This window comes from Dechloromonas sp. ZY10 (genome assembly GCF_041378895.1).
GTDB lineage: Bacteria > Pseudomonadota > Gammaproteobacteria > Burkholderiales > Rhodocyclaceae > Azonexus > Azonexus aquae.
Window position 1 is genome coordinate 1,828,936 of the sequence record NZ_CP144212.1, and the last position, 115,343, is coordinate 1,944,278.

General features: G+C 62.4%; 94 protein-coding genes, 1 pseudogene and 1 riboswitch (2 of these 96 only partly in view). Of the genes and pseudogenes, 42 read left to right on the forward strand and 53 right to left on the reverse strand.

The genetic code is table 11. From position 1 onward, the window contains the following. From VX159_RS08370 to ppc, 4 genes are all read left to right on the forward strand, one after another. Nucleotides 1-1,782: the 3' portion of an FAD-binding and (Fe-S)-binding domain-containing protein gene (locus tag VX159_RS08370; protein WP_371322434.1), read on the forward strand. The gene continues 990 nt to the left of window position 1, outside the view; 1,782 of the gene's 2,772 nt are visible here — the last part of the coding sequence; its start codon lies beyond the left edge, outside the window; it ends in the stop codon at nt 1,780-1,782. A 136-nt stretch (nt 1,783-1,918) separates the two neighbouring features. Then, a complete protein-coding gene (locus VX159_RS08375; RefSeq protein WP_371322435.1) occupies nt 1,919-3,739 on the forward strand; it encodes an L-lactate permease in 1,821 nt (606 codons plus the stop codon). Between the two features lie 130 nt (nt 3,740-3,869). After that, nucleotides 3,870-4,316 carry a universal stress protein gene (locus VX159_RS08380; RefSeq protein ID WP_371322436.1) on the forward strand — a complete coding sequence of 149 codons (447 nt, stop codon included), beginning with the start codon at nt 3,870-3,872 and terminating at the stop codon, nt 4,314-4,316. Then, on the forward strand, nt 4,317-7,088 hold the full coding sequence (gene ppc, locus VX159_RS08385) for a phosphoenolpyruvate carboxylase (protein ID WP_371322437.1): 2,772 nt from the start codon (nt 4,317-4,319) through the stop codon (nt 7,086-7,088). A gap of 145 nt (nt 7,089-7,233) precedes the next feature. Here the strand turns inward: ppc and VX159_RS08390 are convergent, their stop codons facing one another. From VX159_RS08390 to VX159_RS08405, 4 genes are all read right to left on the reverse strand, one after another. Further along, the gene (locus tag VX159_RS08390; protein ID WP_371322438.1) at nt 7,234-10,230 is read right to left on the reverse strand and encodes a PAS domain S-box protein; all 2,997 of its coding nucleotides are present in this window, start codon (nt 10,228-10,230) and stop codon (nt 7,234-7,236) included. A 172-nt stretch (nt 10,231-10,402) separates the two neighbouring features. Beyond that, on the reverse strand, nt 10,403-11,830 hold the full coding sequence (gene thrC, locus VX159_RS08395; RefSeq protein WP_371322439.1) for a threonine synthase: 1,428 nt from the start codon (nt 11,828-11,830) through the stop codon (nt 10,403-10,405). Nucleotides 11,831-11,867: 37 nt separating this feature from the next. Beyond that, nucleotides 11,868-13,010 (reverse strand): hypothetical protein, encoded by a 1,143-nt coding sequence (locus VX159_RS08400; protein ID WP_371322440.1) that lies wholly within the window; start codon nt 13,008-13,010, stop codon nt 11,868-11,870. Between the two features lie 102 nt (nt 13,011-13,112). After that, nucleotides 13,113-13,379: a DUF2249 domain-containing protein gene (locus VX159_RS08405; protein WP_371322441.1), complete on the reverse strand. Its 267-nt coding sequence runs from the start codon at nt 13,377-13,379 to the stop codon at nt 13,113-13,115. 145 nt (nt 13,380-13,524) lie between these two features. On the opposite strand from VX159_RS08405, the gene VX159_RS08410 reads away from it, so the two are divergent. After that, a complete protein-coding gene (locus VX159_RS08410) occupies nt 13,525-13,782 on the forward strand; it encodes a hypothetical protein (RefSeq protein WP_371322442.1) in 258 nt (85 codons plus the stop codon). 44 nt (nt 13,783-13,826) lie between these two features. Here the strand turns inward: VX159_RS08410 and VX159_RS08415 are convergent, their stop codons facing one another. The 3 genes from VX159_RS08415 to VX159_RS08425 form a co-directional block, all read right to left on the reverse strand. Next, the gene (locus VX159_RS08415) at nt 13,827-15,137 is read right to left on the reverse strand and encodes a homoserine dehydrogenase (RefSeq protein WP_371322443.1); all 1,311 of its coding nucleotides are present in this window, start codon (nt 15,135-15,137) and stop codon (nt 13,827-13,829) included. Between the two features lie 148 nt (nt 15,138-15,285). Next, complete coding sequence (locus tag VX159_RS08420; protein WP_371322444.1) at nt 15,286-16,515, reverse strand: pyridoxal phosphate-dependent aminotransferase; 1,230 nt, start codon at nt 16,513-16,515, stop codon at nt 15,286-15,288. A gap of 120 nt (nt 16,516-16,635) precedes the next feature. Further along, nucleotides 16,636-16,989 carry a hypothetical protein gene (locus VX159_RS08425; RefSeq protein ID WP_371322445.1) on the reverse strand — a complete coding sequence of 118 codons (354 nt, stop codon included), beginning with the start codon at nt 16,987-16,989 and terminating at the stop codon, nt 16,636-16,638. A gap of 226 nt (nt 16,990-17,215) precedes the next feature. Here VX159_RS08425 and VX159_RS08430 point away from each other — a divergent pair, with 226 nt between their 5' ends. The 3 genes from VX159_RS08430 to VX159_RS08440 all read left to right on the forward strand — a co-directional run bounded on the left by VX159_RS08430 (nt 17,216) and on the right by VX159_RS08440 (nt 20,687). Continuing rightward, on the forward strand, nt 17,216-17,587 hold the full coding sequence (locus VX159_RS08430; protein WP_371322446.1) for an Mth938-like domain-containing protein: 372 nt from the start codon (nt 17,216-17,218) through the stop codon (nt 17,585-17,587). A 119-nt stretch (nt 17,588-17,706) separates the two neighbouring features. Beyond that, nucleotides 17,707-18,780 carry a GTP 3',8-cyclase MoaA gene (gene moaA / locus VX159_RS08435; RefSeq protein WP_371322447.1) on the forward strand — a complete coding sequence of 358 codons (1,074 nt, stop codon included), beginning with the start codon at nt 17,707-17,709 and terminating at the stop codon, nt 18,778-18,780. A gap of 14 nt (nt 18,781-18,794) precedes the next feature. Beyond that, a complete protein-coding gene (locus VX159_RS08440) occupies nt 18,795-20,687 on the forward strand; it encodes a putative bifunctional diguanylate cyclase/phosphodiesterase (protein WP_371322448.1) in 1,893 nt (630 codons plus the stop codon). A 77-nt stretch (nt 20,688-20,764) separates the two neighbouring features. Here the strand turns inward: VX159_RS08440 and VX159_RS08445 are convergent, their stop codons facing one another. From VX159_RS08445 to VX159_RS08455, 3 genes are all read right to left on the reverse strand, one after another. Continuing rightward, nucleotides 20,765-20,932: a hypothetical protein gene (locus VX159_RS08445; protein WP_371322449.1), complete on the reverse strand. Its 168-nt coding sequence runs from the start codon at nt 20,930-20,932 to the stop codon at nt 20,765-20,767. 3 nt (nt 20,933-20,935) lie between these two features. Then, a complete protein-coding gene (typA, locus tag VX159_RS08450; RefSeq protein WP_371322450.1) occupies nt 20,936-22,780 on the reverse strand; it encodes a translational GTPase TypA in 1,845 nt (614 codons plus the stop codon). A gap of 170 nt (nt 22,781-22,950) precedes the next feature. Next, nucleotides 22,951-23,280, reverse strand: coding sequence for a hypothetical protein (locus tag VX159_RS08455; protein ID WP_371322451.1), 330 nt, complete (start codon nt 23,278-23,280; stop codon nt 22,951-22,953). 215 nt (nt 23,281-23,495) lie between these two features. Here VX159_RS08455 and VX159_RS08460 point away from each other — a divergent pair, with 215 nt between their 5' ends. Continuing rightward, nucleotides 23,496-24,626, forward strand: coding sequence for a cytochrome c biogenesis protein CcdA (locus VX159_RS08460; RefSeq protein WP_371322452.1), 1,131 nt, complete (start codon nt 23,496-23,498; stop codon nt 24,624-24,626). A gap of 159 nt (nt 24,627-24,785) precedes the next feature. Here VX159_RS08460 and VX159_RS08465 read toward each other — a convergent pair whose 3' ends face one another. The 10 genes from VX159_RS08465 to purL all read right to left on the reverse strand — a co-directional run bounded on the left by VX159_RS08465 (nt 24,786) and on the right by purL (nt 42,235). After that, nucleotides 24,786-25,643, reverse strand: coding sequence for a hypothetical protein (locus tag VX159_RS08465; protein WP_371322453.1), 858 nt, complete (start codon nt 25,641-25,643; stop codon nt 24,786-24,788). Then, nucleotides 25,643-27,736 carry an AAA family ATPase gene (locus VX159_RS08470; RefSeq protein WP_371322454.1) on the reverse strand — a complete coding sequence of 698 codons (2,094 nt, stop codon included), beginning with the start codon at nt 27,734-27,736 and terminating at the stop codon, nt 25,643-25,645. The genes VX159_RS08465 and VX159_RS08470 overlap by 1 nt, the downstream gene beginning before the upstream one ends. After that, nucleotides 27,729-28,739: an ImmA/IrrE family metallo-endopeptidase gene (locus tag VX159_RS08475; protein WP_371322455.1), complete on the reverse strand. Its 1,011-nt coding sequence runs from the start codon at nt 28,737-28,739 to the stop codon at nt 27,729-27,731. The genes VX159_RS08470 and VX159_RS08475 overlap by 8 nt, the downstream gene beginning before the upstream one ends. A gap of 4 nt (nt 28,740-28,743) precedes the next feature. Continuing rightward, nucleotides 28,744-29,883 carry a hypothetical protein gene (locus VX159_RS08480; RefSeq protein ID WP_371322456.1) on the reverse strand — a complete coding sequence of 380 codons (1,140 nt, stop codon included), beginning with the start codon at nt 29,881-29,883 and terminating at the stop codon, nt 28,744-28,746. 13 nt (nt 29,884-29,896) lie between these two features. Beyond that, nucleotides 29,897-31,879 carry a restriction endonuclease subunit S gene (locus VX159_RS08485; RefSeq protein WP_371322457.1) on the reverse strand — a complete coding sequence of 661 codons (1,983 nt, stop codon included), beginning with the start codon at nt 31,877-31,879 and terminating at the stop codon, nt 29,897-29,899. Continuing rightward, nucleotides 31,879-32,928, reverse strand: coding sequence for a YhcG family protein (locus VX159_RS08490; RefSeq protein WP_371322458.1), 1,050 nt, complete (start codon nt 32,926-32,928; stop codon nt 31,879-31,881). The genes VX159_RS08485 and VX159_RS08490 overlap by 1 nt, the downstream gene beginning before the upstream one ends. Beyond that, complete coding sequence (locus VX159_RS08495; RefSeq protein WP_371322459.1) at nt 32,925-34,739, reverse strand: N-6 DNA methylase; 1,815 nt, start codon at nt 34,737-34,739, stop codon at nt 32,925-32,927. The genes VX159_RS08490 and VX159_RS08495 overlap by 4 nt, the downstream gene beginning before the upstream one ends. Nucleotides 34,740-34,774: 35 nt before the next feature. Continuing rightward, nucleotides 34,775-37,222 (reverse strand): EcoAI/FtnUII family type I restriction enzme subunit R, encoded by a 2,448-nt coding sequence (hsdR, locus tag VX159_RS08500; protein ID WP_371322460.1) that lies wholly within the window; start codon nt 37,220-37,222, stop codon nt 34,775-34,777. Between the two features lie 151 nt (nt 37,223-37,373). Next, the gene (locus tag VX159_RS08505; protein WP_371322461.1) at nt 37,374-37,817 is read right to left on the reverse strand and encodes a hypothetical protein; all 444 of its coding nucleotides are present in this window, start codon (nt 37,815-37,817) and stop codon (nt 37,374-37,376) included. 464 nt (nt 37,818-38,281) lie between these two features. Further along, a complete protein-coding gene (purL, locus tag VX159_RS08510) occupies nt 38,282-42,235 on the reverse strand; it encodes a phosphoribosylformylglycinamidine synthase (RefSeq protein ID WP_371322462.1) in 3,954 nt (1,317 codons plus the stop codon). A gap of 191 nt (nt 42,236-42,426) precedes the next feature. Between purL and VX159_RS08515 the strand changes: the two genes are divergently transcribed. From VX159_RS08515 to VX159_RS08530, 4 genes are read left to right on the forward strand one after another with little or no spacing between them, the layout of a single operon-like run. Then, complete coding sequence (locus VX159_RS08515; RefSeq protein ID WP_371322463.1) at nt 42,427-43,191, forward strand: DUF3348 domain-containing protein; 765 nt, start codon at nt 42,427-42,429, stop codon at nt 43,189-43,191. Next, nucleotides 43,188-45,848 carry a DUF802 domain-containing protein gene (locus VX159_RS08520; RefSeq protein WP_371322464.1) on the forward strand — a complete coding sequence of 887 codons (2,661 nt, stop codon included), beginning with the start codon at nt 43,188-43,190 and terminating at the stop codon, nt 45,846-45,848. Before VX159_RS08515 ends, VX159_RS08520 begins: the two co-directional genes overlap by 4 nt. 2 nt (nt 45,849-45,850) lie before the next feature. Then, the gene (locus VX159_RS08525; protein WP_371322465.1) at nt 45,851-46,507 is read left to right on the forward strand and encodes an OmpA family protein; all 657 of its coding nucleotides are present in this window, start codon (nt 45,851-45,853) and stop codon (nt 46,505-46,507) included. Further along, the gene (locus VX159_RS08530; RefSeq protein WP_371322466.1) at nt 46,500-47,402 is read left to right on the forward strand and encodes a DUF2894 domain-containing protein; all 903 of its coding nucleotides are present in this window, start codon (nt 46,500-46,502) and stop codon (nt 47,400-47,402) included. Before VX159_RS08525 ends, VX159_RS08530 begins: the two co-directional genes overlap by 8 nt. A gap of 87 nt (nt 47,403-47,489) precedes the next feature. Here the strand turns inward: VX159_RS08530 and VX159_RS08535 are convergent, their stop codons facing one another. Together VX159_RS08535 and VX159_RS08540 are read right to left on the reverse strand one after the other, a co-directional pair. After that, complete coding sequence (locus tag VX159_RS08535; protein ID WP_371322467.1) at nt 47,490-47,789, reverse strand: hypothetical protein; 300 nt, start codon at nt 47,787-47,789, stop codon at nt 47,490-47,492. Nucleotides 47,790-47,987: 198 nt separating this feature from the next. Beyond that, on the reverse strand, nt 47,988-48,146 hold the full coding sequence (locus VX159_RS08540) for a DUF3149 domain-containing protein (protein ID WP_371322468.1): 159 nt from the start codon (nt 48,144-48,146) through the stop codon (nt 47,988-47,990). Nucleotides 48,147-48,422: 276 nt separating this feature from the next. Next, a riboswitch (glycine riboswitch) is annotated at nt 48,423-48,510 on the forward strand. A gap of 232 nt (nt 48,511-48,742) precedes the next feature. On the opposite strand from VX159_RS08540, the gene VX159_RS08545 reads away from it, so the two are divergent. After that, a complete protein-coding gene (locus VX159_RS08545) occupies nt 48,743-49,357 on the forward strand; it encodes a trimeric intracellular cation channel family protein (RefSeq protein ID WP_371325504.1) in 615 nt (204 codons plus the stop codon). A gap of 203 nt (nt 49,358-49,560) precedes the next feature. Here VX159_RS08545 and VX159_RS08550 read toward each other — a convergent pair whose 3' ends face one another. From VX159_RS08550 to VX159_RS08570, 5 genes are all read right to left on the reverse strand, one after another. After that, a complete protein-coding gene (locus VX159_RS08550; protein WP_371322469.1) occupies nt 49,561-49,902 on the reverse strand; it encodes a DUF4870 family protein in 342 nt (113 codons plus the stop codon). A 601-nt stretch (nt 49,903-50,503) separates the two neighbouring features. Beyond that, a complete protein-coding gene (locus tag VX159_RS08555) occupies nt 50,504-53,092 on the reverse strand; it encodes a DEAD/DEAH box helicase (protein ID WP_371322470.1) in 2,589 nt (862 codons plus the stop codon). 3 nt (nt 53,093-53,095) lie between these two features. Beyond that, the gene (locus VX159_RS08560; protein ID WP_371322471.1) at nt 53,096-55,213 is read right to left on the reverse strand and encodes a site-specific DNA-methyltransferase; all 2,118 of its coding nucleotides are present in this window, start codon (nt 55,211-55,213) and stop codon (nt 53,096-53,098) included. A 51-nt stretch (nt 55,214-55,264) separates the two neighbouring features. After that, complete coding sequence (locus VX159_RS08565) at nt 55,265-55,468, reverse strand: helix-turn-helix domain-containing protein (RefSeq protein ID WP_371322472.1); 204 nt, start codon at nt 55,466-55,468, stop codon at nt 55,265-55,267. A gap of 374 nt (nt 55,469-55,842) precedes the next feature. Beyond that, on the reverse strand, nt 55,843-56,214 hold the full coding sequence (locus VX159_RS08570; RefSeq protein ID WP_371322473.1) for an excalibur calcium-binding domain-containing protein: 372 nt from the start codon (nt 56,212-56,214) through the stop codon (nt 55,843-55,845). A 315-nt stretch (nt 56,215-56,529) separates the two neighbouring features. Between VX159_RS08570 and VX159_RS08575 the strand changes: the two genes are divergently transcribed. The 7 genes from VX159_RS08575 to VX159_RS08605 are packed head-to-tail and all read left to right on the forward strand — an operon-like array spanning nt 56,530 to nt 63,621. Next, on the forward strand, nt 56,530-57,516 hold the full coding sequence (locus VX159_RS08575) for an ABC transporter substrate-binding protein (RefSeq protein WP_371322474.1): 987 nt from the start codon (nt 56,530-56,532) through the stop codon (nt 57,514-57,516). A 7-nt stretch (nt 57,517-57,523) separates the two neighbouring features. Continuing rightward, nucleotides 57,524-58,336 (forward strand): ABC transporter permease, encoded by an 813-nt coding sequence (locus tag VX159_RS08580; protein ID WP_371322475.1) that lies wholly within the window; start codon nt 57,524-57,526, stop codon nt 58,334-58,336. A 2-nt stretch (nt 58,337-58,338) separates the two neighbouring features. Next, nucleotides 58,339-59,130 (forward strand): ABC transporter ATP-binding protein, encoded by a 792-nt coding sequence (locus tag VX159_RS08585; protein ID WP_371322476.1) that lies wholly within the window; start codon nt 58,339-58,341, stop codon nt 59,128-59,130. Nucleotides 59,131-59,161: 31 nt separating this feature from the next. After that, a complete protein-coding gene (locus VX159_RS08590; protein WP_371322477.1) occupies nt 59,162-60,997 on the forward strand; it encodes an ATP-binding protein in 1,836 nt (611 codons plus the stop codon). After that, complete coding sequence (locus VX159_RS08595; protein WP_371322478.1) at nt 60,978-61,400, forward strand: 5-carboxymethyl-2-hydroxymuconate Delta-isomerase; 423 nt, start codon at nt 60,978-60,980, stop codon at nt 61,398-61,400. Before VX159_RS08590 ends, VX159_RS08595 begins: the two co-directional genes overlap by 20 nt. Continuing rightward, complete coding sequence (locus tag VX159_RS08600; protein ID WP_371322479.1) at nt 61,393-62,748, forward strand: sigma-54-dependent transcriptional regulator; 1,356 nt, start codon at nt 61,393-61,395, stop codon at nt 62,746-62,748. The genes VX159_RS08595 and VX159_RS08600 overlap by 8 nt, the downstream gene beginning before the upstream one ends. 3 nt (nt 62,749-62,751) lie before the next feature. Beyond that, nucleotides 62,752-63,621 carry an EamA family transporter gene (locus VX159_RS08605; protein WP_371322480.1) on the forward strand — a complete coding sequence of 290 codons (870 nt, stop codon included), beginning with the start codon at nt 62,752-62,754 and terminating at the stop codon, nt 63,619-63,621. Between the two features lie 89 nt (nt 63,622-63,710). On the opposite strand, the gene VX159_RS08610 is transcribed toward VX159_RS08605, so the two are convergent. Beyond that, nucleotides 63,711-64,559: an SPFH domain-containing protein gene (locus VX159_RS08610; RefSeq protein ID WP_371322481.1), complete on the reverse strand. Its 849-nt coding sequence runs from the start codon at nt 64,557-64,559 to the stop codon at nt 63,711-63,713. 169 nt (nt 64,560-64,728) lie between these two features. On the opposite strand from VX159_RS08610, the gene VX159_RS08615 reads away from it, so the two are divergent. Continuing rightward, nucleotides 64,729-66,255: a YdiU family protein gene (locus tag VX159_RS08615; protein ID WP_371322482.1), complete on the forward strand. Its 1,527-nt coding sequence runs from the start codon at nt 64,729-64,731 to the stop codon at nt 66,253-66,255. Between the two features lie 21 nt (nt 66,256-66,276). Continuing rightward, on the forward strand, nt 66,277-67,236 hold the full coding sequence (gene msrB / locus VX159_RS08620) for a peptide-methionine (R)-S-oxide reductase MsrB (protein ID WP_371322483.1): 960 nt from the start codon (nt 66,277-66,279) through the stop codon (nt 67,234-67,236). Here the strand turns inward: msrB and VX159_RS08625 are convergent. Beyond that, nucleotides 67,191-68,561, reverse strand: coding sequence for a bacteriohemerythrin (locus tag VX159_RS08625; protein WP_371322484.1), 1,371 nt, complete (start codon nt 68,559-68,561; stop codon nt 67,191-67,193). The genes msrB and VX159_RS08625 overlap by 46 nt on opposite strands. Before the next feature lie 343 nt (nt 68,562-68,904). Between VX159_RS08625 and VX159_RS08630 the strand changes: the two genes are divergently transcribed. The 3 genes from VX159_RS08630 (at nt 68,905) to VX159_RS08640 (ending at nt 70,850) form a co-directional block, all read left to right on the forward strand. Then, nucleotides 68,905-69,723 (forward strand): pyruvate, water dikinase regulatory protein, encoded by an 819-nt coding sequence (locus VX159_RS08630; protein WP_371322485.1) that lies wholly within the window; start codon nt 68,905-68,907, stop codon nt 69,721-69,723. A 97-nt stretch (nt 69,724-69,820) separates the two neighbouring features. Continuing rightward, complete coding sequence (locus VX159_RS08635; protein WP_371322486.1) at nt 69,821-70,129, forward strand: monooxygenase; 309 nt, start codon at nt 69,821-69,823, stop codon at nt 70,127-70,129. Nucleotides 70,130-70,457: 328 nt separating this feature from the next. Continuing rightward, on the forward strand, nt 70,458-70,850 hold the full coding sequence (locus VX159_RS08640) for a hypothetical protein (protein ID WP_371322487.1): 393 nt from the start codon (nt 70,458-70,460) through the stop codon (nt 70,848-70,850). A 95-nt stretch (nt 70,851-70,945) separates the two neighbouring features. On the opposite strand, the gene lolA is transcribed toward VX159_RS08640, so the two are convergent. Beyond that, a complete protein-coding gene (lolA, locus tag VX159_RS08645) occupies nt 70,946-71,581 on the reverse strand; it encodes an outer membrane lipoprotein chaperone LolA (protein WP_371322488.1) in 636 nt (211 codons plus the stop codon). Nucleotides 71,582-71,589: 8 nt separating this feature from the next. Next, the gene (locus tag VX159_RS08650) at nt 71,590-73,902 is read right to left on the reverse strand and encodes a DNA translocase FtsK (RefSeq protein ID WP_371322489.1); all 2,313 of its coding nucleotides are present in this window, start codon (nt 73,900-73,902) and stop codon (nt 71,590-71,592) included. A 191-nt stretch (nt 73,903-74,093) separates the two neighbouring features. Between VX159_RS08650 and trxB the strand changes: the two genes are divergently transcribed. Beyond that, nucleotides 74,094-75,056: a thioredoxin-disulfide reductase gene (gene trxB, locus VX159_RS08655; protein WP_371322490.1), complete on the forward strand. Its 963-nt coding sequence runs from the start codon at nt 74,094-74,096 to the stop codon at nt 75,054-75,056. A 17-nt stretch (nt 75,057-75,073) separates the two neighbouring features. After that, nucleotides 75,074-75,841, forward strand: a complete 768-nt coding sequence (locus VX159_RS08660) for a Smr/MutS family protein (RefSeq protein WP_371322491.1) — start codon at nt 75,074-75,076, stop codon at nt 75,839-75,841. A 249-nt stretch (nt 75,842-76,090) separates the two neighbouring features. Here VX159_RS08660 and VX159_RS08665 read toward each other — a convergent pair whose 3' ends face one another. The 21 genes and pseudogenes from VX159_RS08665 to gyrA all read right to left on the reverse strand — a co-directional run bounded on the left by VX159_RS08665 (nt 76,091) and on the right by gyrA (nt 99,323). Continuing rightward, the gene (locus VX159_RS08665; RefSeq protein ID WP_371322492.1) at nt 76,091-76,429 is read right to left on the reverse strand and encodes a P-II family nitrogen regulator; all 339 of its coding nucleotides are present in this window, start codon (nt 76,427-76,429) and stop codon (nt 76,091-76,093) included. 30 nt (nt 76,430-76,459) lie between these two features. Further along, a complete protein-coding gene (locus VX159_RS08670; protein WP_371322493.1) occupies nt 76,460-78,088 on the reverse strand; it encodes an NAD+ synthase in 1,629 nt (542 codons plus the stop codon). Nucleotides 78,089-78,106: 18 nt separating this feature from the next. Then, entirely contained in the window at nt 78,107-78,643 is a 537-nt protein-coding gene (gene ppa / locus VX159_RS08675; RefSeq protein WP_371322494.1) for an inorganic diphosphatase, read from the reverse strand. Between the two features lie 75 nt (nt 78,644-78,718). Then, on the reverse strand, nt 78,719-79,504 hold the full coding sequence (locus tag VX159_RS08680; RefSeq protein ID WP_371322495.1) for a 3'-5' exonuclease: 786 nt from the start codon (nt 79,502-79,504) through the stop codon (nt 78,719-78,721). After that, a complete protein-coding gene (cysM, locus tag VX159_RS08685) occupies nt 79,501-80,406 on the reverse strand; it encodes a cysteine synthase CysM (protein ID WP_371322496.1) in 906 nt (301 codons plus the stop codon). The genes VX159_RS08680 and cysM overlap by 4 nt, the downstream gene beginning before the upstream one ends. Then, complete coding sequence (rfaD, locus tag VX159_RS08690) at nt 80,393-81,391, reverse strand: ADP-glyceromanno-heptose 6-epimerase (RefSeq protein WP_371322497.1); 999 nt, start codon at nt 81,389-81,391, stop codon at nt 80,393-80,395. The genes cysM and rfaD overlap by 14 nt, the downstream gene beginning before the upstream one ends. A gap of 9 nt (nt 81,392-81,400) precedes the next feature. Beyond that, nucleotides 81,401-82,327, reverse strand: coding sequence for a D-glycero-beta-D-manno-heptose-7-phosphate kinase (gene rfaE1 / locus VX159_RS08695; RefSeq protein WP_371322498.1), 927 nt, complete (start codon nt 82,325-82,327; stop codon nt 81,401-81,403). Between the two features lie 9 nt (nt 82,328-82,336). Beyond that, entirely contained in the window at nt 82,337-83,656 is a 1,320-nt protein-coding gene (locus VX159_RS08700) for a UDP-glucose/GDP-mannose dehydrogenase family protein (RefSeq protein WP_371322499.1), read from the reverse strand. A gap of 9 nt (nt 83,657-83,665) precedes the next feature. Then, nucleotides 83,666-84,838 (reverse strand): lipopolysaccharide assembly protein LapB, encoded by a 1,173-nt coding sequence (gene lapB, locus VX159_RS08705; RefSeq protein ID WP_371322500.1) that lies wholly within the window; start codon nt 84,836-84,838, stop codon nt 83,666-83,668. Between the two features lie 84 nt (nt 84,839-84,922). Further along, the gene (locus VX159_RS08710; RefSeq protein WP_028995306.1) at nt 84,923-85,207 is read right to left on the reverse strand and encodes an integration host factor subunit beta; all 285 of its coding nucleotides are present in this window, start codon (nt 85,205-85,207) and stop codon (nt 84,923-84,925) included. 12 nt (nt 85,208-85,219) lie between these two features. Further along, nucleotides 85,220-86,902: pseudogene (gene rpsA, locus VX159_RS08715) on the reverse strand (30S ribosomal protein S1); the annotation flags it as partial. A 96-nt stretch (nt 86,903-86,998) separates the two neighbouring features. Next, the gene (locus VX159_RS08720) at nt 86,999-88,930 is read right to left on the reverse strand and encodes a bifunctional 3-phosphoshikimate 1-carboxyvinyltransferase/cytidylate kinase (protein ID WP_371322501.1); all 1,932 of its coding nucleotides are present in this window, start codon (nt 88,928-88,930) and stop codon (nt 86,999-87,001) included. Between the two features lie 69 nt (nt 88,931-88,999). Further along, a complete protein-coding gene (gene rfbC / locus VX159_RS08725; protein WP_371322502.1) occupies nt 89,000-89,554 on the reverse strand; it encodes a dTDP-4-dehydrorhamnose 3,5-epimerase in 555 nt (184 codons plus the stop codon). After that, nucleotides 89,554-90,438, reverse strand: a complete 885-nt coding sequence (gene rfbA / locus VX159_RS08730; RefSeq protein WP_371322503.1) for a glucose-1-phosphate thymidylyltransferase RfbA — start codon at nt 90,436-90,438, stop codon at nt 89,554-89,556. The genes rfbC and rfbA overlap by 1 nt, the downstream gene beginning before the upstream one ends. An 8-nt stretch (nt 90,439-90,446) precedes the next feature. Beyond that, nucleotides 90,447-91,526 carry a dTDP-glucose 4,6-dehydratase gene (rfbB, locus tag VX159_RS08735; RefSeq protein WP_371322504.1) on the reverse strand — a complete coding sequence of 360 codons (1,080 nt, stop codon included), beginning with the start codon at nt 91,524-91,526 and terminating at the stop codon, nt 90,447-90,449. Between the two features lie 11 nt (nt 91,527-91,537). Beyond that, the gene (locus tag VX159_RS08740; RefSeq protein ID WP_371322505.1) at nt 91,538-92,389 is read right to left on the reverse strand and encodes a DNA ligase; all 852 of its coding nucleotides are present in this window, start codon (nt 92,387-92,389) and stop codon (nt 91,538-91,540) included. Next, on the reverse strand, nt 92,389-93,288 hold the full coding sequence (locus VX159_RS08745) for a prephenate dehydrogenase (RefSeq protein ID WP_371322506.1): 900 nt from the start codon (nt 93,286-93,288) through the stop codon (nt 92,389-92,391). Before VX159_RS08745 ends, VX159_RS08740 begins: the two co-directional genes overlap by 1 nt. Nucleotides 93,289-93,302: 14 nt before the next feature. Then, complete coding sequence (hisC, locus tag VX159_RS08750; RefSeq protein ID WP_371322507.1) at nt 93,303-94,391, reverse strand: histidinol-phosphate transaminase; 1,089 nt, start codon at nt 94,389-94,391, stop codon at nt 93,303-93,305. A 51-nt stretch (nt 94,392-94,442) separates the two neighbouring features. Continuing rightward, nucleotides 94,443-95,561: a prephenate dehydratase gene (pheA, locus tag VX159_RS08755; protein ID WP_371322508.1), complete on the reverse strand. Its 1,119-nt coding sequence runs from the start codon at nt 95,559-95,561 to the stop codon at nt 94,443-94,445. A gap of 19 nt (nt 95,562-95,580) precedes the next feature. Beyond that, nucleotides 95,581-96,666 carry a 3-phosphoserine/phosphohydroxythreonine transaminase gene (gene serC, locus VX159_RS08760; protein ID WP_371322509.1) on the reverse strand — a complete coding sequence of 362 codons (1,086 nt, stop codon included), beginning with the start codon at nt 96,664-96,666 and terminating at the stop codon, nt 95,581-95,583. After that, a complete protein-coding gene (gene gyrA / locus VX159_RS08765) occupies nt 96,666-99,323 on the reverse strand; it encodes a DNA gyrase subunit A (protein ID WP_371322510.1) in 2,658 nt (885 codons plus the stop codon). Before gyrA ends, serC begins: the two co-directional genes overlap by 1 nt. A gap of 126 nt (nt 99,324-99,449) precedes the next feature. On the opposite strand from gyrA, the gene VX159_RS08770 reads away from it, so the two are divergent. The 4 genes from VX159_RS08770 to gph all read left to right on the forward strand — a co-directional run bounded on the left by VX159_RS08770 (nt 99,450) and on the right by gph (nt 103,055). Then, complete coding sequence (locus tag VX159_RS08770; RefSeq protein ID WP_371322511.1) at nt 99,450-100,778, forward strand: TRZ/ATZ family hydrolase; 1,329 nt, start codon at nt 99,450-99,452, stop codon at nt 100,776-100,778. A gap of 74 nt (nt 100,779-100,852) precedes the next feature. Then, entirely contained in the window at nt 100,853-101,527 is a 675-nt protein-coding gene (locus VX159_RS08775) for an OmpA family protein (protein WP_371322512.1), read from the forward strand. A 137-nt stretch (nt 101,528-101,664) separates the two neighbouring features. Then, the gene (gene ubiG / locus VX159_RS08780; protein ID WP_371322513.1) at nt 101,665-102,363 is read left to right on the forward strand and encodes a bifunctional 2-polyprenyl-6-hydroxyphenol methylase/3-demethylubiquinol 3-O-methyltransferase UbiG; all 699 of its coding nucleotides are present in this window, start codon (nt 101,665-101,667) and stop codon (nt 102,361-102,363) included. Between the two features lie 17 nt (nt 102,364-102,380). Next, the gene (gene gph / locus VX159_RS08785; RefSeq protein ID WP_371322514.1) at nt 102,381-103,055 is read left to right on the forward strand and encodes a phosphoglycolate phosphatase; all 675 of its coding nucleotides are present in this window, start codon (nt 102,381-102,383) and stop codon (nt 103,053-103,055) included. Between the two features lie 94 nt (nt 103,056-103,149). Here the strand turns inward: gph and ppk2 are convergent, their stop codons facing one another. Then, a complete protein-coding gene (gene ppk2 / locus VX159_RS08790; protein ID WP_371322515.1) occupies nt 103,150-104,241 on the reverse strand; it encodes a polyphosphate kinase 2 in 1,092 nt (363 codons plus the stop codon). A gap of 223 nt (nt 104,242-104,464) precedes the next feature. Between ppk2 and VX159_RS08795 the strand changes: the two genes are divergently transcribed. From VX159_RS08795 to parC, 10 genes are all read left to right on the forward strand, one after another. Then, entirely contained in the window at nt 104,465-106,321 is a 1,857-nt protein-coding gene (locus VX159_RS08795) for a diguanylate cyclase (protein ID WP_371322516.1), read from the forward strand. 37 nt (nt 106,322-106,358) lie between these two features. Beyond that, on the forward strand, nt 106,359-106,631 hold the full coding sequence (locus VX159_RS08800) for a DUF1330 domain-containing protein (RefSeq protein WP_371322517.1): 273 nt from the start codon (nt 106,359-106,361) through the stop codon (nt 106,629-106,631). A gap of 137 nt (nt 106,632-106,768) precedes the next feature. Beyond that, the gene (locus tag VX159_RS08805; RefSeq protein WP_371322518.1) at nt 106,769-107,281 is read left to right on the forward strand and encodes a Spy/CpxP family protein refolding chaperone; all 513 of its coding nucleotides are present in this window, start codon (nt 106,769-106,771) and stop codon (nt 107,279-107,281) included. 144 nt (nt 107,282-107,425) lie between these two features. Further along, the gene (locus tag VX159_RS08810) at nt 107,426-109,372 is read left to right on the forward strand and encodes a radical SAM protein (protein WP_371322519.1); all 1,947 of its coding nucleotides are present in this window, start codon (nt 107,426-107,428) and stop codon (nt 109,370-109,372) included. Next, nucleotides 109,369-109,722: a cupin gene (locus tag VX159_RS08815; protein ID WP_371322520.1), complete on the forward strand. Its 354-nt coding sequence runs from the start codon at nt 109,369-109,371 to the stop codon at nt 109,720-109,722. The genes VX159_RS08810 and VX159_RS08815 overlap by 4 nt, the downstream gene beginning before the upstream one ends. Before the next feature lie 93 nt (nt 109,723-109,815). After that, the gene (locus VX159_RS08820; protein ID WP_371322521.1) at nt 109,816-110,199 is read left to right on the forward strand and encodes a DUF6394 family protein; all 384 of its coding nucleotides are present in this window, start codon (nt 109,816-109,818) and stop codon (nt 110,197-110,199) included. Between the two features lie 11 nt (nt 110,200-110,210). Continuing rightward, the gene (locus VX159_RS08825; protein WP_371322522.1) at nt 110,211-111,917 is read left to right on the forward strand and encodes a TrkA family potassium uptake protein; all 1,707 of its coding nucleotides are present in this window, start codon (nt 110,211-110,213) and stop codon (nt 111,915-111,917) included. Next, nucleotides 111,914-112,963, forward strand: coding sequence for an NAD(P)H-dependent flavin oxidoreductase (locus tag VX159_RS08830; protein ID WP_371322523.1), 1,050 nt, complete (start codon nt 111,914-111,916; stop codon nt 112,961-112,963). Before VX159_RS08825 ends, VX159_RS08830 begins: the two co-directional genes overlap by 4 nt. Continuing rightward, complete coding sequence (locus VX159_RS08835; RefSeq protein ID WP_371322524.1) at nt 112,960-114,138, forward strand: GGDEF domain-containing protein; 1,179 nt, start codon at nt 112,960-112,962, stop codon at nt 114,136-114,138. The genes VX159_RS08830 and VX159_RS08835 overlap by 4 nt, the downstream gene beginning before the upstream one ends. Nucleotides 114,139-114,372: 234 nt before the next feature. Continuing rightward, on the forward strand, nt 114,373-115,343 hold the 5' portion of the coding sequence (gene parC / locus VX159_RS08840; RefSeq protein ID WP_371322525.1) for a DNA topoisomerase IV subunit A. The gene runs 1,369 nt beyond the window's last position; 971 of the gene's 2,340 nt are visible here — the first part of the coding sequence; its start codon is at nt 114,373-114,375; the stop codon falls past the right edge of the window.

Sequence of the window (115,343 nt, forward strand, 5' to 3'; positions counted from 1 at the left end):
GCAGCCACGGTCGACGGCCTGCAAGACAAAATTTCGGCGGTGCATCAGGCGCTGGCCGGGATTGCGACGGTCGAGCCGGTGGCTTTTTCGACCGACCCGGCGACCTGCGAGATGTACTGGAAAGTCCGCAAGGGCACCTTCCCCGCCGTTGGCGCGATGCGCCGCACCGGGACCACGGTGCTGATCGAGGACGTTGCCTTCCCGGTCGAATCCCTGGCCGACGCGACGCTTGACCTGCAGGCGCTGCTACGCCATCACGGCTATCACGAAGGCATCATTTTCGGCCACGCGCTGGAAGGCAACCTGCACTTCGTGATCACCCAGGATTTCGGCGATGCCAGCGAAATCGACCGCTACGCCCGTTTCATGGACGATCTCTGCCACCTGGTGGTCGACAAGTACGACGGTTCGCTCAAGGCCGAACACGGCACCGGCCGCAACATGGCGCCCTTCGTCGAACTGGAATGGGGCCGCGAAGCCACCGACCTGATGCGCCGGATCAAGACCTTGTTCGACCCGGAAAACCTGCTCAACCCCGGCGTGATCATCAACGACAACCCGCACGCCCACCTTGAAAACCTGAAGCCGATGCCGGCCGCCGAAGACATCGTCGACCGCTGCATCGAGTGCGGCTTCTGCGAACCGCTGTGTCCGTCGCACCGGCTGACCCTGTCGCCGCGCCAGCGCATTGCCAGCGTCCGCGAACTGGCCCGGCGCAGTGCCGCCGGCGAGCTGCCGGGTGCGGTCGGCGAGGACTACGCCTACATGGGCCTCGACACCTGCGCCGGCTGCGGCCTGTGTTCGACCGCCTGCCCGGTCGGGATCGATACCGGCGACCTGACCCGCCGCCTGCGCGGCCGCCGCCTCGGCGACACGACGCGCACGGTCAACCACTGGATCGGCAACAATTTCGCCACCTTCTCCAACGCCGCCCGCCTCGGGTTGAAAGCCGGCCACGCCGCAGCCGGCATCTTCGGCCAGGGTTTCGTCGAACGCGTTTCCGGCGGCGCCTGGCGCAAGGCCATGCCGCAAGCCGGCCAGGCGCCGGCTGCGGTGCGCAGCCAGGGCGATCCAGTCGTCTATTTCCCGACCTGCGGCGGCCGCATTTTCGGGCCCAACAGCGCCGGCGAGGCGCAACTCGGCGACGTGGTGCAAACCCTGCTGGTGCGCGCCGGCTATGCGCCGATCCTGCCGGAAGGGTTTGCGCAACTCTGCTGCGGCCAGATGTTGGCCAGCAAGGGCATGCTCGACGAGGCCAACGAATTGTCGCAGCGGCTTGAGGCCGCTCTGCTCAAGGCGTCGGACAACGGCCGCCTGCCGATCATCATGGATGCCAGCGCCTGCTCGGCGCGGATGCAAAAACAGCTCGACGGCCGCCTCAAGGTGTACGACTTCCACGAATTCGCCCACGACGCGCTGCTGCCGCGCCTGACTATCGTCAAGCAGGCGGGACCGGTCGCGCTGCACATCAATTGCAGCGTCAAGCGCACCGGTGCCGATGGCAAGCTGCGCGCCCTGCTCAAGGCTTGCGCCACGGAAGTGATCGAACCGGCCGGCGTCACCTGCTGTGGTTTCGGCGGCGACCGCGGTTTCGTCGTGCCTGAACTCAACCAGCACGCGCTGCGCCACATTCATTCCGAGCTACCCAGCCAGTGCGCTTGCGGCGTATCGACCAACCGCACCTGCGAAATCGGCCTGACAGCAGAAACCGGCATCGCCTACCGTTCGGTGGCCTATCTGCTCGAAGCCTGTTCACGCCAGGAGGACCTGATGAACTGCTAAAGGAGGAGACAAAAAAAATCCGGCCGCGAGGTGCGAACTCGCGGCCGGAGAAGGAACAAGCATTCACACGGTAAACGCCGGGGATCGGCAAATCAGCTGACGTTTACCTGACCATTTTTGTTATGAGGCGTATTGTATGTCGTGGCAAATGAATGTCGACCCGTTCGACAACATCGGCCTGTCCGCGCTGGTTGCGGCCATTCCGATTTTCTTCCTGTTCTGGGCGCTGGCGATCAAGCGCATGAAGGGGCACTTCGCTGCCCTGGGAGGCACCTCCCTGGCAGTTCTGATCGCTGTTTTCGTTTATGGCATGCCGGTTGACCTGGCGGCGCTGTCCACGCTGTACGGCGGTGCATTCGGCCTGTTCCCGGTGTGCTGGATCGTGATCACCGCACTGTTCATCTACAACATGTCGGTCAAGACCGGCCAGTTCGAGGTGATCAAGAATTCCCTCGCTTCGATTTCCGACGACCGCCGCCTGCAGGCGCTGCTGATTGCCTTCTCCTTCGGCGCCTTCATCGAAGGTGCGGCCGGCTTCGGCACGCCGGTGGCGATCACCTCGGCGATGCTCGCCGGACTCGGCTTCAACCCGCTCTACGCCGCATCGATCTGCCTGCTGGCCAACACCGCGCCAGTCGCCTGGGGCGCCATCGGCATTCCCATCGTGGTCGGCGGCCAGGTTGCCGGGATTCCTGACCTGGCGCTGTCGCAGATGGTCGGCCGCACCCTGCCGATCCTCTCGGTCTTCGTCCCGCTCTACCTGGTCGTGCTGATGGCCGGCTGGAAAAAGGGTCTTGAAGTCTGGCCAGCCTGCCTGGTCTCCGGCGGCTCCTTTGCCATCGCCCAGTATTTTTCGGCCAACTCGCCGCTCACCGCCCCATTGCTGCCCGACCTGGTAGCCTCGATCGCTTCGATCATCTGCACGGTGGCCTTCCTCAAGATCTGGCATCCGAAGGAAAGCTGGCACTTCGACCACGAGCCGAAGCGCGAAGGCAAGGAAAAGCTGCGCTACACCGGCGGCCAGGTCTTCCGCGCCTGGGCACCGTTCATCATCCTGTCGCTGTTCGTCTGCGCCTGGGGGATCAAGCCGGTCAATCAGGCGCTCGACCAGATCACCAAGACCCTGTTCGACTTCTCCTTCCCGATTTCCGGGCTGGACAAGATGGTGATCGACCAGGCCGGCAAGGCCAAACCCGCCGTCTATAAGTTCAATTTCCTGTCGGCTGCCGGTACCGCCATTCTCTTTGCCTGGTTCTTCTCGATCATCGTCATGGGCGCATCGCTGAAGACCGCCGGCGGCGTTGCCCGCGACACGCTGAAGACGCTGCAATGGCCGATCGTGACCATTGCCACCATCCTTGGCTTCGCCTACATCATGAACTTCTCGGGCATGGCGATCACCCTGGGTTATGCCGTCGCCACCACCGGCGTCGCCTTCCCCTTCTTCGCCGCGCTGCTCGGCTGGCTGGGCGTATTCATGACCGGTTCCGACACCTCGACCAATGCGTTGTTCGGCAAGCTGCAAGCCGTCACCGCCGAAAAGCTCGGCATCGACCCGGTGATCGCGATGTCGGCCAATACCTGCGGCGGCGTCTGCGGCAAGATGATCTCGCCGCAGTCGATCTCGGTCGCCACCGGCTCGACCGGCATGGTCGGCCGTGAATCGGAAATTTTCCGCTTCACCTTCAAGCACTCGATCATCATGGCCTGTATCGTCGGCGTCCTGCACCTGCTGTGGGCCTATGTCTTCCCCGGCATCGTTCCGGCCTACGTGAAGCCGGTAGCGGCCGCAGCTGTTGCCGTCGCGGCCGGCGCCAAGGCGGCCATCAACCCCGACGGCCTGATGTGGCTTGGCATTTTTGTCGCGATCATCACCGCCATCACCTTCATCTCGCGGCGCATCGGTGCCGACCTCGAAGCACCGGTCGAAGGTCACGACGAAGTGCATTTCCACTGAAACGGCAAGGCGCCTGTTACCCTTCGACAGGCGCCCGCCGGACCGGCGGGAGTGAGGTTTTCCCTAACTGCACCGGTCCGGCCAAACTGCTAATTTCATCCTATTTGATCAAGTCTGAAGGAATATGCCCATGTACAAGAATGTTCTGGTCGCCATCGACGACAGTGAAACTTCGCGTTGCGCGCTCAAGGAAGCCCAGCACATTGCCCGTACCAGCAATGCCAAGCTGTACATCGCCCATGTCGCCGACGAAACCCTGCTCAACATCCACGGTCATGCGCTGACGGCCGTTGCCAATATCGAGCAAGCCGCCGCCAACATCGTCAAGGCCGGCCAGAAGCTGGTCGATGAAGCCGTCGCCGCCAGCACGGGGATTCAGGTCGAAGGCCTGATCATCGAAGCCAAACAGCGCCGCGTCTCGGAAACCATCGCCGACCAGGCCAAGGAACTCAACGTCGACCTGATCGTCATCGGTCGCCACGGTCAACGCGGCCTGGCCACGCTGATTCTTGGCTCGGTTGCCGAACAACTGGCTAAAATCTCCGACGCCTCCGTCCTTCTCGTCCGAAAGCACTAAATGTCACTCAACACGCTCGATACCCGCAAAGACGAACCGCTACGCAACGACATCCGCCTGCTCGGCCGCATTCTCGGCGACACCGTCCGCGAACAGGAAGGCGACGCCGTTTTTGAAATTATCGAGCGTGTCCGCCAGACTGCCGTACGCTTCGCCCGCGACGGCGATCTGGCAGCCCGCGCCGAACTCGCTACCCTGCTCGACCCGCTGCCGCGCGACACCACCCAGGCCGTCGTCCGCGCCTTCAGTTATTTCCTGCAACTGGCCAACATCGCCGAGGACGAGCACCACATCCGCCGTCGCCGTGCCCACGACCTGGCCGGTTCGCCGCCGCGCGAAGGCAGCCTGGTTTTTGCCCTCGACGCGCTGTCGACCGCAAAAGTCTCGCCGGACGCCATCGCCGACTTTTTCGCGCATGCGCTGGTCGCTCCGGTACTCACCGCACACCCGACCGAGGTGCAGCGCCAGAGCCTGATCAAGAACCATCGCGAAATCGAGCGCTTGCTTGACCGTCGCGAGCGGATGCAGCTGACGCCGGAAGAAGAGGCCGAGAACGACCTGGCGCTGGCCAATTCGATCCTGACCCTGTGGCAGTCGCGAATGCTGCGCCCGGTACGGCTGAAGGTGATCGACGAGGTCAAGAACGGGATTTCCTATTTCAAGGAAACCTTCTTTACCGAGTTGCCCCGTCTCTACATTCAGGCCACGCAGCAACTGCAAAAGCGTTACCCGGAAAAAATCTGGGCGCTCCCCCCGTTTTTCCGGGTCGGCTCCTGGATCGGCGGCGACCGTGACGGCAACCCCTTCGTCACCGCCGAAATCCTCACCGAGGCCCTGCGCCTGCAATCGGCGGCCGCGTTGCAGCACTACCTCAACGAAATCCACGAACTGGGCGGCGAACTGCCGCTCTCCGACCTGCTGATCAAAGTCACCCCCGACCTGCTGGCACTGGCCGAACATTCGACCGACCATTCGCCGCAGCGTGCCGACGAGCCTTACCGCCGGGCGCTGTCCGGCATCTACGCCCGCCTTGCCGAAACTGCCCGCCGCCTCGACGGCGTCGAGCCGCTGCGTCATGAAATCGGCCATGCCGAAGCCTACCCGACACCGGAAGCGCTGCGTGCCGACCTCAAGGTGCTGGCCAATTCGCTCAAGCTCAACGGTGCCGCGTCGCTGGCCGGCGGCCGCCTGCGCCGGTTGCTGCGTGCAGTACAGATTTTCGGCTTCCACCTGGCGCCGATCGACCTGCGCCAGAACTCCGACGTGCATGCGCGCTGTGTCGGCGAACTGCTGGCCCAGGCCGGCCGGTGCGCCGATTATGAAGCGTTGCCGGAAAATGAGCGGATTGCGCTGTTGACCGTGGAAATCGCCACGCCGCGGCCGCTTTACTCGCCCTACCTCGACTACAGCGAGGAAACCCGTGGCGAACTGGCGATTTTCTTTGCCGCACAGGCACTGCGCGCCAAGTACGGCGCCGCCGCCCTGCCCAACTGCATCATTTCCAAGACCGACGGCGTTTCCGACCTGCTTGAAGTGGCGCTGCTGCTCAAGGAATCCGGCTTGTTGCGGCCAGCGGTCGGCGAGCGGCCGGCCAGCCTCGACGTGAACATCATTCCACTGTTCGAAACCATCGAGGATTTGCAGCAGAGTGCCCGCACCATGGATGCGCTGTTCGCGCTGCCGGCCTACCGCGCGCTGATCGCCGGGCGCGGCAACGAGCACGAGGTCATGCTCGGCTATTCCGACTCGAACAAGGATGGCGGTTTCCTGACCTCCGGCTGGGAGTTGTACAAGGCCGAGATCGCGCTGACCCGCGTCTTTCGTGAGCACGGCGTCCGCCTGCGCCTGTTCCACGGCCGCGGCGGCTCGGTCGGCCGCGGCGGCGGCCCCTCCTACCACGCGATCCTGGCACAGCCGGCGGGCGCGGTTTCCGGCCAGATCCGCCTGACCGAACAGGGCGAAGTGATCTCGACCAAGTACGGCAACCCCGACAACGGCCGCCGCAACCTCGAAGTGCTGCTGGCGGCAACGCTCGAAGCGAGCCTGACCGACCACGAAAACCAGGTCGAACCGGCCGAACAGTTCCATACGGTACTCGACGACCTGTCGCTGCGGGCATTCAACGCCTATCGCGGGCTGGTCTATGAAACCCCGGGGTTCACCACCTATTTCCGCCAATCGACGGTGGTTTCCGAAATCGCCTCGCTCAACATCGGCAGCCGCCCGGCCTCGCGCAAAGCCTCGGACCGGATCGAAGACCTGCGGGCGATTCCCTGGGTTTTCAGCTGGGCCCAGTGCCGCCTGATGCTGCCCGGCTGGTACGGCTTCGGCTCGGCCGTCGACGGCTGGCTGGCGGACAACCCCGACGGTCTGGCGACCTTGCAGCGGATGCTCAAGTCCTGGCCCTTCTTCCGCACCCTGCTCTCGAACATGGACATGGTCCTGGCCAAGACCGATCTGGCAATTGCCTCGCGCTACGCCGAGCTGGTTGCCGATGCCGATTTGCGTGAACGCATCTTCAGCCGCATCCAGGCCGAATGGGAACTGACCCGCCGCCACCTGCTGGCGATCCAGGAGCGCAACGAACTGCTTGCCGACAACCCGATGCTGTTGCAATCGCTGAAATTGCGCGCGCCCTACATGGACCCGCTCAACCATCTGCAGGTCGAACTGCTCAAGCGGCATCGCGCCGGTGACACCGACGAGCGTGTTGCCCGTGGCATCCACCTGACGATCAACGGTATCGCCTCGGGGCTGCGCAACAGCGGTTAAAGGCCCAGCGGCCGGGGCGGAAGCAGGTCATCCGGCCAACCTGCAATACGGGCAAGCCAGCGGCTTGCCCGTATGCTTTCCGGTGCTGCTGTTTACGGTCGCCCCGCAAAAGCCGCAGTTTTCCACTGTCCTTGGAACGCCCCGGTCAGCTGCGCTTGCTCAACCACTTGAGCAGAGTTTCGTAGAGCAGCTCGGGAGTGACCGGTTTGGAAATGAAGTCGTCCATCCCCGCCGCCAAACACTTCGAGCGGTCGTCGCTGAAGGCATTCGCGGTCATCGCAATGATCGGCAGTTGCCGGATGTCGGCAAAACCCCGAATCCGGTGCGTCGCCTCCAGCCCGTCCATGGTCGGCATCTGCATATCCATCAGGATCAGCGCGTAATCCTGTTTCCGGATCTGCTCCAAGGCTTGTTCGCCATCCTCGGCAAGATCGGCAAGCAGGCCGACGTCGTCGAGCAGCGAAAGCGTGACTTCCTGGTTGATCGGCTCGTCCTCGACCAGCAGAACCCGAGTGCCGGCGTATTCCGTCTTGAGCCTTTGCTCGGCATCGCCGGCCAGCGGTTCGTCGGTGAGCGGCGAGCAGGGGGCGCTTTTCAGCAGGCGGACCTGCAGCCAGAAGGTACTGCCCTCCCCTAGCGTGCTGCTTACTCCGGCCTCCCCACCCATCAATTCGGCAATCCGCCGGGTAATCGCCAGCCCCAGGCCGGTTCCGCCGTACTTGCGGGTAATCGAGTTATCCGCCTGTTCGAATGCGCCAAACAGTCGTGGCAGGACTTCCGGCGCGACCCCCGGCCCGCTGTCGGCGACCTCGAAGCGGATCGTCAGACAATCGGCATCTTCGCCGACCACGCTGGCCCGCAGGCTGACGCTGCCGCGTTCGGTGAACTTGACCGCATTTGACGCATAGTTAAGCAAGGCCTGCTGCAGGCGTGTCCGGTCGCCAAGTAATCCGCAGGTAATCGGGGACACCGCCAGAGTCAGCGCCAGGCCCTTGGCCCAGGCCTTGTCGGCAATCATGCTGGCAACGTTTTCCATGATTTCGCCGATATGGACCGGTCCTTCTTCAAGGGTGAACTTGCCGGCCTCGATTTTTGACAAATCGAGAATGGCATTGATGATTTCCAGCAGATGCTGGCCTGCGCCATCGATTTTGTCGAGTTTTTCGCCCTGCTCCGGCGAGACGCCGCTACGCCGCAGAATGTGGGTCATTCCGGAAATCGCATTGAGCGGCGTACGGATTTCGTGGCTCATGTTGGCCAGAAAGGCGCTCTTGGCGACATTCGCCGCCTCGGCCATGTGCTTTGCCTGGACCAGCTCGCGTGTCCGCTCATCAACCAGGCGCTCCAGATGCAGGCGGTAATCCGCAAGCTCGCTCTGAATGGCCTTCATCTCGGTGATGTCCATCGCCAGGCCCTCGATCAGATGCTCGTCGCCGCTCGCCTGAATGCCGATCGAACGATCGAGGAACCAGTGCCACTCGCCGGCATGGTCACGGATCCGGTATTCCAGACGATAGGCTTCATTGTGTTCGATCAGCCGCGAAAGCGCGGCAAGGACCAAAGGCCGGTCCTCCGGATGCAGCGCATCGAACCAGTGCTGCGGATGCAGCAGCAGGTCTTCGGGCGAACAGGCAAAGATCGTCGCCGCACCCGGCGAAAGATAAAGCGTACCGCGCCGGGACGAGTAGGTATAGGCAATGTCGGGCAGGTTCTCGACCAGGCGACGGTAACGCGCCTCGCTCTCGCGCAGCACTTCTTCCGCCTGTTTTCCCGGCGTGATGTCGGTATGCGTGCCGCACATGCGCAAAGGCTTGCCCGAACTGTCGCGCTGCATCACGCTGGCCTGGTCGAGAATCCAGCGGACCCCGCCGGACTTGTGCAGCATCCGGTATTCCAAGCGGTGGATGTTCGAATGCCCCTGCAACACGTCGTTGATCGAATTCCAGGCTCGCTCGCGGTCGTCGGGATGGATGAAGTCGGTCCACTGGCGGGTCGTTTGCTGGATTTCAGTCAGGGTGTACCCCAGCATTTCTGCCCAGCGCGCGTTCCGGTCGACCTTGCCGGCGGCGATATCCCAGTCCCAGAACCCCAGTTCCGAACCCTGCAGGACGAAGCGCAATTGCTTCTCGCTGTTTTCCAGTGCCTGTTGCGCCCGCTTATGGCCGGTGATGTCGTGGCCGATCCCGAGTACCCCGATCAAGCGGCCATCGTCGGCCCGCATCGGGACCTTGGTCGTTTCAAGAATTTCCCGGTGGCCATCGCCGGCAAACACGACCTCTTCCTCGTTGCTGCTCTGGCAATCCTGCTCCATGGCAATCCGGTCGTGATGGCGGAAGTGGTCAGCCAGTGCCGGGCTGACAAAATCGTAATCGGTCTTACCGACGATCTCGCCAAAGCTGGCGCCGAAAAAGGTTTCGAATCGCTTGTTGCAACTCAGGTAGCGGCCATCCACATCCTTCAGCCAGATCAGGTCGGGCAAGGCATTGATCAGCGTCCGCAGCATTGCTCTTTCCTGAGTCAGCGCGCTCAGCATCTGCTCGCGCTGAGTAATGTCCTCGGACATGATGACGATGCCCCCGATCTTGTTGGCACTGGCGTACCAGGGAAAAATTCCCCACTTGATCTGCTGGACCGTACCATCCTCGCGCACCAGGGAGTCGTGTTCCGAACTCGCGTGTTCGCCGTTCAGGCAGCGCTGGTGCAATGCTTTCCATGCCTCGGGCAAGCCGGGGAAAACCTCGTAATGCGAACGCCCGATCAGACTCCGCGCCCCCAGGCGGTAATCTTCCGACCAGCGACGGCTGGCCGCCACGTAGCGCATGTTCCGGTCGAGCATCGCAATCGCCGAAGGCGCCTGCTCGATAAAGACCTGCAGCAATTCCAGCTGCGGCGACAGGAGTTGGGTATGGTGTCGCCAGATTCGCTGGATCAGGAGGTAAAGCAACAGGGAGGTGGCGACCACGAAGACCAGCCCCTTGACCTTGCTTGCCTCCTCGACCCTGGCTGCATCGCCCAGCATGGCGAAAAGAACCGTATCGGAAACCATGATCCAGAGCGCGGCAAATGCCGCGTAGGCCAAGACGACGGTCAGCGTGCTTCGGTGTTGTGTGGCGATCAGGTAGCGCGGAAGCATCGGACCCATACCGGACAATTCAGGAGAGTGCAGATTATTCTCTCGGCCCGCCTTTGCCAAGCTGGCTGAATGACTAGCGCGACATCGCCGTGGCCGCAATGACAACGGGGGCCGCCTGGCCCCCGTCGATTGACCTCTCTCCCGGCCAAACCGGCGAACCGGACGTTGGCCGAGGCGGGTCTTACACCCGGTCGACGATGAACTGCTTGATCGCGTTCACGTCCGGGTCCATCACCACCACTTGCTGTTCAAGCGCTTCGATGCCCTTCAGTTCAGCCGGGCGGACCGGCTCGGTGCCGAGGGCTTCGCGGATGGTTTCCTCGAACTTGGCCGGCTGGGCGGTTTCGAGAACCACCATGTTCACGCCGGGGATGCGGTTTTCCAGCGCCACCTTGAGGCCATCGGCGGTGTGGGTGTCGAGCATCACGTTGTAGCGCCCCTGGGCGAAGCGGATGGTATTGATGCGGTCAATGTGGCTGCTCTTGCCCGAGACAAAGCCGAATTTTTCGCGGTTTTGCCAGTGGACCGTAGCCGACAGGTCGAAGGCCTCGCCCTTGTCGACCTTGGCCCACAGTTCGCGGACGATGGCCGGATCGCGGCCGACCAGGTCAAAGACGAAACGCTCGAAGTTGGACGCTTTGGAAATATCCATCGACGGGCTAGAGGTGACGCTGGTTTCAGCCGAGGTACGCGGGCGATAGACGCCGGTCTTGAAGAACTCGTCGAGAACGTCGTTCTCGTTGGTGGCCAGCACCAGCTTGGCGATCGGCAGCCCCATCTGGCGGGCGATGTGGCCGGCGCAGATGTTGCCGAAGTTGCCCGAGGGCACGCAGAAGGCAACCTGCTCATCGTTGGACTGGGTGGCCAGGAAATAGCCCTGGAAGTAATAGACAATCTGCGCCGCGACGCGCGCCCAGTTGATCGAATTGACCGCGCCGATCTTGTACTTGGCCTTGAACTCGGCGTCGTTGGAGACGGCCTTGACGATGTCCTGGGCGTCGTCGAACATGCCGCGCACGGCGATATTGAAGATGTTGGCGTCCTTCAGGGAATACATCTGGGCGCGCTGGAAGGCGCTCATCTTGCCGTCCGGCGAAAGCATGAAGACGCGCACATTGTGCTTGCCGCGCATCGCGTATTCGGCGGCCGAGCCGGTATCGCCGGAAGTGGCGCCGAGGATGTTGATCGCCTGACCGCGCTGGTCGAGGACGTACTCGAACAGGTTGCCGAGCAACTGCATCGCCATGTCCTTGAAGGCCAGCGTCGGGCCGTTCGACAATTCCTGGGTGTACAAGCCATCTTCGAGCTTGGTCAGCGGGGTGATTTCAGCCGCGTTGCCGCCGTTGCGGGTGAAACGATAGACATCGGCGGTGTAGGTCTTGGTGACGATGGCCTTGAGGTCGGCAGCCGGAATGTCGTCGATGAACTTGGACAGGATTTCAAAGGCCAGATCGGCGTAGGACAGTTGGCGCCAGGCATCGAGTTCGGCCCGGGTAATCTGCGGGTAGCTTTCCGGCAGGTACAAACCGCCGTCCGGCGCGAGGCCACCGAGGAGGATGTCGCAGAAAGCTTGAGGCGCGGACTGGCCGCGGGTCGAGAGATAGCGCATGGCAGAACCTGAAGTGAAAGCCGTGAAAAACGCGATTTTACTGCGTTGACCGTGGAATGCGCAGGGCTTTTGCGAGATTGAGCACCCACGAGGCCAGTCCGACCAGCAACAACAGGCTGCCAGTCAACACCTCCTCGGCCGCGAACAACGCCCCGGCGGTCAGCCACAACACGGCCCGGATCTGCCCTAGCCAGGCCAACGTCGCCCGCATCTGGCGACGGCACGGCAAGGCCGGCCCGGGCCAGCGCCAGACCGGCAGCAACTGGCTGAGCGCGCCGCTGACCAGCGGCAACAGGAACGCCGGCAACCACAGCAGCAAGGTCGCCTGCCCCGGCATCAGCCCAAAGCCGTGGGCCACCCCGAGCAGCAGGCTGCAGACAAATCCGAACAAGGCGGCAAACAGCGGCAGCGCAACGCCGTCGCCGGCCAGCAGTGGCATCCCGAAACGGCGCAGCCACTGCGCCGCGAGCAGGATGCAGACAATCATCAGCGCCGCCGCACCGCTGGCGGCAAAAATCCGCCCGAGACCGCCGAGCGGACTGAGCATTGTCCCACCGGCGACCAGCGCAACCCCGGCGAACATCGGCCAGCGCATCCGCTGCAGCCAGCGGGCGGCCTCCGGGTCAGGCTGCCCGAGGGCAGTCGGCAACAGCACCGGCAAGGTGCCCAGGGCTGCCAACCCAACCAGTCCCAGGGTGTTCAGGTGCAAATGGGCCAGCCGCAGCGGACGCGTACTTTCCGGAGCCAGGACCAGTCCGATCACCGCCAGCATCGCCAGCATCAGGCAGACCAGCGCGCCTGCGTACCAGCGCCAGCCTGGATGCGGAGTTCCCAGGGATCGGTGGGCGCGCAGCCAGACCCAGCGCAGCAAAATTGCCGCGAGCACGGCGTCGACCGTGGCTATCAGTGCCAGCAGGCTGTGCGGCAGCATGCCCAGCAACGCAGGCAGGACCAGCAGGCCAACGGCCTGAGCAAGAAAGGGAAGACGCCGGATGACTGCGGCCGGGTCGCCGCTGCGCGTCAGCACCGGTACAAAATGGATCATTGCCGCCAGGATCAAGGGCACGACACCGGCAGCAAAGGCCAGATGCGCGGCCAGCCAGGGCGGCAAGCGGCCGCTCAGCGCAAGAACCAGGCTGGTGGCAAAAAAGAAAAGGGTGAAACCGGCAACGGAAAGCATGAGGTGATCCGTAAAACCCCGGACGGACCGGGGAGGAGGAGACGAAGTGTCCGGACGGCGATTTTACGGATCGGGGAAGCGATTGGCGAACTGCCGAATGGATCAGGCGACGACGACGAAGTCGATCACGATCGCACCGGGCTCGCGCTGCAGGTAGGTGATTTCAAGATGCTGGCCATAACGTTGCTGCAATTGAGCCAGCAGCGGCAGCGGATCATGGTCGTTACAGAAGCGCATCGTCTCGCCCGGCTGCAGCGCATCGAGCGCACCAAAGATGGCCGCATGACGGAAACGCTTGGCAATGCCGCGGGCGTCGAACGGGTAGATGGCTTCCGGGGTGGTGTGATTGCAGACGTGGATGTGTTGCATGAAGTGCTCCAGAGGGGAAGAAGGAAGGCCTGATGGCTCGACCGGGAGCTACTTTAATTGATGAATATTATCCGACTCTTTGATGCATCTCGCCTTTTCAAAAACACCAGCTATAACAAAAGTAATATCCCAGCAGGAGGCTGCGATGCGCGATAAACGCCTGCACCAACTGGGCTGGCAAGACCCAGCCGAAATCATTGAATTCGTCCTCTGCGGCATTTGCACCCTGCCATTGCTGCTGTTGCTGGGGGGCTTTGCGGTTGAGGCGGCAGTCACCTTGCTGCTGCTGATCCTGGCTCTGGCGCTGCTCGGCACCCTGATTGAACCGGCAGGCGGTGACCAGCCCGGAGCGCCGCCCGATCAACATCAACACGACCGGGAAAATCCGCGCAGAAGACAATAAAAAAAGGGCCCGCAGGCCCTTTTTTTTCACGGTCGACGCCGGTTTTACTGCAATTCTTCCAAGCGCACGCGCTTGACCTTGCCTTTCAGCACCGACAGGCTTTCAAGCTTGCCAATTGCGGCATCGGCAGCGCTCTCGCGGCAAACGTGGGTGAGGATGATGATGTCGGTTTCGCCCTCGCCCTCTTCCGGCTCGCGCTGCAGCATGGCGTCGATCGAGATGCCCTGATCGGCCAGGATGCGGGTGATGTCGGCAAGCACGCCCGGCTTGTCTTCGACGCGCAGGCGCAGGTAGTAACCGGTTTCGACCTCGCTCATCGGCAGGATCGGCAGATTGGACAGCGCATTCGGCTGGAAAGCCAGATGCGGCACGCGGTGCTCGGCGTCGGCATCGGCCAGACGGGCGACATCGACCAGGTCGGCAACCACAGCGGAAGCAGTCGGCTCGGCGCCGGCGCCCTTGCCGTAGTAGAGGGTGGTGCCGACGGCATCGCCCTTGACCATCACCGCGTTCATCGCGCCTTCGACGTTGGCGATCAGGCGCTTGGCCGGGATCAGGGTCGGATGCACGCGCAGTTCAATCCCCTGCTCGCGACGCTTGGCGATGCCCAGCAGCTTGATCCGGTAGCCGAGCTGTTCGGCGTACTTGATATCGGAAGCTTCGAGCTTGGTGATGCCCTCGACGTAGGCCTTGTCGAACTGCACGGGAATACCGAAAGCAATGGCGGAAATCAGGGTGGCCTTGTGCGCGGCATCAACGCCTTCGATGTCGAAGGTCGGATCGGCTTCGGCATAACCCAGGCGCTGAGCTTCGGCCAGCACGTCGGCAAAGGACAGGCCCTTGTCGCGCATTTCGGACAGGATGAAGTTGGTCGTGCCGTTGATGATCCCGGCCGCCCATTCGATGCGGTTGGCCGAGAGACCTTCGCGCAGCGCCTTGATGATCGGGATGCCACCGGCGACGGCGGCTTCGAAGGCGACCATCACGCCCTTTTGCTGGGCGGCGGCGAAAATCTCGGTGCCATGCACGGCGAGCAGCGCCTTGTTGGCGGTGACCACGTGCTTGCCGTTGGCGATGGCCTGCATCACCACTTCCTTGGCCACGCCGTAGCCGCCGATCAGTTCGACGATGACGTCGATCTCGGGATCATTCACCAGCGCAAAGGCGTCGTCGGTCACGCGGGCGGCGCCGCCGGTCACCTGCTTCGCCAGCTCGACGTTCTTGTCGGCCACGGCGGTGATCTGGATCGGGCGACCGGCACGACGGGTAATTTCTTCCGCGTTGCGCTTGAGAACAGTCCAGGTGCCACCGCCGACGGTGCCGATGCCGATCAGGCCAACATTGATAGGTTTCATTTTTTAGGATCGAGTTGCTTGGAAGTTGAGAGGATCGAGTGGCCTAGGCGTTCTGGAGGATCCAGTTGCCCAGGAATTAGGATCGAGTGGTCAAAAGCCCGGGAGTTTCGCCTTTTACTAACAGCTCAAGCTCCCTAGCAGCTAATAGCTAATTCGTGCCGTGCCGCTTGCGGTAGTTCTCGAGGAAACGGGCAACCCGGCCGATCGCGACGCGGAGATCGTCCTCGTGCGGCAGGAAGACCAGGCGGAAATGATCGGGATGCGGCCAGTTGAAGCCGGTACCCTGAACCAGCAGCACCTTTTCTTCCTGCAGCAGTTCCTGGATGAAGGCCTGATCGTTCTTGATCGGATAGACCTCGGGGTCCAGGCGCGGGAACATGTACAACGTTGCTTTCGGCTTGACGCAGGACACACCGGGAATGGCAGTAATCAATTCGTGCGCCAGATCGCGCTGCCGACGCATGCGCCCACCCTCAGCGACCAGATCGTCAATGCTCTGGTAACCGCCCAGCGCGGTCTGGATGCCGTGCTGCCCCGGCGCGTTGGCACACAGGCGCATCGAGGCCAGCATGTCGAGGCCCTCGATGTAATCCTTGGCCCGCCGCTTGTCGCCGGAAACCACCATCCAGCCGGCGCGATAACCGCAGGAGCGGTAGTTCTTCGACAAGCCGTTGAAGGAAATGAACAGCACGTCCTCGGCCAGCGAGGCAATCGAGGTGTGCTCGACGTCCTCGTACAGAACCTTGTCGTACACCTCGTCGGCGTACACGATCAGATGATGCTCGCGGGCGATCTGGATGATCTCCTTGAGCACGTGATCGGGGTACAGCGCACCGGTCGGGTTGTTCGGATTGATGATCACAATCGCTTTGGTGTGCTTGCTGATCTTCCGCCGCATGTCGTCGAGATCAGGCATCCAGTCCTTGCTCTCGTCGCACAGGTAATGCACTGGCGTACCGCCGGAGAGGCTGATCGCCGCCGTCCACAACGGGTAGTCGGGCGCCGGCACCAGTACTTCGTCGCCAGCGTCGAGCAAGGCGTTCATCGCCATCACGATCAGTTCGGAAACCCCGTTGCCGACGTAGATATCCTCCAGCGTCACGCCCTTGATCCCCTTTTCCTGGGTGTAGTGCATGATCGCCTTGCGCGCCGCGAAGATCCCCTTGGAGTCGGTATAGCCAGCGGCATTCGGCAGATTGCGAATGATGTCCTGCTGGATTTCCTCAGGGGCATCGAAGCCGAACGCGGCAAGGTTGCCGATGTTCAGCTTGATGATCTTGTGGCCTTCTTCTTCCATCTGCTTGGCCTTCTGCAGCACGGGGCCGCGGATGTCGTAGCAGACGTTGGCCAGTTTGGCGGATTTCTTGATCGTCTTCATGGTTTGACCGTTGGGGAAGGGGGCGGCGCAGCCGGCGGCAGCGTGCCCACCAAAAGGCATAATCCTACTTGAGCGGGCGGGATTGCGCCAGAATCCGGGCGCTGACGCCCGGGTTGCGACTTAATTTGGGCGGACCAGCGTGTACTGGTGGCGGAAGCCAGCGTTTTTCAACTCGGCGACCGAGAAGGAATCGCGGGCGCCAACCAGCTTGACCCGACCGCTGCCGTTCGGGGCATCATGCCCGGCGGTGGTTTCGCGGATATCGACAATGATCGGCTCGGGGGCAATCAGGCGGACTTCCAGCGCGGTATCGAGATCGTTCTTGACCCAGAACTGGTAATGCGCATTGGCCCCGGCCAGCTTGACCTGCTCCTGCAACTTGCCGTCGATATAGACATCGATCAGCACCGGCTCGACGGCCTGGGCGGCAAAAGAAAGGGAGAGAGCAGCAAGCAGGACAGACAATGATTTCATGGCAGTAGCGGCGAGCCTGCGCAGCACGCTGGCTGCACACCTCGAAAAAGGCAAAAAACAATCTCTTATTCTAACGCGCGACCGGCAATTCCTTGCCACTGTTTTTCAGCCCTGCGGCAGCCGCCTTGACCCACTGCTTTCCCGAATAGGCGCGGGCCGCCGAGGAATGCAATAATCCGCGCTGCGGCGTTGCTGCTCAGCCCCCAGACAGACCGAGGTTTACACCGTGAAACTGCACCAGACCCATCTTGCCGGACTCAACATCTTCACCGCCCACGGCGAAGGCTTTGTCACGGTCAACCACGAAAAATACGAAAAAAGCCTGATCGTCACCCCGGAAAACATCGTCCCGGCGTGGACCGAGGCCAAGCCGGACGCCCTCAGCGAAGCCGACATGCAGCAACTGATGCAACTCGGAGTCGAGGTCGTGCTGCTCGGCACCGGCAAGCAGCTGCGCTTTCCGCCCGGCCCGCTGCTGCGCCCTTTCGCCCCGGCCGGGATTGGCATTGAAGTCATGGATCTGCCGGCGGCCTGCCGGACTTACAACATCCTTGCCGCCGAGGGGCGCAAGGTGGCGGCGGCGCTGATCTTCGACTAAAGGGCAAATATTTTGGCAAAGCGAGGGAACCTGGCTGCTTTTTTGATTTCTGTACTGGTAGACCGCCCTGTCGGTCACCAATAATCCCGGCTATTGTCACCGTCCGCGCAGCCCCCCCGATGCAAAACGAAACCCTGAGACCGGAACACACCCCCGACGGCCTGCAAGATTTCCGTCCGAACCTCGATCCGGCCCGCCTGATGCACGCCGAAGGCGCTCTGGTCGACAAGTACGGCAGGCGAATCACTTATTTGCGCCTGTCGATCACCGACCGCTGCGACTTCCGCTGCACTTATTGCATGGCCGAGGAAATGAGCTTCCTGCCCCGCGACAAGGTGATGAGTCTGGAAGAATGCCTGCGGGTTTCGGCTGCCTTCGTCAGCCTTGGCGTAACCAAGCTGCGAATTACCGGCGGCGAGCCGCTGGTGCGCAAGGAAGCGATGTGGCTGATCGAACGCCTGGGCGCCCTGCCCGGCCTCGAACAACTGGTGCTCACCACCAACGGCTCGCAACTCGAACGCTTTGCCGGACCGCTCAAGGCTGCCGGCGTCAAGCGCATCAACATCAGCCTGGATACCCTGAAACCGGATCGTTTCAAGGCAATTACCCGCATCGGCGACCTCGGCAAGGTCCTGCAGGGCATCGCCGCTGCGCGCGCCGCCGGCTTTACCCGCACCAAGCTCAACGCGGTGATGATGCGCGGCACCAACGACGACGAATTCGTCGACCTGGTGCAGTTTGCAGTCGAAAACGAACTCGACATCTCCTTCATTGAAGAAATGCCGCTCGGCGAAATTCACGGCCGCGACAATACCTTCATTTCCTCGGAAGAAGCCCGCCAGATCATCGGCCAACGCTATCCGCTGGTGGCCAGCGAGGAATCCTCCGGCGGCCCGGCCCGCTACTGGCGGACTCCCGGCAGTGAAAGCCGGATCGGCTTCATCTCCCCGCACAGCCACAATTTCTGCGACAGCTGTAACCGGGTCCGGATCACCGCGCAAGGCGAGCTTTACCCCTGCCTCGGCCAGAACGACGCGACCAACCTGCTCAGTGTTCTGCGCGGCGGCGCCGACGACGCCCAGCTGCGCCAGGCAATCGTCGACAGCATGGGGATCAAGCCCTGGGGGCACGACTTCACCCAGCAGATGAACGCGCCGCAAGTCGTACGCTTCATGTCCATGACCGGCGGCTGACCACCGCTCAGTCGATGCCCACCAGCGCCAGCCAGCCACTCCCCCGGCCGACAACTGCGGCTCCGCGCTGGCTCCTGCTGACCGCCGCCTTGGCCGGACTGTTGCTGGCCTGGCTGGGGCGCAGCGATCAGCACTGGATCGCCGAAGCCCTCTTTTTGGGCAGCCTGGGCGCCCTGTGCTGGCTGGCCTTCAGCGAATGGCGGAGCCTGCATCGCAACGCCCAGGCCTATGCCCTGGCCATGCAGGCGGCCCACGACGGTTTCTGGGAATGGGACCCGCGCAGCAAGAAACTGCAGGTCGGAGCCCGACTGCTTGAAATTCTCGGCTACCGCGAGGATTTTCTCCCCGACACCCACGCCTGGCTGGAGATCGTTCACCCTGACGACCGTGCCCATTACAACCGGGCGGTGGCCGACCACCTCAAAGGCCGGAGCGAGCATTTCTATTGCGAATACCGGGTCCGCGCCAGCGACGGCAGTTTTCGCTGGATCGGCTCGCGCGGGATCGCCGTGCGCGACCCGCAAGGCCGTGCCTACCAGATGGTCGGCTCGGTCAGCGACATCACCGAGCGCCGCCGCTATCAGGACAACCTCGAATTCCTCGCCCATCACGACAGCCTGACCGGCCTGCCCAACCGCCTTGAACTGGCACGCACGCTGCCGCCACAGATCGTCGCCGCCAACGCGGGCAACACGCTGCTGGCACTGTTTTTCATCGACCTCGACCGGTTCAAGGACATCAACGACACCCTCGGCCACCGTGCCGGCGACCTGCTGCTGCAAGGCGTTGCCCAACGGCTGGGACAATTGTTCGGCAACCAGTGCCAGCTATTCCGCCAGGGGGGCGACGAGTTCATCGCCCTGCTCCCCGGCTGCCCCGACATTGCCGCTGCGCTGAGCTTTGGCGAAGCGCTGCGCGAGGCGATTGCCCGCCCCTTTGCCGGACACGATGCCGATTTCTTCACCGGAGCCAGCATCGGCCTCAGCCTCTGCCCGCTCGATGCGGCCGACGGCGAAACCCTGCTGCGCAACGCCGACACCGCGATGTACACGGCCAAGGCCGCCGGCGGCAACGCGCTACGGCAATACCAGCCAGAGATGAACCAGCGCCTGCGCCAGCGCATGGAACTCGAAAGCGCCTTGCGCCAGGCGATCCAGCACAACGAACTGGAATTGCATTTCCAGCCCAAGATCGAGCTTGCCGGCGACCGGCTCTGCGGCGCCGAAGCCCTGCTGCGCTGGCGCCACGCCGGCCGCCTGATCCCGCCCGACCAGTTCATCCCGGTCGCTGAAGACAGCGGGCTGATCCTCGAAATCGGCGACTGGGTCACCGCCCGCTGCCTGGAACACGCCCGCGACTGGCAACAGCGAGGCGCCAGCCCGCTGCCCCTGGCGATCAACCTTTCGCCGCGCCAGTTCTGGCGCCGCCGGCCAGCCCAGGAAATCCTCGCCCGCCTGGCCACCAGCGGCCTCCCGCCCTCGGTGCTGGAGGTCGAAGTCACCGAATCGCTGCTGCTCAATGCCGACAGCGGGGCCACCGAAGAACTGGAAGCCTTGCGCCGGGCCGGCATTCGCGTCGCCCTTGACGACTTTGGCACCGGCTACTCGTCGCTCTCCTATTTGCAGCGCCTGCCGATCGGGGTGCTGAAAATCGACAAATCCTTCATCCGCGCACTCGATACTGCCGATCAGGGAGAAAACCGGCGAGCCGGCGAACTGGTCCGGGCGATCATCGCGATGGCGCACAGCCTGTCGCTCAGCGTGGTTGCCGAAGGCGTCGAAACGCCAGTGCAGCTGGCCGAACTCAGGGACCTCGGCTGCGACATCGTGCAGGGCTATTTCTACAGCCGACCGCTACCCGCCGAAGAGTTCTTCCAGCGCTATCTGGCCCCGGGCAAAACCTGCTGATTGCCGGAAAAACCGGCTCCGCACACGGTCGACCGTGAAAAATCGCATTTTTCACCGCCCGGTGGCGGTCGTCCCGGCTAGGGATAGACGCTGCACATGCCCGGCGGCATCGCAACCGGATCGGTCAGCCAGCCGAGCAAGCTGAAAAACAGCGCCAGCAACAATAAAAAGGCGACCCGCCGGGTCGCCTTGGGATGCTGCTGCCGCCAGTGCCGGAAATGACTCCGGCAAGGCGCGCAGAACATGGCTTATGCGCCTTCGCGCAGAGCGCGCTTGCGCTCGTTTTCGGTCAGGTGACGCTTGCGCAGACGGATCGACTTCGGCGTCAGTTCAACCAGTTCGTCGTCGGCGATGAATTCGACGGCGGATTCCAGGCTCAACTGGACCGGCGGCACCAGGCGGACGGCTTCGTCAGTACCAGAAGCGCGAACGTTGGTCAGCTGCTTGCCCTTGATCGGGTTCACGACCAGATCGTTTTCACGGCTGTGGATACCGATGATCATGCCTTCGTACAGCTTTTCGCCCGGGCTGACGAACATCCGGCCGCGATCCTGCAGCTTCCACAGCGCGTAGGCCACGGCTTCGCCGTTATCCTGCGACACCAGCACGCCATTGCGACGCTCGGCAACGTTGCCTTCCTTGACCGGGGCGTACTCGTCGAAAACGTGACTCATCAGGCCGTTACCACGGGTCAGGTTCATGAACTCGCCCTGGAAACCGATCAGGCCACGCGCCGGGATGCGGTACTCGATACGGACGCGACCGCGACCGTCCGGCACCATGTCCTGCAGCTCGCCCTTACGCAGGCCGAGGCTTTCCATCACGCCGCCCTGGGTGTCTTCCTCGACGTCGACGGTCAGCATTTCGTACGGCTCGCACTCGACGCCGTTGATCACCTTCTTGACCACGCGCGGGCGGCCAACCGCCAGTTCGTAGCCTTCGCGGCGCATGTTTTCCAGCAGGATGCCGAGGTGCAGTTCGCCACGGCCGGCCACGTCGAAGACGTCGCCGTTCGGGGTGTCATGCACGCGCAGCGCCATGTTGGTCAGCAGTTCTTTGTGCAGGCGGTCGCGGATCTGGCGGCTGGTCACGAACTTGCCTTCGGTACCGGCCAGCGGGCTGGTGTTAACCATGAACTGCATCGACAGGGTCGGCTCGTCGATCTTGAGCAGCGGCAGCGCTTCCGGCTGGTCCGGGTCGGTCACGGTGCAGCCCAGCACCAGATCTTCGATACCGGTGATCTGGACGATGTCGCCGGCCAGACCTTCGGCCATCTCAACCTTGTTCAGGCCCTTGTAGCCGAACACCTGACCAATCTTGGCCTTGATCGGGTTGCGATCGTGCTCGGCAGCCTCTTCGTCGGTCCCGAACATGACCATCACGTTCTGGCCGGTCTTGACGCGGCCGCGAATGATCTTGCCGACGCCGATACGGCCGACGTAGGAAGAATAATCCAGCGCAGTGATCTGCAGCTGCAGCGGCGCATCGACATCGGCATCCGGTGCCGGCACGTGGCGCAGGATGGTGTCGAACAGCGGCTTCATGTTCTCGCGCGGCTGGTCGAGTTCCATCGCCGCCCAGCCGTTGAGGCCGGAAGCGTAGACGATCGGGAAATCCAGCTGTTCGTCGGTGGCACCCAGCTTGTCGAACAGGTCGAAAGTCAGGTTGACGGCGTTGTCCGGATCGGCGCCGTCACGGTCCACCTTGTTCACCAGCACGATCGGACGCAGGCCTTGCGCCAGCGCCTTCTTGGTCACAAAGCGGGTCTGCGGCATCGGGCCTTCGGCCGCATCCACCAGCAGCACCACGCCATCGACCATGCCCAGCACGCGCTCGACTTCACCGCCGAAGTCCGCGTGGCCCGGGGTATCGACGATGTTGATGTGAATACCTTCGTATTCGACGGCGGTGTTCTTGGAAAGAATGGTGATGCCGCGCTCTTTTTCCAGATCGTTCGAGTCCATCACACAATCGACCACCTGCTGGTGGGCGGCGAAGGTACCGGATTGGCGGAGCAGTTGGTCAACCAGCGTGGTTTTGCCGTGGTCAACGTGGGCAATGATGGCGATGTTGCGGATCGGGCGAACGGACATGGGAGTGGATTTGGCCAGAAAAATCAAAGGCGCGATTCTAACACCCTGTGCTGCGGCGCAGCATCCCGCAGCAAAAAAAAGCCGACCAAAACGGTCGGACCGGGGTCTGCTTACCACACCCGGCGCCCGCCGGGCAGCGCCGGACCGGTGTCGGCGCCGCTACCGCCGCCTCAGGAAAAACCATCCTCCAGCGCCGCATCCCGCCGCTGGCGCAGCCCTTCCGGCATGTGCAAGGTAGCGCGATCCCAGCCCTCCAGCGTCAGCACCTGGTCGAGACATTGCTCCATCCGCGCATGCGCCTCGCGTGCCGCCTCGGCAATGCAGCGGTGCACCTCGGACGCATTTTCCGGGCCATTCAAACAGGCCTCCTGATAAGCGATCAACTCGCGCAACAGGCGAATTTCCTTGGCCACCTGCGCCGGACAGGCGCACATATAGACCATTCCCTCTTCGACAATCCGCTCCAGATCATCAGACGAAAAGCGTTGCAGATAGCTCACGATCAACTCCATCCAAATAAACACTCCGGAACTCCCCGCATCGCCGCAGCAACCGGGGGAGCGCCAGTATACCCACCACCCCGCGCCGCCGGCCGGGCAAAAACCGGGCAAATTCACGGTCGACCGTAGTCATGGCCCTATTTGCCAAGACCGCGACTGTAAGAAAGCGGGCATCGAAGCGACTAACCGGTACATCACCTGCCAAATGTCTCATCATGCCCGACCCCATCGCTTTTTCCTCCCTCGCCCTCAGCCTGCTCGCCGGCAGCCTGACCACCCTGTCGCCCTGTGTTTTCCCGCTCTTGCCGCTGGTGCTGGGCGGTGCCGTCCAGGCCAACCGGCGGGCGCCGCTGGCAATGGGGCTGGGCATGGTACTGTCGTTTGCCAGCATCGGCATGCTGGTCGGCGCCCTCGGTCCGGCGCTCGGCATCGACCCCGACCAGGTCCGCCTGGCCGGCGGCTGGCTGCTCCTGGCCTTTGGCCTGGTCATGCTGATCCCCGCGCTGAATGAACGTTTCAACACCTGGCTGCTGCCGCTGGCCAGCCAGGCCAACGCCGCCGGCAGCAAGTTCGATCAGGGCTCGCTCGGCGGTGCGCTCTTGCTCGGCGCCCTGCTCGGCCTGATCTGGAGCCCCTGCTCCGGCCCCTTGCTGGCCTCGGCCCTGCCCCTGGTCGCCAGCGAAGGCGGCGTACTGCGCGGCGGCCTGATCCTCGGCCTGTTTGGAATCGGCGCCGCGATCCCGCTGGTCGCCGTCGCCTACGCCTCGCGCAGCGGCTTCAACCGCGCGCGGCTGGGTGCTGGGCCACATCGGCGCGATCAAAACCGGCTTTGGCCTGCTCATCCTGCTGCTCGGCCTCGCCATCCTCAGCGGCGCCGACAAATGGCTGGAAGCCCGCCTCCTCGCCCTGCTCCCCGACGCCTGGATCAATCTCAGTATCCGCTACTAAACCCGATGGAGAACACCATGCAACGCCACCTGCCCGCCGCCTTCACCCTGCTTGCCCTCTTTGCCCAGACCAACCCCGCCCAAGCCCTCGAAATCGAAGCCTACCGGCCCGAACGCTTTGCCCAGCTGCAACAAAGCCAAGCCAGCGTCGCCCTGCACTTCCACGCCGACTGGTGCCCCACCTGCCGCGCCCAGCAAAAGGTGTTCAACGGCTGGCAAGGCGACCCCAGCGTCCCCGGCACCCTGCTCGTCGTCGACTACGACAAAGCCCGCGACCTGCGCCGGCAAATGAGCGTGCGCAGCCAGTCGACCGTGATCAGCTTCAAAGGCAAGGAAGAAAAAGCCCGGCTGGCGGGGGAAACGGAGGCTGGGGCGTTGCGAAGGGTGTTGGGGGAGTGAGGGGCGGCCGGTCGGTTTCTCTAGCCGTCCGCAGACCAAGATGGCATCGCTTAATCATCAAATGCTCGGTGAAAATTCAGCGATTGCCACACGAAGGAGCTCTCCTACTGCCACTATTCGCATCTGCCTTGACAGCGGCGGTAGTTCTCTTGCGTACATTCATCCCATCAATCTGGAAAGTTGCGGGTCATTGCGCATCAACAAGCACCAACGGGCTACCGCCGAGAGTTCGGCTGCAGGGTTGGTCATCTCGCGCACGCGGGCGCAAACTTCGATCAGTTTCGCCTTGGCCGCTGGGTTATTACCTGCGCGACAACGGGCTTTGGCGTTTGTATAGTCATCGATCAAGTCGCCCACTTTCTGCCACACCTTGCGACGGGCTTCTGCCAGCGGTACATGCTCATTGAGCTTGAGCCGTTTTACCGTCTCGCTGACGCGCTCCCGCTCCCATTCCGAAGAACCGGGCGTAGGAATAACCTTGCCTTCTTCATCGAAGGCAATCAGCGACACATCGTCGTCATCAATCGGGTCAAGCAGGTAACGCGTTTCAGATTCTTCGCATTGCAGGGTATGCGTGGAGCACAGTGAGCCATTCTTGAGCGGAAACCAACCGCCTTTCTTGCGGTTACCGACATTGCCGCAGATGCGGAAATTCATATAATCGAAAGCCAGCCACCAATAGCCATCGCGCAGGCTGGCATCCAAGGCCTTGGCCTCCTTCTTGGGGCGAAAATGCTCCACGTCATAGTGCGAGTAAAGCTCGCGCACTTCTGAAAACCAGCATTTGCCAGCCGACAACGCCAACAACCATTCCTTCAAGGCACCCCAGTGAGTGCTATTGGCGTCAATCAGCGCGTTGCGTTCAGCACGCTTGCCGGCTGCATCCAGGATGGCCAGATCGGCCACCAATTGGACAGACTTTGCCTGCCAGGCATCCCACTGCTCTGGCGTCCATGGCTTCCAATTCGGGATATCGGTATCGGTAGGACGCTTGCGCCCCAGGTCAATCCAGATCACTAGCGACCCTCCTCACGCAATATTTCGTCGATGATAGAGTCGGCGATACGGTCCTGCTCAGCTCGCTCCTCGGGCGTCAGCACGGGTTTTCGGAAGCGCCGGTGTTGCGCCATCTTGCGCACAAACAGTGCGTAATCCGGGTCGCGGAAATCGGCGTTCGAAAAACCCAGATCTGCCAACCCAGCAGACAGGCGGCTCAGCTCGGCATCTTCCTCGGGTGTGCGCGGCGATTTCACGAACAACTCGTTGCGGCGGAACAAACGCCGCTCGGTTTCGCTATCCAGAGTGGATGAGAGCCCGAACAGCTCGCTCTTGAGCAGCCCGGTCACCCCCATACCCTGCGGGTGCTCATCAGGCACATCGACCACTGTGCGCTCGCCATCACGGCGCAGGATATGAACCTGCTCACGCTTGAGGCTGCCCAGCATCATCGGATCGTGGGTCGTAATCAGGATTTGCGACCCACCTTGCGCCAGCGTGGCAGCATCCGAGGCCAGCACGCCTTCAATGTCGTCGAAATAGCGCAGTTTCCAGATTGGGTTCAGGTGGGTATCCGGCTCGTCGAGCAGGAACAGACAATGATCGTCTCGGGTGATACGCATCAGGCCCAGCACGGTGAGCATTTGCAGTTCTCCCTCGGAGAGCTGGGTGAAACTTACCTTACCGCCGTGCTCATCGCGTTTCTTGACGGTGATACGCACTTCGTCGATCAGGTCGCCGACATAAGCGCCCTCGGCGTAGCGGAAGAAACTGTGAATGCCGCCGACCAGCTCACCCAGTTGCTTGAGCTTGTCCTGGCTGGGAACAAACAGGTAGAGCTGCTTCTGTTTCTCGCTGCGACCACGGAAATCGATCTGCTTGGTTGCCTCCTGCTCAATCGGTGCCCAGGCCACTTGCCAGAGTTTGTCGAGGAACTCACTGACCACATTGCCACGTGCATACCAGAAGCGCGGATCTCCTTCGTTCAGCTCCAGCTCGTCGAACTTGCCGCCACGGCGCTTTTCGCGCAGGCGGTGTGGCTCCTTCAGCACAAACAAGGCCGACTCCAGCGATTCAATGTGCAGATTCTTGAGCACCTTCTGAAATACCGGATCGTCGGAGAGCAAACAAGCCAGCAGTACCAACTGGCTATGGCCACCCCGGCAATAGAACAGGCGGCGCAGGCGGTCGTCGCCAAACTGGTTGCGCGTCTTGTGTTCTTCACGCCGTCTAATTGCCTCGACAGTACGAATATCTGCTTCACTGGCAGAAAACTGGGCCAAAAAACGCTCCGGTAGCGTTTCCTCAGTAGTAATTTCCTGGCGTCGATTAAAGCGCCGCTGATGCTCCTGAAACAGCGCCTCAATACGCTCATTGCGCCCCGAGTAGTAGGCAAAAATGTGCGATGGCAGCAGCTCCTTGTTCTTCAGCAAATAGCCTTGCGATTGCGCACGGCCATCGACCCAGACATAGGGGCGCCGCTGCTCTGCGGTCTTCGCCTGTAATTGAACCAGATGGCCACGGATTCGGTAGCTCAGCGTGTAGTCAAAAGCCGCATCCCGATCCAGATCAACATCACGAAAAATGGTGATGATGGCTTCGATCAAATTGGATTTCCCGGTGCCGTTCTGGCCAATCACCGCATGGCTAGAGATACGCTTGGGGGCATCCCCATCGAAGGCTGGTGAGCCATAGGCAGAAAACTGAATATCCAGATCACGCAAATTCTTGAACTGCGGAAGCTGCAAGTGCTGCAAATGCAGGCCTTGCAGCGGCAAATGCGCAGCTACCCGGTCTACCAGATCGTCGAGCCCCAAGACCCACTGCGAATTGATCGCAAATTTGCGTTGCCCCTGCTTGGCCACCGTCTCCCACAGCCAATTGGCAATGCGGTGTGCGGGGGCTTCAGGGGCGAATGACACGCCCCAATCCAGATTTTGCGTCCCCCCCGCGAACCCCAGGCGACGTTTGCTCAGGCGCTGTAGCGCGCAGCCATCGCCCATCAGCACATCCTGCGCCGCCCACGCTGCCAGTGCTTCATCCCGATCAGCATCATCGGCAAAGCGCAAATTAACGATAAACGGGGAGGATCCCGTATGCATTCCTTTAGCCATCTCTTTCCTGCCATTCGTTTTGCAGTTGTGCCGCCCATGCCCAGGCATCATTTGGCGGCGGCCCGAGCGCCCGCTCCGTTTGCTCATAAAGCTTGCCCAGACGCACCAGCGGTGGCGGATGGTGCTTGCAAGGGGTTATCGCCCCCACGGCTTCCAAACGTGCCATCAGGCGAAAGAAGGCAGCAATGAACAACAGGTTGTTCCACATCACTTCAGGGCCTTCGGTATGGGCCAGCAAACATGAGAGTGCGAAGGCGTCAGCATCCAGTTCCATCGTTTGTTCGGCACTCACGTCCGAATATTGAGGAGACTCATAAACGACCCGTCCCTGTCCGGGCAAAAAACGCATCCGCCAGTGGCCCACGTGTCCTAGTACAACATGCCCCAATTCGTGCAAAGCAACAAAGCGAAGGAGCACGCTACCGACCGCTCCTCCCTGCACCGCATAGGCGTCATTTGCATGGTGTTTGCGCCCATTCCAGGCTGCGTGCAATTGGCGCTGACTTTGGGCCAGATAGACTTCCTCTGCCGACTGATAAGTGGCCAAGCTGCCAATCTCATCACCATCGGCGGCCCGAAGAAATGCCTCTGCCAGTAAACAACTTACCCAAAACAATCCCAGATTAATGCCGATAATTTTTTCATGAGGGGCATGGGCAACTGCCTCGGCAAAAGCATTGCTGGTCATATAGGGAATGAACCCCAGTGCCAGGCGGTTCAATGTCTCAGATTGCTGCTCTCCCACATATCTAGCCAAATCTTCAAATAGGTTGCTCTCAGTCCGCTTCAGCCAGTGGTAAATGTCGTCACCGTGTTGCGCCATTTCATCACGATGATCCACGCCATAACGCTCATCAACCATCTGGGCGAGTGCTTGTTTTTTAGCATTATCGAGTAGTTTTACACCGGACTCGGCCAGGCTGCGGTACACCACCGAGCCCGGCTCACCTAGTGTAGCGGCTTGTAAAAAGGCCAAATAGTCTTGAGCATTCCTGTTCGACATCAGGTCAATCTCCTGCTCGTGCCAGCCAGACTGGTGGCACATATTGGCGAAATACCTTGCGCAAATTGAGGAGCGTCGGCCAGGTATGTGTCTCCAATCGCTCAAAATCGGCCTTGATTTCCTCTTCGCTACCGAAGGGACGGTAGTGCTTGGCACAAAATGCTGCGCCAGTTTCCATGCCTGCCACGAACATCTTTAGATCTCGCACCTCCCAGACACTGGCCAGCCCCTCCAGGAAACATTCAGTGCGTATTTGGGGCAAATGGTAGCCAGCACGATAATCGGCAGACTGAACCTGTTCCTCGAAAACATTGAAGGTAAGCAGAGCTAAAAATGCCATCAACTCACACCAGTAAGGCAGATTGTCTTCGTTGACCTCACCCAGCATGCCGATGCTCAAGGCTTTTGCCATGAAAACCCCGGCATAAATATCGGCATCTACCTCCACGGCACGGCGATGATGATCAGCACCCGTACCTTTTTCTCCCTTCCCGGTGTGCAGGGGACGCAAACTCCGATTTTCGCGCAGGCTGCCAACCCCCAGCGTCTCCGCCGCCCAGGCATTGTGGCCACGAATGATGTGTGCAAACTCGTGATAGAACACCACCAGCGCGGACAGCATGGCCAGATTCATTGCCAACTGGAAACGCTCCGGGTCACGAGGCTGATTGGCCAGCGGCACCTCCGACCAGGCTGACTGACAGGTCGTCAAATCCCCCAGTTCCGGCCACACCTCGGCACAGGTAAATGCGCGCAACACGCGATCAGCCAGCCTTACGAAAACGCCAGGGCGGAGCACCATCAAATGCGGCGCCTGGGTCTCATCCACCTCCCCCAGCGTGGTGACGAAAGCGTCAAACTCGCCGATCCCACCCCGCAACAACACCAGCAGGCTCAAGGGCTCAAGCGCCGCTATAGCCTGCGGCGATTCCAGATGGTTGCACAGCATCTGGAACATGCCGCGCACGATGGCATCGGTATCGATAGCGGCGGCAGTTGCCAGATCGTTTGCCTGAGCCGACCACGCCGGCTCGAAAGCTTCCGCCACCTGCCGGTTAACAGGCAGGCTGTTCAGCAAGCGCCACAAGTTCTGGCGATCACCAATGGCCACCCCGTGCAGCAAGCTATCGTCCGGTGCGTTCATGAGCGGCTGGGTATCAGTCTTTCAGCTCGACCCGGGCCGGTTCGGGCTCAACAATCCAGCCATGCGCGACTTCGGTTTTCAACTGCTGATAAAAAGCGTCGATCTCGCCGCCGAAGCGCTGCCACAAATCCTTGGCCTCCATTTCCCCGTGATGCCGGGCCAGGATCGTGGCCAGCGGCGCCTGAGCCTTAATGTCGGGTGCCGTACCCAAGCGTAGCGGGGCGACCAGTTCGGTTTGCGGGGCTTTCATGGGTTCCTCTTCTGGTTCGGTGGTGATGCCGGTAAAGCTTGCCAGAGTTGCATCAGCCAGTAGTTCAGCCAGGTGCTGTTTCTTTTCCAACTGTTGATGCCAAAACTTGGCTTTTACGGTCAACGCATTCAGCTTGGCCAAAATCGCACGCTGCTCATCAAGCGGCGGAATTGGCATTGGAAAACTACGAAGCTGCGTCATGTTGATCGACGCCAAATTGGTTGTCTGCTTTGACGCCCCAGCAAAGTAGTCGCGGCCAAGGCCAGAATTGAATACAAGTTCGACCCACTCGTTGAGTAAGGATAAAGAAGGTACCCGCGCCTTGAAGACATGATTTTGGTGAAGGCAGTTATCGATACCACCTCTCCAAATGGCCGTGCGACCTACCTTGTCCCAATCACCGCCTTCCGTGATGAGCAAGTCGCCTTCTTGGACAAGGTACTTGTCCAGCTCCTCTTTTCCGATCTGGATCGTCTTCAGATTGGTCAGCTTGAAGAATCCACGCTGGACGTTGGCAACCGCCAGATACGGGCAAGTAACGACATCGCGCCCTCGTAAATCACGGCCTTTAGTGACACCACCGATCACCACAGCAACCTTATCGAATGGTGCAACTGCCCAATGCTCGGGATACACAACGTCCGAATCTGCAATGGAGATAAGCTTCTGGCGTCGCATCAAACCTGACGTGATGTATTGGTCGCGCAAATTATCGCAATCCGCCACGACTGCATCCACAGGCGAAACCGATGTCGATGGCAAGGAAAGCAAACCTCGGACCGCCATGTTCTTCAGTTCGGCGACCAACTCATCCACATCCTCCGGCGCATGAAAAAGCCGCCCGAAGTTGTCGGCCAGGCATGTCCAGGTGGTTTGCAGTTCGTGCGGGCTGGTGGCGCTGGCGACGGCTTGCAGGATGGACTGGCGCAGGCTGTTTTGCAGTTTGCGGCGAGCTTGCTGCTGTGTTTCCAGCTTGTCGCACAAGGCCATCAGTTCATCGACTTTGGCGACGATGCGGGATTGTTCTTCGGGCGAAGGAAAGAAGAGTTCGTAATTTTCAATATGCCCCTTAGTCAGATTATTGATTCCTATGCCTTTGCCTTGATCCGAGACGTAATCCCGGTATTGAGGTGATTGCATTACCACTCGAATGAATTCACACCGTAACGATGGCATGGGGCGAAATGCACCACAAAATGCCCCAAACCCGAACTCAGTATCTTCAAGGACCATTGCGGCCTTTCCAACTAAGCCTTTGCTTCCACTTGACATGGAAATAAGAACGTCACCAGCGCAAAGAATCTGCTCCTTATCAACAAGGTCAGATGGAACATAAACCAAGTCGTCAAACGAAATATTCGCCCCGATGTTATTGGCGCGAAGCAAGCCGGTCATCCCTTGCCCACCTGAGGCACGAGCGACAGCTTTGTTGTAAGTGACGCCCCGAATTAGCACACCAATTTGACCTAACCTAGCTTTAACCCAACCAGATGGCGCAGGGACTAGAAGTGTGCTCGCCGCGTCACGCCCCCCCGATGTACGGCGGTATCCGTTTGCCGCTTTATAGTCGGCGAGCTCCTGCTCAAGTTTTTTTAGGGAATCCGCAGCAAGGCTTTCGTTGACTTCAGATTGCTCGATCAAGCGCCCTGATACAGCCAGAGCTAACACCATCTCCCGCAACCGCGCCACGCCCCCCGGCGCATTCGCAATATGCCCAAACTCGGCCAAAAACTTCTGCGCGTCCATCAGGCGTCCTCCCCACGGTTTTCCAGGCGGGCGCGGGAACGGGTGATGGCTTCGTGCAGTTTGGCTTGCAGCACTTCCCGGGGGGGCAGGCTGGTGAGGTATTCGGCAATGTGGATGCCGCTGGCGTCCAGCTCCAGCAGTTCAACCTGCTCCTGCTTTTTGCCGCTGCACAGGATGATGCCTAGCGGTGGCGCCTCGCCCGGCTCCTGTTCGTGTTTGGCCAGCCAGCGCAGGTACAGCTCCATCTGGCCTTTGTCGGCGGCCTTGAAATCGCCCAGTTTGAGTTCAATGGCGACCAGCCGTTTCAGGCGGCGGTTGTAGAGCAGCAGGTCGATGTAAAAGTCGTCGTTGTCGATCTGGAGGCGCTTTTGCCGGGCAACAAAGGTAAAGCCGGCACCCAGCTCCAGCAGGAAGTTTTCCAGCTCGCGCAGGATGGCGTCTTCCAGGTCTTTTTCCAGATAGCGGTCTTGCAGGCCGAGGAAATCGAGTATGTAGGGGTCTTTCAGCACCAGTGCCGGGGTGAGGGTTCCGGTTTGGCGCAGGGTGGCCAGCTCTTGCTCCAGCAACTGCTCGGGCTGCCGGGAGAGGGCGGTGCGCTCGAAAAGCTGGGAGTCCAGCCGGTCTTGCAGGGTGCGGGTGCTCCAGCCTTCCTGCTGGCACATTTGCAGGTAGAAGTCGCGTTTGAGCGGGTTGTCGATGTAGATCAGGGTCTTGATGTGGGTCCAGCTCAATTGTCTCCGCACTGCGGAGACAATCTCTTGCGAGGGGATGGCTTCGGCAAAACGCAGCATGTGCCGCAGGTTTTTGGCGGAGAAGCCGCGCCCGTAGTCGGCTTCCAGTTGTTTCGCCAGTGCCTGGACAATCTGTTCGCCGTAGGTGGCGCGTTCGCTACCCAGTATTTCGGTGCGAATGCGGTGGCCGATGTGCCAGTACAGCATGGTCAGCGCACTGTTGACCGCCGCCGCCAGTTGCCCACGGCTTTGCTCGATCAGTTGGCGGATGTCGCCCAGCAGTTGCGGTGCGGCAGTCTCCGCTGCCGTGGGCTTCATGCTTCGGCCTCCGGGCTGAAATGGTGCGCCAGGGCGGCGGCCAGCTCGCTTTTGAGCTGATTTTCGGTCTCTTCGATTTCGCCCAGCAGCTTTTTGTATTTCTCCAGTAGCAGGTCGGGGTCGTGGGTTTCTTCTTCCGGGGCGTTGGGGTTTTTGAGGTCGAGGTTGAAGATCGGCCAGTAGAGGCGATCGCCGGCGGCTTGGGCGTCGCGGGCTTGCAGGCGCAGCGGTTCGGCCTTGGCGCGCAGTTCGGCAATCTGGGCGTCGATCTTTTCGCGGTAAGCGGTATCCGTGGTGCCGACCAGGCTCTTGCGCAAATCCCCCGCTTCGCCTTCCAGCGCAGCGGCCTGATTGTTCAGCTCGTCGGCGCGTTGCCAATGCGGCTGTGCAGCGGCCTCGGCCTGTTCGCGCTTGCTCTTGAAATCGACCTTCCAGGCCTTTTTGTCAGCGATATCTGGATCGTCGTTGTATTGCTCACGCTTGGCAAAGTTATCAGCTTCGTCTCCCCACCACTCTTTGATGGGATCGAACTCTTCAATCCGAATGGGCTTTGTTTTTGAGTAACTTTTGTATCCCGTAGGGTAAGGGTGCTCGTAGAACCAGATGGTGTCGGTGTGGAAGTGCTCGGTCCCGTCATCCACCGTGGCGCCCTTGGTGAAAAAGAGCAGGTTGGTCTTGATGGTGGTGTAGGGGGCAAAGACGCCTTTGGGCAGGCGGATGATGGTGTGCAGCTTGCAGTCACGCAGCAGCAGCTTTTTCAGCGCCCCCTTGATGCCCTCACCAAAGAGGAAGCCATCGGGCAGCACCACGGCGGCACGTCCGTTTTCCTTGAGCAGCTTCTTGATGATCAGCGCCATGAACATGTCGGCGGTTTCGCGGGTGCGCAGATCAGCCGGATAGTCGCTGCCAACGCCATCGTCTTCGTAACCACCAAAAGGCGGGTTGGTGATGATGCAGTCGACCTTGTCGTTGGCGTTCCACTCGTTCCAGCCAATGCCCAGGGTGTTGCGGTGCTTGATCTGGCTAGGCACGTCGATGCCATGCAACAGCATGTTGGTGGTGCATAGCAGGTGGGGGAGCTGCTTTTTTTCGATGCCGTGGATCAGGGTTTCAATGGCGCGTTTATCGTCGGCACTGGATTTGGTGGTGATCTGCTTGCGGAAGTGGTCGATGGCGGCGGTGAGGAAGCCGCCGGTGCCGCAGGCCGGGTCCATCACGGTTTCGCGCTTGTCCAGGCGCGGGTTGACGCGATCAGCCATGAAGGTGGTGATGGCGCGGGGGGTATAGAACTCGCCAGCATTGCCGGCGCCGCGCAGGTCGTTGAGCAGTTGCTCGTACACGTCGCCGAGCTGGGCGCGCTCCTTGAAGTCATCGAAATGAATGGCTTCTTCCAGTTTTTCGATGACGGCGAGCAACTGGGTGCCGGATTTCATGTAGTTGTTGGCGTCTTCAAAGACGCTGCGGATCACCGCCTGCTGCTCGCCGTGGGTGGCGTCCAGCTCTTTGAGCTGAGGGAAGAGCTGGTTATTGACGAAGCTGATGATCTCGCTGGGCGCAATCTGCGGCTGCTTTTTGCCGTCTTGATCCGGTACATACGCCGCCCAGTTTCGCCAGCGGAATTCGTCGGGTAGCGGGGAGGTGTACGACTTGCCCTGATCCTTGGCGTCGTCTTCCCATTCCCGCTCGCGCTGGTCGAATACTTTGAGGAAGAGCATCCAGGTGAGCTGGCCGAGGCGCTGGGCATCGCCGTCGACGCCGTCGTCTTTGCGCATGATGTCCTGGATGGATTTGATGGTGCTGCTGAGGTTCATTGTTTGGTACTCTGGTCGTTCAGCCTGGCAGGGAATCAGGCCTGCTTTTGTTCGGGGGAGTCGTAGAGGGCTTGTTCGAGCTCGTGCACGGCCTGGGTGTATTGCTCAACGCTGCCGAAGATGCCACGGCGGATCTGGGTTTTGCTGCCGAATTGGTCAAAGGGCGGCAATTCCAGCACCTTGGCGTCTTCAATGTCTTGCACACCGTGGTCGGCGAACTTGTCTAGCAGGGCTTCAAGGACCGCGCGGGCCTGCTCGCCGTATTTACCGAAGACGTCGCGCTTCTTGACGTTGTTGGCCCGCTCGCGGCGGGTAAGGGGTTTCTGGTCGAAAGCAACATGAGCCACCAGGTCAAAAACATCCAGCTCGTTACCGTTTGCTACCGCCTGCTGCAATATTTCCAGCGGCACACCACGCTCGGTCAACTCTGTCAGCACGGCCTGCTTGCGTTCGGCGCTGTTCCAGCGGCGCAGGAAGTCGGTCAGGGAGCCGAATTCTGCTTGCAGCGCCTTTTTGATGTCGTCCTTGAGCAGAACGCGGTAGTCCTCGGTGATGAGCTTGCCGTCGGTATCGAGGTATTGCGAACGCTCCACGGCCAGGCGGACGTTGACGTCGTCGACCACATATTTGACACGACCGGGGCCACCACCGCCTCCACCCATGTCGCTGCCTTCATCATCATCTCCCGGTGCGCCGGGGTCATACGGTGGCGCTTCGGGCTCGGCAACCCCCGGCGGGTTCGGGTCTTCTGGTGGATCAGTGTCAGGGGGGACGACAGGTTCGCCAGGCTTGGGGTCGTAAATCACGACAGGCTCACCGTCAAAGTCCGGGTCGGCGAACAGGCGTGTGGCCCCTTTGAAGTCCATGATGGTGAAGTAAAGCTTGTGGTAGTCCTCACGCAGGCGCGTGCCACGGCCAATGATCTGCTTGAACTCGGTCATCGAGTTGATGTTCTGGTCGAGCACGATGAGCTTGCAGGTCTTGGCATCGACCCCGGTGGTCAGCAGTTTGGAAGTGGTGGCGATGACGGGATAAGACTCGTCGTTGTCGATGAAGTAGGAGAGCTGGTTCTTGCCTTCGTTGTCGTCGCCGGTGATGCGCATCACGTAGCGGCGGTTGCTGGCGGCGGCGGGAATCAGCTTGACCAGCTCTTGTCGCATGCGTTCGGCGTGATCCTGGTCATCGCAAAACACAATGGTCTTGGCCATCGGGTCAGTGGCCTTGAGGTATTCCCAGACCTTGCTGGCGACAAGCCGGGTGCGTTTTTCCAGCACCAGCGTGCGGTCGAAATCCTTGGTGTTGTACTGGCGTTGCTCCACCACTTGGCCATGTTTGTCGAGCTTGCCTTTTTCGGGGGTGTAACCCACGGCATCGACATCGGTGGCGATACGGATGACCTTGTAGGGGGCAAGGAAGCCGTCTTCGATGCCCTGCTTGAGCGAGTAGGTATAGACCGGGTCACCAAAGTAGGTGCTGTTGCTGATTTCTTTGGTTTCCTTGGGCGTGGCGGTCAGGCCCAGGTGGGTTGCACGGTGGAAGTAGTCGAGCACTTCGCGCCAGGCTGAATCGTCTGCGGCACTGCCCCGATGGCATTCATCGACCACAACCAGGTCAAAGAAGTCTGCCGGGAATTGCTTGTAGATCTGCTTCCATTCTTCCTTGCCGGTAACCGCCTGATACAGGGCAAGGTAAATTTCGAAATTCTTTTTGACCTGGCGATTGGTGACTTTGTGCATGACCTCGCCAAAGGGAGCGAAGTCTTGCTGCATGGTTTGATCGACAAGGATGTTGCGGTCAGCCAGAAACAGGATGCGTTTTTTGGCCTTGGCCTTCCACATGCGCCAGATGATCTGGAAGGCGGTGTAGGTTTTGCCGGTGCCGGTGGCCATGACCAGCAGCACGCGCGGCTGAGCTTTGGCAATGGCTTCCACCGCACGGTTGATAGCTACGCGCTGGTAGTAGCGCGGCTCGCGACCGCTGCCGTCGGTGTAGAACGGCTGCTCGATCAGTTTGACCGCTTCAGGTGCCTCCAGCCCTTTCCACTGCTGGTAGATCGGCCAGAGATCATCCAGTGCAGGAAACTCGCTGAGCGGGAGTTCGCGTTCGGCAGGTTGTGTGATGCCAGTACGGTCATGGAGCAGGAAACCATCGCCGTTGCTACTGATGGCAAAGGGGGCATCCAGCATTTCGGCATAGGCCAAGGCCTGCTGCATGCCATGGCCGACCGAAAAGCGCGCCTGTTTGGCCTCGACAACTGCAATCGGGACATTGGGCCGGGCGTACAAAACGAAGTCGGCACGCTTCGGGCCGCCTTTGGCATCGGGATTCTTGATACGTGCGGCAAGCTTGCCCCGCACCATGACGCGACCATCGGTGAGATTCACTTCTTCCCGGAACTGATGCTGCTGCCAGCCGGCCTGCATCATGGCGGGCGTGATGAACTTGGTGCAGATGTCGCGCTCACTGAGCTGGTATTTGTCCATGCAGCCCCCTACTTATGCTCTTTTTTCCTTGTAACCATCTACGAGTTCCCAGTCATCAACCTCAGACTCCCAGAATTTCCATGGCCGCACAATCCGGCATGCACACAAGCTTTTGCACTTCCCCTCCGGCAGATCGCGTCACGGGTAACTCCTAGGTGCCTGGCAACCTGATCTGCAGATACTCAAGAATCAGCAGCCAAAACAGCACTTCGACACAACGCACCAAAATCGCACAAAAACTTATTGCAGAAAGCATGGAATTTATCAGCTTGCATGATTGCAAGCGAGCGACAGATGCCGAAGACATTGAAAATCCCATGCTCTGAGCCAAGCCACAAAAAATCGGATAGCCGCCCTCGCCTTTTTGTCTCCATCGGGATAGGGGCGGCCAGATAACCTGACCGGCCCCTCCCACACCACCCGGCATGCGGGTCCGCACCGGGCGGTTGAAATGGTTGAGGTAGTACGCAGGCAAACCCTCCTGCACACTCCTGGTTTCGCTAATTCGAGTTCGGCAAGATTGGTTGTCTCGCTGCCAGACCATTGAGGGCTTCACCCTCACCGGATGTATGGCGAGCTTCAGGTTAGTGAACATCTGAGACTCCCCGCTCTCGATAACTCGGTAGCTACACCTCCCATTCCTTCGGCCCTTCACCCCAAGATGGCAGCTACTATGGCCTCTGCTGACTTCTCGCTCCGTGTCACCACGTCGCCCTTTCAGGCACAAGGCGAGATCTCCCCAGGTAAGAACGCACTCCTTCTCTGCACAACCGCCGGATTTACGCCACTTCGCCTTGATCACAAGAGCTTCGCGGTCATTGGCCCGCTCGCCCTGCTCAGCAACGCCTTCTATCCGGTTCTTGTTCATCAGCTCGCAGTTTATGCTCCACGCTTCCTTCCCACACTCGGTCGCCCTCATGCAGTTGCGCTTCACTTCGTTCGTCGTGATCAACTTACGGCGGGACTTGCACCCGCAGGAGTGCGCCCATGCTGAGCGCACCAACAAAAAACAGCGCCCAAAAGCGCCGTTTTTGATTACTACCAGCCAACCTGCCCGGCTTAGCCCACCCAGCGCCGCGCGTTGCGGAACATGCGTAGCCACGGGGAGTCGCCTTCGCCGGCTTGCCATTCCTGCGGTGCCCAGGACATCTGGACGGTGCGGAAGACGCGCTCGGGGTGCGGCATCATGATCGTGAACCGGCCGTCGGCGGTGGTTACGCCGGTGAGGCCGCCCTTGGAGCCGTTGGGGTTGTAGGGGTAAGACTCGGTGACTTCGCCCTTGTTGTCGACATAGCGCAGCGAACGCAGGACCTTGGCTTCGTCGTCGGCGTTGTCGAACACCGCGCGGCCTTCGCCGTGCGAGACGACGATGGGCAGCAGCGAGCCTTCCATGCCGTTGAAGAACAGCGACGGCGAATCGGTGACTTCGGTCATCACAAAGCGGGCTTCAAACTGCTCGACCTTGTTGCGGCGGAAGGCCGGCCAGTGTTCGGCGCCGGGAATGATGGACTTGAGCGCGCTCATCATCTGGCAGCCGTTGCACACGCCCAGCGCAAAGGTGTCCTGGCGGTTGAAGAAGGCAGCGAACTCGTCGCGGCAGCCTTCGTGCATCAGGATGGTCTTGGCCCAACCCTGACCGGCGCCGAGCACGTCGCCGTAGGAGAAGCCGCCGCAGGCGACAAGGCCCTTGAAGTCCTTGAGGCTGACGCGGCCGGCCAGAATGTCGCTCATATGCACGTCGACCGTGGCAAAGCCGGCGCGGTCGAAGGCGGCAGCCATTTCGTAATGGCTATTGACGCCCTGCTCGCGCAGGATGGCCATGCGCGGCTTGGCACCGAGCTGCAGGTAGACCTTGGTGAAGTCGTCCTGCGGGTCGAAGGTAACCTTGGGCGACAGGCCGGGGTCGCTGGTGTCGAGAATGCGGTCGTATTCCTGGCGGGCGCAGCTCGGGTTGTCGCGCAGGGTCTGCATCTGGTAGCTGGTCTCGGACCAGGCGCGTTGCAGGTCGACGCGGCTTTCGCGCAGCAGCTTCTTGGCGTTGCGGATGACGCGGATTTCGTCGCTCTGGTTGGGGTAGCCGACGAAGTGGTACGGCAGCCCGGCGTCGCGCAGTTGCTGGGTGACGCTGGTACGGTCTTCGCGCTTGACCTGGATCAGCGCGCCGACTTCTTCGTTGAACAGCGCACGGACGACGTTTTCGAAGTCACGGCCAGCCATCAGGTCGGGGCGCTTTTCGGCGCCATCGACGTCGAGCGCCTGGGCGTCGAAGCAGATACCGTCGAGGTCCAGCGTCACACCGCAGCGGCTGGCAAAGGCCATTTCGGCGGCAGCAGCAAACAGGCCGCCGTCGGAACGGTCGTGATAAGCCTGGATCAGGCCGGCGCGGTTGAGGTTCTGGACGGTGTTGAAGAGCGCCTTGAGTTGCTGCGGTTCATCGACATCCGGGGCGTCGCTGCCGGTGGCGTTATACACCTGCGCCAGGCAGGAACCACCGAGGCGCTTTTTACCGAGGTCGATCAGGATCAGGTCGCTGTCGCCGCAATCGCGGTTGAGCACCGGGGTCAGCGTCTTGCGCACGTCGTCGACGGCGGAGAAGGCGGTGATGATCAGCGACAGTGGCGAAACCACCTGCTTCTTCTCGACGCCGCTTTCTGTTACCTCATCCCAGGCGGTACGCATCGACAGCGAATCCTTGCCGACCGGGATCGACACGCCAACCTGCTTGCACAGCTGCGAAATGCCTTCGACGGTGGCGTACAGGCGGGCATCTTCGCCCGGCACGCCGCACGGGGCCATCCAGTTGGCGGAGAGCTTGACCTTGGAGAGGTCGCCGACATCGGCAGCGGCCAGGTTGGTCAGCGATTCAGCAATTGCCATGCGGCCGGAAGCCGGGGCGTCGAGCACGGCGACCGGAGTACGCTCGCCCATCGCGAAGGCTTCGCCGAGGTAGCCCTGGTAACCCATGGTGGTCACCGCCACGTCGGCCACCGGCACCTGCCACGGACCGACCATCTGGTCGCGCGCGGTCATGCCGCCGACCGAGCGGTCGCCGATGGAGATCAGGAAAGTCTTGTCGGCAATCGCCGGCAGCTTCATCAGGCGGTAGGCGGCGTCCTTCAGTTCCAGCGATACCGCATCGAACGGGACAAAGCTCGACGGCTGGCTGCTCACGTCGCGGGTCATGCGCGGCGGCTTGCCAAGCAGCGCTTCCATTTCCATATCGACCGGGTTGACGCCGAAATGCGCGTCGGTCACGGTCAGGTGACCGTCGCCGGTGGCTTCGCCAACCACGGCAAACGGGCAGCGCTCACGCTCGCACATGGCCTGGAATTCGGCGATGCGGGCCGGCGGGATCGCCAGCACGTAACGTTCCTGCGATTCGTTGGACCAGATTTCGGCCGGCGACATGCCCGGTTCCAGAATCGGCACCTTGCGCAGATCGAACTTGGCGCCGACGCCGCCCGAGTGGGCGAGTTCCGGCAGGGCGTTGGAGACGCCACCGGCGCCGACGTCATGCACGGAGAGAATCGGGTTGTCCTTGCCCATCTGCCAGCAGCGGTCGATCACCTCTTGGGCGCGGCGCTGGATTTCCGGGTTGCCGCGCTGGACGGAGGCGAAGTCGAGGTCTTCGGCATTGACGCCGGCCGTCATCGACGAAGCGGCACCGCCGCCCAGACCGATCAGCATGCCGGGGCCGCCCAGCTGCACGAACAGCGTGCCGACCGGGAAGGTTTCTTCCTTGAACGACTGCTCGGCCTGGATCGAGCCCAGACCACCGGCGATCATGATCGGCTTGTGGTAGCCACGGACCATGCCAGCCACGTCCTGCTCATAGGTGCGGAAATAGCCGGTCAGGTTGGGGCGGCCGAATTCGTTGTTGAACGCAGCGGCGCCAATCGGGCCTTCGATCATGATGTCGAGCGCCGAGGCGATGCGCGACGGGCGGCCGTAGGCCTTTTCCCACGGTTGCGGCGCATCCGGGATGTTCAGGTTGGAGACCGAGAAGCCGCACAGGCCGGCCTTGGGCTTGGAGCCCTTGCCGGTCGCGCCTTCGTCGCGAATCTCGCCGCCGGAGCCGGTCGAGGCGCCGGGGAACGGGGAAATCGCGGTCGGGTGGTTGTGGGTCTCGACCTTGGTCAGGATGTGGGTCAGCTCTTCCTTGTAGGAATAGCCACGGTCGGCATCCGGGTAGAAACGGTTGATCGTCGCGCCCTCGATGATCGACGCGTTGTCGGCATAGGCCATCACCGTGCCCTGCGGGTGGGCGGCATGGGTTTCGCGGATCATCCCGAACAGGGTCTTGTCCTTCTGCTCGCCGTCGATCACCCACGAGGCGTTGAAAATCTTGTGGCGGCAGTGTTCAGAGTTGGCCTGCGCGAACATCATCAGTTCAACGTCGGTCGGGTTGCGGCCGGCCTTGCTGAAGATGTCAAGCAGGTAGTCGATTTCGTCGTCGGACAGCGCCAGGCCCAGCGTGCCGTTGGCCTCAACCAGCGCCGGTTTGCCGCCGCCCAGCACATCCACGGTCGACAGCGGCTTGGGGGCAAAATGGCGGAACAGTTCGCCGGCTTCGGCGAAACCGGCGAGTACCGATTCGGTCATCCGGTCGTGCAGCAGGCCGGCCACGATCTTCTGCTCGTCGGCGCTCAGCGCACGGCCGCCCTTGACCACGACGTGGTAGGCAACGACGCGCTCGATGCGCTCGATGGCCGGCTCCAGATCGCAGTTGAAAGCAATGTCGGTGGCCTTGGACGACCACGGCGAAATGGTGCCGATGCGCGGCGCGACCAGGAACAACTGGCCCTTGTCCTCGCCGGCCGGCTGCTCTTCCAGCAGTTGCGCCAGCTTGGCGCGCTCGTCGGCGGTCAGCGGGCGCTTTTGCGCAACGACGTGCCAGTAATCGGCGGCGACCGACTCGATGTCGGAGACGGCAGCGGTCAGGCGGGCTTGCAGGCGTTGCAGACGGAAAGCGGAAAGAGCGGTATCGCCCTTGAGGCAAAGGATGTCGGCCATGAGGAGAAATCAGGGGGTTTTCGCGAAAGGCGGGATTATAACCGAGCCCCGCCCCGCCCGCCGCGCAAACTGGCCGGAAAACCACGGCACGGCGACCACGCGCGCCCTGTTGCGACGCCACGGCACGCTGACCGCGCGGCCAAGTTGTAGTAGCCTTGCCCCCTTTCCTGAATTCGACATCGGTCTCGCGCATGACGCGTGGATTACAGCGCGCCACTTTCAATCGCGCCGACCTCGTTCGCATCCTTTCTGAAACCGTAAGCAATCCCATTGATTTCAAATACGATTTCGGCGAACGACTCGGGCAATGGCTGGATTTCACTGACGCTCTCAACCTTTCCTCGGTGCTCAACGGCAGAACCGGGGCGACGACTTGCGCCCTCGCCCACCCGGCCGCCACCGAGTTGCAAGCGCAACTGGCGCGAGCGCGCAAGCAATTGAGCAAGGCGATTACCCACGACGGCGTTTTCGGCAACGACAGCGGCCGCCACCGCTTTCCAACGCCCCTGCCCGAAGCCAGCGCCGAGAGCGCCGCCGACTTTTCGCCCTACCACCGCTATTACCTGGCACAGCAGCGGGAACTGGCGGCCACCCTCGGCGCCCTGCGCAACCAGGCACGCAAAGCACTGGCCAGCGGCAACGCCGGGCAGCAGCAACTGGCCGAACTCGACGCTGCCTTTGAAAAATCGCTGCAGGCCCGCGAACGCAACCTGCTCGCCAATATCCCGATCCTGCTCGCCAAGCGTTTCGCGCAGCGCTACCAGGAACACCGCGCCCGCCTCGTCGATGGCAGCGACAACCCCGCCACCTGGAGCGCCGCCGGCAGCTGGCTGCACGCCTTCTGCCAGGACACCCGGGCGGTGCTATTGGCCGAACTCGACCTGCGCCTCAAACCCATCACCGGACTGATCGCCGCGCTCGGCCCCGGCGAAGCCAACCCGAACCCCGCACCATGAACCGCAACTACGCCCTTTCCGCTTTTGTTCTCGGCCTGCTGGCCGCACTCTGGGTCGCAGCCGGCTATCTCGGCGGCAGCCTGCTGGCGCTGGCGGTCACGCTGGTGATTCTCGCCGTCTATCTGGCCGGCGCCCTCGAAATGCGCCGCTTCCAGCGCCAGACCGAGGGTCTGGCGACGGCGCTGGAAAACATTCCGGACGATCTCGGCCACCTCGGCGAATGGCTGCAGCAGGTGCCGGCGGCACTGCGCAATACGGTCCGCCTGCGCATCGAGGGCGAGCGGGTGGCGCTACCTGGCCCGCACCTGGCGCCCTATCTGGTCGGCCTGCTGGTCCTGCTCGGCATGCTCGGCACCTTTCTCGGCATGGTGGTCACGCTCAATGGCGCGGTCCTGGCGCTGGAAAGCACCACCGACCTGCAGACCATCCGCGCCGCGCTGGCGGCGCCGGTCAAGGGCCTGGGCGTCGCCTTCGGCACCTCGGTCGCCGGGGTCGCCACCTCGGCCATGCTCGGCCTGATTTCGGCGCTGTGCCGGCGCGACCGGCAGAAAGTCGGGCAACTGCTCGACAGCCGCATTGCCGGCGTCCTGCGCGACTTTTCGCTGACTCATCAGCGCCAGGAAACCTTCAAGGCGCTGCAGGCTCAGTCGCAATCGCTGCCGGAACTGGTCGGCAAGCTCGACACCCTGCTGGTGCAGATGAGCGAACAGCAGCGCCAGCTGGGCGAACGCCTGCTGAGCGGCCAGGAGCGCTTCCACGCCGAAGCAAAAACGCTGTACACCGAGCTCGCGCACTCGGTCGACCAATCGCTGAAAACCAGCCTCCGCGACAGCGCCAGCGTTGCCGCCGAAACCATCCAGCCGGTGGTCGCCGCGACCATGGGCCGGATTGCCGACGAAAACCAGCGCCTGCACGAGCGCCTGTTCGGCAGCGTGCACGGCCAGCTGGGCGAAGCCGCCGAGCGGTTTGCGCAAACCGCCGGCGAACTCGGGCAGCAGTGGCAAGCCGCGCTGGCCCGGCAAGAGGCCGGCGCTGCCAGCCAGCAAGCCGCCAACCAGGCCAGCCTCGACGCCTATAGCGAAAATCTGGAGCGGCGCGCCGGCACGCTGCTGGCCAGCCTGGCCGAACAGCAACAGCAATGGCAGCGCGATTCGGCGCAGGCGCAAGCCGAACTCCTGGCCGCCAGCCGCGAACAGCAGCAGGCGCTGGCCGAGCGCCTGGGCGAGCGGTTTGCGGCGCTGAGCGACGGCCTGGAACGGAGCGTCGAGCAGATCGTTGCCAGCTTCGCCGGGCGTAGCGCGGCATTGCTCGACTCAGTAGGCAGCGCCCACGCGGCGCTCGCCAGTACCGCCGCCGAACGCCAGCAGCAGCTGGCTGCCAGCCTCGACCGGCACCTCAGCGCACTGAGCAGCCACCTCGACACCACCGTCAGCCAGCTGGCAAACCACTGGCAAACGGCGCTGGCCGCGCAAAGCGAAGACCACACGCACAACCGCGAACAACTCGCGACCACGCTACTGGCTTTCAGCAGCCGCTTCGGCCAGCAGGCGGAAGCCCTGCTCGCAGCCGTCGCCAGCAGCCAGCGCGCGCTCAAGGATGAACTGCTCGCCCGCCACGGCGCGCTGATCGACAGCGGCCAGGCGCAGCAACTGGCACTCGGCGAACAGATCGCCGGCCAGTTAGCCGGCATCGGAGAGCACTTTGCCGCCACCGCCGCGCAGGTCAGCAACACCTGGAACAGCGCGCTGGAGCGGCACGTGGCGGCCAGCGACCGCCTCTGCGCCAGCCTTGACCAGACCCAGAGCGCGCTGGCGGCGAGTTTTGCCGAACGCTGCGCGGCGCTGCTCGGGGAACTGCAGAACCAGCAAGCCACCTGGCAGCAGGACTGGGCAGCCGGCGAAGCCAGCCGCCAACAGCAGATCAGCGCAGCCATCGGCCAGTTGGCGGGGCAACTCGCCGGCCAATGGGAAAGCCATGGCGAAACCGCGCGGCAACAGCAACTGCAGCTGACGCAGACCCTGGACGCAACAGCGCAGCGACTGATCGCTGCGACGCAGGCGCAAAGCGAAACCACCATCGGCGAAGTCACCCGACTGATGCAGACCGCCGCCGAAGCACCCAAGGCTGCCGCCGAGGTGATCGGCCAACTACGCCAGGAGTTGTCGGCGAGCATCGCCCGCGACAACAGCCTGCTCGCCGAGCGGACGCGGATCATGGAAACCCTGAGCAGCCTGCTCGACGCGATCAACCATGCCTCGACCGAACAACGCACCGCCATCGACGGGCTGGTCAGCGCCGCCGCCGGGCTGCTCGAACGCAGCGGCCAGCAATTCGCCGCACAGGTCGGCAGCGAAGCCGGCAAGCTGGTCGAGATCGGCGCTGGCATCGCCGGCGGCGCGCTCGAAGTGGCCAGCCTGGGCGCTGCCTTCGACAGCGCGGTGAACCGCTTTGCCGAATCGAACGACAAGATGATGAGCACGCTACAGCGGATCGAAGGCGCGCTGGCCAAGTCGCTGACCCGCAGCGACGAGCAACTTGCCTACTACGTCGCGCAGGCCCGCGAAATCATCGACCTCAGCATCCTCTCGCAGAAGAAGATGGTCGATGACCTGCAACGCGTGGCCAGCGGCACCGCTGCGCTCAACGCCGAGGCCTGAGCATGCAGGGCATCGATAGCGGCCACGAATCCGACGCACTGGAGGCGACGCCGGTCTGGGCGGTCTTCGGCGACCTGATGTCCGGCCTGCTCGGCGCCTTCGTGCTGATCCTGGTCGGCGTGCTCGGCGTGCAGCTGGAGCTGGTGAGCAGCCTGGAAGCCGAAATCGCCAAGCGCCAGCAGGAAGAACAACGTCGCCTGGCGCTGGAAAAGGCGCTGGCCGGGCCACTGGCCTCGGGCCGGGTGACCCTCGCCAACGGCAAGATCGGGATCAGCGGCAACGTGCTTTTCGCGCTCAATTCCGACCACCTGCAGCCGGAAGGCCGGCAGGTGCTGAAAGGCCTGGCTGCGCCAATTTCCGCCTACCTGGGCGCCAGCGGCCAGATGCTGATGGTCAGCGGCTTCACCGACGACATGCCGGTGCGCGGCAGCAACAGCAAATTTGCCGACAACTGGGAGCTCTCGGCCCAGCGCGCGCTGACCGTAACCCGCACGCTGATCGAGGAAGGCGTGCCGGCCGACGCGATCTTTGCCGCCGCCTTCGGTGCACAGCAGCCGGTCGCCGCCAACAGCGACGCCGAGGGGCGGGCCAAAAACCGCCGGGTCGAAATGGCGCCGGTACCCAAATCGAGCCCGAGCGAGAAGCCGAACCATGGCTGAACCCCAGGCAGAATCACCGCCAGCACGGCCGGCCGGCTTGCCAGCCGAGTTAGCGACAAACTCGGTTGCAAGCTCAGCGACCGATTCAGCAGCCAACTCAGCAGACCATTCACCGGCTGCCCCGACCACTGAATCAGCCACCCAAGCCCTAGCCACAGCCTCGTTCGCCGCGCCCTCTCCGGCCCCCGGCGACAGCCCTGCCGAGGTCTTCGCCCAGGCCCCGACGGCAGCACCAGACAACCCGGCGGCCCGGCTGGCCCCGCTGCCTTATGCCCGCCGCCAGGCGCTGAGCCGTCTTGCCGAAGCCCAGCCAGGCATCGTTCAGGAACGACTGCAGGCCCGCCTGCAAGCGCTGACGGCGCAAATCGAGCAAATGCAAGCGGCCGCGACGGCGCCCCCTCCGGCCGCCAGCGCAACGGCCGTGGCCGAACCCGCCAGCCCGCTCGCCGAACTGCTGGCTTACATCGGCGAGCAGGCCTTGCCTGACCTCCCCTTTGCCGAGCAAAAATCCCGTATTTCCACGGTCGACCGTGGAAATAGCGAAAAAAGCAGCGCGCCGCTGCCCATCGGCCAAAGCACCGCCGCACCGGAACTCAAGGCGGTGGCCTATTTCCGCGACGCCTGGTCACGCCTCAGCACCGAACAGCAACTGACGCAAACCCTGGCCCAGGCCCCGGAAAACGCCGGCCCGATGAACTCGCAGCATCTGGTGCTGCGCAGCCTGCAAGTGATGCGCGAGGTCGCCCCGGACTATCTGCAGGGCTTCATGTCCTACATCGACACCCTGATCTGGCTGGAGCAGGTCGACCCGACCCGCATCCCGGCCAAGGCCGCCGGCGAAAGCGACAAGAAACCGCGCAGCAGCAAGCGCCCGGCGAGCAAACGCCAGGCCTGAGCAGCCACCCGGAATTATGACAAACGACTGTTTTCCCCATCCGGTCAGTAAGTTATGGTCAAGACACACTGTCTTTCCCCGGGGGAGCTATAGTTCCCCAACGGCCAACGCTAATGTAGTAGCGTCAACCTGCCGGCCGGCTCGACCACGCTGACAGGCGGGGATGGCGGCAGCAACGGCAGTGCCAGCGACACCCTGCCCGCCGATCTCGGCTTCATCCTGCACGGCGACAACAGCGTCGAATACCCGACCAGCGCAATCGATTCCGCCTATGACTACAACACGCTGATGCTGCTTGGCGTATCCGGCACTCCGCTCAGAACCGCCAACCGGAACACCGGAAAACAGAAAATGCCCGTTGTCACGGTCGACCGTGACAACGGGCATTTTTCCCTCTGATCCCCTCCCGGGAAAGGCCGGGCGACTCCGGATCGGCTGTGCTCAGTCGCTTCGCCAGCGGGGGATGCTTGCCGCGTGCCCCTGGGAGGAGTAGGCACGCGGGGGAAGCCCGCAGCACAGCAGATACCGAAAGTCGCCCTCCTTTGGACGACCAAGGGGGATCGGTCGTTCTTTACCGTGCGCCGCTCAGCGAGTGAGCGGCCCGGCGCCGGAATTCCTGGCGGCGTCTTCCTTCATGTGCTTGAGCGCATAACCGCCGATGTACCACGCCATCCCGAGGATGAAGACGATGGTAAACAAGCTCAGCAAGCCGATATCCGAGGTCAGCAACAACTCCCATGCCATGATGCGTTCTCCCTGTTTCTGTCGTTGAGTGATGGATCAAACACAAACCACCCCCAGCCTTTTGCACAAGCCATGCCAGAATCAAGAACACAATCACAACCCATTGATTAAATTTAACAAAACAAAAAACAAAGCTTTCTTTCCCGCCCCTGGCCGCCGGCTTTTACCCGCCCCCGGTCAAAACTGACCGCCAGCAATGGCAGTAAGCACCAATTCTGACAAATCGACCTTGCGCCCTTCCCCGCTTGACGCGGCTCGCCGCGTTTGCCGATAATCGCCGCCTCTGCGGGAGAGCGGGCTGCAACAGCCCCGCCGAAGGCGCAAACTCCCATAATCGCTCAGGCTCAGGAACCGCAGGACCGTTACGCTAACTGGAGAGAAGCCGGCCGCCGCTGCGGTGCGGGACTCACCGAAGGGGCAGGCACCTGGTGCCGAAACTCTCAGGTAAAAGGACAGGGGGAGAAGCACCACCCTGCTGCCGGCACCGCGATTGCGGCCGGCCCTGACCTGTGAGCCCTGCCATGCCCGTCCTTGCCTTTCCCTGGTCGCCCTCCGGCGCCGTCGTCACCGCCCTCGCCCCCCTGACCACGGTCGACATCCTGCCCGGCATCTACCTGATTGCGATTGCCGCCGAGGCGATCTCCGGCGCCCTGGCCGCCGGGCGCCGGCAAATGGATATTTTCGGGGTCGCCGTCATTGCCTTTGTCACCGCGCTTGGCGGCGGCACCTTGCGCGACGTGATTCTCGGCAATTTTCCGGTGGGCTGGACGCAGCACCCGGAATACGTCGCGCTGGTGCTAGGTGCCGGCCTGCTGACGCCGCTGGTCGCCCGCCACCTGCATCACCTCAAGCATCTCTTCCTCAGCCTTGATGCGCTCGGCTTGGTCGCCTTTTCGCTGATCGGCTGCAGCATCGCGCAAAAACTCGGCTACTCGCCGCTGATCGCGGTCATGGCCGGCATGCTCACCGGCATCAGCGGCGGCGTGATCCGCGACGTGCTGTGCAACCAGGTGCCGGTCGTCTTCCGCCGCGAACTCTACGCCAGCGTCTCGCTGGCTGTCTGCCTGCTTTTTCTGGCGCTGCAAGCCCTCGGACTGGAGCGCAACGGCAATGTCCTGCTCTGCTTTGCCGCCGGCTTCAGCTTCCGCATGCTGGCGCTACACCGCGCCTGGCGGCTGCCGACCTTCAGCTACGCGCAACGCTGGGAGTAAAACCGGCTCAAGCCGGCGCCGGGCAGGCCAACCCGGCAAACACCCCGGCCAGGCACGCCACCTTGGCCGCCGCTGCCGTTCGGCAAGGCGCAGCCCCGGCATCGTTCCGGCAAACAAAAAAGCGATGCCGGAACGCACCGCCACCCTTGCCCCACTACCCAAGCCGCGCCACGCAATAGCGGCCCGCCTGAGCCGGCAGCGGGCTACGGGTACATCGGCTTGCCGTCGTTGAGGTAGAGCCAGCCCTTGACGACCCGGTAGATCAGCCAGATGCCGTTGGCCGCCAGCACCAGCCAGCCGACCAGCAGGATGAAAGTCAGCCAGCCGACAGCCATCCACAGCAGCCCGAACCAGAAGGTGCGAATCTGCCAGCGAAAATGGCTTTCGAGATAAGTCCCGAGCACATCGTCGCGCTTGACGTAATTGACGATGATCGCCACCACCGCCGTCACCCCGAACAGGCAGGAAGCCGCGTACAAGGCATACAACACCGTGGTCAGGGTTTTTGCCGACTGCAGCCGCTGCTCGTCACTCAAGACATCCATCGCGCTCTCCTCCCGCCACCGACCGCGCAGTCGGCAGAAAAAAACGTCAAATCCACGGTCGACCGTGGCAGAAGCAAAAAACCGCCGCCACGACTCAGCAAGGGCTGCAGGGTACCGCATTCCGCCGGCTTGCAGCACCCTGCCTGGGGAGGCTTCCAGCGGCCATCCAGCCAATCAGGCCAGGGGAAAGCTTTAACAAAGCATTCCTTATTAAAACTTTTGCAAGTTAGGTTTAACAAACAGCTGATCATCCAGTCTTTGATGAGAAAAACCGACCCTCACCCGCGCCTGCAACAAAGCTGCCGCCCAATACTGGGCTGGACTCAGTACTCGACGAAGCTGAAGCAGTAACGGGCTTGTGGGAGTGTTGGCGGGGGCGATACCGGATGTACGAATTTACTAAAAGGGCGCCGAACTCTGCAGGCTGGCGGAGATGAACCGAAAAGCCCACACTGCCCGGAATGATGCTTGACCCGATCGCTGCCATTGAGGAAGCTGCTTAGCCCAGAAAGCGGCCGTAGAGGCTATTCAAAGAGCTCGGCCTTTGCTGACATTGAGCCAGCAGCTAGGCTATGGCGGCAGCACACCGTTTAACTGCCGTTCAGTCATAGTCGCTGGCCCACGTGCCCTCGTATAGCCCCTTCGCACTGCTTGCTTCCTTGATAGCTTGGCGCACATCAGGGCGCTTCAAGTCCAGCACACGCAACTTGCCACACGCTTCTGCAACGGACTCAATACGCCGGTAAGCACCGCCATAGAGTTCAGCATAGGTTGCCAGCCCCTTCAGCTTTGGAAGGGCATCAGCCAAGTGCAAGCCATGAGGATCGACTAAATCCACCACTACCTTGCCGTCCTGCTCGGCGAAGAAGATAAAGTCGGGGCGAACGATTTGGTATTGCTCATCCTCCACGTAGGCGATACCTAGCGATGACTGCCCCGGCTGTTGTGGATTCCGATACCAGAATTGGAAGCCGGTGCGCCTCATCTCTGCCTCAATAACAGCGGGCTCCCAACTGCTCTTAAACTCAGTGGGGTATTTCCCATCCTTGTCGCAAAGCAGATGGTTCTTCCAGATTGGGAAGGCAATTTCCTTGTCGTTTTCGCGTGCTTTGGTTGCCTCGTAGCGGGATTCGGGTTTTGCCAAATTGACACTCTGTGGCTCGGTGCTCATCTCGATGATTTGCCGATAAGATTCTTTCCTGTCGTCGCTGAGCACCTTGATCTGTGATGCATAAGCCGTCAGCCACGCCTTTGCCAGCTTGTCAGCCTCTGCATCAAAGTAAGCCTGCACCTCTGTAACCAGCCCGAGGCCAGCTACGGTGACACGAGCCTCCACGATGGCCTCCAAGAATTCCTCGGGGTCGTCGTCAACGCTTGCAACTTTCTTCGCCAGATGCTCGACGTAGGTACGGGCAATGTCCGGGCTGAAAATGCGTGCCGCGCGCCTAAAGGCATCGTCAATCACCGCTACATCGGCGTCTTCCCAGAAATCGTCAAAGCTCTTTGCCTTGCCCTTCATGTCGGCGATTACCGTCTTGCCATCCACGGTCATCACCGATTTGCGCTTTGCCTCAATCTTCTCTTTCTGACTTTCCTGAAAAGTGTCCAGCGCCTTATGCATCTCGGCATGAGCCTGTCTGCCTGCGCGAGGAAGGATGTCATCGGACGCCAATTCATGTGCCAGCGCAGTCAATCGTTTCGCCGGTTTCGCACCGCGTTGCGGGCGGGTCTGTGATGGCAGAGACTCGAAGGCATCCCAAACTGCTACCGATGCTTCTGGGTTGGGTTTCAACTCAACATAGTCGATGAGAATGCGCCCCGAAGGCGGTGCCGAATCGTCGCCCGTCATCAAGGCATCGACAACTTCTTCCACTGTCTTCTTGCTGAACTTCGGTAGCAGACAGTCCACGGCATTCAATCGATCGTTGCCAGGGATACGGCGTGCCAACGGAGATCGCACCATGCGCCCCAGCAACTGAGTAATGTGGGTGCGGTCGCTGGCAGCTCGGAATGACACCATCACTTCAGCGCGAGGGCAATCCCAGCCGGTGCTAATTGCGTCCTTTGCAATCAGAATTCGAATCCAGGTCGATTCCTGCACACGTTGGGGTTCGATGTACGGCACGTCGCGGTTGCCGAAGCGCTGTGTCGTATGTTCGCCAAAAACATGGGCCACACTGGTAGCTGGCAACTCGGGGGAACGCTCGAAGATGGTATCCAGCGCGCGCCCTATTTCATTCGGGTCGGGCGTGTTGGGAACCTGCAACACCATCAGTGGAACAACAACGTGCGCCTCTTCTTGCTGTTTGGCGTACTCCGCCCAAGCGGTGCTCGACTCCTTGAGTTTGTCGGTCGCGCGCCGTACCAGCACGGTATCGAAATCCCCGACTTCATCTGGAATATCCAGCAAGATCGTATCCTTGATGAGGCCGGACTCTTGAACCTTGGACGCATCTACCACGACGTTCGGCAATTTGATGTGCTTGCCAGCGAACTCAATGGCTTTGTTGAAACGCTCCACCGTCGCAGAGATGCCCCAAACTGCGGGAATGCCAGGCACGCCGCCAGCTCCATTTATGAGGCGCTGAACGATGGTCCCCTTTTCCTTCGGCGTAGCGTTGCCCATGCCGCGATGTGCTTCATCTAATACCAGATAAAGCGTCAGCTCTGGGTCTTCGATGGTGTTTTTGATCGTGTCCCAAATTGTGTAGGCCCGCAGATCGGGACGGGTTTCCGGTAGCAGGTTGCCTGCTTTGGCTTCCAGTTCTTCTTGGTCGAAGCCTCGTACCAGCAGACTGTTCTTGCCTAGCTTCTGCGTGTTGAGGAAGTAGATTTTCCCAGCCTCGAATCTGGGACGATTGAAGGTGTTTTCCACCACAACCATATCGGTATGATTGATGCGGTCGCTGGCTTCCATCAGGCGAAAGCGGGTCTGTTCATTCAAAGATGGGTCGTCGCTGAACCAGATCACCACGGCACCGGGATCGGCATCAAAGTTGAATTCATCATCGCCATGGAACAAGGCTTCAAACGCGGCAGCCGCCATAACGGTTTTACCCGCACCCGTAACGGCGGTCAGAGAAAATGCAGTCTTGTCGGACTCCCCCTGCCAGAGACGACGGGCCTTTCTTAGATTGGACAAGGCATCGCGCACTGCGTCGCGTTGATAGTCCTTGAGGGTGAACTTCATGCCTTACTCCCCATTTGTGAAGCTGAAATTGGTCAGATAGGACTCGTATAAACGCACGGGCTCGACGCCATCAGGCAAGCGCTTGGCAATGGCCTGGAAACGGCGGTCGTCGTCGGTAACGATATAAGCAACGCGCAGGCTTTCTTTACTCACAGCGTGGATAAATGGCGTGGCCTGATCCACTTCCGTCAGTAAGCCGTAGTTGTCAGCCACTTCCCAGCCCTCGGCAGGCAGTTTGTCGATGCGCCGACCTTGGGCTCCAGCCCGCAGCCACAACAAAGGTGCAATGCGGGCATAGGCCAGGTTGTGATTGACTGCGCTCTTGGCCTCGTAGGTCAGCGTGAAGAATTCGGCGTTTTCCTCGAACCCGTCGGCCATTGGGAATTCATCGGTAAATTTGTAGTCGCCTTTGATTGGCTCGCCATCTGGCGTCTTGCCCGTGATCGCGGCGGCAACGCGGGGCTTGGTGATGTAGTCACAGATGCCATGCTTTTCCCATTCGGCATCACCAGGGCGCAAGCCCTGCTCACGCAGTGCTCTCTGCTCATCGGCAGCCACTTCATTGTTTGTCACCGAAATGCACTGGCGGTGACCGCTATCCTGACGGTTCAGACGCATTACGGCGTGGGCTGTGGTGCCGGAACCGGAGAAGAAGTCGAGGATGATGGCATTGGATTTCCCCCCTACAAAAAAACGAAGGGAGTCTTCAACAGCATACAAAGATTTCGGGAATGGAAACCTTCGCTCAGGGATAACAGATTTCAGTATTCCCGTTCCTCCGTGCTCAGCACTGTGCGATGTGAAATCCCATTGCGTTGTCACGTGTTTCAAAGTTGCGTCAACATACTTCGCAACCACAGAACCGTCTTCACGTCTTCTCTCTATAACAGCCGTACCAGCGGCAATTTCTTTTCTGGCTTTATTGGGTAGATGCTGAATGATGTAAGGCTGCGGCTCATCTTTTCTGCCGTTTGCGCGGATAAAACCCTTTGGCCACCAATTGTCAAAAGCGGAATCTGTGTATTCCCAATTCATTTCTGTGCCATCGGGACGAACGGGAAATACAGCTACAGCCCCCTCGGGGGGGGCAATGGTTTCACGCAAGGTATCAGGCGGCAATGGGTTACCGCGCCCGACTATTGCGCCCGTCTTGGCATCTACAAAGATTGGGAAAAACTGATTAGGCCCACAAGCGCCTTTCCCCTTTCTGCCGCGGACAGAAGCGAGATTACGTCGACGCATAGTCTCCCAGCCAACCTCGGCCCCTACATCTGCATCATCAGGCATGCCGCCTACTTTCGCAGATCCAAATCGCACGAAAAAAAGGAACTCGTTGGTCCGCGCAAAATCACCGGACCTGCCTGTTCCTTTTGGATTGATGACAGAAGACACCATTTCAATTTTGGCGCCCTCGTATATTTGTTCGAGTAGCAGTCCAAGACGCAGGTATTCTTTCTCATCGATGGTCGCGATCAGCACCGAGTCCGCCGGATTCAGCAACTCCTTTGCCACCAGCAAACGCCGCTCCATCATCGCCAGCCACTTGCTGTGACGATAGAGATCATCACCCTCAACGTAGTCGTTGTTGTATTTCCAATCCTTCGCGCCGGTGTTGTAAGGCGGGTCAATGTAAATGGCATCTATTTTGCCACGGTGTGTGTAGGTCAACGCCCTGAGCACATGGTAGTTCTCACCATTGATGACCGTATGAAATGGCTTGTCGCCACCTCGTTCTACCTTGCCGGTACTGACTAGGCCCGGGTAAATCGTGTCGCGGAATTCGGCTACGACTACCAGATCATCTAGCGCGACGGATTGCATTTCAACTTCAGCCGAGCCCAGTAGCTCTAGATCGGCGATGTTCTTGGCCTTGTGAATAGCCTTGACTTGCCATAGGCGCTGATCGCCCTTCTTGGTCGCCCCTCGCTCGGGAAGGACGCGAACCTTGTCACCCTTTCGAATTGGGCGTAGCGGTAATTCAACGGCTTCGGGGCTGTGGCGCTCAAAGTTCAGGCCGAAAGGTAGTCGTGAAGACAGAGCTTTAAACTCCCGTTCCAGGTCGGCACCTAGTTGTGCATCCTTGGCCTTGGTACGAGCCAGCAGGTCAGTAAGTCGAGACACGGCGGTTCCCTGCGTATTGCATGAAATGATTAAAGGTATGGAAATGACGCATCAGCACTCCCCTTGCTTTGTTTTATTTTCGATACTGGCGGCAATCCAGCGATCCAGTTCGTCACGGCGAAAACGCCATGTCCCGCCGAGCTTGAAGGCGGGTATATCGCCTTGCTGGGCGAGCCGGTAAACAGTTCGCTTGCCTGCTTTCAGGTAGGCAGCAACTTCTTCAAGGGTCAGTATTTCGTCTTTATGGTCTGCCATTTCACGGTCCTTGCCGATGTTGCTCTTGGATTGCCAAGTTTGGCAAATTCTCTCACATTATATCTACGCACAAAAATTGAATTTGCATACATCTTGTGGGCTGATTGGCAAAAGCAGATAAATGCCCCGGGGATGTTTCCAATTTGAACGGCAACAAAGCGACGTAAAGCCATCAGATATTGGACGATAGATTATCGACTGCTTTGGCCAACGAACAGCCATAGATCAACCGCAACAAACAGCCAGCCTCCCCAACCACCAGCCGTCCCCCTTCCACCTCGACACAGAACCGCCGAAGAACGACTCGAACCAGTCAAGAACACGGGCTCCTGTGATCTGCCACCAGCGATTTCACAACAGGAATCTGCCCCCCCTCACCCGCACCACTGCTGCTCACACGGCACGCCATCACCATCGCCGTCCATCTTGGTATTCGGGCAGTTTTTGAGGAAGTAGGTGGCTTCGGCGCAGGAGGTCATTTGCGAGCAGTGGGTGCGTCCGTCGCAGCGGAAGTTTTGACTCGGTGATTCGCTGCGCCAGGCCGGCGGCGTGGCGGCTGGTGGGGCAAGCGGCTCGGGTGCGGCCGGTAGCTCGGCGGCGCGGCTGGGGGCGGCCGGTGCGCTGTGGCTGACGGCGGCGGGCTCGTCGGGTTCGGCCGGGGGCGGTGGTGGTGCGGCGTTGAGGAATTTGAGCGACAACTTCCAGCCCACCAGCAGCAACAGGGCGTAGAGCAACAGTTTTTTCATTCGGCGTTCCAGGCAAAAAACCGCCGCCCGGCGGGGCGGCGAGGCGTAAGGGGGAAGGCGGCCAGGTCGCGCAATACATCTCGCATAAGCATCCTGAATTATGACATAAGGCGATCCGGCACTCTGCCGCCCCCGCTGTGCGATTTTCCGCACAGCGCCCGGCCCGGCCGTCGCCAATTCCACACAGACCGGTTTCTGCCCTGTTCCACGGTCGACCGTGGAATTCATCAAAAATCAGTCACTTGCATCGAAAGCACCGAGGTGGCACGGCTCCTGCAATGGGAGGAGACCTGTTTTCCACTGGAGGAGTCGATCATGAAAAAAGCACAAACCCTGAACTGCAGCTTGCTGGCCGCGCTGGCACTGGCCTTTGCCGCGCCGGCGGCGGCGCAGGCGCCGGATGTGGTGCGCCTGGGCAACCTCAAGTTCGCGCATTACGGCGCGGTGTCGTACATGAAGGAAGCTTGCGGCAAGTACAACCTCAAGGTCGAGGAGCGGATGTTCCCCAAGGGGCCGGACATCATGCCGGCCATCGTCGCCGGTGAAATCGACATCGCCGCGCTGGCTTCGGACGGCGCCATCGCCGGCCGTGCCAACGGCGTGTCCATCGTCACCGTCGCCGGCTTTGCCAAGGGCGGCGCCCGCCTGGTCGCCGGTAGCGAGACCGGGATCAAGGACATCCAGGGCCTCAAGGGCAAGAAGGTCGGCGTCACGCGCGGCGGCGCCCACGAGCTGCTGCTCTACGCCGAGCTGGAAAGGGCCGGCCTGAGCTGGTCGGACAAGCCGGGCAAGGACGTGCAGATCGTCTTCCTCGCCTTTGCCGACTTGAACCAGGCGCTGGCGGCCAAGCAGATCGACGCGATGTGCCAGTCCGAGCCGCAGTCGTCGCAGGCGCTGAACAAGAAGTTCGGGGTTGAGATCATGAAGCCCTACGGCACCAAGATGGGCGAGCCGGTGCGCCTGCTGGTGATGACCGAGAAGATGTATGCCGAGAAAAAGGATGTGGCGCAGCGGCTGATGAAGTGTTTTGTCGAAACCACCGCGCTGTTCAACAAGGACCCGGCGCTGGCCGAAAAATACGTGCGCGAGCAGATGTTCAAGGGCCAGATCAGCGCCCAGGACTTCCAGGACGCGATGGACAACGCCGATTACACCTACGACGTGTCGCTCGAACATATCGACATCACCACCGAGTTCATGAACAAATATGGCGTCGGCCGCATGCAGAAGCCGCCCAAGGCTGCCGAGTGGGTCAAACTCGACCTGCTGCAAAAGGCCAAGGCCGAACTGAAGGTGAAGTGAGCGCGCGATGCAAAAGCTGAAATCCTTCTTCGAGGGCGCGCTGGTGCCGGTGCTGCTCCTGCTGCTGTGGGAAGCCGGTTCGCGTGCCGGGCTGTTTTCCGAGGTGATCATGCCGGCGCCGACAGCGGTGGCCGCCAAATGGTGGGCTTACCTGCTGCCGACGCAAGCCCAGGAGCCGGGCCAGTCCTGGCTGGCCTGGGCGCTGTCGGGCGAACTGCTGCACGACGCTTATTCCAGCCTCTACCGGGTGGTCGCCGGCTTCGTCATCGGTGCCGGCCTGGCCCTGCCGCTGGGCTTGCTGATGGGCGCCAACACCCGCATCTACGCGCTGTTCAACCCGCTGGTGCAGATCCTGCGGCCGATTCCGCCGATTGCCTACATTCCGCTGGCAATCCTCTGGTTCGGCCTGGGCAATCCGCCGTCCTTCTTCCTGATCGCCATCGGTGCCTTCTTCCCGGTGCTGATGAACACCATCGCCGGGGTGCGCCAGGTCGACGGCATCTACATCCGCGCCGCGCGCAACCTCGGGGTCGGGCAATGGACGATGTTCACCCGTGTCATCCTCCCCGCCGCCACGCCCTACATCCTGGCCGGCGTGCGCATCGGCATCGGCACCGCCTTCATCGTGGTGATCGTTTCCGAGATGATCGCGGTCAATGACGGTCTCGGCTTCCGCATTCTCGAAGCCCGCGAGTTCATGTGGTCGGACAAGATCATCGCCGGCATGATCACCATCGGCCTGCTCGGCCTGGCCATCGATACCGCCGTCAGCCGCCTCAACAACCATTTGCTGCGCTGGCATCGCGGCCTGGAGCACTGAACATGAGCCCCATCCTGATCAACAACGTGCACAAGGTGTTCAAGACGCCTGGCGGCGACGTGACTGCGCTCAAGGACATCAACCTGACGATCAAGCCGGGCGAATTCGTCTGCCTGCTCGGGCCTTCGGGCTGCGGCAAGTCGACGCTGCTCAACGCGGTGGCCGGCTTCCAGCCGCCGTCGTCCGGCGAGATCATCATCGACCGCCAGACCATCCTCGCTCCCGGCCCGGATCGCGGCATGGTCTTCCAGGAATACGCGCTGTTCCCGTGGATGACGGTGGCCCAGAACATCGCCTTCGGCCTCGAAGTGCAGAAGAAGGAAAAGGCCGAGATCGACCTCACCGTCAAGCAACTGCTTGACCTGCTGCACTTGAGCGACTTCCGCGACCGCTACCCCAAGGACCTCTCCGGCGGCATGCGCCAGCGGGTGGCGATTGCCCGCGTGCTGGCGCTCGACTCGCCGATCATGCTGATGGACGAGCCCTTCGGCGCCCTCGACGCGCTGACCCGGCGCAACCTGCAGGACGAGCTGCTGCGCATCTGGGAAAAGCTGGGCAAGACCATCCTCTTCGTCACCCACTCGATTGAAGAGTCGATCTACCTGGCCGACCGCATCGTGGTCATGACCTACCGCCCCGGCACGGTCAAGCGCGACCACTATGTCGACCTCCCACGTCCGCGCGACCCGGCCTCGCCAGCCTTCAACGAACTCAAGCGCGAACTCGGCCGGCTGGTGATGGAGGAGCAGCAACGCCATGCTGCCGCCGAAATGAAGCTGGCTGCGGTCGACTGAGAAAAATGGCAAAAATCGGTAGGATGCGCGGGTGACCCCACCCGCCTTCCCTCCCCCGGCGCTGCGCCGCCCCGCCTTTCTTGCCGGAGCGGCGCTGGCGCTATGCCTGCTGCTTGCGCTGCTCACCTATCGCAGCCTCTTTGCCTACCTGCTTGACCAGGAACGCCAGCATGCCGCGCAGCGCCTCGACGCGCTGGCGCTGTCGCTTGATGCGGCGCTGGCCCGCCACGAATCGCTGCCCGGCCTGCTCGCCCTCGACCCGACCCTGAGCGCGCTGCTCGACGCACCGCGCGACCCGGCCCGGCTGGCCGCCGCCAACGCCTATCTCGAAGCCGCACAGCAGAATGCACAGGTTGCCGCAGCCTTCCTGATCGACGCCGAGGGGCTGACCCTGGCCGCCAGCAACTGGCGCCAGCCGCTCAGTTTTGTCGGCCACAACTACGCCTTCCGCCCCTATTTCCGCGATGCAGTCGAGCACGGCCTCGGCCGCTTTTACGGCGTCGGCGTCACCACCGGCGAGCCGGGCTACTTCCTGGCCGCACCGATCCGCCGGAGCCAGCAGCTGCGCGGGGTGATCGTGCTCAAGATCGGTCTGGAAAGCCTGGAACAGGCGCTGGCCAACGGCGGCGACCCCTTGTTGCTGGCCGACGCCGACGGCATCGTCTTCCTCGCCTCGGCCCGCCGCCTGCGCTACCGCAGCCTGACGCCACTGCCCGAGCAGGTGCTGGCCCGGCTGCGCGACAGCAAGCAATATGGCGAACAAGCACCGCCGCTGCTCGCCGACCGCCCGCTGCCGGCAGCGGGCCTGAGCCGCCTGGCGCTGCCCGAAGAGCGGCCACGCGAACGCCTGGTGCATAGCCGGCCGGTCGGCAAGCACGGCTGGCGCCTGGTCCAGCTCGGCGACCCGGGCGAGGCGCGCACTGCCGCCTTGGCCGCCGCTACGGCGACGGCCTTTGCCTGCGCCTTTGCCCTCGGGCTGGCCGCGCACTTGCGCCAGCGCGCCCGCCGCCGCGAGGAGTTGCGGCGCATCCACGCCAGCCTGGAAACGCGGATCGCCGAACGCACCGCCGACCTCACCGCGCAAATCGCCGCCCTCGAACGGACCAAGGCGATCCTGCGCGAAACCCGCGATGCGGCGGTGCAAACCGGCAAACTCGCCACCCTCGGCCAGATGGCGGCGGGGATCAGCCACGAACTCAACCAGCCGCTGGCCGCGCTGCAAACCCTGGCCGACAACGCGCAGGCGCTGCTCAAGCGCAACCGCCTCGACGAAGCGGCGGAAAACCTGCAACTGATCTCCGACCTGGTCGGGCGCACCGGCCGCATCGTCCGCCAGTTGAAGAGCTTTGCCCGCAAGGAGGCGCCGACGCCGCAGCCGGTCAGCGTCGATAGCGCCATCGAGCACGCCTTGCTGATCGTCGAACCGCGCCGGCGCGAACTCGGCGCCAGCATCCACGTCCCCGACGCCGATCCGGCACGACAGGTGATCGCCGAAGCCGGGCGGGTCGAGCAGATCCTGATCAACCTGCTGCGCAACGCGCTCGACGCCGTTGCCGACCACGCCGCGCCCCGCGTCGAAGTCAGCTGCCGGCGCAACCCCGACGACGGCAGCCGGCTCGATCTGTGCGTCCGCGACGACGGCCCCGGCCTCAGCGACGAGGCGCGCCACCACCTGTTCGAACCCTTTTTCACCACCAAGCCGGCCGGCGCCGGTCTCGGCCTCGGCCTGGCGATTTCGCAGACCATTGCCGAGAGCTACGGCGGTACACTGAGTGCCCGCAATGCGCCGGGCGGCGGTGCCGAATTCGTGCTGACCCTGCCCGCCGTTTCGCCCGAAGGAGATTCCGATGCCGCACCTGACGCTTGAATACAGCGCCAATCTCGCCACCCTGGCCCCCGCCTTCAACCCCGCCGCCGCGCTTGCCGCAATCAACCGTGCCGCCTTCGCCAGCGGTCTCTTCGGCGAAGCCGACATCAAGAGCCGGGCGCTGGCCTGCGAGCAATTCTGCATCGGCGTCGAGGTCGCCCCGCGTGCCTTCGCCCATCTCCGCATCGCGCTACTCTCCGGGCGCAGCGGTGACGAACGGCGACAACTGGCGGCGCAATTGCTGGCGGCGTTGAAATCCACGGTCAACGGCGAAAATGGGCAAAATTCCGTCCCCGCTTCAGCGCCCGCCGCAATCCCCATCCCCGGCGGCGAAATCCAGTTGAGCGTCGAAACCTGCGACCTCGACCGCCCGAGCTACGCCAAGGACGTGCTGCATGGCTGACGATGCGGTCTTTCTGGTCGAGGACGACCCGGCGGTACGCAAGGGCTGCGCCCAGGCGCTGAGCCTGGCCGACCTGCCGGTACGCGCCTTTGCCGACGCCGAAAGCCTGCTCCAGGCGCTGGCGCAGGAGCGCCCGGCGCTGGTGGTCAGCGACGTGCGCCTGCCCGGGCGCGACGGGCTCTCGCTGCTGCGCGAGCTGCGCCAGTTCGACCGTGAACTGCCGGTACTGCTGATCACCGGCCACGGCGACGTAGCGATGGCGGTGGAAGCGATGCGCGAAGGCGCGCACGACTTCATCGAAAAACCCTTCCCCTCCGAACGCCTGATCGCGGCGGTCAGGAGCGGCCTGGAAAAACGCCGGCTGCAGCAGGAAAACCAGCGCCTGCGCGCCTTGCTCGGCGAAGCCGGCAGCCAGCGCCTGGTCGGCCAGTCGGCGGCGATCCAGCAAATTCGCCAACTGATCGACTCGCTGGCGCCGACTGGCGTGGACCTGCTGATCAACGGCGAAACCGGCGCCGGCAAGGAGGTGGTCGCCCGCGCCGTGCATGAAGCCAGCGGCCGCCGGGGCGCCTTTGTCGCGATCAACTGCGGCGCGCTGCCGGAAAGCGTTTTCGAGAGCGAGCTGTTCGGCCATGAGGCGGGCGCCTTTACCGGCGCCGGCAAGCGCCGTATCGGCCGCATCGAGCACGCCAGCGGCGGCACGCTCTTTCTCGACGAAATCGAGACCATGCCGCTCAACCTGCAGGTCAAGCTGCTGCGCGTGCTGCAGGAGCGCAGCGTCGAACGCCTGGGCAGCAATACCGGCGTCGCAGTCGACCTGCGTCTGGTCGCGGCAAGCAAGGCCGACCTGAAAAGCGAAGCCGACGCCGGCCGCTTCCGCGCCGACCTTTATTACCGGCTCAACGTCGTCAGCCTCGACCTGCCACCGCTGCGCCAGCGGCGCGAAGACATCCCGCTCCTGCTCGGCCACTTTCTCGCCGAGGCCGCACAACGCTACCAACGCCCGCTCGCCGCCTGGACGCCGGCCGACCTCGCCCGCTGGCAGCAACACCCCTGGCCGGGCAATGTGCGCGAACTGAAAAACGTTGCCGACCGCTGGGCGCTCGGCCTGCCCGATGGCCTGGCGCCACTGCCGGCCGCCGCTGGCGCGATCTTCCCGGGCGCCGGCTCCTTGGCCGAGCAGGTCGACGCCGCCGAAAAGGCGATCCTGATCGCCGCGCTGCAACGCAGCCACGGCCATGTCGTCGCCGCCGCCGAAGCCCTGCACACACCGCGCAAGACCTTTTACGACAAGCTCGCCCGCCACGGCATCGTGCCCGAGCAGTTCCGCCAGCCGGGCGGCAAATAGCCGATGGACCCGCTCGCCCTGGCACTGGTGATCGCCGGCGCGCTCTGCCACGCCAGCTGGAACCTGATTTCGAAGAAAGTCGGCGGCGGCCTGTATTTCGTCGCCCTCTACGGGCTGGTCAGCAGCCTGCTCTGCCTGCCGCTGGCGCTGCAGGCCTGGTATGCCCACCCGGCACCGCTCGGCCTTACCGCCTGGGCGGCGATTGGCGCCAGCGCGCTGATCCACGCGGTGTATTCGCTGATCCTGCAACGCGGCTACCGTGCCGCCGATTTCTCGCTGGTCTATCCGCTGGCGCGCGGCAGCGGCCCGCTGTTCTCGGTCGTCGGCGCGGTGCTGCTGCTCGGCGAAGCGCCGGGCGCGACCGGGCTGGCCGGAATCGCCGCGATCCTGCTCGGGATATTGCTGCTTTCCGGTCTGGCCGAAGTCCGCCGCTCGCCCAGGCTGCGCGCCGGAATTTTCTGGGGCGGCCTGACCGGGCTCAGCATCGCCGCCTACACCGTGCTCGACGGCTGGGCGATCAAGGTGCTCGGGCTGGCGCCGCTGCTGTATTACGGCCTCAGCCTGCTGGTCCGCAACCTGCTGTTGCTGCCGCAGGCCTTGCGCCGCCGCGACCTGCTGCTCGCCGAATGGCGCGGCAAGTGGCGGGCCATCGTCGCCGTCGGCATCCTTTCGCCGCTGGCTTACAGCCTGGTGCTGATCGCGCTGACCCGGGCGCCGCTCAGCTACGTCGCGCCGCTGCGCGAATTGTCGATGCTCGGGGGCGTTCTGCTCGGCAGCCGGCTGCTGCAGGAAAAAATCTCGCCGCTGCGCGGCCTCGGCATCGCCGGGATGCTGCTCGGCGCCGGGCTGCTGGCGCTGGCCAAGCCAGGTTGAATCACCTAGTTGGCAACCTGCAAGCGGAAGAAGGCAACCGGCCGGTCATGCCGCCTTGCCGTCGCCGACGCAACGACCGGCGGCATGCCTCAGGAAGCGCTGCCGGCGTTGATCACCGGTTGCGAACCGCGTTCGCTGCACAGCACCACCAGCAGGTTGCTGACCATCTGCGCCTTGCGCGCCTCGTCGAGCTTGACCTGGCCGTTCTTGTCGAGTTCGGCGAGCGCCATTTCGACCATTCCCACTGCGCCAGCAACGATCCGCGAACGCGCTGCGATCACCGCGTTGGCCTGCTGCCGCTGCAGCATCGCCTGGGCGATTTCCGGCGCGTAGGCGAGGTGGCTGATACGCGCTTCGATCACCTGCACGCCGGCCTTGCCCAGGCGCTCGGCCAGTTGCTCCTGCAAGTGGTGCGAGATTTCCTGCGGGTGGCTGCGCAGCGCGACCTGGCCGCTTTCGCTGGCGTCGTAAGGATAGCTGGTGGCCATCGCACGCAAGGCCGATTCCGACTGGATATGGACGAAGCTCTCGTAGTCGTCGACGTTGTACACCGCCTCGGCCGAATCGGCGACCTGCCAGACGATCACGGCGGCAATCTCGATCGGGCTGCCTTCGAGGTCGTTGACCTTGAGCTTGCTGCTCTCGAAATTTCTCACCCGCAGGCTCAGCTTGCGCTTGTGGTAGAGCGGATTGTTCCAGCGCAGCCCGTCCTCGCGCACGGTGCCGACATAGCGGCCGAACAGGCTGAGCACCGCCGACTGGTTGGGTTCGAGCATGTACAGGCCAGGCAGCACGAACAAGCCGGCAAAGAGCAGCAGCAGGCCGAGCAAGGCTTGCAAGGGCGACGACGAGAGCAGGACGCCGCCGCTGACCAGCGCAGCCAGCGCCGTCAGCAGCATGGGAATCCCGGCTTGGGAATGGACGCGATTTTCTTTCATGAGCGGATCACCGACGATAGGCTGGTCAAAGGAAGCCAGATGATAGACAAGAATTGCGCTCGGCATGCAAGCTGCAACGCGGCCGGCCGATCCGGAACCTCGGAGCGGCATTCCGGTCGAACCGCGCCGGCCTGCCACGGTCGACTCTCCAGATCACGAAAAAACCGCCATGCCCCCGACTCCGCCGCTCTTCGCCTTCGACAACACCTACGCCCGCGACCTCAAGGGTTTCTATGTCCGCTGGCCGGCCGAGCCGGCGAGCAAGCCGGTCTGGGCGCTGGTCAATGATGCGCTGGCCGAAGAACTCGGCGTCGATCCCGCCCGCCTGCGCGGCGCCGAAGGGCTGGCGGCGCTATCGGGCAATGCCGAGCCGGCCGGTTCGGCGCCGCTGGCCCAGGCTTACGCCGGGCACCAGTTCGGCGGCTTTTCGCCGCGCCTGGGCGATGGCCGGGCGCTCTTGCTCGGCGAAGTGATCGACCGCCACGGCCGGCGCCGGGACATTGCCCTCAAGGGCTCGGGGCGGACGCCGTTCTCGCGCAACGGCGATGGCAAATGCGCGCTTGGCCCGGCATTGCGCGAATACCTGATCGGCGAGGCCATGCACGCGCTTGGCATTCCGAGCACGCGAGCGCTGGCGGTGGTCGCCAGCGGCGACATGGTGCGCCGCGAACGGGCGCTGCCGGGGGCGGTGCTGACCCGCGTCGCCGCCAGCCACCTGCGCGTTGGCACCTTCGAATTCTTTGCCGCGCACCAGGGGCCGCAGGCGGTCGAGCAACTCGCCAACTACACCCTGCTCCGCCACGACCCGGCGCTGGCCGAGCACCCGCAGCCCTACCTGGCGCTGCTGCAGGCGGTCTGCGCCCGCCAGGCGGCGCTGGTCGCGCGCTGGCTCGGCGTCGGCTTCATCCACGGGGTGATGAATACCGACAACATGACCCTCTCCGGCGAAACCATCGACTACGGCCCCTGCGCCTTCCTCGAAGCCTACGACCCGGATACTGTGTTCAGCTCGATTGATACCCATGGCCGCTACGCCTACGGCAACCAGGGCGAGATCGCGCAATGGAACCTTGCCCGTTTTGCCGAAACCCTGCTGCCGCTGATCGACCCGGAGCAAGCGCGGGCGGTCGAACTGGCGACGGCAGTCATCACCGCCTTCCCGCAGCAACTGGCGGCGGAATGGCTGACGGTAATGCGCGCCAAGCTCGGGCTGGCGAGTGAGCAAAATCCGGCCAAAACCACGGTCGACCGTGAAAACGGGCAAAAATCCGCCGCGCTCGACCGGGCGCTGGCCGAGGACTTCCTGGCGCTGCTGCACGCCCGCCGGCTCGACTTCACCCTCGCCTTCCGCGCCCTTTACGACCACGCCACCGGTCAGCCGGCACCCCTGGCCCGGCTGTTCGCGGCCGACGACGGCGAATTCGCCGCCTGGCAGCAGCGCTGGCAGGCGCGCCAGCCGCAACGCGACGCCGCCCTGCTTGAGACGATGCGCCGCGCCAACCCCTGGCTGATCGCGCGCAACCACCGCGTCGAGGAAGCCCTTGCTGCCGCCAGCGAGCATTTCGACCTCGAACCTTGCCGGCAACTCCTCGCCGCACTGCGCGCCCCATGTACTGAGAACCCCGAGCACGCTGCCTACGCTGAACCGGCCCCGGCAGCGGTCACCGCTAACTACCGCACCTTCTGCGGCACTTGAGCCGCCGCTCAGGAGACGACCATGAACGCACGCCCCGCCGGCATCGTCGGCCAACTTGCCCCGGAACTCGGCATCCGCGACTGGCGCGATGCCAGCGGCCAGCCGCTCGCCGGCCTCGAACTCACCGCCCTGCCCGGCCGCTACAAGCTGCTGTTCTGCTTTCAGGACAACTGCCCCGGCTGCCACCAGCGCGGTTTTCCCACCTTGCAGACCATCGTCGACGCTTTTCGCGGCTCCGACCTGCTTGCCTGTGCCGCGATCCAGACGGTTTTTGAGGAACACGCGGAAAATACCCGCGAGCGCGGCTTTGCCAACCAGCTGCGCTACGCGCTGGGCATCCCCTTTGCCCACGATGCCGGCGCCGACGGCCGGCTATCGACGCTGATGCAGCACTACCGCAGCGCGGGAACCCCGTGGTTCATCCTGATCGACCCGCAGGGCGTGGTCCTCTTCAACGACTTTGCGGTCGATGCCGCCGGCCTGATCGACTATCTGCGCCGCCAGCCGGTGCCGGCCGCCGCGCCCGCCGGCGTGCTGACCTGGGCCGGCATCCTGCGCCAGCTGCGCGACGGCAACCCGCTGCCGCCGCGCCGGGTCGAGCTGAGCGCCGACGAATGGCGGCAGCGGCTGAGTCCGGAACAGTTTTACGTCTTGCGCCAGAAAGGCACCGAGCGCGCCTTCAGTTCGGGGATGTGCACGGTTTTCAGCCCCGGCCGCTACGCCTGTGCCGGCTGCGGCAGCGAACTGTTCGATGCCGGCGAAAAATTCGACAGCGGCAGCGGCTGGCCCAGCTTCACCCAGGCCGTGACGCCCAATGCCGTCGCTTACCATGCCGACGCCAGCCACGGCATGCAGCGAGTCGAAACCACCTGCGCCGTCTGCGACGGCCACCTCGGTCACGTCTTTCCCGACGGGCCGGGGCCGAGCGGCCTGCGTTACTGCATCAACGCGCTGGCGCTGTGTAAACTGGGAGAGCGCTGAATGCGGGGCGCGTCGACGCTTTCGAGCCAGACGGTGAACCAGAAACGCGAGCCGACACCGGGCTGGCTTTCCAGTCCGACGGCGCCGCCCATCAGTTCGGCCAGGCTGCGCACGATTGCCAGACCGATGCCGCAACTTTCGTTCTTGCGCGGGCTGCTCAGCGAATGCGGCGAAAAGGCCTGGAACAACCATTCCTGATCGCTTGCCTCGATTCCGATCCCGGTATCGCTGACCGAAAATTCGAGCAAGGCCCGCCCGGCATCCTGACGGATTTCCTGCACCGCCAGTTCAACCCGGCCGTGAGCGGTGAATTTGATCGCGTTGTCGAGCAAATTACCCAGCATTTCGAGCAGTTTCCGGCTGTCGCCGGCATAGCGTCCGGTTCCCGGTGCGACCCGCAATTCGCACGGCAACTGCTTTTGTTCGAGTAAATCGAGGTATTGCGCATGGCAGGCATGGAGCAGGGAAGCGGCATCAAAGACCCGCCGCTCCAGATTCATCCGCACCACATCGACTTCGGAAAGGCCGATCAAATGATCGACCAGCGCCAGCAACTCCTGGCCAGAGTCCATAATCACCCGCGTGAAATCCTGCCGCTCGGCGGCTGAACAATTCGGATCGGCGAGCAACTGCCCCATCCCCATGATCGCATTCAGCGGCGTGCGGAAGGCATGGCTGATGTTGTCGAGAAACCTGCTGCGGGCGAAATTGGCCGACTCAGCGCGGATTCTGGCCTGCACCAGTTCGCCTTCGCGCTGCTTGCGCTCGGCGATTTCGCGCATCAACCGCAAGGTATTGGCCGAAAGGTTGCCGTAAATCGACAGGATGATGTCGATCAGGATTCGACCGTCGCCACTCATTTTTTCATTGGCCCGCTGCTTGGCAATGGTCAGCGACAGCCCCTGGCCGATGCCCTGGACCACCTGCGCCATGTAGCGGTCATTTTCGAGAATGTGCGAGGCCAGCCAGCGCGCCAGGTAGCCCAATGCCTCTTCGGCAACGCCATCGATCCGGCCGCCATCGAGCACCTCGCGCAAGCCGGCGATTTTTTCGACAAAGCCGCGATGAGTGTCGGAATGCGCCTGCTCCAGATCCTCTCCGGCCAGATATTCGGCCCAGATCGCCTCCTCGGTCGAAAAATGGTAGCTGGCATACTCCAGCAAACCATCGAAAATCTCCCCGACCTCGATATCCTCGGAACGAAACGCCACCCGCCCGGCAAGCAGATTGATCAGTTCAACCAGGCGCCGGTGCTGCGTATCGATGATCTCGATTCCTGTGCAAAAACTGTCTTCCCACGGGAAGATATCTACCGTTTCAATCATCGGGCCGCACCCTTTCATTTATGCCATTTGTTTTTTTGCGGCAACGATGTTAACAACAAATTCAACAAAAATGACCTGTCAAAAGTGATAGCTAACAAAATCGTCAGCTAGCCGGCAATTCGTCTTGGCACCTTGCAATTGACATTGAATTCCAAAAAATGCGCTGTTCGGCGGTTGACCGTGTGCTCGCTACGGAGGCCGCCCTGCACCTGCCATCGGCCGACTACAACCGGGTTTTCCCTCGCTCCGGGGCGGATCGGCGGCGGCCGGGGTAAAATCGCGATATCGTCGGCGGCTCTTGCCCTTGCAGCCGCCTCCCGCCTCCTTGCCCGAGTTTTCCGCCATGCCCAATCCGATCAAACGTACCGTCTTCTTCGTCTCCGACGGCACCGGCCTCACCGCCGAAGCCCTTGGCCACAGCCTGATGACCCAGTTCGAGGACGTCGAATTCAAGCAGATCCGCATCCCCTTCCTCGATAACGTCGACAAGGCGCAGGAAGCCGTCGCCCGCATCAACGCCCAGGGCGAAGCCGACGGCATGCGCTCCATCGTCTTCACCACGCTGGTCAACCCGGAACTCTCGAGCATCGTGCACCAGGCCGATGCCTTCTGCCTGTCCTACTTCGACACCTTCCTGTCGCCGCTCGAAGCCGAACTCGGCGTCAAATCCAACCACACCGTCGGCCGCTCGCACGGCTCGGCCGAAAGCTCGGAATACAAGAAGCGGATCGAATCGATCAACTACACCCTCGCCCACGACGACGGCATCACCGACCGCGACCTCGAAGAAGCCGACGTGATCCTGGTTGCCGTCTCGCGCTGCGGCAAGACGCCGACCTCGCTCTACCTGGCGATGCAGTTCGGCCTCAAGGCCGCCAACTTCCCGCTGATCCCGGAAGACTTCGACCGCGGCCGCCTGCCCGGCACCCTCGAACGCCACCGCAGCAAGCTCTTCGGCCTCACCATCCAGGCCGAGCGCCTCGCCCAGATCCGCGAAGAGCGCCGCGCCGGCAGCAAATACGCATCGCTCACCAACTGCCGCTACGAAATCGCCGAAGCCGAAAAAATGATGCGCCGCGAAGGCATCCGCTGGCTCGACTCCTCGACCAAGTCGATCGAGGAAATCTCGACCACCATCCTGCAGGAACTGAAACTGCGCTGAGATTCAGGTTTTCACGGTCGACCGGAGCGATGGGCAAAAACCCTCGCCGGTCGCCCCGCAAACAAAGCGTTTTCCTTATTTTCCCGAGGAGAGTTGCATGCCTTATTTGTTGCAAGTCGATTTCCCGTTTCCCGGCCCTTGGGGTGACGAGTTGAGTTCGGCGCTGCGCGGCCTGGCCGAGTCGATCGCCAACGAACCGGAGCTGATCTGGAAAATCTGGACCGAGAACCAGGCTGACGGCGAAGCAGGCGGCATCTACCTGTTCAGCACCCAGGCTGCCGCCGAAGCCTACCTGGCCATGCACAGGCAACGCTTGCGGGAATTCGGCATCGCGACGGTCAATGGCAAGATTTTCCAGGTCAATCAAACGCTATCGCTGATCGACCGGGCTCCGCTTGGCGTCTGAGCCACGGAGCCCCCACTGTCGCCACCGCTCCCGATGAACACTGGGGGGTTTAACTGCTCTGCGCTCTGCGCCCGGCGCCCCTGTTCAGTCCTCGATGGGCGATGATCGACGCCACCGGACAGATCGACATGAAGATCTCGATTGGGATTTGCAACAAGCTACAGTTGAGAATCATTCTTATTGCCAGACCAGAAAAATCCCACTATAGTTGCACCTGACCGCCTTCATTCAGGCCCCCACCCGAACGGCGGTCACGCTGATTGTTCATTCCCGCCTTGAGGCCCAGCCAGCCGTCGCCAGCCAGCCTGTTTTTCTGCGCACGCACGTCATGGCCCATCCCGTTTCTGCCCTGCCCGTTTCCCCCGTCGTCGCTTGCGAGCGGGAGTTGCCCTGCCTGTTGCGGCATCTGGCTTCGGCGCAGTTGCGCACTTCGCAGCAGTTGCAGGTACAGGCGCGGGAAATCGAACAACTGGAGGCTCAGCAGCTGCGCCTTTATGGCGAGTTATTGCGGCGGACGACCGAAGTGCACTGGCTACGGGCGGCACTCGATGCGGCCTGGGCCGAGGCCGATGCGGTGATTTGCCAGACCGGCTGCCTCAGCCATGGCGGCCATTGGCGCACGGCTGACCAGCACTGCCGGCGTAAGGGCAGCCGCTGCGACTACCGGGAAGCCGCCAGTCCGGCTGAACCGATCCCGAATTTGAGCAACGAAACGGCCTGAAAAACGGCAAAAAACACGGTCGACCGTGGTTTTTACTGAAAACCATGCCTTCACGGCAAGACCGGCGCGCTCCGCCGGCCTACTCGCCAACCCCCTTACTCACCGACCACGTCGGTGCCGGCCGGCGGAGTGAAGCGGAAGGCGCTGGCCGGTAGCGCCGGGTTGCGTTCGATGCGGCTGAAATTGACCAGCGTCGTCTGACCGAAGCTGTCGAACAATTCCATCGCCTTGAGTTCGCCGCCGGCAAAACCGATGCGGATTTTCTCGAAGCCGCTGTCGGTCGCCTTGGGTGTTGCTTCGACCCAGTTCAGGCCATCGCCCTGCCCGGCTTCGCGCAGGCTGAAATTCTTTTCCAGTTCGTTGTTGCCGGCGAGCAGCGCCGCCGGCGTGCTGCCCAGCGCCTGCCCGGCCTTGCGCACGGTTACCTGTTGCAACTCGGGATCGTGAATCCAGATTTTCTGACCGTCGCCAACGATCAGTTGCGGGTAAGGCTTGAGAATTTCCCAACGCAGCTTGCCCGGCCGCGAGATCGCAACGGTGCCGGACGACAACTGCGGCTTGCGTCCGCCCTTGGCCAGCACGTTCTGGGTAAAGTCGGCGCGCAGGGTGCGGGTGGCCTGCAAAAAGTCGTGCAACTGCTCCACGGCGGTCGCCGCCAGGCTGGCCGGCGCCAGCCCCAGGCCGAAACACAAGGCTGCCACGGTCGACAACGATTTAAGGGCTTTTTTCATCCTCGGCCTTATTCTTCAGATTCGCGCCGGGCGAGCACTTCGCGCCCACCCCGGCCATCCATGCCGGACACCAGCCCGGCCTTTTCCATCGCTTCGACCAGTCGCGCCGAACGGTTGTAGCCGATGCGCAAGTGCCGCTGCACCAGCGAGATCGAGGCCCGCTTGTTCTTCAACACCACCTCGACCGCCTGATCGTACAGCGGGTCCTGCTCGGCATCGCCACCACCCTCGCCATCGCCGCCACCGCCCTCGTCATCGCCGCCGGCACCGCTGAGAATGTCCTCGACGTATTCCGGCGCCCCCAGCGACTTGAGGTGCTCGACCACGCGATGCACTTCGTCATCGGACACAAAAGCGCCATGGACCCGCGTCGGGTAGCCAGTGCCGGGCGCCAGATAGAGCATGTCGCCCATCCCGAGCAGGGCCTCGGCACCCATCTGATCGAGGATGGTGCGCGAGTCGATCTTGCTCGAGACCTGGAAGGCGATCCGGGTCGGGATATTGGCCTTGATCAGGCCGGTGATCACATCGACCGATGGCCGCTGGGTTGCCAGCACCAAGTGAATGCCGGCGGCCCGCGCCTTCTGCGCCAGGCGGGCGATCAGTTCCTCGACCTTCTTGCCGACCACCATCATCAGGTCGGCCAGTTCGTCGATCACCACGACGATGAAAGGCATGTTCTGCAAGGGTTCCGGTGCTTCCGGCGTCAGGCTGAGCGGGTTGGGAATGTGCTCGCCGCGTTTTTCCGCTTCCTTGATCTTGCTGTTGAGGCCGGCAATGTTGCGCACGCCCATCGCCGACATCAGCTTGTAGCGTTTTTCCATCTCGCCGACGCACCAGTTGAGCGCGTTAGCGGCCTGCTTCATGTCGGTGACGACCGGCGCCAGCAGGTGCGGAATGCCTTCGTAGATCGACAGTTCGAGCATCTTGGGATCGACCATGATCAGGCGCACCTGCTCCGGCTCGGATTTGTAGAGCATCGACAGGATCATCGCATTGACCCCGACCGACTTGCCCGAACCGGTTGTCCCGGCGACCAGCAGGTGCGGCATCTTGGCCAGATCGGCGACCACCGGCAGACCGCCGATGTCCTTGCCCAGGCTGACGGTCAGCGGGCTGGCAAGGTTGTTGTAAGGACCGCTGGAAATGATCTCGCAGAGCTTGACCGTCTGGCGCTTGGGATTGGGCAGTTCGAGCGCCATGCACGACTTGCCGGGCACGGTTTCGACCACGCGGATCGAGACCATCGCCAGCGCCCGCGCCAGGTCGCGCGCCAGATTGACGATCTGCGAGCCCTTGACGCCAACCGCCGGCTCGATTTCGTAGCGGGTGATCACCGGCCCGGGCAAGGCCGCGAGGACCTTGACCTGGACACCGAAGTCGGCCAGCTTGCGCTCGATCAGCCGCGAGGTGAACTCCAGGGTTTCCGGGCTCACCGTTTCGGTGGTCGACGGGGGCGGGTCGAGCAAGGCCAGCGGCGGCAGGCGCCCGCCGACCACCGCCTCGGGAAACAAGACCGCCTGTTTTTCGCGCTCGGCGCGCTTCTCCGCCTTCTTCGAGACCGGCACCTCCACCGGCGCCGGAGTCTCGATAATGATCGGCTCGTGCAGCTCGACCCGGCGCTTTTCCTCCTCGACGATGGTCTCCCGCTGTAACGCCACTTCACGCCCGATTCGCCGGTCGCGCCAGGTATCGACCCGACCGTAAGCCAGCCCGCTCAGGGTTTCGAGAATCAAACCGAGCTTTTCAAAGGCCCACAGCCACGACATCCCGGAAAACAGGCTCCAGCCGCAGGCAATCAGTGCCAGCAGCAGCATCGTCGCACCGGTGTATCCGATCTGCCCGGAAAGCGCCCGCCCCAACTCGCCGCCGAGCATGCCACCGGGTCCGAGCGGCAACTCGGCCCGCAGCGAATAAAAGCGCAGCGCTTCCAAGGCGGCGCTGCCAATCAGCAGCAACACGAAACCGCCAAGCGCCAGATAAAGCGGCCGCTGCTCGGCCGGCTCCAGCGCGTTGAGACGGCGGAAGCCGCGCCAGACGAACATCAGCAGCAGTACGATCCACCACCAGGCGGACAAACCAAAAATGAAGAGCAGCAGATCGGCGATCCAGGCACCGGCCCGCCCGGTCGGGTTCTGCAAGGACTGGGTTGCCACTGCGTGCGACCAGCCCGGGTCACCCTTGTCGAAGCCCCACAAGGCCAGGGTCAGGAACAAAGCTACCGCGCCCACGGCAAACCAGCGCGATTCCTGCAGCAGATTGCCAATCCGGTCAGGCAACTGGCTGGCGGCAGCGGCCGCCGGCTTGCGTTCCTGGCTCAATTGCCGCCCCGCACGCCAGCCGTCTTGAGCGAGACTGGCAAAAGTAAGAATTCAGACATAAAACATTATTCCGTTCATGGGCTTACGTGTGAATTATAAACCTGTTTGCAAGGAGTTGCCGAGCGTACAGCCGAACCGGGGGAAGCGCTATAATCGTGACTTCCCCGCAAACACAGAGTCAGAGGATCACGATGTCCCAAGCCCCCCGCCATACCCCGCTGATCATTCTCGGTTCCGGCCCCGCCGGCTACACCGCCGCCGTCTATGCCGCCCGCGCCAACCTCAAGCCGGTGCTGATCACCGGCATGGCCCAGGGCGGCCAGCTGATGACCACCACCGAAGTCGATAACTGGCCGGCAGCGGCTGATGGCATTCAGGGCCCGGAACTGATGGCCAATTTCGAAGCCCACGCCCGTCGCTTCGACACCGAGATCCTCTTTGACCACATCCATACGACCCAGCTGACGCAAAAGCCGTTCACCCTGATCGGCGACGCCGGCACCTACACCTGCGACGCACTGATCATCGCCACCGGCGCCTCGGCCATGTACCTCGGCCTGCCCTCCGAAGAAGCCTTCATGGGCAAGGGTGTTTCCGCCTGCGCCACCTGCGATGGGTTCTTTTACCGCAACAAGCCGGTCGCCGTGGTCGGTGGCGGCAACACCGCCGTTGAAGAAGCCCTCTACCTCGCCAACATCGCCAGCCACGTCACCCTGATCCACCGCCGCGACAAGTTCAAGGCCGAGAAGATCATGCAGGACAAGCTGTTCAAGAAGGTCGAGGAAGGCAAGGTCACCATCCTGTGGAACAACACCCTCGACGAAGTCCTCGGCGACGACTCCGGCGTCACCGGCCTGCGCGTCAAGAATACCCAGGACGGCAGCACGCAGGAGGTTGCGGTGCACGGCGTCTTCATCGCCATCGGCCACAAGCCGAACACCGACATCTTCGCGGGCCAACTGGAAATGGACAACGGCTATCTGGTCACCGAATCCGGCCGCCACGGCAACGCTACCCAGACCAGCATTCCCGGCGTCTTTGCCGCCGGCGACGTGCAAGACCAGATTTACAAGCAGGCCTGCACCTCGGCCGGCTCCGGCTGCATGGCCGCGCTCGACGCCGAGCGTTACCTCGACAACCTCGGTCTGGCCTGATTGGCGCAGCAAGCATCTTGATCGACCCGGACGACCTGGCCGCCTTTCGTGCGGCCGTTGCCGGCGCCCAAGCCCTGGCGCCGGTCAACCGCATCGAAACCCGGCGCCCGCGCCCGGCGCCGCTACCGCGCACCCCGCGCGCCGGCGAAAGCGGGCCGGCAGAAAAACCGGCCAAGCGCGGCGAAGCCCCGCTCCCTGCCTTCTGGAACAGCGAAGACCCGGAAGTGCTGCGCAAGCGCGCGCTCAACCCCGAGCTCGCCGCCTTCCACGTAGCAATGAACGGGGTCAAGCCGCTGCCCAACCCCAACCGGGTCGAACTCGGCAGCGTCCGCCCGGCACCGCAAGCCCGGCAATTCATCGCTGACGAACAAGCGGCACTGCACGAAAGCCTGTTCGGACTGATCGCGCTGCAGGACCGGCTGGAAGGCGGCGACGAGCCGCAATATCTGCGCCACGGCGTCGCGCAAAACGTCTTGCGCGACCTGCGCCGAGGCCGCTGGGTGATCCAGGGCGAAGTCGACCTGCACGGCTGCAACCGCGACCAGGCTCGCGAACAGCTGGCGCATTTTCTTGCCGAGTGCCTGCACCAGGGCAAGCGCTGTATCCGTGTCATCCACGGCAAAGGCCACGGCTCGCCGCAAAAACTGTCGGTCCTGCGCCAACTGGTGCGCGGCTGGCTGATGCAGCGCCAGGAAATCCTCGCCTTTTGCCAGGCCAAACCACAGGACGGCGGCGAAGGCGCCCTGCTGGTCCTGCTACGCGCTGCCCGCAAAAAAACCGGCTAAACCACCGCCCACCAGCGACAACCACGGTCAACCGGCGCAAACGGCAAAAAAACGCCCAAAAGCACCGATGCTTTCAGCCCAGCCCTCGCCGCTGACAGCGCTCGCCTTCCTCACCAGGCTTGCTCAGAACCGCGTCAATGACGCAAGGCGCTCAAGCGCTCACCGACAGGGCGGCCCACCACAAAAAACAAAAGCCACCGCAGCGGGTGGCTTTTTGGCTTGGATTTACGGTCGACCGTAAATTTTGGCTTAAATCGCGGCTTCGTCGGTTTCGCCGGTACGGATGCGCACGACTTGTTCGACCGAGGTGACAAAAATCTTGCCATCGCCGATCTTGCCGGTGCGGGCCGCCTTGACGATGGCTTCGATGGCGCCATCGACCTGGTCGCCGGCGACGACGATCTCGATCTTGACCTTGGGCAGGAAATCAACGACGTATTCGGCGCCGCGATACAGTTCGGTATGGCCCTTCTGGCGGCCAAAACCCTTGACTTCGGTCACGGTCAGGCCGGTGATCCCGACTTCGGACAGGGCTTCACGCACTTCGTCGAGCTTGAAGGGCTTGATGACGGCTTCGATCTTTTTCATGGTCTGCTTCCTCTCAGCGAACTGCTGCAATCAATATTCGTCAGCATAACGGTTGGTGATGGGGTAACGCCAGTCCTTGCCGAAACCACGCGGGGTAATGCGGATTCCGACCGGCGCCTGGCGGCGCTTGTATTCGGCGATGCGCAGCAGACGCACGACCTTGCGTACGTCGGCCTCAGGCAGGCCGGCAGCGATGATTTCGCGCGGGCTGCGGTCTTCTTCCATGTAGGCCCGGACGATGGCATCGAGGATTTCGTAATCGGGCAGCGAATCCTGATCCTTCTGGTCCGGCTTGAGCTCGGCGGACGGCGGACGGACGATGATGTTTTCCGGGATCACCGGGGCGCCGCTGCACAGGGTGTTGCGGTAGCGCGAAAGGCGGTAGACCAGAGTCTTGTACACATCCTTGATCACCGCAAAGCCGCCGGCCATGTCGCCGTACAGCGTACAGTAGCCAACCGCCATTTCCGACTTGTTGCCGGTGGTCAGCACCAGCTTGCCGGTCTTGTTCGAGAGGGCCATCAGCAGGTTGCCGCGAATCCGCGCCTGGATGTTCTCTTCGGTGGTGTCAGCAGCCATGCCAGCAAACAACGGGTCGAGCATTTCGCCATAGACGCGCATCGCCGGTTCGATGGCGATTTCGTTGTAGGTACAACCGAGCTGGCGGATCATTTCGCGCGAGTCGTCGAGACTCATCTGCGCGGTGTAGGGCGAAGGCATCATCACCGCATGGACTTTTTCGGCCCCCAGCGCGTCGACCGCGACACACAGGGTCAGCGCCGAGTCGATGCCGCCGGAGAGGCCGATCAGCGCGCCCTTGAAGCCGCTCTTGCCGATGTAGTCGCGCACCCCGACCACCAGCGCGCGGTAGGCTTCGGCCTCGGCCGACAATTCGGCGGCGTAGTCGTGCGAAGTCATCAGGCCATCGAGATAATCGACGATTCCCAGCGTTTCATCGAATTGCGCCAGACGCATCCGGCACTCGCCCCGGGCATCGAGCGCGAAAGAAGCACCGTCAAAGACCAGTTCGTCCTGACCGCCGACCAGATTGCAATACACTGCCGCCATGCCGGTGGCGGCCACCCGCTCGCGCAGCACATGCACGCGCTGGCGATGCTTCTCCAGGTGCAGCGGCGAAGCGTTAAGGACCAGCAGCAGTTCGGCACCGGCAGCAGCTGCGCGTTCGGCGGCACCGGGCTCCCAGATGTCGGCGCAGATGTTGATGCCGCAGCGGACGCCGCCGACATCGAGTACCAATGGCTGCTCACCGGCGGTGAAGTAGCGTTTTTCGTCGAAAACGTCGTAGTTCGGCAGCCGGTTCTTGCGGTAAGTGGCGCGTAGGCTGCCGTTTTCGATCACGGTCGCGGCGTTGTAGCAGCAACCTTCATGTTCTTCCGGATGGCCGACCACCAGCGTCAGGCCGGGCGCCTGCTCGGCGGCACGCACGGCAAGGGCCTCCAGGGCGTGACGACTGGCCCGGTAGAAATCGGGGCGCAGCAGCAGGTCTTCCGGGGGATAACCGCAGAGCGCCAGTTCTGGCGTCAGCAGCAGATGGGCGCCACGGGCTTTCGCCTCGATGGCGCGAACCAGGATGCGTTCGACGTTGCCCGTCAGATCACCGACGGTGGCGTTGAACTGGGCAACGGCGATACGCAGCATACAGCTCAACCCTGGAAATTACTTGGCTTCAGCCTGATAACGGGCAACGCCGTCCATGATTTCCTTCTTGGCGGAATCAACGCCTTCCCAGCCGAGCACCTTGACCCACTTGCCCTTTTCCAGGTCCTTGTAGTGCTCGAAGAAGTGGGAAATCTGGTTACGCAGGATTTCCGGTACGTCTTCGAAGGTCTTGGCATCCTTGTACAGCGGGGTCAGCTTGTCGACCGGCACGGCCAGCAGCTTGGCATCCTGACCGCCTTCGTCTTCCATCGCCAGCATGCCCAGCGGGCGGCAACGGACGACCACGCCCGGCGGCAGCGCGAACGGGGTGACGACCAGCACGTCGACCGGGTCGCCGTCGCCGGCGATGGTGTTGTTGATGTAGCCGTAGTTGCACGGATAGTGCATCGCGGTGCCCATGAAACGGTCGACGAAGATCGCGCCGGACTCTTTGTCCACTTCGTACTTCACCGGGTCGGAATGAGCGGAGATTTCGATGATGACGTTGAAGTCATCGGGAAGGGACTTGCCGGACGGAACGTTGTTCAGAGCCATCTTTTTTCTCTCTCTGCGTAGCGGTTTGGAAAAGGGTTCGATAAACCGTAATTATAGCGTCGTGCGGCCGCAGCTTCAGCCCCAGGCGGCAAGAAACTCCTGCCAGTGCGGCGCTTCGATGCGGGTCAGCTGGGCTTTGACGAAGTCGATCTCGGCGCTTTCCTCGGCCGCCGACAACTCGCCGCGCAAACGGCGGAAGCGGTTGAAGACCAGGTAGGTATTGACCACGTCGGTCTCGCAATAATCGCGGATCTCGGCGATCTGCCCGGCTTGCCAGGCCTCCCAGACCTTGCTCCCGTCCATCCCGAGCTTGCCGGGAAAGCCGAGCAGCTTGGCCAGTTCGTCGAGCGGCGCGTTGGCGCGGCCGTTGTAGAGCGCCAGCAGGTCCATTAGGTCAAGGTGGCGGGTGTGGTAACGGCTGATGTAGTTGTTCCACTTGAAATCGCGCGAGTCGGCATAGTCGCCATCGCCGAGATCCCAATAGCGCGGTGCGGTAACGCCGTGCAGCATGGCGCGGTAATGCAGGACCGGCAGGTCGAAACCGCCGCCGTTCCACGACACCAGCTGCGGCGTGAATTTCTCGATGCCGTCGAAGAAGCGCTGGATGATCTCGCCCTCGCCCAGTTCCGGCTCGGACAGCGACCAGACTTTAAAGCTGTCACCGGCACGCAAAACGCACGAAATGCTGACCACCCGCTGCAGGTGCAGCGACAGGAAATCGTTGCCAGTCCGCGCCCGCTTTTGCTGGAAGGCCAGTTCGGCGACTTCAGCATCCGACAACTCGCCCGGCAGATCGTTGATCCGCCGGAAGCCGGCAACATCGGGAATGGTCTCGATGTCGAAGACGAGGACGGGCTTCATGCCGGGAAGACTCCGGTCGACAGGTAGCGATCGCCACGGTCGCAGACGATGCTGACGATGGTCGCGTTCTCGACCTGTTCGGCAAGCCGCAAGGCCACGGCAAGGGCACCGCCGGACGAAATCCCGGCGAAGATACCCTCCTCCACTGCCAGCCGCCGCGTCATCGCTTCGGCATCAGCCTGCGACACATATTCGATACGGTCGACCCGCGCTTTATCGTAAATCCTGGGCAGATAGGCTTCCGGCCATTTGCGGATGCCGGGAATCTGGCTGCCGTCGTCAGGCTGGCAACCGACGATCTCGATCGCCGGGTTCTGCGCCTTGAGATAGGCGGAAGTCCCCATGATCGTGCCGGTGGTGCCCATGCTGGAGACGAAATGGGTGATCGTGCCGGCGGTGTCGCGCCAGATTTCCGGCCCGGTGCCCTCGATATGGGCCAGCGGATTGTCCGGATTGGCGAACTGGTCGAGGATGCTGCCCTTGCCTTCGTTGCGCATTTTTTCGGCGACATCGCGCGCCAATTCCATGCCGCCATCCTTGGGCGTCAGCACCAGTTCGGCACCGTAGGCGCGCATGCTCTGGCGGCGTTCGACGCTCTGGTTCTCGGGCATCACCAGGATCATTTTGTAACCCTTGATCGCGGCGGCCATCGCCAAGGCAATGCCGGTATTGCCGGAAGTCGCCTCGATCAGCGTATCGCCCGGCTTGATCTCGCCGCGCGCCTCGGCGCGGACGATCATCGACAGCGCCGGGCGATCCTTGACCGAACCGGCCGGGTTGTTGCCTTCGAGCTTGACCAGAATGGTATTGCCCCGGCGATCGTTGGCGGCACCGGGAATCCGCACCAGGCGGACCAGCGGCGTGTTGCCGACGAAATCGGCAAGCGTTTTATACGCGGGCATGCAGCCACTCCATGTATTCGGCGACGCCTTCTTCGACGCTGGCCATCGGCGCTTCGTAGCCGGCAGCACGCAGGCGAGTCAGATCGGCCTGGGTGAAGGCCTGGTACTTACCTTTGAGCGCCTCGGGGAAGGCGGTGTATTCGAGCAGGCCCTGGCTGCGCAGCTCGGCCAGAGTCAGCGGCGCCTCGCCTTTTGCCTTGCGACAACCGTTGACCGCAGCAACGGCAACATCGTTGAAGCTCTGCGCCCGGCCGGAACCGAGATTGAAGATACCGGACTTTTCCGGATGATCAAGGAAGAACAGGTTGACCTTGGCCACGTCGCCAACGAACACGAAGTCGCGCATCTGGCCACCGTTCTCGTAACCGTGCGAGCCCTCGAACAGCTTGACCTTGCCTTCGGCGCGAAACTGGTTGAAGTTGTGGAAGGCGACCGAGGCCATCCGCCCCTTGTGGTACTCGCGCGGGCCATAGACGTTGAAATAACGGAAACCGACGATCTGCGACGACGGGTCCTTGGCCAGCCGCTGGCGGACGATCTGGTCGAAGAGGAACTTCGAGTAGCCGTAGACGTTGAGCGGGCCTTCGTACTGGCGCTCTTCCTTGAACACGTTGCTGCCGCCGTAAGTGGCGGCGCTGGAAGCGTAGAGGAACTGAACGTCCTGATCCTGACACCAGTCGAGCAGGATGGTCGAATAACGGAAATTGTTTTCCATCATGTAGCGACCGTCGGTTTCCATGGTGTCGGAGCAGGCGCCTTCGTGCAGGATGGCATCGACCTCGCCGTCGAAGTGCCCGGCCTGGATGCGGGCGATGAAATCGTTCTTGTCGAGGTAATCGGCGATTTCGCAGTCGATCAGGTTCTTGAACTTGTCGGCCTTGGTCAAATTATCGACGGCAATGATGTTGGTCACGCCGCGCTGGTTGAGCGCCTTGACGATGTTCGACCCGATGAATCCGGCGGCGCCGGTAACGATGGTGTACATGCTTTCTCCTTAAAGCGCAGCGGCCAATTCTTCGCGGCTGACCACGGCGGTGCCGAGTTTGCCGACAACGATGCCGGCGGCCAGGGTCGCCATCCGTACCGCCTCGGCCCAGTCGGCACCGGCGCCGTGCATCACCGCCAAGGTGGCGATGACGGTATCGCCTGCCCCCGACACGTCATAAACTTCGCGGGCCACAGTCGGCTGATGGTGGGTTTCAGCAGCTGCGAACAGGGTCATCCCCTCCTCGCTGCGCGTCACCAGCAAGGCTTCCAGGCCAAGCTGCTCGCGCAGGGCGCGGGCCTTGCTCGCCAGTTCTTCGTCGCTGTGCCAGCTACCGACCACCTGCTTCAACTCCGAACGGTTCGGGGTAATCACCGTGGCACCGGCATACTTGGCCCAATCGTCGCCCTTGGGGTCGACCAGCACCGGCTTGCCGGCGGCTCGGGCGATGCGGATCATTTCCGAAATATGGGTCAGGCCACCCTTGCCGTAGTCCGAGAGCAGCACCACGTCAGCATCGGCCACCCGGCGCTCGTACTCGGCCAGCTTGGCCTGCAGGATTTCGTGCGAAGGCGGTGTTTCGAAGTCGATGCGCAGTAATTGCTGCTGACGTCCGATCACCCGCAGCTTGACGATGGTGTCGATGTCACGGTCGACGTGCAAACCGGCCGAAATCTGACCTTCATCGAGCAGGCGTTGCAAGGTGCGCCCGGCATCGTCGTCGCCAACCACCGAGAGCAAGGCGGTACGCGCACCAAGCGCCGCCGCGTTGCGGGCGACGTTGGCTGCGCCGCCAAGGCGGTTTTCCTCGCGCTCGACCTTGACCACCGGCACCGGCGCTTCCGGCGAGATGCGGCTGACATCGCCAAACCAGTAGCGGTCCAGCATTACGTCGCCCACCACCAGCAGGCGCACCTGCGAGAGTTTGTCCAGCATCACGCCCTCTCAGCGGCCGATGGCGAAATACTCGATGCCGAGGCTGCGCACCAGCTTCGGATCGTAGATGTTGCGGCCGTCGAAAATCACCGGCGCCTTGAGCTTCTTCTTGATTGCCTCAAAGTCCGGGCTGCGGAATTCCTTCCACTCGGTCACGATGACCAGTGCATCGGCACCGTCGAGCGCGGCCATCGGGTTCTCGGCATAGGCCAAACGTGGTTCATCCCCGAAAATCCGCTGCGTTTCGTGCATCGCCACCGGGTCGTAGGCGGTGACGGTGGCACCAGCGGCGAACAGATCGGCGATCAGCTCGCGGCTCGGTGCTTCGCGCATGTCGTCGGTATTGGGCTTGAAGGCCAGGCCCCAGACCGCGAAATGCCGGCCCTTGAGGTCGCCGAAACGTTTGCTGATCTTGCTGCTGAGCACATGCTTCTGCGCGTCGTTGGCTTCTTCGACGGCGGTCAATACCTTGAGCGTGATCCCGGCATCGTCCTGCGCGGTCTTGACCAGCGCCTTGACGTCCTTGGGGAAGCAGGAGCCGCCGTAACCGCAACCGGGGTAGAGGAAGTGATAGCCAATGCGCGGATCGGAGCCGATTCCCTGGCGCACCATCTCGATGTCGGCGCCAAGCACTTCGGCCAGGTTGGCGAGTTCGTTCATGAAGCTGATCCGGGTCGCCAGCATCGCGTTGGCGGCATACTTGATCAGTTCGGCGCTCTTCACGTCGGTCACGATCAGACGCTCGTGATTGCGCTGGAACGGCGCATAGAGGGCTCGCATCAGGTGAATCGCCTGCTCGTCCTCGGCACCGACGACAATCCGGTCGGGGCGCATGAAGTCCTCGACCGCCGCGCCTTCCTTGAGAAATTCGGGATTGGAAACGACGCTGAAGGGAATCTCGACACCACGCTTCTGCAACTCATCGACCAGCGCGGCCTTGACCTTGGCCCCGGTACCCACCGGCACCGTACTCTTGTCGATCACCACCTTGTAATCGGTCATCAACCGACCGATGTTGCGGGCGGCAGCCAGCACGTACTGCAGATCGGCGGAGCCATCCTCGTCCGGCGGCGTGCCGACGGCGATGAACTGGATGGTGCCGTGCTGCACGGCTTTTTCAATGTCGGTGGTAAACCGTAGACGACCGGCAGCCACATTGCGCCGCACCATATCCTGCAGGCCCGGCTCGTAGATGGGAATGCCGCCCTCTTCGAGAATGCGGATTTTTTCCGGATCGACATCCAGACACAGGACATCGTTGCCGACTTCTGCCAGACAAGTGCCACTGACCAGACCGACATAGCCGGTCCCGACCACGGTAATCTTCATGAATGCTTCCTACAGGGATTGATCGAATTCTTCACTGCGGCGCGGCGGGTAGGTTTCCCAACCGCCGCAAGCCGGGCAGCGCCAGTAGAACTGGCGGGCCTTGAACCCGCAATTATCGCACCGATAACGCGACAAGCGACGGGTGTAACCGGCGACGATGCTCTTGGCAAGCTCGACGTCGGGCTGGATTTCAGGGGCAGCCAGTGGCAGGCGGGCACTCATCAGCTTTTCCAGACCCAACAGGGTCGGATTCCGCTGCAATTCGTCGCGCACCATGCGATATGCCGCTTCGTTGCCTTCGCTTTCGAGCACCAACTGATAGACCACATCGAGCAGGTCGAGCGAGGCGTAGCGCTCCAAATAGCCGCGCAACAGGGCCATCCCCTCGTCGCGCCGCTCCAGTCGGCGATAGGCCTCAAGCAGGCGTTGTGCCACCAGCGCCAGGTAGGCCGGATCCTGCTGCTCGATCCGTTGCCAGGCCTCGATCGCCTCTTCCGCCTGCCCAGCCTGCAGGAGCAGATCGCCCTGCAGCAGGCTGGCACGAACGCACTTGCGGTTGTGCTGCATCGCCTGTTCAAGATAGGCCTGCGCCTCTTCGCTGCGCGACCGCATGATTTCAGCTGCCGCCAATTCGCAGTAGTACTCGGCGATTTCGCGATGTGAGGCAACATCCGGGAGTTCGCGGGCAATTTCGATGGCCTTCAACCACTCCTTCTCGACCTGGTAGATTTCCAGCAGGTTGCGCTTGGCCTCCTCGGCATGACTGCTGGCCACCAGCTTGTTGAACATCTCCTCGGCCCGGTCGAGCAGACCGGCCTTGAGATAATCCTGCCCCAGTTCGAGCAGCGCATGCAGGCGCACGTGCTCGTCCAGATCATCGCGCTCGATCAGGCTCTGGTGCATACGGATCGCTCGCTCAGTTTCACCGCGCCGGCGAAACAGGTTGCCCAGCGCAAAATGCAACTCCACAGTTTGCGAATCAACCTTGGCAACCTCTAGAAAGGAATCGATGGCCTTGTCCGGCTGCTCGTTGAGCAGGAAATTCAGTCCCTGAAAATAGGAACGCGGCAAGGCACTGGACTCTTGCACCACCTGCCGGATATCGACCCGGGCTGCAATCCAGCCGAGGCCGAAAAAGAGCGGCAGCAACAACAGCTGCCAATACTCGAAAAGATCGTTCATAAAAAAAGCCGAACGGCTTCCAGAAATAAATAGGGGCAGTGAATCGCTTCACTGCCCCTGAATCTACCACATGACTGAGCGTTGTCAGATCGACTGATCGACCCGTTCGCGCAATTCCTTGCCCGCCTTGAAGTGGGGAACCCACTTGGCGGGAACACTGACCTTCTCCCCGGATTTGGGGTTACGACCGACTCGCGGCGGCCGGTAGTTGAGCGCAAAGCTGCCGAACCCGCGGATCTCGATGCGATCCCCGCGCACCAGCGCTTCGGACATCGCATCGAGAATCATCTTGACCGCAAAATCGGCATCCTTCGCCACCAACTGCGGAAAGCGTTCCGCCAGCCGGGCGATGAGCTCGGACTTGGTCATGCTTGCGCCTTATCAGCCCTGCTGGTTCAGCTTGGCCTTCAGCAGCGCGCCCAGGTTGGTCGTACCGGCAGAAGCGGAAGACTCGGCAGAGAACTTCTGCATCGCTTCGTGCTGTTCGGCTTGATCCTTGGCCTTGATCGACAGGTTGATCGTGCGGGACTTGCGATCCACGTTAACGATCATCGCCTCGACTTCGTCACCAACCTTGAGGTGCTGCGACAGGTCGTCGATGCGCTCACGGGAGAACTCGGAAGCACGCAGGTAGCCTTCGTTGTCACCGTCCAGGGTCATCACGGCACCACGGGCATCCACCGACTTGACGGTAGCGCGAACAATGCTGTTCTTCTCGTGGGTAGCGATGAAGTTGGTGTACGGATCACCTTCGAGCTGCTTGATCCCCAGGGAGATACGCTCCTTCTCGACGTCGATGCCGAGCACGACGGCTTCGACTTCGTCACCCTTCTTGAAGTTGCGGATCGCTTCTTCGCCAGAGGTGGACCAGGACAGGTCGGACAGGTGCACCAGACCGTCGATGCCGCCAGGCAGGCCGATGAAGATACCGAAGTCGGTGATCGACTTGATCGCGCCGCGGACCTTGTCGCCCTTCTTGTGGTTCATCGCGAAATCATCCCACGGGTTCGGCATGCACTGCTTCATACCCAGGGAGATACGGCGACGCTCTTCGTCGATCTCGAGGATCATGACTTCGACTTCGTCACCCAGCTGAACGACCTTGGACGGATGAACGTTCTTGTTGGTCCAGTCCATTTCGGAGACGTGCACCAGGCCTTCGATGCCCTGTTCGATTTCGACGAAGCCGCCGTAATCGGTCAGGTTGGTGACCTTGCCGAACAGGCGGGTGCCGGCCGGGTAGCGGCGGGCGATACCAACCCACGGATCGTCGCCCAGCTGCTTCATGCCCAGGGAGACGCGGTTCTTCTCGGCGTCGAACTTGAGGATCTTGGCGGTGACTTCGTCGCCCACGGCCAGGACTTCGGACGGGTGACGGACACGGCGCCAGGCCAGGTCGGTGATGTGCAGCAGGCCGTCGATACCGCCGAGGTCGACAAACGCGCCGTAGTCGGTGATGTTCTTGACGATACCCTTGACGATGGCACCTTCCTTGAGGTTTTCCATCAGCTTTTCGCGGTCGGCGTCAGCGGTGGCTTCGAGCACGGCGCGGCGGGACAACACGACGTTGTTGCGCTTGCGATCCAGCTTGATAACCTTGAATTCGAGGGTCTTGCCTTCGTACGGGGTGGTGTCCTTGACCGGACGCATGTCGACCAGGGAACCCGGCAGGAACGCACGGACGCCGTTGGACATGACGGTCAGACCGCCCTTGACCTTACCGGTGATGGTTCCGGTAACCAGGGTATTCTCGTTCAGGGCGACTTCCAGGAAGTTCCAGGCGGCGATGCGCTTGGCGCGGTCGCGGGAGAGGCGGGTGGCACCGTAGCCATCTTCCAGCATCTCGATGGCGACTTGCACGAAATCGCCTTCCTTGACTTCAACTTCGCCCTGATCGTTCAGGAATTCTTCAACAGGAACGTAGGACTCGGATTTCAGGCCGGCATTGACGACGACGAAGTTGTGGTCGATAGCGACGACTTCGGCGGTAATGACTTCACCTTGACGCATTTCCTGGCGGGCCAGGGACTCTTCAAAAAGCTGAGCAAAAGATTCCATTACGGAGTGACTTTCTTGCCACGAACGGACGTCCGCAGCGGGTTAAGGTTAAACAACAGGCAACCGGCCGTTGCAGCCGGCTGCCCAAAGGGCACTACAAAACTACTGCGCTACCGCAGAAAACCAGGTCAGGACCTGATTCACGGCTTCGTCAATGGTCAACGTCGTCGTATCGAGCAATTGCGCATCGGCTTCCTGCCGCAGCGGAGCGACGCTGCGTTGCGCATCGCGTTCGTCCCGTTGCCGGAGGTCGGCCAGAAGGTCCGGGAGATTAGCAGAGAAGCCCTTGCCGATCAACTGTTTATAGCGCCGGCTGGCGCGTTCCTCGGCACTGGCGGTGAGAAACACCTTCAATTGCGCCTGCGGAAAGATCACCGAGCCCATGTCGCGCCCATCGCCAACCAGCCCGGGCAAGCGGTTGAATGCCCGCTGGCGGAAGAGCAAGGCCTCGCGCACTGCCCCCAAGGCCGCGACGCGCGACGCGCCGGCAGAAATATCTTCGCTGCGGATTGCATCGCCGACCACGACGCCGCCGAGCAGAATTTCCTCACCATTGAATTCAACATCCAGTTGCGCCGCCAGGGCAGCAACTGCGGCTTCATTGTCCCAGGCAACCCCGGCACGCTGCGCTGCCAGCGCGGTCAAGCGGTAGAGTGCGCCGGAATCGAGATAGGCAAAACCCAGCGCCGCTGCCACCCGAGCCGCCACCGTGCCCTTGCCGGAGGCCGAGGGGCCGTCGATGGCAATCACCGGCGCCGCGCGAGTCACTTCGGCGAAACGCTGGAAGTATTCCGGGAAGGTCTTGCCGACACACTTCGGGTCGTTGATCCGCAGCGGTGTCGCGAAGGCGGCCAGCGAAAAGCACATTGCCATCCGGTGATCGTCGTAAGTGTCAATGGCCGCCGGTTTCACGGCCGACGGCGTGACCCGGATAAAATCCTCGCCCTCTTCCACTTCAGCGCCAAGCTTCTTCAACTCGGTCGCCATCGCCGCGATGCGGTCGGTTTCCTTGACCCGCCAGCTGGCGATGTTGCGCAGCGTGGTCGTGCCTTTGGCGAAGAGTGCGGCAGTGGCCAGCGTCATCGCCGCATCGGGAATGTGGTTGCAATCGAGGTCGACCGCAACCAATCCGCCTTCCGGCGCCCGCGCTTCCATCCAGTTCGGTCCCATTTCGATCTGTGCGCCCATCTGCGCCAGCGCCTCGGCAAACCTGACGTCGCCCTGGATCGAATCGCGGCCAACGCCCTCGACCCGCAGCGGACCGCCGCCGATGGCGCCGAGCGCCAGGAAGTAGGAAGCCGACGAAGCATCGCCTTCGACATAGATCGTGCCCGGCGAACGATAGACGCTGCCAGCCGGGACCACGAAGCGCTGCCAGCCCTCGCGCTTCACCTCGACGCCGAAGCGGGCCATGATCGCCAGCGTGATCTCGATGTAGGGTTTGGAAATCAGCTCGCCGACGACGTCGACCGTGGTTTCGACGCCGGTCAGCGGCAAGGCCATCAGCAGGCCGGTCAGGAACTGGCTGGAGACGTCGCCACGAACGCTGACCGTGCCGCCTGGGCGGATCGTCGCCGGCTTGAGGTGCAGCGGCGGATAACCGTCGTTGCCAAGATAGGTGACATCGGCGCCGAGTTGGCGCAGGCCGTCGATCAGGTCGCCGATCGGCCGCTCGTGCATCCGCGCCACGCCCTTCAGCACGTAATCGCCGCCGGCCAGCGCCAGCGCTGCAGTCAATGGCCGGAAGGCAGTGCCGGCGTTGCCGAGGAACAGTTCAGCCTGTTTGACCGGGAAACGACCGCCGCAACCCTTGATCCGCCAGTTTTCGCCGCCCAGCGCGGTGACGCCGACGCCCAGCGCCTGCAGCGCTTCGAGCATGCGCTCAGTATCGTCCGAAGCGAGCAGATCGCGCACCTCGGTTTCGCCGTCGGCCAGCGCGGCCAGCAGCAACACTCGGTTGGAAATGCTCTTCGAGCCGGGCAGACGCACATTGCCGGCGGCCGAGGCCAATTGGGGGAGATCGAGAAATTCCATGATTCAGTCGTCAGAAGGAGGCGCAGCGGCAGGCTGCCCTGCCCTTGGCCTCAAGGTCCATCGGTAACATCAAGCGGTAAATACGTCGGCGCAGGCCAGCGTCACGCCCTGCAAATCCTTTTCCGACAGGCTTGGACTGGCGCCAGTTTGCGGCCAGTCGATGCCGATCTGCGGATCGCTCCACAGGATGCAGCGCTCGGCCGCCGGGGTGTAGAAATCAGTGGTTTTGTAGAGGAATTCGGCAGTCTCGCTGAGGGTCAGAAACCCATGCGCGAAACCGGGCGGAATCCACAATTGCTGCTGGTTTTCGCTACTAAGCACGGCGCCGACCCAGCGGCCGAAGGTCGGCGAAGCGCGGCGAATATCGACCGCGACATCGAAGACTTCGCCCTGCACCACCCGCACCAGCTTACCCTGAGCCTGCGGCGGCAACTGGTAATGCAAGCCACGCAGCACACCGCGCCGGCTTCTGGAGTGGTTGTCCTGGACGAAGTCAGGGGAGAGGCCGGTGGCGGCGGCAAAAGTCCGGGCGTTGTAACTCTCGAAAAAGAAACCACGCGCATCGCCGAACACTTTCGGTTCGAGCAGCAGCACCTCGGGAATGGCCAGCGGAGTGACTTTCATCAATACACCTGCCCTTGCAGCAAGCCGAGCAGATAGCGGCCGTAGCCGGTCTTGGCATAGCCCTGGGCGAGTTTTTCCAGCGCCGCGTCGTCGATCCAGCCTTGGCGCCAGGCAAGTTCCTCGGGACAGGCCACCTTCAGGCCCTGGCGCTTTTCGATGGTGGCGATGAATTGCCCGGCTTCGAGCAAGGAATCGTGGGTGCCGGTATCGAGCCAGGCGTAACCGCGCCCCATGATCTCGACCTGAAGGTCGCCGCGCTCCAGGTAAGCGCGATTGACATCGGTGATTTCGAGTTCACCCCGGGCGCTGGGCCGGATCTGGCGGGCGATGTCGACCACATCGGCATCGTAGAAATAGAGCCCGGTGACGGCGTAACGCGACTTCGGTTCGGCCGGCTTTTCTTCAATCGACACTGCGCGCCGCGCCGCGTCGAACTCGACCACGCCGTAACGCTCGGGGTCGGTCACCGCATAGGCAAAGACCGTCGCCCCGGTGCTGCGCTGGTTGGCGCCGGCCAGCAGGTCGGTCAGATCGTGGCCGTGGAAAATGTTGTCGCCGAGAATCAGCGCCGATGGGCTCTGGCCGACAAAGTCGGCACCGATGACGAAAGCCTGGGCCAAGCCGTCCGGACTGGGCTGCACCGCGTAGGAAATCTGCATTCCCCACTGGCTGCCGTCGCCGAGCAACTGGGCGAAACGCGGCGTATCCTGCGGCGTCGAGATCACCAGCACCTCGCGGATACCAGCCAGCATCAGCGTGGTCAGCGGGTAATAGATCATCGGCTTGTCGTAGATCGGCAGCAATTGCTTGGACACCGACAAGGTCGCCGGATACAGCCGGGTACCCGAGCCGCCGGCGAGAATGATGCCTTTGCGTGTCTGCATGCCTGAACTCATCGCGAACGATCTCCCGCTGCTTGACCATACTGTTGGCCGACCCACTCACGGTAAGCGCCGCTGGTGACGCGGGCAACCCAATCCGGGTGGTCGAGATACCAGCGCACCGTTTTGCGCAGCCCGCTGGCGAAGGTTTCGGCCGGACGCCAGCCAAGTTCGCGCTCGATTTTGCTCGCGTCGATGGCATAGCGCCGGTCGTGACCGGGGCGGTCGGCGACGAAGACGATCTGACTGGTGTAGGAAACGGCATCGGCGCGCGGCTGCAATTCGTCGAGCAGCGCGCACAGCTCGCGGACCACGTCGAGGTTGGCTTTTTCGTTCCAGCCGCCGATGTTGTAGGTCTCGCCCGGCGTACCGGCAGCCAGGACCCGGCGGATCGCCGCGCAATGATCGCCGACGTAGAGCCAGTCGCGGACCTGCTGACCGTCGCCGTAGATCGGCAGCGGCTTGCCGGCGAGCGCATTGTGGATCACCAGCGGAATCAGCTTTTCCGGGAAATGGTAAGGCCCGTAGTTGTTCGAGCAATTGGTGGTCAGTACCGGCAGGCCGTAAGTATGGTGGTAGGCGCGGACCAGGTGGTCGGACGCAGCCTTGCTCGCCGAATACGGGCTGTTCGGCTGGTAGCGATGCGTTTCGGCGAACGGCACCTCGGCTGGAGCGAGCGAGCCGTACACCTCGTCGGTCGACACGTGCAGGAAACGGAAGGCGTTTTTCTCGTTTTCCGGCAGTTGACCGTGGTAGGCACGGACCGCTTCGAGCAGGCGGAAGCTGCCGACGATATTGGTCTGGATAAAGTCCTCGGGACCGTGAATGCTACGGTCGACATGCGATTCGGCGGCAAAATGCACCACGGCCTGCGGCCGATGTTCGGCCAGCAGGCGGGCCAGCAGTTCGCCGTCACAGATATTGCCGTGCACGAAACGGTGGCGGGAATCGCCGTCCAGCGCAGCCAGATTCTCGCGATTGCCAGCGTAAGTCAGCGCGTCGAGATTGAGCACCGGCTCGTCGCTCTGCGCCAGCCAGTCGAGGACAAAATTACTGCCGATAAAGCCGGCACCGCCCGTCACCAGAATCATTCCCTGCCCCCTCAATCGCTGCGCAAACGCCAGAAACTGGCAAAGCGCGGCAAGCCCTTCGCGGTTAGTTCGCGAAAGCGATAGCTGACGATGCTACCGAGCGGCGGCGGTTCGCGCCGCTGAGCGTCGGAGAGTCCGCTCCCCAAGCTGAACTCGCGGCCGTCGGCGGTACGCACCCGCAGCGCGCCGAGTTGCCCGGCGTATTTACCCTTGCCCGGCAGATGCGCAATCACCTCGGCCTCGCCATCCTGCCAGGGTTTCAACTTGAGCAAGGCATCGCTGCGCCCGGTCTGATACGGCGCATCGGTGCGATGCAGCATCAAGCCCTCACCACCGCCAGCCAGCACCTCGGCCAGACGTTTCTCGAGATCGACACGGTCGACCGTGGAAAACTGCGGAATTGCCGCCACCCACGGCCGGTCGATCTGCTGCGCCAGTGCTTGCAAGGCGGCGCTGCGCTCGGCAAAGTTACCGCCCGCCGCCGGCAACTCGAAAAGCATGTAACGGACCGACTGCCATTCGGGCGCCTCCCGCCCGCGCTGGACAGTCGCCGTCAATGGCTCGAAACGCCCGCGCCCCAGCCACAGCTCGCCGTCGAGCGGCGTGGCCGGCAAGGCGGCGACGAACCAATCCGGTGCGTCGATGACGCGACCGCTGCGACTGAGCAATTGTCGCCCATCCCAATAAGCCCGGATACCGTCGAGTTTCTCGCTGACCAGATAGGCCGCCGGATCGATGCCCGGCCGGAATTCGGCTGCCAGCAACACTGCCGGTGCCTGCCCGCCCGGGGTTGCCGCAACGACCGGCCCCGCCGGCAGACTAAAGGCCAGGCCGCAGAGCAGGATGCGCAGCAGCGACGACATCAGCCCGCCCCACCCTCGCGTCGGGCCGAACCGTCCCACTCGCGGCGAGCGCGACGGGCAATCCCGAAGACCTCTTCAAGGCGACTGCCGTCGGCTGCCGCCAGCGCGTCGCGCAAGTCGTCGAGCTGGCGCCGATAGCTGTCAAGCTCACCGAGCAGAGCCTCACGATTAGCCAGCGAAATATCCCGCCACATTTCTGGATGACTGGCGGCAATCCGCGTGAAATCGCGGAAACCCGATGCGGCAAAGGTGAAGAACAGATCGGCATCGTCGCGCACCGCCAGGTCATGCACCAAGGCGAACGACAGCAGGTGCGGCAAATGGCTGACCGCCGCGAAAACCCGGTCGTGCATCTCCGGCGACAGTTCGTAGATATCGGCGCCGCACAAGGCCCAGGCCCGCTTGACCCGGTCGAGCACTTCGTCGCTGTTTTCGGGCAAGGGGGTGACCACCACCTTCTTGCCGCGATAGAGATTGCCGTGCGCAGCTGCCGGGCCGCTGTTCTCGGCGCCGGCAATCGGGTGCGCCGGGACGAACTGGCCGATCCTGTCGCCAAATGCGGCGCGCGCGGCAGCCACCACATCCCCTTTGGTCGAACCGCCGTCGGTGACAATCGTGTCCGGGCCAAGGTAAGGCGCGATACGGGCGAAAATTTCCGGCATCTGCGCCACCGGCGTCGCCACCAGCACGATGTCGGCGTCGCCGATCTCGTGCGCCGGATTAATCCCGGCGCGGTCGATCACCAGCAGTTCCTGCGCCGCCTTCAGCGTCGCCGGGGTGCGGCCGAAGCCGACCACTTCCTCGACCGCGTCGGCTTCCTTCAAGGCCAGAGCGAAGGAGCCGCCGATCAGGCCGGTACCGAAGACAACGATCTTGCCAAACTCGGGCTGACTCGCCATGGCCGCACCTTCCATCAGAGAGAAGTTTCCAGCGCCTCCAGGAAGCGCGCATTTTCGGCTTCGCTGCCGATCGTTACGCGCAGCCAGTCGGGCAGGCCGTAACCGGCAATCGGACGCACGATGACGCCCTGACGCAGCAGCTTCTGGTTGGTCTCGGCGGCGTTGGCGCAACGGAAGGTGATGAAATTGCCGAACGGTTGAATGAACTCCAGTCCCAGACGCTGCAGACCGGCAATCAACTGAGCCATGCCGGCGCGGTTGATCTCGTAGCTACGTGCCAGGAACTCGTCATCGTCGAGTGCGGCAACGGCGGCGGCAAGGGCCAGGTTATTGACGTTGAACGGCTGGCGGACGCGATTCATCAGGTCGGCGACTTCCGCTGCAGCCAGGGCATAACCGACGCGCAGACCGGCGAGGCCGAAAATCTTCGAGAAGGTGCGGCACACCACCAGATTCGGGAATTCCTTGATCCAGGCGGCGGTATCGACGCGGTCGGCCGGTTCCAGATATTCGTTGTACGCCTCGTCGAGCACCACCACCACGTCCTTGGGCACGCTTTCGAGGAAGGCGCGGATTTCCGGATAGGGCAGGAAGTTGCCGGTCGGGTTGTTCGGGTTGGCGATCCAGACAATGCGCGTATCCGGACGGATCGCAGCGCGCATCGCGGCCAGGTCGTGGCCGTAGTTCTTGGCCGGGGTGGCGATCAATTCAGCGCCGGTGGACAGCGTTGCCAGCGGATAAACCGCAAAAGCGTGCTGGGCGAACACTGCCGAGCGACCGGGCGCCAGGAAAACGCGGGCGATCAGATCGAGCACGTCGTTGGAACCGTTGCCGAGCACCACCTGGTTCTGGCCGACACCGGCACGCGCCGCGACCTTGGCGATCAGTTCGAACTGGTCGGGATAACGCTCGATCCCGTCAATCGCCGCCTGCACCGCCGCCTTGGCCTTCGGACTCATGCCCAGCGGGTTTTCGTTGGAGGCCAGCTTGACGATACGCTCGACCGGAATCCCCATTTCGCGGGCCAGTTCGGTGATCGGCTTGCCCGGCTGATACGGGGAAATCGCGCGGACGTAGGCAAGGGCTTGTTCGGCAAGGCTCATGGAAATTATCTCAAACGGTTCAGTTCAATCAGTTCGGAAAACGAAAAAGACTCAGTAGACGGCTTGCGGATACGAGCCGAGGACCTTGAGGTAGGCCGCATGCTGGCTCAGCCCTGTCAGCGCCTGCTGGATAGCAGGTTCCTGATGATGCCCTTCGACGTCCACATAAAACACGTATTCCCACAAGGCATTGCGCGCCGGCCGCGACTCCAGGCGGGTCATCGAAACCCCGGCCAGCGAAAACGGCAGCAGCAATTCATGCAGGGCGCCGGTACGATTCGGGGCTGACATGATCAGCGAGGTCCGGTCACGCCCGGACGGGCCGGATTCATGCCGGCCAAGGACCAGGAAACGGGTGGTGTTGTTCGGCTCGTCCTCGATGTTTTCGACCCGCTTGGGCAGGCTGTAGCGGGCCGCCGCCGCTTCGCCGGCAATCGCCGCCGTACCCGGCTCCTCAGCTGCCTTTTGTGCAGCCTGGGCATTGCTGCCGACCGAAATCCGCTGCGCATCGGGCAGCATCCGGTTCAGCCATTCGTGGCACTGGGCCAGCGACTGGGCGTGCGAATAAACGCGGGTGATCTTGCTCAGGTCGCTTTCATTGGTCAACAGGTTCTGGTGGATGCGCAACACCACTTCGCCGCAAATCTTCAGCGAGGTTCCGAGCAGCAGATCCATCGTCCGGCCGACCGCACCTTCGGTCGAGTTTTCGACCGGCACCACGCCGTAATGGGCATGCCCGGCCTCGACTTCGCGGAAAACGTCGTCAATCGAAATCTGCGGCAGCAGGCGGGCAGCGTGGCCGAAATGCTTGGTCGCCGCCGATTCGGAAAAAGTGCCGAGTGGCCCGAGGAAAGCGATACCGAGCGGTTGCTCAAGCGAGAGGCAGGCCGACATCACTTCGCGGAAGAAAAAGGTGATGTTCTCACCCGGCAGTGGTCCCGGGTTGAGGTCCTGCAAGCGGCGCAAGACCTGTGCCTCGCGCTCCGGCCGGTAGATGAAACCGGCGTCACCGAATTCGGCCTTGATTTCGCCGACCTTCTGCGCGCAGCGGGCGCGCTGGTTAAGCAGGCGCAGCAATTCGCTGTCGATATGGTCGATCTCGGCCCTTACCCCGGCCAGTGCGGTCTGGATATCGCGGGCCGGCGCGTTGTTGTTGGCTCCTTCGCTCATGACTCCCCTCGCCTCGTACTCAGCCCTTGCGCCGGGCAAAATCATTCATGAAATCGACCAGCGCCTGCACCGCCGCCAGCGGCACGGCGTTGTAGATCGACGCGCGCATGCCGCCGACCGACTTGTGCCCCTTGAGCGCCAGCAGCCCGGCGGCCTTGGCCTCGGCCAGAAAATCGGCATCGAGCGCGGCATCGCGCAGCACGAAGGGCACATTCATCCGCGAACGGCAGTCGGGATCGACCGGGTTGGTGTAGAAACCATTGGAGCCGTCGATCGCTGCGTAGAGAATTTGCGCTTTTTCGCCGTTGACCGCGTCAATCGCTGCCAGGCCGCCCTGCCGCTTCAGCCACTGGAAGACCAGCCCGGCCATGTAGATGCCGAAGGTCGGCGGCGTATTCAGCATCGAGCCGTTTTCGGCCATCACCGCGTAATCGAGCACGGTCGGGATATTCAGCGGCGCCATCCCGAGCAGGTCGCGGTGGATGATCACCAGGGTCAGGCCGGAAGGCCCGATATTCTTCTGCGCGCCGGCGTAGATCAGGCCGAATTTCTCGACATTGACCGGTCCGGAAAGGATGTGCGACGACATGTCGGCAACCAGCGGCACGCCGGTGTCGGCAATCCGCTGCGCCGGAATTTCGACGCCGTGGATGGTTTCGTTGGTGCAGACATGCAGGTAGGCGGCAAACGGATCGAGCTTGATTTCCTCGGCCGTCGGCAGGCGGGTGAAGCCGCTCGCTTCGGTGGTCGCCGCACAACGCACGTTGCCGACCCGCTGCGCTTCCTTGAACGCCTTTTTCGACCACGAGCCGGTCACCACGTAATCGGCCGAGCGCCCGGCCAGCAGGTTGAGCGGAATCTGCGCGAACTGCTGCGTCGCCCCGCCTTGCAGGAAGAGCACCGCATACTGTTCGGGAATGCCCATCAGTTCGCGCAGGTCGGCTTCGGCCTGCTCGATGATGCTGGTGAATTCCTTGCCGCGATGGCTCATTTCCATCACGCTGCAACCGGCACCGTGCCAGTCGAGCAATTCGTCGCGGGCTTGCGCCAGCACTTCTTCCGGCAAGGCGGCCGGGCCAGCGCTGAAATTCCAGATACGGCTCATCAGGCTTCTCCTTCCTCGCTGCTTGCGGCGTCGGCTGCGGGCGCCGGATTTTGCTCATTTTCGCCGTCGACCGTAGTTTCGGTCGCTGCCTCGCCACCCTCGGCCTCACTGACCGATTCGACCACTTTCTCCAGCCCGGCCAGCTTCTCGCCGTCGTCGAGCGCAATCAGGGTCACGCCCTGCGCCGCGCGGCCCATGCCGCGAATTTCGGCAACCCGGGTACGGATCAACACGCCGCCGGTGGTGATCAGCATGATTTCGTCTTCGTCGCTGACCAGTTTGGCACCGACCACGGTACCGTTGCGCTCGCTTTCGGCAATCGCCTTGACGCCCTGGGTACCGCGCCCGGAATGCCGGAAATCGGCGAGCACGGTGCGCTTGCCAAAGCCGTTTTCGGTCGCCACCAGCACCGATTGCTGATCGCTCTCTGCGACCAGCAGCGAAATCACGCTCTGCCCGTCCTGCAGCTTCATGCCACGCACACCGCGCGCGCCACGGCCCATCGGGCGAACGTCGCCTTCGTCGAACCAGACCGCCTTGCCGGCATCCGAGACGAGCACGATGTCGCTCTGGCCGGTGGTCAGCTCGACGCCGACCAGGTAATCGCCCTCATCCAGCGCGACAGCGATGATGCCGGCTTTGCGCGGGTTGGAGAAGTCGGACAGCGGGGTTTTCTTGACTGTGCCCTGGATGGTGGCCATGAACACATACTTGTCGTCGACAAATTCCTTGACCGGCAGCACGGCATTGATTTTCTCGCCCTCCTCCAGCGGGAAGAGATTGACGATCGGTTTGCCCCGGCTGTTGCGGCTACCCTGCGGCGCCTCGAAGACCTTGAGCCAGTAGCAACGGCCGCGATTCGAGAAACACAGGATGTAATCGTGGGTATTGGCAACGAACAGATGATCGACGAAATCCTCGTCCTTGATCGCCGCTGCCTGCTTGCCACGACCGCCACGGCGCTGGGCACGATAGTCGGCGAGCGGCTGGGCCTTGATGTAGCCGCCATGCGACAGGGTCACCACCATGTCCTGCGGGGTGATGAAATCCTCAATTCCGAGTTCCTGCGTATGCAGCACGATTTCGGACTTGCGCTCGTCGCCGTACTGCTCGCTGATCTGGTTGAGCTCCTCAACGATGATCGCGGTGATCCGCTCGGGCTTGGCCAGGATGTCGAGCAGGTCGACGATCTTGTCCATGATTTCCTTGTATTCGCCAACGATCTTGTCCTGCTCCAGGCCGGTCAGGCGCTGCAGGCGCAGTTCCAGGATCGCCTGGGCCTGGGCGTCGGACAAGCGATACCCCTGTTCCGACAAGCCGAACTCGGGCAGCAGACCTTCCGGCCGCGAAGCATCGGAAGAGGCCCGAAGCAGCATTTCCTCAACCACCGGGCTGCGCCAGTTGCGCGCCATCAGGCTGCGCTTGGCATCCGGCGGCGTCGGCGCGGCCTTGATCAGGGCGATGATTTCATCGACGTTGGACAGCGCAACGGCCAGACCCTCGAGAATGTGACCACGCTCGCGCGCCTTGCGCAGTTCGAACACGGTACGCCGGGTGACGACTTCGCGGCGGTGCGACAGGAAGCATTCGAGCGCCTGTTTCAGGTTCAGCAAACGCGGCTGGCCGTCGACCAGCGCGACCATGTTCATGCCGAAGGTGTCCTGCAGCTGGGTCTGCTTGTACAGGTTGTTGAGGATCACCTCGCCGACTTCGCCGCGCTTCAGCTCGATGACAATACGCATGCCCGACTTGTCGGACTCGTCGCGGATATCGGAAATGCCTTCGATCTTCTTTTCGTTAACCAGCTCGGCAATCTTCTCGATCAGCGACTTCTTGTTCACCTGATAGGGAATCTCGTCGACGATCAAAGCTTGGCGATCCCCCTTGCCAATATCCTCAAAATGGGTGCGAGCACGCATCACGACCCGGCCACGGCCAGTTTTGTAGCCTTCGCGCACGCCCATCACGCCATAGATCAGGCCGGCGGTCGGGAAGTCCGGCGCCGGGATCAGTTCGATCAGGTCATCAATCGAAATTGCCGGGTTTTCGAGCAGAGCCAGACAGCCACGCACGACTTCACGCAGGTTGTGCGGCGGGATGTTGGTCGCCATACCAACCGCGATGCCGGCCGAGCCATTGATCAGCAGATTGGGAATCCGCGTCGGCAATACCGAAGGCTCCAGCTCCTTGCCGTCGTAGTTCGGTTCGAAATCGACCGTTTCCTTGTCGATATCGGCCGTCAGATCCGAGGAAATCCGCTCCAGGCGGCACTCGGTATAACGCATTGCGGCCGCATTGTCGCCGTCGATCGAACCGAAGTTACCCTGGCCGTCGACCAGCGTGTAGCGCAGCGAAAAATCCTGCGCCATTCGTACCAGGGTGTCGTAGATCGCCGAGTCGCCATGCGGATGGTACTTACCCATGACCTCGCCGACCACGCGGGCACATTTGACAAAGGGCCGATTCCAGACGTTGTTGGTCTCGTGCATCGCATACAGCACGCGCCGATGGACCGGCTTCAGGCCGTCGCGCGCATCCGGCAGCGCACGGCCGACGATCACGCTCATCGCGTAATCGAGATAGGATCGCCGCATCTCGTCTTCAAGACTGATCGGCAGGGTTTCTTTCGCGAATTGATTGCTCACGGAATCCGTCATGGGTCCTAGTTCCACATATCCACCGCGACAGAGCCACGGCGTCCTTGGTTACAGCAGGCGTAATTTGCTAGTTTATCATGCACCAGGCAGCACACACGGCCCCGGCTCCATTTTTAAGGCACCGCCATGACAGACAACACCACTCCCATCGACCTGCTGATCGAAGCCCGCTGGATTGCTCCGGTGGATACCGACACCCTGCTCGAGCACCACGCTGTCGCCGTCGACCAAGGCCGCATCGTCGCCCTCCTCCCCGCCAGCGAGGCTCGCCGGCGCTTTCAGGCAACGGAGCACCGGATTCTCGGCCAACACCTGCTCATTCCCGGCCTGATCAACCTCCACACCCATGCCGCGATGAGCCTGCTGCGCGGCATCGCCGACGACCTGCCGCTGATGGAATGGCTGCAAAAACACATCTGGCCGGCAGAAGCAGCCCACATGTCGGCCCAGTTCGTCTTCGACGGCACCCGGCTGGCGTGCGCCGAAATGCTGCGCGGCGGCATCACCTGCTTCAACGACATGTATTTCTACCCCGATGCCAGCGCCCGAGCCGCGAGCGAATTCGGCATGCGCGCCACGATCGGGATCACCACACTGGAATTCCCAACCCCTTACGCCAGCGATGCCGACGATTACCTGCACAAGGGATTGACCGTACGGGAACGCTGGCTGGACCAACCCCTGATCAATTTCAGCCTGGCCCCGCACGCCCCCTACACTGTCAGCGACAACAGCTTTGCCCGTATCGTCACCCTGGCCGAACAGCTCAACCTGCCGATCCACTGCCACCTCCACGAAACCCACCAGGAAATTGCCGACAGCCTGAGTATCTATGGCCAGCGCCCCCTCGCCCGGCTGCACCAACTCGGGCTGACCGGCCCCGGATTGAATGCCGTACATGCAGTTCATCTCACCCCTGAAGAAATCGCCCTGCTCGCTGCAAGCGGCAGCCATGTTGCCCACTGCCCCAGTTCCAATCTCAAACTAGCCAGCGGCATTGCTCCGCTCAAAGCCCTGCTTGACGCTGGAGTCAATGTCGGACTGGGCACCGATGGGGCAGCGAGCAACAACCGCCTCGACCTGTTCAGCGAAATGCGCCTTGCCTCGCTACTTGCCAAGGGCAGTAGCGGCGATGCCAGCGCCGTACCGGCAAGCTGCGCGTTGCGCATGGCCACCCTCAATGCGGCCCAGGCACTGGGCTTGAGCGAACGGATCGGATCAATCACCCCCGGCAAGGATGCCGACCTATGCGCAATCGATTTATCACCCAGCGAATATCAGCCCTGCTTTGACCCGATCGCCCACTTGATTCACGTTGCAGGCCGGGAGGCCGTCAGCGACGTCTGGATCGCCGGAAAATGTTGCGTAGAGAACAAAACGCTGCGGACAAATAGCCCAAACAACTTGGAAGCCGCGCTGACCCTGTGGCAAAATAGGCTGGAAGTCTGTCGGTAGCATGCGCTCCATGCATCCAGCATCGCAGACTGACAGGTCAAGCAATTCCAAACTTTCTTCAACGAGGGAAAACAATGATCAACAACATCGCCAAGAAGTCTCTGGTTGTCGCTCTGCTGGCTGGCATCGGTTTCGGCGCCACCGTCGCTCAGGCTCAGGAACGCGTTTACGTCATCGATCAGCGTGACGTGGTCGCCAAGTCCGGTTTCGGCCTGTGCTGGCGTACCGGCTACTGGACCCCGGCTGCCGCCGCCAAGGACGCTGCAGGCTGCGAGTGCGACAAGGACCTGCTGCCGAAGGAAGCCTGTGCTCCGAAGGACGCCATGAAGCCGGCAGCTGCCGGTGCAGGCGCCGGCGCCAAGCCGAGCAACGAGAAGATCACCGTTGCCGCTGATGCGCTGTTCGACTTCAACAAGGCTGTCCTGCGTCCGGAAGGCAAGGCCAAGCTCGACGAGCTGGTCTCCAAGGCCAAGGCCATCAAGCTGGAAGTGATCCTGGCCGTCGGCCACACCGACCGCATCGGTGGCGATGCCTACAACCAGAAGCTGTCCGAGAAGCGCGCTGCCGCCGTCAAGGAATATCTGGTTTCCAAGGGTATCGAAGCCAACCGCGTTTACACCGAAGGCAAGGGCAAGAAGCAGCCCGTGACCGGCGACAAGTGCGGCAAGAGCACCAAGAAGACCAAGGCCCTGATCGACTGCCTGCAGCCGGATCGTCGCGTCGACATCGAAGTCATCGGCACCAAGTAATCCGCCGCAACTTCAGTCTGCGCAAAGCCCCGCCCAGCGGGGCTTTTTCTTTGCCCGCTTTTTCTCCATCCCCCTCCCCGGATGACGGCTCTGGCCGTACAATTGCGACCTTCATTTTTCGTACCCCCCAGAACATCATGCTCAACGCCGACCGCGCAGAACTCGATAAATTTGGCGAACTCGCCCATCGCTGGTGGGACCCGAATAGCGAATTCAAGCCCCTGCATGACATCAATCCGCTGCGACTTGACTGGATTGACGAGCACGTCGGCCTTGCCGGAAAACGCGTCCTCGACGTTGGCTGCGGCGGCGGTCTGCTTTCCGAGGGCATGGCCGCGCGCGGCGCCCAGGTCACCGGCATTGACCTGTCGGAAAAACCGCTCGGCGTCGCCCGCCTGCATCTGCTGGAAAGCGGACAACAAGTCGACTATCGACTAACCTCGGCCGAACAGCTGGCCGACGAAATGCCCGGCAGCTTTGATGCGGTAACCTGCATGGAAATGCTCGAACACGTCCCTGATCCGGCCAGCGTGGTCGCAGCTTGCGCACGCCTGGTCAAGCCCGGCGGCCAGGTTTTCTTTTCAACCCTCAACCGCAACCCCAAAGCCTATTTGTTGGCGGTCATCAGCGCCGAATACCTGCTCAAACTGCTCCCCAAAGGCACCCACGATTACGCCAAATTCATCCGCCCCGCCGAACTGGCACGCTGGGCGAAATTTGCCGGACTTGAGCCAGCCGAAATCATCGGCATGAGCTACAACCCGCTATCACGCCGCTACAGCCTCGGTCGTGATACCGCCGTCAATTACCTGATGCGCAGCCGGCGCAGCACCTGATCCCGAGCCGAGACGGCATGCGCCAACTGCAAGCGATCCTCTTCGACCTTGACGGAACTCTGGCGGATACCGCCCCCGATCTGGCCAATGCTGCCAATCGCCTGCTCCAGGAAGAGGGGCGCCCGCCCAAGCCGCTTGACGAACTGCGCCCATATACCTCGCAAGGAGTACGGGGACTGCTCTTTGCCAGTTTCGGGCTCACCCCCGCTGCATCCGCTTACGAACGCCTGGCCAACCGCTTCCTTGAGTTTTATGCAGCGCAACTCTGCGTTGAAAGTCGCTTGTTTGACGGCATTGATCGCCTTCTGGATGCCATTGAAGGCGCCGGGCTCGCCTGGGGAATCGTGACCAACAAGCGGATGCGCTACACCGACCCGCTAGTCCGTCAATTAGGCCTCAGCCCACGCACTAACTGCGTTGTCAGCGGCGACACCACGGCGGCCGCCAAGCCCTCGCCACTCCCCATCCTGCATGCCTGCGAGTTACTGGCCTGCGAACCCGGCAACAGCATCTACATCGGCGACGACCGGCGCGATATCGAAGCCGGGCGAGCAGCCGGCTGCCGAACCATCGCCGCAACCTACGGCTATCTCGGCGATAGCGGCCCTCCAGCCGATTGGCGAGCCGACCATCTCGTCAGTTCACCTGAGCAACTGCGCCTTCTGCTTGAACAACACCTGATCTGCCGTTGAAATAAAAAGGCCGATTTCCACGGTCGACCGTGAAAATCAGCCTTTTGCCATATGCCAAGAAGCGAGGCCGCATCAAACCGGCCTCTGCTTCCGATCACAATGCCGTCGCATGCTCTCCACGTTCATACACCACGTTGGCACGACCAACGATCAAGGGATCGAGTTTCCCGATGCGTTCGTGATCCTTGTTGGTGTACGGCATCTTGTGCAGGATATAACGCATGGCATTGAGCCGCGCCCGTTTCTTGCAGTCCGACTTGATCACCGTCCACGGTGCATCTGCCGTATCGGTATGGAAGAACATCGCTTCCTTGGCCTTGGTGTAATCGTCCCATTTATCGAGTGAAGCCATATCGATCGGCGACAACTTCCACTGCTTGAGCGGATGCAGTTTGCGCTCGCCAAAACGCCGACGCTGCTCCTCCTGGCTGACCGAAAACCAGAACTTGATCAGGTGGATGCCATTACGCGCCAGCATCCGCTCGAATTCCGGCGCCTGGCGGACAAATTCCGAATACTCCTGATCCGAACAGAAACCCATCACCCGCTCGACGCCGGCACGGTTGTACCAGGAGCGATCAAACAGCACGATCTCTCCATTGGTCGGCAAATGCTGCACGTAGCGCTGGAAATACCACTGCCCGCGCTCGGTTTCGGTTGGTTTTTCGAGCGCCACGACACGCGCGCCGCGCGGGTTGAGGTGCTCCATGAAGCGCTTGATCGTCCCACCCTTGCCGGCCGCATCGCGCCCTTCGAACAGGATCACCACTTTCTGACCGGTTTCCTTGACCCAGGCCTGGAGCTTTAACAACTCAACCTGCAGGCGATACTTCTGCCGCTCGTAGTTCTTGCGCTGCATCAGGTTTTTGTACGGGTAGCCGCCGTCGCGCCAATCCTTGATCAGTTCATCATCAGGATTGGGAACCGGACCGCCAATCTCCATCCGGCGCTCCTTGAGCAAGCCCTTGAGCAAGGCAATCGACTCATCCTCCGGCATGCCGTGCAAGACATCGCGCAATGCGCTCAGCTTGGTTTCCTGGGCGCCACCCACTGCCGCCTCAACCGTGAATCCCTCGATTCCGGCCGCCGTCAGGGACGGCGGAACATCCCCCTGAACCACGCGACGGGCGGCAGCCGGGCGCGGGGAGGTAGTCACAGTGGTCGGGCTGTTTTTCTTGGTCACCATTGGTGTTCTCCATTCTTATTGGCAGCAAAAAGTCCATTTCACGCCAAAGTCATGCTTTTGTCCACCTTCTGTACCCGTTTCACAGCAAACCCGATGTGCGAATGAAAAGCATCTGAAAATTTCGGCAAAATCGGCATAAACGTTGCAGTGGCACGGCATAAAGCAAAAGGGAGCCGCCTGCGACAGAGTACAATGTGTACTCGATTCGCTTTGATACTCCCCCATGGACTCCCTGACCGGCACCGGCCGTTTTCGCCTGCGACCGATCCAGTGGCTGCTGGCACTGGTCGTGCTGCTGCTGGCAGCGCTGTGGAGCGGCATCCTGTTCGATCTTGAGCGGGCCCGGCAGGTGGCTCACGAACGGGCCACCGACAACCTTGGGAACCTGACCCTGGCCTTCGCCAAGGAAATCGAATCCTCGATCAAAACCATCGATGTCACCCTGGTCGACCTCCGCGAACACTGGCAAGGCGACGCCGCGCTGTTCCGGCAAGCACTCAACCTGCGGCAATCGTATCTGAAGGATGAACTGATCCTGCAGATCGCGATTATCGACGCCCGGGGAACCCTGGTGTTCTCCAGCCTGGAATCGCCGACTCGGCCGCTCGACTTGAGCGACCGCGAACATTTCCGGGTCCATGCTGAACGGCGCTACGATGCCTTGTTCATCAGCCAGCCGGTGCGGGGCAGGGTTTCCGGGCGCTGGCTGATCCAGTTCACCCGCCCGATCTATGACAGGCAAGGTGAATTCCGGGGCGTCATCGCCCTGTCGGTTCCGCCCGAATACTTCTACCGTTTCTACCGCGCCATCAAGATGCCCGGTGACGGGGTCATCTCGCTGCAACGCGATGGCGGCGAAATCCTGGCTCGCTACCCGGCCCCGGAACAAGCTATCGGCAAAGTGATTCACTCCGCCCCCTTCCGCGACCCCGAGGCTGCAGAAGCGGGAGTATTCAGCAAGACCGCCGAAATCGATGGGATCGACCGCCTTTACGCCTGGCGCAAGATGCCCCGCTACCAACTGGTAGTGATCCTCGGCTACTCCCTCGACAGCATCGAGGCCGGCTTTGCCGCCCAGCACTCGCGCCCCCTGCTCGCAGGCTGCGCGCTCAGCCTGCTGATCCTGCTGCTGGCCTGGTTACGCCTGCGCGCCCTGCAACTGCGCGAACAGGCAGAACGCCAACTGAGCGAAAACGAACAACGCTGGCGCTACGCGCTGGAAGCTGCCGGCGATGGTGTCTGGGACTGGCAAATTGGCAGCCAGCGGGTGATTTTCTCCGAGCGCTGGAAAACCATGCTCGGATACGCACCGGACGAAATCGCCAACCTGCTCGACGAATGGGAGCACCGCGTGCACCCCGACGACATCCCGCGAGTGCGCAAGGATCTGGCTGCGCACATTGGCGGACAAACACCGATTTACCACGCCGCATACCGGATGCTGCACAAGGATGGTCACTGGCTGTGGGTCCTGGACCGCGGCATGGTGCTCGAACGCAGCCCTGACGGACAAGCCCGGCGGATGGTTGGCACCCACACCGACATCAGCCAGCAGAAGATGCTGGAAGACCAGTTGAAAGCCCTGGCCACTACCGACCCGCTGACCGGGGTAGCCAATCGCCGCCACTTTCTCGAACGCCTGCGCGAAGAGTACCTCCGCATCCAGCGCTACCCTGAAGCCCGCTGCTGCGTACTGATGGCCGATCTCGATCATTTCAAACGGATCAACGACCAATACGGCCACGCCGTCGGCGACCGGGCCTTGCAGCATTTTTCGTCGCTGCTGACTCAGGAATCCAGGGAAACCGACCTGTGCGGCCGCCTGGGTGGCGAGGAGTTTGCGCTGTTGCTGCCGGAAACCGACAGCCAGGATGCCTTGCTGTTTGCCCGCCGTCTTTGCCGCCGACTGCGGGAAACCCCCCTGCTGGCCGATGACCACCAGATCACCATCACCGTCAGCATCGGCATCAGCCGGATCAGGCCTGATGACCGCCAACCCGAGGAGGCCCTGCAACATGCCGACCGAGCCCTTTACCGCGCCAAACACACCGGCCGCGACCGTGCCGAAATCAGCGAATGAGCCGGCAGCCGCCGCTACAGACGGCCCGGCCTATGTCGTGGGCCATTTGACCGTCAAGGACTGCGAGCGCTGGGCTGAATACCGTCGCCAGGTCCCCGCGACCCTTGCCCCCTGGCAGGGAGAACTGGTGTTTCGCGGCCACCATCCCGAAATTCTCGCCGGGCAACATCCGCACCGGGATACCGTCACCATCCGCTTCCCGAGTCGAGAAGCGGCACGGTGCTGGTATCAGTCAGCAGCCTACCAGGCCCTGATCCCGCTGCGCAGCCTGGCCGCCGACCTTGACCTGATCCTCTTCGATGCCGTTTGAACGCCTTGATCCGGCAGCGGAAACACCCTGCAACAACTTGCCCGGTAAAAGACATACTTGAATTACATGCTTGCGCTTTAATGAAGGTGACGGCAGAGATCACTGCCAGAACATCGCCAAACCCTCAGGAGAAAATCATGAACAAGCGCAACACTCTCGTTTCCGCACTGGCCCTGGCCCTTGGCAGCGCCTTCTTCAGCACCGCCAGCATTGCCCAGCCGGCCGATTGCACGGGCATGGGGCCGATGGGCGGGCAACGCGCCGAAATGCGCGGGCAGCGCATGCAGCAACGGCAACAGCAATTGCACGACGCACTCAAGCTCAACCCGGACCAGGAAAAGGCCTGGAGCAAGTTCCAGGAAAGCCACCCGGCGGCGATGATGCAGGACCGCCGCGCCGAACGGGCCGACCTGAGCAAGCTGAGCGCCCCCGAACGGGCCGAAAAGATGCTTGAACTGCAGAAGAAACATCATGACGCGATGAGCCAGCACGTGACTGCGCTGAAGGATTTCTACAACCAGCTGACGCCGGAACAGAAGAAAACCTTCGACGCGCACCAGATGCAAGGCCCGGCTCGTACCGGCGGCGCACGCGGTCCTGGTGGTCAGGGACGCGGCCAGGCGCCGGAAGCGGCTGCACTGGCCCGCTGAGCAAGGATTCCCTGAACGGTTCGAAGGCGCCTGCGGGCGCCTTTTTTGTTGCGCCCCTCAGAGCGAGCGGCCTGAGGGGCAAGGATTTCGGCAATTGCCGGGAAACTGCGACAATCCGCTCTTGTTCACCGATTGCCGCAACCCATGTCCGTAGCCCCCCGCCCCCGCCTGCTCAGCCTGATTCCGCCGATGACGCAGTTGAACGTGCCTTATCCGTCAACCGCCTACCTGACCGGCTTCCTGCGCAGCCGGGGCTTTGCCGCCAGCCAGTGCGATCTGGCGCTGCAACTGGTGCTCGACTTGTTCTCGCCGGCCGGGCTCGATGCGGTCAAATCCACGGTCGACGCGCATAAAGGCAAAAAATCGCGGACGCTGCGCCACTTCGTCAACGAGTTTCCCCGCTACCGCGCCACCGTCGGCCCGGCCATCGCCTTCCTCCAGGGCCGCGATCCGTCGCTGGCGCAGCGCATCGTCGGCCGCGCCTTCCTGCCTGAGGGGCCGCGCTTTGCCCAGGCCTTTGCCAACTACTTTGCCGAAGACGGCGAAGATCCGCTGGGCTGGGCCTTCGGCGCGCTCGGCTTGCACGACCGGGCGCGGCACTTCGCGACCCTCTACCTCAATGACCTCGCCGACGTGCTGCGCGAAGCGGTCGATCCGCGCTTCGAGTTCGTCCGCTACGCCGAATCGCTGGCCCTCTCGGAACCCAGCTTCGAACCGCTGGCGCAGGCGCTGGCGGCGCCACACACCCTGGTCGATAGCACGCTGGAAAAACTGGCCCTGGCCGCCGTCGACCGTGAAAACCCCGATCTGGTGCTGCTCTCGACGCCCTTCCCCGGCTCGGTCTATGCCGCCTTCCGCATCGCCCAGGCGATCAAGGCCAAATACCCGCAAATCGTCACCATTCTCGGCGGCGGCTGGGTCAATACCGAACTGCGCGAACTGACCGAGCCGCGTGTCTTCGATTATTTCGACTACGTCACTCTCGACGACGGCGAGCGCCCGCTGCTGGCGCTGATCGAACACTGGCAGCAGGTCGACGGCAAACCGCTGCGCCCGCGCCTCAATCTGGTCCGCACCTATGCCCGCGTCGACGGCCAGGTCCGCTACTTCAACCACGGCCGCCCCGACGAAGCCGCCGACGTGGCCTTTGCCGAAGTCGGCACACCAACCTGGGACGGCCTGCCGCTCGAGCGCTACCTGTCGCTGCTCGACATGCTCAACCCGATGCACCGGCTGTGGTCGGACGGACGCTGGAACAAGCTCACGGTAGCGCACGGCTGCTACTGGAAAAAATGCAGCTTCTGCGACGTCAACCTTGACTACATCGGCCGCTACGACGGCATTGCCGCCGGCCAACTGGTCGACCGGATCGAAACGGTGATCGCCGAAACCGGGCAAAGCGGCTTCCACTTCGTCGACGAAGCGGCGCCGCCCAAGGCGCTCAAGGCGATGGCCGAGGAAATCGCCCGCCGCAACCTGGCGATTTCGTGGTGGGGCAATATCCGTTTCGAAAAATCCTTCACCCCCGAGGTCTGCCTGCAACTCGCCGACAGCGGCTGCATCGCCGTTTCCGGCGGACTCGAAGTCGCCTCCGACCGGCTGCTCAAGCTGATGCAGAAAGGCGTCTCGGTCGACCAGGTGGCACGCGTCACCCGCGCCTTCACCGACGCCGGCATCTTGGTCCATGCCTACCTGATGTACGGTTTCCCGACCCAGACGCTGCAGGACACCGTCGATGCCCTCGAATACGTCCGCCAGCTGTTTGCCGCCGGCTGTATTCAGTCAGGTTATTTCCACCGTTTTTCCTGCACCGTGCATTCGCCGGTCGGCAAGGCCCCGGCCGACTACGGCATCCGCCTGCAGCCCAAACCCTTCGCCGGCTTCGCCAAGAACGACGTGGCCTTCTACGACCCCACCGGCACCGACCACGCGACGCTGGGCCAGGGGCTGAACAAGGCGCTTTACAACTACATGCACGGCATCGGCCTCGACGAAGATGTCCGCGCCTGGTTCGATCTGCGCGTGCCACGGCCGACGGTGAAGCGGAATTTCATCGAACGTGCGCTCAGCGAAAATATTCCCCGCAAATGATCGACAACCTTTTTGCGCAATTGCCACGGTCGACCGTGGAAAACGGCAAAAACCCCGAACAATTTGCCGATCTGCTGCAGCGTCCCGGTCTGCGCATCGAGCGCATCGTTTCGACCGGCCAGTGCAGCCCGCCGGATTTCTGGTACGACCAGGCCGAGGGCGAATGGGTGGCAGTGCTCTGCGGCGAGGCGAAATTGCGCTTTGCCGACGAAACCGAACCTCGCCACTTGCGCGCCGGCGACTTTGTTGACATCGCACCGCACCGACGGCACCGGGTCGATTGGACGCCGCCGGAAACCGTAACGGTGTGGCTGGCAGTGTTCTATTCGGCATCTCTGGCTACACGCTGAACCAGGCTTGGCGTCAGCGGGAAAACTGCTGCCGGGCAACTCAAAGCGTGCAAGAATGGGCAGTCCTATCCCCAATCTGCGCAGGCAGCAAAAATGAATCTCGAAAAAGTTATTTTTGGCTTTTTTATTCTTTTGGCAGCAACCCTCAACTTCGGTTTTTTCATCGGTGACATCAGCCGGCCGGAATTGCACAACGTCTACGAACTCGCCGCAGCGCTGGTCGTCAGCCTGATCGCCACCGCCCTCAAGTTCGGGGACCGGACGCAGATCGGCGCGATTCACCTGTCGACCAGCCTGGTTGCCGACCTGCAGTTGATCGCGGCGGCGATCACCTGGGCGGTTGCCGAGCACATTACCGGCACCGGCATGACCGCCCACATCACTTCCAGCGTCGTCTCGCTATCCGGCGGCGCGCTGTTCGCCAACGTGGTTTCGGTGGTGCTGCTGATTGCCGAAACCGTGATGCTGCGCCGCTAGGCGCCGCCGGCATGATCAACAACAGCTTCTTCCTGATCCTGCGCCGGATGCGGGCGCCGATCATCGTGCTGATCGTAATCTACGCGATCTCGGTCTGCGGGCTGACACTGGTTCCCGGCGTCGATGCCGCAGGTCAGCCGAGCCCGCCGCTGTCGTTCTTTCACGCTTTCTATTTCATCAGCTACACCGCAACCACCATCGGCTTTGGCGAAATCCCGAATGCCTTTTCCGAAGCCCAACGGCTGTGGGTCACCATCTGCATCTACCTGACCGTGATCGGCTGGTCATACTCGGTAGTGACCTTGATCGCCCTGCTGCAGGACAAGGGCTTCCAGAACACCCTGACCCAGAACCGCTTTGCCCGCCGCGTCGCCCGACTGCACGAGCCCTTCTACCTGATCTGCGGCTGCGGCGAAACCGGGAATCTGGTCGCACACGCCTTTGACCGGCGCAACCAGGCGTTCGTCGTGCTGGAAAAAGACGAAATGCGGGTCGAGGAACTCGACCTGCAGGATTTCAAGACCGACATTCCGGCCCTGGCTGGCGATGCCCGCGCTCCGGACACCCTGCTCCTCGCCGGCCTGCGCCATCCCAAGTGCCGCGGCGTACTGGCAATCAGCAACGACGAGGATGCCAACCTCGCTACCGCGATTGCCGTACGCCTGCTCAACCCCGGGATTCCGGTGATTGCCCGTGCCCGCTCGCCGCTGGTGATGGCCAACCTGGCCTCGTTCGGTACCGACCATATAGTCAATCCCTACGACCGTTTTGCCGAATATCTGGCAATGGCAGTGGCTGCACCGGAACGCTACCGCCTGCTGGAGATTCTGACCGGACTGCCCGATGCCCCCTTGCCGGAAGCCCACCACCCGCCTGCCGGCCACTGGATTCTCTGTGGCTACGGCCGCTTTGGTCATGCGCTAGCCGAACATCTGCGCCCCGCAGGAATCACGCTGACCATCATCGACCCGGCCGCAACCAATGGCGCCGACGGCATTGCCGGCTACGGCACCGAGGCCGACACCCTGCGTGCTGCAGGCATCATGGATGCGCAGGGAATCATTGCCGGCAGCGACGACGACATCAACAATTTGTCGATCGCCATGACTGCCAGCGAACTCAAGCCCGAGCTATTCGTCGTTGCCCGCCAGAACCATCACGCCAACGCCCCGCTGTTTGCCGCCTACAACGCGGACTTCACCATGGTCGCGACGCGCATCGTTGCACAGGAGGCGATTGCCCTGCTGATGACCCCTTTGCTCGCCCATTTCCTGAGTGTCTTGCGACAACAGCAAAGCACCTCATGCAGTTCTCTGGTCGAGCAAATGGAAACCCTCAACCACGGGCGTACCCCGTTGCTGCGCGAGCTTTGCCTCAATGCCGGCGACAGCCCGGCGGTGTGGCAGGCCCTGCTGCACGGACGGGAAATCCGCTCTGCCGAATTGCTGATCGACGCGACCGACCGCTCGCGCCGGTTATCCACCCTGATCCTGCTGCTGGTTCGCGATGGCAAGCCGCTCTTCCTGCCGCCCCCCGAACTGCCACTGCAGCCGGGAGATCAACTGCTGCTGGCCACCCGCAGCAGCGAATGGCACCAGATCGAGCTCTGCCTGAAAAATGCCAACGAACTGGAGTATGTCCTGAGCGGCCGCGAGCAGCCCGGCTGGCTATGGCAAAAGCTGTTTCCCGTCCCCCCTGCGTCAAGGAGCAAAGCATGACCCCATTGCAGCAGATTGGTTGCGCCTTACCGATTGTCCAGGCTCCAATGGCCGGCGTTCAGGACAGCGGCTTGGCGATTGCCGTCGGGCTGGCCGGCGGCCTCGGCTCATTGCCGGCCGCGATGCTTGAACTGGCAGCCCTGGAGCACGAACTGCAAACACTCGACCGCCACCTCGGACGCCGCTACAACCTCAATTTCTTCGCGCATGCACCCAATCCCCCAACCCCGGAGCGCGAAACCGCCTGGCAGCAATTGCTTTCCTCGTATTACGCAGAGTACGGGTGCGCCCCCCCGAGCGGCAGCCCATCTGGCCAGCGTCAGCCGTTTTCAGACCCGCACGCAGTGCTGGTCGAAAGATATCGTCCGGCCGTGGTCAGTTTCCATTTCGGCCTGCCGGCTGGCGACCTGCTGCGCCGGGTCAAGGACTGCGGCGCCCAGGTCTGGTCATCCGCAACCACGGTCGAAGAAGCACGCTGGCTTGAGCAGCGCGGCGTCGATGCGATTATTGCCCAAGGGCTGGAGGCCGGGGGCCATCGCGGCATGTTCCTCAGCGAACGGCTCGATGACCAGCTGGGAAGCTTTGCCTTGTTGCCGCAAATCGTAGACGCGGTGCGCATTCCAGTGATTGCCGCCGGCGGCATCGTCGGCCCGGCCGAAGTGCGAGCCGCCATGGCCCTTGGTGCCTGCGCCATCCAGGCCGGGACAGTCTATCTGTGCAGTGACGAAGCCGGCACCTCGGCCCTGCACCGCGCCGCGCTACAGAGCCCGGTAGCCCGGCACACGGCCCTGACCAACCTGTTCTCGGGGCGCCCGGCACGGGGCATCATCAATCGCCTGATGCGCGAGCACGGGCCGCTACAGCCTGCGGCTCCCGCTTTTCCGCATGCTTCCGCCGCACTGGCGCCGCTGCGTGCTGCCGCAGAAGCTGCCGGGAAAGATGATTTCACCCCGCTCTGGTGTGGTCAACATGCCCGCTGCCCAGCCCGGCCGGCGACGGAAATCACCCGCTGGCTCGCCGGTCTTGAAGAGGAAACCGAAGTTTGATCGAACACCAAGCCATCTTTCTCACCGGCAGCCTGCTGATGCTCGCCAATGGAGGAATCCTCTGGCTGGTCCACCGTGAAATCCTGCCGCAACTGCAGGGCAGCGCCCGGACCTGGCGCCACGGAACCTTCCTGTTTGCCGGTGCCTGCCTGATTTTTGCCACACTGGAACATTTCCCCCCGCGGTTCGGCCTGCTGCTGGCCGATGCCTGGCTCCTGATTGGTGCCAGTTGCTACTGGTACTCGCTGGGCCAGTTCTTCCATCGCTCCCCGGGCTGGCCTATCGGCCTGCCCGCCATTCTTGGCATTCTCGGGGTGAGCATTTTCCTGTTTGCCGTCCCTTCATACCAATGGCGGCAGATCGCCATCACGCTGGCGCTGCTTGCCATCCTTGCCGGCTCGGTCGGGATGATCCCGACCCACAGGAACGAACAGACGCAGAGTAGCCAGGTCATTCGGGGAACCTTTGCCCTGGCTACGCTGCTGATCCTGATCCGGCTGATCCGGCTGCTGCTGCTCGAACTTCCCGACCGCCAGGCCTTGTTTCCACCGCCGCAGCCAGGGAGTCTGCTGACACCGCTGATCATTGTCCTGCTTCCCTGCATCTGTACCACCGCCTTTCTGCTGATGTGCTCGGAGCGACTCAAGCAACGCCTGGAAAAGGCCGCATCGACCGACTATCTGACCGCACTCCCCAACCGCCGAACCCTGGCCGAGCAAGGCCGCCGTGCCTTCACCGAGGCGTGCGCAGCCGGACGCGGCTATGCAGTCGCAATCATCGATATCGACCATTTCAAGGCGGTGAACGACACTTACGGTCATGAAACCGGGGATGAAGCGCTCAAGCACGTCGCCAGCCTGCTCCGCCGTCACTGCCGTAGCAACGAACTACCGACCCGACAGGGGGGCGAGGAATTCGTGATCCTGCTTGACGGCATCAGCGCCGAGCACGCCCTGCTCGCCGGCGAACGCCTCCGGGCCAGTGTCGAAGCCCATCCCTGCCGGCTTGGCGAGCGAGAACTGCAACTCACGGTATCGATCGGCATGGCAGTTCGTGAAAGCGGCGACGAACGCTTCGATCATCTGCTCAGCCGAGCCGATGCGGCGCTGTACCGGGCCAAGGCCAGCGGACGGAACCGGGTCATTCTAGCCAGTCACCCCGGCGCAGCAGCCTAGGCCGGCGCCATGGCATATCGCTGCCTTGGCTGACTCCGGGTTATCACGAAGATCGCGAGCGGCAAACCCCTGCCAGATTCGACACCCGGAGGTCACAGTTCGGTCCCGCCGGGGAACCCACGGCATAGCGAAGACCACGGCGCCCCTTGAATTTTCCGGCTTTCCGGCAGGTAATCGCCGAAACCGGCAGCGGCCATGATAAATTCGCGCCCGATCTGAAACCCATAGGTTGTTATGAGCGATCAACCCGACCTCTTCTCTCCCGCCGCGGCAGAATCTGCAGCCGCTCCCGTCTCCAACTCTGGCGCCGAGCAGCCGCCCCTGCCCCCGGCAGCACTGGGCCCCGCCGATGACATCCCGGCCCCGGCCGACTACGCCGCCCGCCGCTATCTCGAATACGCGATGAGCGTGGTCACCGGCCGCGCCCTGCCCTCGGTTGCCGATGGCCAGAAGCCGGTGCAGCGGCGCATCCTCTACGCGATGCACCGGATGGGCCTGTACAAGAGCCCCAAGCACGTCAAATCGGCGCGCGTGGTCGGCGATGTGATCGGTAAATACCACCCGCACGGCGATTCATCGGTCTACGACGCGATGGTACGCATGGCGCAGAACTGGAGCCTGCGTTACCCGGTAGTCGATGGTCAGGGCAATTTCGGCTCGCGCGACGGCGACAACGCCGCCGCGATGCGCTACACCGAAGCCCGACTGACGCCGATTGCCGAATTGCTGCTCGCCGAACTCGATGAAGGCACGGTCGACTGGAAACCGAACTACGACGGGGTCAACGACGAGCCGGTGCTGCTGCCGGCACGCCTGCCCTTCTGTCTGCTCAACGGCGCCTCCGGGATCGCTGTCGGGATGGCCACCGAAATCCCGGCGCACAACCTGCGCGAGGTTGCCGCTGCCGCCGTCGCGCTGATCCGCGACCCGCAACTCGGCGAAGACGAAGTCCTGCGCCTGATCCCCGGCCCCGACTATCCGGGTGGCGCCCAGATCATCTCGGCGCCCGAGGAAATTGCGGCCATTTACAAAGGTGGACGCGGCAGCCTGCGTGTGCGCGCCAAGTGGAAGATCGAGAATCTGGCGCGTGGCCAATGGCGGCTGGCGATCACGCAACTGCCGCCGGGGGTGTCGACGGCAACGGTGATGGCCGAGATCGAAGCCTGCTCCAACCCGGTGCCCAAGGAAAAAGCCGGGAAAAAGGT

Bases quoted from the DNA above. Each gene is read 5' to 3' on its own strand.
- VX159_RS08485 (WP_371322457.1), bottom strand. From the start codon at position 31,879: ATGGACGCGCAGAAGTTTTTGGCCGAGTTTGGGCATATTGCGAATGCG.
- VX159_RS08565 (WP_371322472.1), bottom strand. From the start codon at position 55,468: ATGGCAGACCATAAAGACGAAATACTGACCCTTGAAGAAGTTGCTGCC.
- VX159_RS08630 (WP_371322485.1), top strand. From the start codon at position 68,905: ATGCCCAATCCGATCAAACGTACCGTCTTCTTCGTCTCCGACGGCACC.
- VX159_RS08825 (WP_371322522.1), top strand. From the start codon at position 110,211: ATGATCAACAACAGCTTCTTCCTGATCCTGCGCCGGATGCGGGCGCCG.
- VX159_RS08740 (WP_371322505.1), bottom strand. From the start codon at position 92,389: ATGTCGTCGCTGCTGCGCATCCTGCTCTGCGGCCTGGCCTTTAGTCTG.
- rfaE1 (WP_371322498.1), bottom strand. From the start codon at position 82,327: ATGCTGGACAAACTCTCGCAGGTGCGCCTGCTGGTGGTGGGCGACGTA.
- VX159_RS08710 (WP_028995306.1), bottom strand. From the start codon at position 85,207: ATGACCAAGTCCGAGCTCATCGCCCGGCTGGCGGAACGCTTTCCGCAG.
- VX159_RS08530 (WP_371322466.1), top strand. From the start codon at position 46,500: ATGGCTGAACCCCAGGCAGAATCACCGCCAGCACGGCCGGCCGGCTTG.
- ppk2 (WP_371322515.1), bottom strand. From the start codon at position 104,241: ATGGTGACCAAGAAAAACAGCCCGACCACTGTGACTACCTCCCCGCGC.
- VX159_RS08470 (WP_371322454.1), bottom strand. From the start codon at position 27,736: ATGGCTAAAGGAATGCATACGGGATCCTCCCCGTTTATCGTTAATTTG.
- VX159_RS08575 (WP_371322474.1), top strand. From the start codon at position 56,530: ATGAAAAAAGCACAAACCCTGAACTGCAGCTTGCTGGCCGCGCTGGCA.
- ubiG (WP_371322513.1), top strand. From the start codon at position 101,665: ATGCTCAACGCCGACCGCGCAGAACTCGATAAATTTGGCGAACTCGCC.
- moaA (WP_371322447.1), top strand. From the start codon at position 17,707: ATGCAAAACGAAACCCTGAGACCGGAACACACCCCCGACGGCCTGCAA.
- gyrA (WP_371322510.1), bottom strand. From the start codon at position 99,323: ATGACGGATTCCGTGAGCAATCAATTCGCGAAAGAAACCCTGCCGATC.
- VX159_RS08505 (WP_371322461.1), bottom strand. From the start codon at position 37,817: ATGTTCACTAACCTGAAGCTCGCCATACATCCGGTGAGGGTGAAGCCC.
- VX159_RS08425 (WP_371322445.1), bottom strand. From the start codon at position 16,989: ATGAAATCATTGTCTGTCCTGCTTGCTGCTCTCTCCCTTTCTTTTGCC.
- rfbB (WP_371322504.1), bottom strand. From the start codon at position 91,526: ATGATTCTGGTGACGGGCGGTGCCGGCTTTATCGGCAGTAATTTTGTC.
- VX159_RS08475 (WP_371322455.1), bottom strand. From the start codon at position 28,739: ATGTCGAACAGGAATGCTCAAGACTATTTGGCCTTTTTACAAGCCGCT.
- VX159_RS08375 (WP_371322435.1), top strand. From the start codon at position 1,919: ATGTCGTGGCAAATGAATGTCGACCCGTTCGACAACATCGGCCTGTCC.
- ppc (WP_371322437.1), top strand. From the start codon at position 4,317: ATGTCACTCAACACGCTCGATACCCGCAAAGACGAACCGCTACGCAAC.
- VX159_RS08815 (WP_371322520.1), top strand. From the start codon at position 109,369: ATGATCGACAACCTTTTTGCGCAATTGCCACGGTCGACCGTGGAAAAC.
- VX159_RS08525 (WP_371322465.1), top strand. From the start codon at position 45,851: ATGCAGGGCATCGATAGCGGCCACGAATCCGACGCACTGGAGGCGACG.
- VX159_RS08805 (WP_371322518.1), top strand. From the start codon at position 106,769: ATGAACAAGCGCAACACTCTCGTTTCCGCACTGGCCCTGGCCCTTGGC.
- VX159_RS08580 (WP_371322475.1), top strand. From the start codon at position 57,524: ATGCAAAAGCTGAAATCCTTCTTCGAGGGCGCGCTGGTGCCGGTGCTG.
- VX159_RS08625 (WP_371322484.1), bottom strand. From the start codon at position 68,561: ATGATTGAAACGGTAGATATCTTCCCGTGGGAAGACAGTTTTTGCACA.
- VX159_RS08555 (WP_371322470.1), bottom strand. From the start codon at position 53,092: ATGAAGTTCACCCTCAAGGACTATCAACGCGACGCAGTGCGCGATGCC.
- typA (WP_371322450.1), bottom strand. From the start codon at position 22,780: ATGTCCGTTCGCCCGATCCGCAACATCGCCATCATTGCCCACGTTGAC.
- VX159_RS08795 (WP_371322516.1), top strand. From the start codon at position 104,465: ATGGACTCCCTGACCGGCACCGGCCGTTTTCGCCTGCGACCGATCCAG.
- thrC (WP_371322439.1), bottom strand. From the start codon at position 11,830: ATGCGCTATCTCTCGACCCGCGGCCAGTCCGCGCCTCAAGCTTTCTGC.
- VX159_RS08635 (WP_371322486.1), top strand. From the start codon at position 69,821: ATGCCTTATTTGTTGCAAGTCGATTTCCCGTTTCCCGGCCCTTGGGGT.
- ppa (WP_371322494.1), bottom strand. From the start codon at position 78,643: ATGGCTCTGAACAACGTTCCGTCCGGCAAGTCCCTTCCCGATGACTTC.
- VX159_RS08700 (WP_371322499.1), bottom strand. From the start codon at position 83,656: ATGAAGATTACCGTGGTCGGGACCGGCTATGTCGGTCTGGTCAGTGGC.
- VX159_RS08490 (WP_371322458.1), bottom strand. From the start codon at position 32,928: ATGAAGCCCACGGCAGCGGAGACTGCCGCACCGCAACTGCTGGGCGAC.
- hsdR (WP_371322460.1), bottom strand. From the start codon at position 37,222: ATGGACAAATACCAGCTCAGTGAGCGCGACATCTGCACCAAGTTCATC.
- VX159_RS08400 (WP_371322440.1), bottom strand. From the start codon at position 13,010: ATGCTTTCCGTTGCCGGTTTCACCCTTTTCTTTTTTGCCACCAGCCTG.
- VX159_RS08770 (WP_371322511.1), top strand. From the start codon at position 99,450: ATGACAGACAACACCACTCCCATCGACCTGCTGATCGAAGCCCGCTGG.
- VX159_RS08585 (WP_371322476.1), top strand. From the start codon at position 58,339: ATGAGCCCCATCCTGATCAACAACGTGCACAAGGTGTTCAAGACGCCT.
- VX159_RS08460 (WP_371322452.1), top strand. From the start codon at position 23,496: ATGCCCGACCCCATCGCTTTTTCCTCCCTCGCCCTCAGCCTGCTCGCC.
- VX159_RS08600 (WP_371322479.1), top strand. From the start codon at position 61,393: ATGGCTGACGATGCGGTCTTTCTGGTCGAGGACGACCCGGCGGTACGC.
- VX159_RS08820 (WP_371322521.1), top strand. From the start codon at position 109,816: ATGAATCTCGAAAAAGTTATTTTTGGCTTTTTTATTCTTTTGGCAGCA.
- VX159_RS08720 (WP_371322501.1), bottom strand. From the start codon at position 88,930: ATGGAATTTCTCGATCTCCCCCAATTGGCCTCGGCCGCCGGCAATGTG.
- VX159_RS08810 (WP_371322519.1), top strand. From the start codon at position 107,426: ATGTCCGTAGCCCCCCGCCCCCGCCTGCTCAGCCTGATTCCGCCGATG.
- VX159_RS08570 (WP_371322473.1), bottom strand. From the start codon at position 56,214: ATGAAAAAACTGTTGCTCTACGCCCTGTTGCTGCTGGTGGGCTGGAAG.
- rfaD (WP_371322497.1), bottom strand. From the start codon at position 81,391: ATGTACACCATCGTTACCGGCGCCGCCGGATTCATCGGGTCGAACATC.
- VX159_RS08680 (WP_371322495.1), bottom strand. From the start codon at position 79,504: ATGAAGCCCGTCCTCGTCTTCGACATCGAGACCATTCCCGATGTTGCC.
- pheA (WP_371322508.1), bottom strand. From the start codon at position 95,561: ATGAGCGAAGGAGCCAACAACAACGCGCCGGCCCGCGATATCCAGACC.
- VX159_RS08445 (WP_371322449.1), bottom strand. From the start codon at position 20,932: ATGTTCTGCGCGCCTTGCCGGAGTCATTTCCGGCACTGGCGGCAGCAG.
- VX159_RS08540 (WP_371322468.1), bottom strand. From the start codon at position 48,146: ATGGCATGGGAGTTGTTGCTGACCTCGGATATCGGCTTGCTGAGCTTG.
- VX159_RS08550 (WP_371322469.1), bottom strand. From the start codon at position 49,902: ATGGATGTCTTGAGTGACGAGCAGCGGCTGCAGTCGGCAAAAACCCTG.
- VX159_RS08745 (WP_371322506.1), bottom strand. From the start codon at position 93,288: ATGGCGAGTCAGCCCGAGTTTGGCAAGATCGTTGTCTTCGGTACCGGC.
- VX159_RS08405 (WP_371322441.1), bottom strand. From the start codon at position 13,379: ATGCAACACATCCACGTCTGCAATCACACCACCCCGGAAGCCATCTAC.
- VX159_RS08535 (WP_371322467.1), bottom strand. From the start codon at position 47,789: ATGCCCGTTGTCACGGTCGACCGTGACAACGGGCATTTTCTGTTTTCC.
- rfbC (WP_371322502.1), bottom strand. From the start codon at position 89,554: ATGAAAGTCACTCCGCTGGCCATTCCCGAGGTGCTGCTGCTCGAACCG.
- VX159_RS08495 (WP_371322459.1), bottom strand. From the start codon at position 34,739: ATGAACCTCAGCAGCACCATCAAATCCATCCAGGACATCATGCGCAAA.
- lolA (WP_371322488.1), bottom strand. From the start codon at position 71,581: ATGAAAAAAGCCCTTAAATCGTTGTCGACCGTGGCAGCCTTGTGTTTC.
- VX159_RS08830 (WP_371322523.1), top strand. From the start codon at position 111,914: ATGACCCCATTGCAGCAGATTGGTTGCGCCTTACCGATTGTCCAGGCT.
- lapB (WP_371322500.1), bottom strand. From the start codon at position 84,838: ATGAACGATCTTTTCGAGTATTGGCAGCTGTTGTTGCTGCCGCTCTTT.
- VX159_RS08595 (WP_371322478.1), top strand. From the start codon at position 60,978: ATGCCGCACCTGACGCTTGAATACAGCGCCAATCTCGCCACCCTGGCC.
- VX159_RS08480 (WP_371322456.1), bottom strand. From the start codon at position 29,883: ATGAACGCACCGGACGATAGCTTGCTGCACGGGGTGGCCATTGGTGAT.
- VX159_RS08610 (WP_371322481.1), bottom strand. From the start codon at position 64,559: ATGAAAGAAAATCGCGTCCATTCCCAAGCCGGGATTCCCATGCTGCTG.
- gph (WP_371322514.1), top strand. From the start codon at position 102,381: ATGCGCCAACTGCAAGCGATCCTCTTCGACCTTGACGGAACTCTGGCG.
- serC (WP_371322509.1), bottom strand. From the start codon at position 96,666: ATGAGCCGTATCTGGAATTTCAGCGCTGGCCCGGCCGCCTTGCCGGAA.
- VX159_RS08615 (WP_371322482.1), top strand. From the start codon at position 64,729: ATGCCCCCGACTCCGCCGCTCTTCGCCTTCGACAACACCTACGCCCGC.
- VX159_RS08665 (WP_371322492.1), bottom strand. From the start codon at position 76,429: ATGAAAAAGATCGAAGCCGTCATCAAGCCCTTCAAGCTCGACGAAGTG.
- VX159_RS08515 (WP_371322463.1), top strand. From the start codon at position 42,427: ATGACGCGTGGATTACAGCGCGCCACTTTCAATCGCGCCGACCTCGTT.
- VX159_RS08380 (WP_371322436.1), top strand. From the start codon at position 3,870: ATGTACAAGAATGTTCTGGTCGCCATCGACGACAGTGAAACTTCGCGT.
- cysM (WP_371322496.1), bottom strand. From the start codon at position 80,406: ATGCCCGCGTATAAAACGCTTGCCGATTTCGTCGGCAACACGCCGCTG.
- VX159_RS08415 (WP_371322443.1), bottom strand. From the start codon at position 15,137: ATGAAACCTATCAATGTTGGCCTGATCGGCATCGGCACCGTCGGCGGT.
- trxB (WP_371322490.1), top strand. From the start codon at position 74,094: ATGTCCCAAGCCCCCCGCCATACCCCGCTGATCATTCTCGGTTCCGGC.
- VX159_RS08440 (WP_371322448.1), top strand. From the start codon at position 18,795: ATGCCCACCAGCGCCAGCCAGCCACTCCCCCGGCCGACAACTGCGGCT.
- VX159_RS08420 (WP_371322444.1), bottom strand. From the start codon at position 16,515: ATGAAGACGATCAAGAAATCCGCCAAACTGGCCAACGTCTGCTACGAC.
- VX159_RS08640 (WP_371322487.1), top strand. From the start codon at position 70,458: ATGGCCCATCCCGTTTCTGCCCTGCCCGTTTCCCCCGTCGTCGCTTGC.
- msrB (WP_371322483.1), top strand. From the start codon at position 66,277: ATGAACGCACGCCCCGCCGGCATCGTCGGCCAACTTGCCCCGGAACTC.
- hisC (WP_371322507.1), bottom strand. From the start codon at position 94,391: ATGAGCCTTGCCGAACAAGCCCTTGCCTACGTCCGCGCGATTTCCCCG.
- VX159_RS08390 (WP_371322438.1), bottom strand. From the start codon at position 10,230: ATGGGTCCGATGCTTCCGCGCTACCTGATCGCCACACAACACCGAAGC.
- purL (WP_371322462.1), bottom strand. From the start codon at position 42,235: ATGGCCGACATCCTTTGCCTCAAGGGCGATACCGCTCTTTCCGCTTTC.
- VX159_RS08520 (WP_371322464.1), top strand. From the start codon at position 43,188: ATGAACCGCAACTACGCCCTTTCCGCTTTTGTTCTCGGCCTGCTGGCC.
- VX159_RS08605 (WP_371322480.1), top strand. From the start codon at position 62,752: ATGGACCCGCTCGCCCTGGCACTGGTGATCGCCGGCGCGCTCTGCCAC.
- rfbA (WP_371322503.1), bottom strand. From the start codon at position 90,438: ATGCAGACACGCAAAGGCATCATTCTCGCCGGCGGCTCGGGTACCCGG.
- VX159_RS08775 (WP_371322512.1), top strand. From the start codon at position 100,853: ATGATCAACAACATCGCCAAGAAGTCTCTGGTTGTCGCTCTGCTGGCT.
- VX159_RS08410 (WP_371322442.1), top strand. From the start codon at position 13,525: ATGCGCGATAAACGCCTGCACCAACTGGGCTGGCAAGACCCAGCCGAA.
- VX159_RS08670 (WP_371322493.1), bottom strand. From the start codon at position 78,088: ATGCTGCGTATCGCCGTTGCCCAGTTCAACGCCACCGTCGGTGATCTG.